The 81,061-nt window shown below is 69.8% G+C and carries 95 protein-coding genes (1 of these 95 running past the window's edge); 31 read left to right on the top strand and 64 right to left on the bottom strand.

Annotated features, from left to right (window positions below; all coding sequences use genetic code 11):
- Positions 1–75: 75 nt before the first annotated feature.
- Genes ftsH through ACFFGE_RS13910 form a run of 3 tightly spaced genes read right to left on the bottom strand, consistent with a single transcriptional unit; the run spans position 76 to position 1,930 of the window.
- Positions 76–1,266, bottom strand: coding sequence for an ATP-dependent zinc metalloprotease FtsH (gene ftsH / locus ACFFGE_RS13915; protein ID WP_446680624.1), 1,191 nt, complete (start codon positions 1,264–1,266; stop codon positions 76–78).
- A gap of 8 nt (positions 1,267–1,274) precedes the next feature.
- Entirely contained in the window at positions 1,275–1,484 is a 210-nt protein-coding gene (locus tag ACFFGE_RS13920) for an ATP-dependent metallopeptidase FtsH/Yme1/Tma family protein (protein WP_446680623.1), read from the bottom strand.
- 17 nt (positions 1,485–1,501) lie between these two features.
- Complete coding sequence (locus tag ACFFGE_RS13910) at positions 1,502–1,930, bottom strand: MarR family winged helix-turn-helix transcriptional regulator (RefSeq protein ID WP_376837069.1); 429 nt, start codon at positions 1,928–1,930, stop codon at positions 1,502–1,504.
- Between the two features lie 202 nt (positions 1,931–2,132).
- On the opposite strand from ACFFGE_RS13910, the gene ACFFGE_RS13905 reads away from it, so the two are divergent.
- The 4 genes from ACFFGE_RS13905 (at position 2,133) to ACFFGE_RS13890 (ending at position 4,256) form a co-directional block, all read left to right on the top strand.
- The gene (locus ACFFGE_RS13905; RefSeq protein ID WP_376837068.1) at positions 2,133–2,558 is read left to right on the top strand and encodes an Hsp20/alpha crystallin family protein; all 426 of its coding nucleotides are present in this window, start codon (positions 2,133–2,135) and stop codon (positions 2,556–2,558) included.
- Positions 2,559–2,572: 14 nt separating this feature from the next.
- Positions 2,573–2,971 carry an Hsp20/alpha crystallin family protein gene (locus ACFFGE_RS13900; protein ID WP_376837067.1) on the top strand — a complete coding sequence of 133 codons (399 nt, stop codon included), beginning with the start codon at positions 2,573–2,575 and terminating at the stop codon, positions 2,969–2,971.
- A gap of 20 nt (positions 2,972–2,991) precedes the next feature.
- On the top strand, positions 2,992–3,483 hold the full coding sequence (locus ACFFGE_RS13895) for an Hsp20/alpha crystallin family protein (RefSeq protein WP_376837066.1): 492 nt from the start codon (positions 2,992–2,994) through the stop codon (positions 3,481–3,483).
- Between the two features lie 254 nt (positions 3,484–3,737).
- On the top strand, positions 3,738–4,256 hold the full coding sequence (locus ACFFGE_RS13890) for a hypothetical protein (protein ID WP_376837065.1): 519 nt from the start codon (positions 3,738–3,740) through the stop codon (positions 4,254–4,256).
- Here the strand turns inward: ACFFGE_RS13890 and ACFFGE_RS13885 are convergent.
- The 10 genes from ACFFGE_RS13885 to ACFFGE_RS13840 all read right to left on the bottom strand — a co-directional run bounded on the left by ACFFGE_RS13885 (position 4,240) and on the right by ACFFGE_RS13840 (position 13,538).
- Entirely contained in the window at positions 4,240–4,647 is a 408-nt protein-coding gene (locus tag ACFFGE_RS13885; protein WP_376837064.1) for a hypothetical protein, read from the bottom strand. The genes ACFFGE_RS13890 and ACFFGE_RS13885 overlap by 17 nt on opposite strands.
- Before the next feature lie 11 nt (positions 4,648–4,658).
- Positions 4,659–5,429 carry a hypothetical protein gene (locus ACFFGE_RS13880; RefSeq protein WP_376837063.1) on the bottom strand — a complete coding sequence of 257 codons (771 nt, stop codon included), beginning with the start codon at positions 5,427–5,429 and terminating at the stop codon, positions 4,659–4,661.
- 1,075 nt (positions 5,430–6,504) lie between these two features.
- Positions 6,505–7,806, bottom strand: a complete 1,302-nt coding sequence (locus ACFFGE_RS13875) for a tyrosine-type recombinase/integrase (protein ID WP_376837062.1) — start codon at positions 7,804–7,806, stop codon at positions 6,505–6,507.
- Positions 7,807–7,950: 144 nt separating this feature from the next.
- On the bottom strand, positions 7,951–9,366 hold the full coding sequence (locus ACFFGE_RS13870; protein ID WP_376837061.1) for a M20/M25/M40 family metallo-hydrolase: 1,416 nt from the start codon (positions 9,364–9,366) through the stop codon (positions 7,951–7,953).
- A 66-nt stretch (positions 9,367–9,432) separates the two neighbouring features.
- Positions 9,433–9,687, bottom strand: a complete 255-nt coding sequence (locus ACFFGE_RS13865; RefSeq protein WP_376837060.1) for a DUF3297 family protein — start codon at positions 9,685–9,687, stop codon at positions 9,433–9,435.
- An 8-nt stretch (positions 9,688–9,695) separates the two neighbouring features.
- Positions 9,696–10,241, bottom strand: coding sequence for a hypothetical protein (locus ACFFGE_RS13860; RefSeq protein WP_376837059.1), 546 nt, complete (start codon positions 10,239–10,241; stop codon positions 9,696–9,698).
- A 51-nt stretch (positions 10,242–10,292) separates the two neighbouring features.
- Complete coding sequence (locus tag ACFFGE_RS13855) at positions 10,293–11,255, bottom strand: MotE family protein (protein WP_376837058.1); 963 nt, start codon at positions 11,253–11,255, stop codon at positions 10,293–10,295.
- Positions 11,256–11,269: 14 nt separating this feature from the next.
- Complete coding sequence (locus tag ACFFGE_RS13850; protein WP_376837057.1) at positions 11,270–11,833, bottom strand: DUF6468 domain-containing protein; 564 nt, start codon at positions 11,831–11,833, stop codon at positions 11,270–11,272.
- Complete coding sequence (gene fliM, locus ACFFGE_RS13845) at positions 11,830–12,837, bottom strand: flagellar motor switch protein FliM (RefSeq protein ID WP_376837074.1); 1,008 nt, start codon at positions 12,835–12,837, stop codon at positions 11,830–11,832. Before fliM ends, ACFFGE_RS13850 begins: the two co-directional genes overlap by 4 nt.
- Positions 12,838–12,875: 38 nt before the next feature.
- Positions 12,876–13,538: a flagellar basal body-associated FliL family protein gene (locus ACFFGE_RS13840; protein ID WP_376837056.1), complete on the bottom strand. Its 663-nt coding sequence runs from the start codon at positions 13,536–13,538 to the stop codon at positions 12,876–12,878.
- A gap of 180 nt (positions 13,539–13,718) precedes the next feature.
- Here ACFFGE_RS13840 and flgF point away from each other — a divergent pair, with 180 nt between their 5' ends.
- The 7 genes from flgF (at position 13,719) to ACFFGE_RS13805 (ending at position 18,178) form a co-directional block, all read left to right on the top strand.
- Positions 13,719–14,456 (top strand): flagellar basal-body rod protein FlgF, encoded by a 738-nt coding sequence (flgF, locus tag ACFFGE_RS13835; protein WP_376837055.1) that lies wholly within the window; start codon positions 13,719–13,721, stop codon positions 14,454–14,456.
- Between the two features lie 15 nt (positions 14,457–14,471).
- On the top strand, positions 14,472–15,260 hold the full coding sequence (gene flgG / locus ACFFGE_RS13830; protein ID WP_376837054.1) for a flagellar basal-body rod protein FlgG: 789 nt from the start codon (positions 14,472–14,474) through the stop codon (positions 15,258–15,260).
- The gene (locus ACFFGE_RS13825; RefSeq protein WP_376837053.1) at positions 15,260–15,859 is read left to right on the top strand and encodes a flagella basal body P-ring formation protein FlgA; all 600 of its coding nucleotides are present in this window, start codon (positions 15,260–15,262) and stop codon (positions 15,857–15,859) included. The genes flgG and ACFFGE_RS13825 overlap by 1 nt, the downstream gene beginning before the upstream one ends.
- Before the next feature lie 23 nt (positions 15,860–15,882).
- A complete protein-coding gene (gene flgH, locus ACFFGE_RS13820) occupies positions 15,883–16,605 on the top strand; it encodes a flagellar basal body L-ring protein FlgH (RefSeq protein ID WP_376837052.1) in 723 nt (240 codons plus the stop codon).
- A gap of 140 nt (positions 16,606–16,745) precedes the next feature.
- On the top strand, positions 16,746–17,222 hold the full coding sequence (locus ACFFGE_RS13815; RefSeq protein ID WP_376837051.1) for a hypothetical protein: 477 nt from the start codon (positions 16,746–16,748) through the stop codon (positions 17,220–17,222).
- Between the two features lie 36 nt (positions 17,223–17,258).
- A complete protein-coding gene (locus ACFFGE_RS13810; protein ID WP_376837050.1) occupies positions 17,259–17,678 on the top strand; it encodes a hypothetical protein in 420 nt (139 codons plus the stop codon).
- An 11-nt stretch (positions 17,679–17,689) separates the two neighbouring features.
- Positions 17,690–18,178 (top strand): hypothetical protein, encoded by a 489-nt coding sequence (locus ACFFGE_RS13805; protein WP_376837049.1) that lies wholly within the window; start codon positions 17,690–17,692, stop codon positions 18,176–18,178.
- Between the two features lie 47 nt (positions 18,179–18,225).
- Here the strand turns inward: ACFFGE_RS13805 and dxs are convergent, their stop codons facing one another.
- The 6 genes from dxs to ACFFGE_RS13775 form a co-directional block, all read right to left on the bottom strand.
- Positions 18,226–20,136, bottom strand: coding sequence for a 1-deoxy-D-xylulose-5-phosphate synthase (gene dxs / locus ACFFGE_RS13800; RefSeq protein WP_376837048.1), 1,911 nt, complete (start codon positions 20,134–20,136; stop codon positions 18,226–18,228).
- Positions 20,137–20,215: 79 nt separating this feature from the next.
- Complete coding sequence (locus ACFFGE_RS13795; RefSeq protein ID WP_376837047.1) at positions 20,216–21,118, bottom strand: polyprenyl synthetase family protein; 903 nt, start codon at positions 21,116–21,118, stop codon at positions 20,216–20,218.
- Positions 21,119–21,120: 2 nt separating this feature from the next.
- Entirely contained in the window at positions 21,121–21,468 is a 348-nt protein-coding gene (locus ACFFGE_RS13790) for a tRNA-binding protein (RefSeq protein ID WP_376837046.1), read from the bottom strand.
- Positions 21,468–21,725 (bottom strand): exodeoxyribonuclease VII small subunit, encoded by a 258-nt coding sequence (locus ACFFGE_RS13785; RefSeq protein ID WP_376837045.1) that lies wholly within the window; start codon positions 21,723–21,725, stop codon positions 21,468–21,470. The genes ACFFGE_RS13790 and ACFFGE_RS13785 overlap by 1 nt, the downstream gene beginning before the upstream one ends.
- An 80-nt stretch (positions 21,726–21,805) precedes the next feature.
- Positions 21,806–22,441 carry a histidine phosphatase family protein gene (locus tag ACFFGE_RS13780; protein ID WP_376837044.1) on the bottom strand — a complete coding sequence of 212 codons (636 nt, stop codon included), beginning with the start codon at positions 22,439–22,441 and terminating at the stop codon, positions 21,806–21,808.
- 42 nt (positions 22,442–22,483) lie between these two features.
- A complete protein-coding gene (locus tag ACFFGE_RS13775) occupies positions 22,484–23,404 on the bottom strand; it encodes a histone deacetylase family protein (protein ID WP_376837043.1) in 921 nt (306 codons plus the stop codon).
- A gap of 64 nt (positions 23,405–23,468) precedes the next feature.
- Here ACFFGE_RS13775 and ACFFGE_RS13770 point away from each other — a divergent pair, with 64 nt between their 5' ends.
- Both ACFFGE_RS13770 and ACFFGE_RS13765 read left to right on the top strand, forming a co-directional pair.
- Positions 23,469–23,996: a GNAT family N-acetyltransferase gene (locus tag ACFFGE_RS13770; RefSeq protein ID WP_376837042.1), complete on the top strand. Its 528-nt coding sequence runs from the start codon at positions 23,469–23,471 to the stop codon at positions 23,994–23,996.
- Between the two features lie 138 nt (positions 23,997–24,134).
- Complete coding sequence (locus ACFFGE_RS13765; RefSeq protein WP_376837041.1) at positions 24,135–26,402, top strand: TonB-dependent receptor domain-containing protein; 2,268 nt, start codon at positions 24,135–24,137, stop codon at positions 26,400–26,402.
- A gap of 9 nt (positions 26,403–26,411) precedes the next feature.
- Here the strand turns inward: ACFFGE_RS13765 and ACFFGE_RS13760 are convergent, their stop codons facing one another.
- Entirely contained in the window at positions 26,412–26,639 is a 228-nt protein-coding gene (locus ACFFGE_RS13760) for a hypothetical protein (RefSeq protein WP_376837040.1), read from the bottom strand.
- 9 nt (positions 26,640–26,648) lie between these two features.
- On the bottom strand, positions 26,649–27,038 hold the full coding sequence (locus tag ACFFGE_RS13755; protein ID WP_376837039.1) for a LysE family translocator: 390 nt from the start codon (positions 27,036–27,038) through the stop codon (positions 26,649–26,651).
- Positions 27,039–27,159: 121 nt separating this feature from the next.
- Between ACFFGE_RS13755 and clpB the strand changes: the two genes are divergently transcribed.
- Positions 27,160–29,748 (top strand): ATP-dependent chaperone ClpB, encoded by a 2,589-nt coding sequence (clpB, locus tag ACFFGE_RS13750; RefSeq protein WP_376837038.1) that lies wholly within the window; start codon positions 27,160–27,162, stop codon positions 29,746–29,748.
- A 174-nt stretch (positions 29,749–29,922) separates the two neighbouring features.
- On the opposite strand, the gene ACFFGE_RS13745 is transcribed toward clpB, so the two are convergent.
- On the bottom strand, positions 29,923–30,279 hold the full coding sequence (locus ACFFGE_RS13745) for an endonuclease domain-containing protein (protein WP_376837037.1): 357 nt from the start codon (positions 30,277–30,279) through the stop codon (positions 29,923–29,925).
- A gap of 192 nt (positions 30,280–30,471) precedes the next feature.
- Entirely contained in the window at positions 30,472–30,828 is a 357-nt protein-coding gene (locus tag ACFFGE_RS13740; RefSeq protein ID WP_376837036.1) for an endonuclease domain-containing protein, read from the bottom strand.
- 255 nt (positions 30,829–31,083) lie between these two features.
- Between ACFFGE_RS13740 and ACFFGE_RS13735 the strand changes: the two genes are divergently transcribed.
- A complete protein-coding gene (locus ACFFGE_RS13735) occupies positions 31,084–31,776 on the top strand; it encodes a rhomboid family intramembrane serine protease (RefSeq protein ID WP_376837035.1) in 693 nt (230 codons plus the stop codon).
- A 268-nt stretch (positions 31,777–32,044) separates the two neighbouring features.
- On the opposite strand, the gene ACFFGE_RS13730 is transcribed toward ACFFGE_RS13735, so the two are convergent.
- Entirely contained in the window at positions 32,045–32,836 is a 792-nt protein-coding gene (locus ACFFGE_RS13730) for an alpha/beta hydrolase (RefSeq protein ID WP_376837034.1), read from the bottom strand.
- A 67-nt stretch (positions 32,837–32,903) separates the two neighbouring features.
- Between ACFFGE_RS13730 and ACFFGE_RS13725 the strand changes: the two genes are divergently transcribed.
- Complete coding sequence (locus ACFFGE_RS13725; protein WP_376837033.1) at positions 32,904–33,161, top strand: Lrp/AsnC ligand binding domain-containing protein; 258 nt, start codon at positions 32,904–32,906, stop codon at positions 33,159–33,161.
- Positions 33,162–33,168: 7 nt separating this feature from the next.
- Here the strand turns inward: ACFFGE_RS13725 and ACFFGE_RS13720 are convergent, their stop codons facing one another.
- Genes ACFFGE_RS13720 through fliQ form a run of 4 tightly spaced genes read right to left on the bottom strand, consistent with a single transcriptional unit; the run spans position 33,169 to position 35,547 of the window.
- Positions 33,169–33,387: a hypothetical protein gene (locus tag ACFFGE_RS13720; RefSeq protein WP_376837031.1), complete on the bottom strand. Its 219-nt coding sequence runs from the start codon at positions 33,385–33,387 to the stop codon at positions 33,169–33,171.
- Between the two features lie 53 nt (positions 33,388–33,440).
- Positions 33,441–34,517 (bottom strand): flagellar biosynthesis protein FlhB, encoded by a 1,077-nt coding sequence (flhB, locus tag ACFFGE_RS13715; RefSeq protein ID WP_376837029.1) that lies wholly within the window; start codon positions 34,515–34,517, stop codon positions 33,441–33,443.
- Positions 34,510–35,280, bottom strand: coding sequence for a flagellar biosynthetic protein FliR (fliR, locus tag ACFFGE_RS13710; RefSeq protein ID WP_376837027.1), 771 nt, complete (start codon positions 35,278–35,280; stop codon positions 34,510–34,512). The genes flhB and fliR overlap by 8 nt, the downstream gene beginning before the upstream one ends.
- Positions 35,281–35,283: 3 nt before the next feature.
- Positions 35,284–35,547 (bottom strand): flagellar biosynthesis protein FliQ, encoded by a 264-nt coding sequence (gene fliQ / locus ACFFGE_RS13705; RefSeq protein WP_376837025.1) that lies wholly within the window; start codon positions 35,545–35,547, stop codon positions 35,284–35,286.
- 111 nt (positions 35,548–35,658) lie between these two features.
- Here fliQ and ACFFGE_RS13700 point away from each other — a divergent pair, with 111 nt between their 5' ends.
- On the top strand, positions 35,659–36,804 hold the full coding sequence (locus ACFFGE_RS13700) for an acyltransferase family protein (protein ID WP_376837023.1): 1,146 nt from the start codon (positions 35,659–35,661) through the stop codon (positions 36,802–36,804).
- A gap of 12 nt (positions 36,805–36,816) precedes the next feature.
- Here ACFFGE_RS13700 and fliE read toward each other — a convergent pair whose 3' ends face one another.
- Genes fliE through flgB form a run of 3 tightly spaced genes read right to left on the bottom strand, consistent with a single transcriptional unit; the run spans position 36,817 to position 37,975 of the window.
- Positions 36,817–37,122 (bottom strand): flagellar hook-basal body complex protein FliE, encoded by a 306-nt coding sequence (fliE, locus tag ACFFGE_RS13695; RefSeq protein ID WP_376837022.1) that lies wholly within the window; start codon positions 37,120–37,122, stop codon positions 36,817–36,819.
- 11 nt (positions 37,123–37,133) lie between these two features.
- Positions 37,134–37,553, bottom strand: a complete 420-nt coding sequence (gene flgC, locus ACFFGE_RS13690; RefSeq protein ID WP_376837021.1) for a flagellar basal body rod protein FlgC — start codon at positions 37,551–37,553, stop codon at positions 37,134–37,136.
- A gap of 14 nt (positions 37,554–37,567) precedes the next feature.
- Positions 37,568–37,975 carry a flagellar basal body rod protein FlgB gene (gene flgB, locus ACFFGE_RS13685; RefSeq protein ID WP_376837020.1) on the bottom strand — a complete coding sequence of 136 codons (408 nt, stop codon included), beginning with the start codon at positions 37,973–37,975 and terminating at the stop codon, positions 37,568–37,570.
- Between the two features lie 136 nt (positions 37,976–38,111).
- Between flgB and ACFFGE_RS13680 the strand changes: the two genes are divergently transcribed.
- The 3 genes from ACFFGE_RS13680 (at position 38,112) to ACFFGE_RS13670 (ending at position 39,588) form a co-directional block, all read left to right on the top strand.
- Entirely contained in the window at positions 38,112–38,387 is a 276-nt protein-coding gene (locus ACFFGE_RS13680) for a flagellar biosynthetic protein FliO (protein WP_376837019.1), read from the top strand.
- On the top strand, positions 38,377–39,195 hold the full coding sequence (fliP, locus tag ACFFGE_RS13675; protein WP_376837017.1) for a flagellar type III secretion system pore protein FliP: 819 nt from the start codon (positions 38,377–38,379) through the stop codon (positions 39,193–39,195). The genes ACFFGE_RS13680 and fliP overlap by 11 nt, the downstream gene beginning before the upstream one ends.
- A gap of 114 nt (positions 39,196–39,309) precedes the next feature.
- Positions 39,310–39,588, top strand: a complete 279-nt coding sequence (locus ACFFGE_RS13670) for an HU family DNA-binding protein (RefSeq protein WP_376837015.1) — start codon at positions 39,310–39,312, stop codon at positions 39,586–39,588.
- Here ACFFGE_RS13670 and ACFFGE_RS13665 read toward each other — a convergent pair.
- Both ACFFGE_RS13665 and ACFFGE_RS13660 read right to left on the bottom strand, forming a co-directional pair.
- A complete protein-coding gene (locus ACFFGE_RS13665) occupies positions 39,585–42,485 on the bottom strand; it encodes a tetratricopeptide repeat protein (protein ID WP_376837014.1) in 2,901 nt (966 codons plus the stop codon). The genes ACFFGE_RS13670 and ACFFGE_RS13665 overlap by 4 nt on opposite strands.
- Positions 42,486–42,547: 62 nt before the next feature.
- Positions 42,548–42,691, bottom strand: coding sequence for a hypothetical protein (locus ACFFGE_RS13660; protein WP_376837012.1), 144 nt, complete (start codon positions 42,689–42,691; stop codon positions 42,548–42,550).
- 153 nt (positions 42,692–42,844) lie between these two features.
- Here ACFFGE_RS13660 and ACFFGE_RS13655 point away from each other — a divergent pair, with 153 nt between their 5' ends.
- Together ACFFGE_RS13655 and ACFFGE_RS13650 are read left to right on the top strand one after the other, a co-directional pair.
- Complete coding sequence (locus ACFFGE_RS13655; RefSeq protein WP_376837011.1) at positions 42,845–43,060, top strand: DUF1289 domain-containing protein; 216 nt, start codon at positions 42,845–42,847, stop codon at positions 43,058–43,060.
- 85 nt (positions 43,061–43,145) lie between these two features.
- Entirely contained in the window at positions 43,146–43,658 is a 513-nt protein-coding gene (locus ACFFGE_RS13650; RefSeq protein WP_376837009.1) for a TIGR02281 family clan AA aspartic protease, read from the top strand.
- Here the strand turns inward: ACFFGE_RS13650 and ACFFGE_RS13645 are convergent.
- The 5 genes from ACFFGE_RS13645 to ACFFGE_RS13625 form a co-directional block, all read right to left on the bottom strand.
- Positions 43,655–44,476, bottom strand: coding sequence for a sulfite exporter TauE/SafE family protein (locus tag ACFFGE_RS13645; protein ID WP_376837007.1), 822 nt, complete (start codon positions 44,474–44,476; stop codon positions 43,655–43,657). The two genes, ACFFGE_RS13650 and ACFFGE_RS13645, sit on opposite strands and share 4 nt — an antisense overlap.
- Positions 44,473–45,477, bottom strand: a complete 1,005-nt coding sequence (dusA, locus tag ACFFGE_RS13640) for a tRNA dihydrouridine(20/20a) synthase DusA (protein WP_376837006.1) — start codon at positions 45,475–45,477, stop codon at positions 44,473–44,475. Before dusA ends, ACFFGE_RS13645 begins: the two co-directional genes overlap by 4 nt.
- 65 nt (positions 45,478–45,542) lie before the next feature.
- Positions 45,543–46,550, bottom strand: coding sequence for an HlyD family secretion protein (locus ACFFGE_RS13635; RefSeq protein ID WP_376837005.1), 1,008 nt, complete (start codon positions 46,548–46,550; stop codon positions 45,543–45,545).
- Positions 46,551–46,582: 32 nt separating this feature from the next.
- The gene (locus ACFFGE_RS13630) at positions 46,583–47,335 is read right to left on the bottom strand and encodes an ABC transporter ATP-binding protein (protein ID WP_376837004.1); all 753 of its coding nucleotides are present in this window, start codon (positions 47,333–47,335) and stop codon (positions 46,583–46,585) included.
- On the bottom strand, positions 47,332–48,504 hold the full coding sequence (locus ACFFGE_RS13625) for an ABC transporter permease (protein ID WP_376837003.1): 1,173 nt from the start codon (positions 48,502–48,504) through the stop codon (positions 47,332–47,334). Before ACFFGE_RS13625 ends, ACFFGE_RS13630 begins: the two co-directional genes overlap by 4 nt.
- Before the next feature lie 155 nt (positions 48,505–48,659).
- Between ACFFGE_RS13625 and ACFFGE_RS13620 the strand changes: the two genes are divergently transcribed.
- Complete coding sequence (locus tag ACFFGE_RS13620) at positions 48,660–50,732, top strand: S46 family peptidase (RefSeq protein ID WP_376837002.1); 2,073 nt, start codon at positions 48,660–48,662, stop codon at positions 50,730–50,732.
- Positions 50,733–50,796: 64 nt separating this feature from the next.
- On the opposite strand, the gene ACFFGE_RS13615 is transcribed toward ACFFGE_RS13620, so the two are convergent.
- Entirely contained in the window at positions 50,797–51,141 is a 345-nt protein-coding gene (locus ACFFGE_RS13615; protein ID WP_376837000.1) for a hypothetical protein, read from the bottom strand.
- A gap of 197 nt (positions 51,142–51,338) precedes the next feature.
- Here ACFFGE_RS13615 and ACFFGE_RS13610 point away from each other — a divergent pair, with 197 nt between their 5' ends.
- On the top strand, positions 51,339–51,896 hold the full coding sequence (locus ACFFGE_RS13610; protein WP_376836999.1) for a hypothetical protein: 558 nt from the start codon (positions 51,339–51,341) through the stop codon (positions 51,894–51,896).
- Positions 51,897–51,978: 82 nt separating this feature from the next.
- Positions 51,979–53,820 carry a PAS domain-containing sensor histidine kinase gene (locus ACFFGE_RS13605; RefSeq protein ID WP_376836997.1) on the top strand — a complete coding sequence of 614 codons (1,842 nt, stop codon included), beginning with the start codon at positions 51,979–51,981 and terminating at the stop codon, positions 53,818–53,820.
- Positions 53,821–53,851: 31 nt separating this feature from the next.
- On the opposite strand, the gene ACFFGE_RS13600 is transcribed toward ACFFGE_RS13605, so the two are convergent.
- Together ACFFGE_RS13600 and ACFFGE_RS13595 are read right to left on the bottom strand one after the other, a co-directional pair.
- Entirely contained in the window at positions 53,852–54,658 is an 807-nt protein-coding gene (locus ACFFGE_RS13600) for an undecaprenyl-diphosphate phosphatase (RefSeq protein ID WP_376836996.1), read from the bottom strand.
- A 30-nt stretch (positions 54,659–54,688) separates the two neighbouring features.
- Positions 54,689–55,846 (bottom strand): citrate/2-methylcitrate synthase, encoded by a 1,158-nt coding sequence (locus ACFFGE_RS13595; protein WP_376836995.1) that lies wholly within the window; start codon positions 55,844–55,846, stop codon positions 54,689–54,691.
- 120 nt (positions 55,847–55,966) lie between these two features.
- Between ACFFGE_RS13595 and ACFFGE_RS13590 the strand changes: the two genes are divergently transcribed.
- The gene (locus ACFFGE_RS13590) at positions 55,967–56,899 is read left to right on the top strand and encodes a cation diffusion facilitator family transporter (protein ID WP_376836993.1); all 933 of its coding nucleotides are present in this window, start codon (positions 55,967–55,969) and stop codon (positions 56,897–56,899) included.
- Positions 56,900–56,935: 36 nt separating this feature from the next.
- Positions 56,936–57,619 (top strand): FtsZ-binding protein FzlA, encoded by a 684-nt coding sequence (fzlA, locus tag ACFFGE_RS13585; protein WP_376836991.1) that lies wholly within the window; start codon positions 56,936–56,938, stop codon positions 57,617–57,619.
- Positions 57,620–57,622: 3 nt separating this feature from the next.
- Here the strand turns inward: fzlA and ACFFGE_RS13580 are convergent, their stop codons facing one another.
- From ACFFGE_RS13580 to ACFFGE_RS13570, 3 genes are read right to left on the bottom strand one after another with little or no spacing between them, the layout of a single operon-like run.
- The gene (locus tag ACFFGE_RS13580) at positions 57,623–59,350 is read right to left on the bottom strand and encodes an alkaline phosphatase D family protein (protein WP_376836990.1); all 1,728 of its coding nucleotides are present in this window, start codon (positions 59,348–59,350) and stop codon (positions 57,623–57,625) included.
- A gap of 52 nt (positions 59,351–59,402) precedes the next feature.
- Positions 59,403–60,185: a TonB-dependent receptor domain-containing protein gene (locus ACFFGE_RS13575; RefSeq protein WP_376837073.1), complete on the bottom strand. Its 783-nt coding sequence runs from the start codon at positions 60,183–60,185 to the stop codon at positions 59,403–59,405.
- A 1-nt stretch (position 60,186) separates the two neighbouring features.
- Positions 60,187–61,953, bottom strand: a complete 1,767-nt coding sequence (locus tag ACFFGE_RS13570) for a TonB-dependent receptor (RefSeq protein WP_376836989.1) — start codon at positions 61,951–61,953, stop codon at positions 60,187–60,189.
- A 97-nt stretch (positions 61,954–62,050) separates the two neighbouring features.
- On the opposite strand from ACFFGE_RS13570, the gene ACFFGE_RS13565 reads away from it, so the two are divergent.
- From ACFFGE_RS13565 to rpoH, 3 genes are all read left to right on the top strand, one after another.
- Entirely contained in the window at positions 62,051–63,049 is a 999-nt protein-coding gene (locus tag ACFFGE_RS13565) for an RluA family pseudouridine synthase (protein WP_376836988.1), read from the top strand.
- A gap of 3 nt (positions 63,050–63,052) precedes the next feature.
- Complete coding sequence (locus ACFFGE_RS13560; RefSeq protein ID WP_376836987.1) at positions 63,053–63,361, top strand: GNAT family N-acetyltransferase; 309 nt, start codon at positions 63,053–63,055, stop codon at positions 63,359–63,361.
- A gap of 203 nt (positions 63,362–63,564) precedes the next feature.
- Positions 63,565–64,452, top strand: coding sequence for an RNA polymerase sigma factor RpoH (gene rpoH / locus ACFFGE_RS13555; protein WP_376836986.1), 888 nt, complete (start codon positions 63,565–63,567; stop codon positions 64,450–64,452).
- Positions 64,453–64,466: 14 nt separating this feature from the next.
- Here the strand turns inward: rpoH and ACFFGE_RS13550 are convergent, their stop codons facing one another.
- The 9 genes from ACFFGE_RS13550 to ACFFGE_RS13510 form a co-directional block, all read right to left on the bottom strand.
- Entirely contained in the window at positions 64,467–65,297 is an 831-nt protein-coding gene (locus tag ACFFGE_RS13550; protein WP_376836985.1) for a response regulator, read from the bottom strand.
- 38 nt (positions 65,298–65,335) lie between these two features.
- Entirely contained in the window at positions 65,336–66,628 is a 1,293-nt protein-coding gene (locus tag ACFFGE_RS13545) for an adenylosuccinate synthase (protein ID WP_376836983.1), read from the bottom strand.
- 90 nt (positions 66,629–66,718) lie between these two features.
- Positions 66,719–67,621 carry an SDH family Clp fold serine proteinase gene (locus ACFFGE_RS13540; RefSeq protein WP_376836982.1) on the bottom strand — a complete coding sequence of 301 codons (903 nt, stop codon included), beginning with the start codon at positions 67,619–67,621 and terminating at the stop codon, positions 66,719–66,721.
- A 346-nt stretch (positions 67,622–67,967) separates the two neighbouring features.
- Positions 67,968–69,125, bottom strand: coding sequence for a phosphoserine transaminase (locus ACFFGE_RS13535; protein ID WP_376836981.1), 1,158 nt, complete (start codon positions 69,123–69,125; stop codon positions 67,968–67,970).
- A 4-nt stretch (positions 69,126–69,129) separates the two neighbouring features.
- Positions 69,130–70,032: a DnaJ C-terminal domain-containing protein gene (locus ACFFGE_RS13530; RefSeq protein WP_376836980.1), complete on the bottom strand. Its 903-nt coding sequence runs from the start codon at positions 70,030–70,032 to the stop codon at positions 69,130–69,132.
- Positions 70,033–70,098: 66 nt separating this feature from the next.
- A complete protein-coding gene (locus ACFFGE_RS13525; RefSeq protein WP_376836979.1) occupies positions 70,099–73,767 on the bottom strand; it encodes a baseplate multidomain protein megatron in 3,669 nt (1,222 codons plus the stop codon).
- The gene (locus tag ACFFGE_RS13520; RefSeq protein ID WP_376836978.1) at positions 73,755–74,222 is read right to left on the bottom strand and encodes an NlpC/P60 family protein; all 468 of its coding nucleotides are present in this window, start codon (positions 74,220–74,222) and stop codon (positions 73,755–73,757) included. The genes ACFFGE_RS13525 and ACFFGE_RS13520 overlap by 13 nt, the downstream gene beginning before the upstream one ends.
- Positions 74,219–74,872: a phage/gene transfer agent baseplate hub protein gene (locus ACFFGE_RS13515; protein ID WP_376836977.1), complete on the bottom strand. Its 654-nt coding sequence runs from the start codon at positions 74,870–74,872 to the stop codon at positions 74,219–74,221. Before ACFFGE_RS13515 ends, ACFFGE_RS13520 begins: the two co-directional genes overlap by 4 nt.
- Positions 74,873–74,875: 3 nt before the next feature.
- Positions 74,876–75,478 carry a phage distal tail protein, Rcc01695 family gene (locus ACFFGE_RS13510; RefSeq protein WP_376836976.1) on the bottom strand — a complete coding sequence of 201 codons (603 nt, stop codon included), beginning with the start codon at positions 75,476–75,478 and terminating at the stop codon, positions 74,876–74,878.
- A gap of 82 nt (positions 75,479–75,560) precedes the next feature.
- Between ACFFGE_RS13510 and ACFFGE_RS13505 the strand changes: the two genes are divergently transcribed.
- Positions 75,561–76,229: a DUF805 domain-containing protein gene (locus tag ACFFGE_RS13505; protein ID WP_376836975.1), complete on the top strand. Its 669-nt coding sequence runs from the start codon at positions 75,561–75,563 to the stop codon at positions 76,227–76,229.
- Here the strand turns inward: ACFFGE_RS13505 and ACFFGE_RS13500 are convergent.
- The 11 genes from ACFFGE_RS13500 to ACFFGE_RS13450 all read right to left on the bottom strand — a co-directional run.
- Positions 76,226–76,759, bottom strand: coding sequence for a phage tail tape measure protein (locus tag ACFFGE_RS13500; RefSeq protein WP_376836974.1), 534 nt, complete (start codon positions 76,757–76,759; stop codon positions 76,226–76,228). The genes ACFFGE_RS13505 and ACFFGE_RS13500 overlap by 4 nt on opposite strands.
- On the bottom strand, positions 76,752–76,934 hold the full coding sequence (locus ACFFGE_RS13495) for a phage tail assembly chaperone (protein WP_376836973.1): 183 nt from the start codon (positions 76,932–76,934) through the stop codon (positions 76,752–76,754). Before ACFFGE_RS13495 ends, ACFFGE_RS13500 begins: the two co-directional genes overlap by 8 nt.
- Positions 76,931–77,230 carry a GTA-gp10 family protein gene (locus ACFFGE_RS13490; RefSeq protein WP_376836972.1) on the bottom strand — a complete coding sequence of 100 codons (300 nt, stop codon included), beginning with the start codon at positions 77,228–77,230 and terminating at the stop codon, positions 76,931–76,933. The genes ACFFGE_RS13495 and ACFFGE_RS13490 overlap by 4 nt, the downstream gene beginning before the upstream one ends.
- Positions 77,227–77,637: a phage major tail protein, TP901-1 family gene (locus ACFFGE_RS13485; RefSeq protein ID WP_376836971.1), complete on the bottom strand. Its 411-nt coding sequence runs from the start codon at positions 77,635–77,637 to the stop codon at positions 77,227–77,229. Before ACFFGE_RS13485 ends, ACFFGE_RS13490 begins: the two co-directional genes overlap by 4 nt.
- A 106-nt stretch (positions 77,638–77,743) precedes the next feature.
- A complete protein-coding gene (locus ACFFGE_RS13480) occupies positions 77,744–78,157 on the bottom strand; it encodes a DUF3168 domain-containing protein (RefSeq protein WP_376836970.1) in 414 nt (137 codons plus the stop codon).
- Entirely contained in the window at positions 78,154–78,450 is a 297-nt protein-coding gene (locus ACFFGE_RS13475) for a head-tail adaptor protein (protein ID WP_376836968.1), read from the bottom strand. The genes ACFFGE_RS13480 and ACFFGE_RS13475 overlap by 4 nt, the downstream gene beginning before the upstream one ends.
- Entirely contained in the window at positions 78,447–78,713 is a 267-nt protein-coding gene (locus ACFFGE_RS13470) for a head-tail connector protein (protein ID WP_376836967.1), read from the bottom strand. Before ACFFGE_RS13470 ends, ACFFGE_RS13475 begins: the two co-directional genes overlap by 4 nt.
- A 131-nt stretch (positions 78,714–78,844) precedes the next feature.
- Positions 78,845–80,098, bottom strand: coding sequence for a phage major capsid protein (locus ACFFGE_RS13465; protein WP_376836966.1), 1,254 nt, complete (start codon positions 80,096–80,098; stop codon positions 78,845–78,847).
- A gap of 98 nt (positions 80,099–80,196) precedes the next feature.
- On the bottom strand, positions 80,197–80,610 hold the full coding sequence (locus ACFFGE_RS13460; RefSeq protein WP_376836965.1) for an HK97 family phage prohead protease: 414 nt from the start codon (positions 80,608–80,610) through the stop codon (positions 80,197–80,199).
- Entirely contained in the window at positions 80,607–80,837 is a 231-nt protein-coding gene (locus tag ACFFGE_RS13455; protein WP_376836964.1) for a hypothetical protein, read from the bottom strand. The genes ACFFGE_RS13460 and ACFFGE_RS13455 overlap by 4 nt, the downstream gene beginning before the upstream one ends.
- A gap of 93 nt (positions 80,838–80,930) precedes the next feature.
- Positions 80,931–81,061: the 3' end of a phage portal protein gene (locus ACFFGE_RS13450; protein WP_376836963.1), read on the bottom strand. 1,015 nt of this gene lie beyond the right edge of the window; the window shows 131 of its 1,146 coding nt (coding positions 1,016–1,146); its start codon lies beyond the right edge, outside the window; its stop codon occupies positions 80,931–80,933.

Below are 81,061 nucleotides of genomic sequence, written 5' to 3'. Positions count from 1 at the left end.
CCCTTCGGTTGCTAGGGGCAAGGTCGTCACACAGCCTATGCTGCCTCTCGGCTAACCCTCTAAGCCCATATCTACTTATTCCGTCTTGTTTTCGAGTTCCTCCCGCGTCATCAGGAAGCGGTCCTCGGTCGGGCGCAGGATGGCGTAGCCGAGCGCGCCAATCCCGCGCGGTATGATCGAGACCTTGTGCACCGGGTCCACCCCCGGCAGAGCCATCGCCACCAGCGCGTGCCCCATCTCGTGGTGCGCCACGATCTCGCGTTCGCGCGGATTGAGCACGCGGTTCTTCTTTTCCAACCCGGCGATGATGCGTTCCACCGCATTGTTGAAGTCGTCCATCGTCACCGCATCAGCCTTGCGGAGCGTGGCGAGCAATGCTGCCTCGTTGACGAGATTGGCAAGATCCGCGCCGGAAAAGCCGGGAGTAAGAGCTGCGACCTTCTCGGCATCGACGTCTGGGGCGAGCGTCACTTTCTTCATGTACACGTTCAAGATCTGCACACGCCCCGTCTTGTCGGGCCGGTCCACCAGCACCTGACGGTCGAAGCGTCCCGCACGCAGCAGCGCGGGGTCGAGAATCTCGGGTCGGTTGGTGGCGGCCAGGAGCACGATGCCCACTGAAGGGTCGAAGCCGTCGAGCTCGGTCAGAAGCTGGTTCAGCGTCTGCTCACGCTCATCATGGCCACCGGCGATCTGGCCGGAGGAGCGCGCCCTCCCAAGAGCGTCGAGTTCGTCGATGAAGATGATTGCCGGGGCCGATTTCCGGGCCTGCTCGAACAGGTCGCGCACCCGTGCGGCACCGACGCCCACGAACATCTCGACGAACTCTGATTCCGAGATCGAAAAGAAGGTCACGCCGGCCTCGCCTGCCACCGCGCGCGCCAGAAGCGTCTTGCCGGTTCCCGGCGGCCCGACGAGCAATATGCCTTTGGGGATATGTGGGCCCAGCTCTCCGTATTCGGCGGGGTTCCTGAGGAACTCCACGACCTCCTCGAGCTCGGCCTTGGCCTCGTCCACACCGGCCACGTCGGCGAAGCTGACGCCGGTTTCCTTTTCCATGTAAACTTTGGCCTTGCTGCGGCCGACCTGCATGAAGCCGCCAAAACCCTGCTTGTCGGCGAACTTGCGGAACAGCAGCATCCAGATTCCGAAGAAGACAAGCGCTGGCGCCACCCAGGAAATCAGTGTGCCGAAAAAGGTATTCTGAGGAACGCCCGTGATCTCGACGCCGGAGCGGTCGATCCGCTGCAGGATCCCGGGATCCACGACTGTCGTCACGAACTGACGGGTTCGGTGAAGGTGCCGGTGATGGTGTCTGACCCGACCGCGACCGACGCGACCCTGCCGTCCTCGAGATAGGTTTCGAATTGGCTGTAGCTGATGGGAGCCACGGATTGCCAGCCGGCGATCAGATCCTGGATGAAGATCACGGCTATGAAAGCCATCACCCAGTACCAGATGTTGTATTCGGTCTTCTTTTCCATACGGCTTTTCCTTTTCCCTAGCGCCCGAGCCGCGCCCTGATCCGCTCGAGCAGCGCCAGCAGAATGCGCCTCTCGTCCGCCGACAGATCCTGCAGGATCTCATCTTCGAGCGCCGATTGCCGCGGCGCGAGCTCCTCCAGCATCGCCCTGGCCTTTGGCGTTGCCGTGACGATCTGCGCCCGTCGGTCGTCGGGTGACGCCCACCGCTCTACCCAACCGCCCCGTACCATGCGATCGACGAGCTGGCCCGCAGTGGCCCGGCCCACCTCCAGCCGCCCGGCCAGATCGCCGATGGTCAGCCCGGGCGAATCCTCGACATGTGCCGCCGCCATCCAGGACAGGCGGGTCAGGCCGCTGTCGCCAATCTCGTTGTCGATCCGCTGCTGGATGAGCTGCGCGACCCGGTGGATCGTCGTCCCGATCAGGGCGAGATCAGAAGTGATCAAGGGTATCTTTCCTCCGTCTGCATGAGAAACAGGATAGACTGCGGTCCACCCAAAGTGCAATGCAAGCATCATACATGCTTGCATAATAAATGGATCCGCCTATCTTGATGGGCGGTCTCCGAACCGACATCCAGCCGGCACCGTTGCCCGGTCGGACCATGCCGCCGGTTCGGGGGCATCGATCAGCAACAGGAGGCCAGCAATGCTCTATCCGACATATCTGCGCCGCAGCGATCCCTTCGCGCTGATGCGCTCCATGATGCGCGATCTCGACCGCGGCTTCTGGCCCCCGTCCCACGCGGCGTTCCCGGCGGTGAATGTGTGGCAAGACTCCGAGGCCGTTGCCGTCACCGCTGAACTTCCCGGCATCGAACCGGGCGACATTGAAATTTCGGTCAAGGACAACGTCCTGACGCTGTCGGGCGAACGCAAGCTGCCCGAGGTTCCCGAAGGTGCGCGCTGGCACCGCAACGAACGCGGTTACGGCAGGTTTTCACGCGCGATCCGCCTGCCGTTCGCGGCCTCGGATGACAAGGTGGAGGCGAGGATGAAGCACGGCGTATTGCGGATCGTCATCTCCCGGCCCGAGGAAGAAAAGCCGAAAAAAATCGAGATCAAGGCAGCCTGAGAGGAGCTGGAACGATGAGCACCGACATCACGCAAGCCGCCGAAAAGACGCCGACCGACTCGCCCGAGACCACCGGCGGCGGACGCATATACCGTCCGTTGACCGATATCGTCGAGACGGATCAGGGTGTCTCCATGATGCTCGAAATGCCTGGGGTCGCCGCCGATGCGGTCGAAATCACGCTCGAAAATCGTGTGTTGACGATCCGCGGCAAGGTTGACCCGGTGCGGCCGGAAAACCTCGAACTTGCCTATGCCGAATATGGCGAGGGCGATTTCGAGCGTGCCTTCACGCTTTCCGAGGACTTCGACCCCAACAGGATCGAAGCCGAGATGCGTGGAGGTGTCCTCACCATGACGCTCCCCCGAGCCCCTGAAGCGCAGCCGAAAAGGATCGCCGTCAAGGGCGCCTGAAAACCGAAGGATACCATATCATGCAGATCAAAGACCTCATCCCCTGGGCGCGCAAGGACGGAGCGCCAGATGCCAAGAGCAGCGAAGACAACCCGATCGCGACACTCCAGCGCGAAATGAACCATGTGTTCGAGAACTTCTGGAACCGTGTCGGTCATTTCGAATGGCCCTTTGGCAGCGGCGAAGCGAAATCCGACGTGGTCGAGACCGACGAGGCGATCGAAGTGTCGATCGAGCTGCCGGGCATGGAGATGAAGGACATCGAGGTGACGGTCAACGATGACATGTTGACTGTGAAGGGGGAGAAGAAGATCGAGCGCCAGGAGGAGAAGAAGGGATACTATCTCTCCGAGCGCAGCTACGGCGCGATCTACCGGACAATTCCGCTCCCCCCCGGTGTGGATGGCGAAAAGGCGCAAGCATCCTTCAAGAACGGGGTTCTGACGATCAAGCTGCCCCAGACTCCCGAGGCGCAGGCCAAGGTCAAGCGCATCGAGGTCAAGAACGGCTGATTTGCCATATGGGGGTCGCCGGTTTGCGGCGTCCCCTTCGCTCCGTGCGATATCGCACCGTCTGGCGAAGCCCCGGGGAGCCTGTCTCTCCGGGGCGGCTTTCGAGAGGCAATCATGAAAGACTTGCAGCGATCCGGGCTGACCCGTGAACAATGGTCGACGATGACGCTCTACGAGAAGTTCGAGCAAGTTGATCGACCAAGTTGCAGACGGCGTGCTCGCCGGCGCTGCTGTCAAGAAACGGCTCGATACCCTTGAAGCTCGGCGGAGCGAACTCGAGAGCGAGCTGGCCGCCTCGCCGGCGGCCCCGGTCGTCGCTCTTCACCCGCGCATGGGATCCCGTCGTGGAAAAGGACATCGACGGGGAGCGCGCAGAAACGACGGAGCTTGAGGCCAAAGAACCCCGCTTCGGCCAGGTCAACGCGGCGCGGCGGGTCGCCCGCTCAATCTTCCTCGGCAGCGCGCCCTCGTCTGTGAACACCAGCGCCGGCAACCGCGGTCTGGACCGGGCGCGTATCCTGTTGGGCGCGATGCAGCCTGGGCAGACGTCGTCGGTCTATTCCGACGCGCTGAACCGCCTCGCCGACCTGCTGCACTACATGAACGCCTCCGGCGACAAGGCGCAGGACACAACACGCTTCTGGTTCGACACGCGCGCCAGTCTTCGTCGCGAGATGAATGACCGCCGCTCGCGGTTCGAGATCCGGTCAATCTTAGCTACCGACTGTCTGAGCGTGGGCGCCCGATCATCGGCGGTCACCGCAGCGCCCTGATCTGCCACGATTGTCGCAACATCATCGCCGAGGCCAAGCGCGCCGGTCGCCGGGCCTGACCGACGCCAGCCTGACCCTCGAGGACCTTCGCGCCGTTGTGGTGGCGGTTCAGCCCCATGGCCGGCATGAGATCGACTTCGACGCAGTCATCGAGAGAGGCGCGGCGAACGCCGATCGCGTGGCCGCGGTCGGCGACTATTGGCGCCATCGGAGCCTCGCCTCCGGGCTTTTCCATCAAGCCACCCACCTGCACAAGCGCCACGGCTGGTCGGTCGAAGACGTGGAATGGACCTTCGCCGTCGAGCATCTGCCCAGCGCCGAGGAGGATCCCGACCGCGCGCTTGAGCAGATCCGCTGGTTGATCGATCAGGGCGCGGCCTTCGCTCGGCAAGACCGGCCCGCCTAGAGGCCCGCCAGGCCGGCGACCTGTCGTTGCAGGCGCTCGCGGGCCGCATCGATCCGCTCGGCGTTGGTCTTGGCCGACAGCGCCGCGCGCGGCTTGCGACCGAGGAAATAGGCGATCCGCTCGGCATTGGCGCCGCTGGGGTGCGGCAGGCCCGTGAGGATGCGCGCGGAATCCAGCCGGCCGGCGTCGGCCAGGTGCTTGAGGCCCGCCTCGGCATGTCCGCCGAGCGGAACCCAGATGGCGCTCGGCAGGGCGGCCGCCTCCTCCGCCAGATGCGTCTCCACCATCTTGCGCAGCACGGGGTGCGAGAGGGGGGCGGGCACGCCTGAGTAGTTGTCGCCCCCGGCCAGATAGACCGGATAGCGCAGCATCGAGGTGAAATGAACGAGCGGGCTCCAGGCTTCAAAGAACGCCGCGGCGCTCGCCCGGCCGAACTTCTGGGGCACGCCCACGAGGTCGAGCATCGCGATCAGCGACGAGCGCATCGACCCGCTGAAGCTCGCCGTCGACTTGGCCGCCGCCAGCGCCTCCTCACGGTCCCGGCCGGCGTTCAGCTGGGCTTGCAGCGCCTCAAGCGCGTTGGCGGCTTGGGTGCGTCCCGGCGTCAATCCTACCAGCACGAGCTCGGCCTTTCGGGCGATGTGATCGAAGGGTGCGTAGGAGACGAACAGGTCGCGCCCGTCCGAGAGGGTCAATTCCGACGGGGTCACGCCTCGGCGATAAGCCGCTAGGTCCACGCGGCGGACGGCGTCGATAAAGGTTTGCATGAAGGAGACTCAAGCGAATGCGAACGGCCCGCGACCTTAAACCATCGCGGAGCGCCACGAACGATCAGCGCCAAGGAAAGAAGGCTGCAAGGAGCCGGCGCATCGCGCGCGGCGGGACGCGCCGTCGAGCGGCGGGCGGTGCCCCAAAGGTGCCCGCAGGGGCGGACGGACCCATATGAGCCGCGGCACGCGGCGGGGCCGAGCACGACCGCCCGCCGCTTCGACCGGCCTCGTCCGGGCCAGCGACTGCACATGGTGTCGCTAAGCGGAGCCGTCGAAGCGCCTTGGGGCACGCCCGCAAGGTACGATCTCTTCCTGCGCGACACGGTCGCAATCACCCGGCACGCCGAGGATCTGCGGGCCGGGTTCCGTCGGCATGGTCTTCAACGTGCTGGCCAGCAACCGGGACGACCATACCCGGCCAATCGGACACGGCGGCGCGAACCTCATCGATGATGACATCGACGCGCAGCTGAAGACGCCGGCGTGACCCGGGCCTCTCGCGCTGAAATCCTGGCCGTCCACCGGGCGGTCGACACGATGTTCCAAGCCTAATCTGTAGGCCGCATGGTTGACGTGGCTGCAATCTGCTGTCCGGTCACCCGCACCCGCCGTCGCGAGCCGGCGTCAGCTTAGCGTGAGACTGCGCATAGGTCCCAGCGCTGGGCATGGTGCCGAAGAGTGGTCGGTCCGAACGTCCCCAAGGAGTCATTTATGGACTTTGGTGCGGGCGGCCGGGATCGAACCGGCAAGGGCTTTCGCCCGACGGATTTTCGTACCACTTCGGCTTTCGCCGCCGGCCCCGGTTCGGACCGTTCGTGGTCTGGACTATCCCTTCGTCATAGCCCGAAGGCCTTAGACGCCGCCCGTCTAGTCTCTACACCTTCCCGCCAGAGACGGGCTTGGCTCGGGATCGCCATCTGACAGGGTTCCCCGACTTTGAGCGGTTCTACGTCCGGGGTTTCCCCCAGCGCACTCAATCCTCAGCTTAAGTCCGTTGCGTCTACCAATTTCGCCACGCCCGCAGGCTGAAGCGTTTCTATAGCTGCGTTCGCGCTGCGCCGCCAAGGCGAGTTCAGTCGACGTCCGTCGCCTGACCGCTCGCCGCCCGCCGTTTGGCGGGCTTGGGCTTGCGGACGTTGATGGCCGAGGCGTCCAGCACGTTCTTGATGTGAGAGGCATAGTACTTCTCGATCATCTCGACGCTGGTCCGGCAGTTCTTCGCGACCTGGTAGATGTCGGCGCCCTCCATCAAGCGCATCGAGATGTAGGTGTGACGCAGGCTGTAGGCCGTGCGGGGATTGCCCTCCCGGTCCTTCTTCAGACCTAGCTCGTCGAGGACCGCATTCAGCAGTTCGCGCTGAACCAGACCGAACACGAGATCGGTCGGCTGGCCATCCTTGCGCTTGCGAACCCGTTCGAAGGGCAGCACCGCGCCGGGCATGCTTTTGCAGAACCCGGTGCCGCGCTTGCCGCGTACCTCGATCTCGAGAATCCGCTCACCGGTCGAATCGTCCTCAACGATGGAGACATCGCGGAACTCCAAGCGCTGCGCCTCGTCCGGCCGCAGCCCGGTATTGACCATGAAAAGGATGAAGTCGTGGAACTGTTCGCTTTCCGCGCGCCACCGCTCCTTCTTCGGGTTCTTGGCCCGCTCCCGCGTGGCCTCATAGAGCCGCTTGTACTCTTCGGGAGAAAACCAGGCCCGGTGGCTGACTTTGCCGGAGGCGCGATAGGGACTGGACATATCCGGCAAGGCGGCGATCCATCCCTTCCGGTTTGCAGTCTTCAACACTTGGCGCAGACAGACCATCTCGTTGTGGAGAGTCTGACGGCTCGGTCGCTTCCACGCTCGGAGCTTCCCGATGCGCTCCCGTCCGTTGCTCACGTAGCGAACTCGCTCAGGTTCGGCAGGCGGCGTGACGCGGTGGACCCGGTATTCCTGGATGCGCCCGGCTGTGACGTGCGAGATTGGCAGGTCCCCGAAGTACGGCAACAGATAAAGCCGCAGCACCCGCGCCTTGCTGGCGACGTACTGGGCGTTGCGTTCGCCCAACGTCATCGCCTCGAATTCCAGGAGGAAGGCCGAAGCTGCCTCGCGGAACGTCTTCTCTCCCGGCCGCGTCCGCGGCGTTTCAACAGGGATGGAGGGCTGCCCCGGCGCAACGACAATCCCGCCGCGTCGGCGCAGCCGATCCTCCGCGACCCGATCGAGGTACCAGTCCCGCGCATACTCAAGTGCGTAGGCCAGGTTCTCCTGCTTGGTCGACTGCCGATGATTACGACCGCTGAGATAGGTCGCGCACTGCCAGAAGCGGCTGTTCTCTCGCCGGTACACATGGACCCGGCCATCCATGAGCGTGTGAGACTCGGACACATCGCCTCCTTGCCGTCGCCGGCAACTGTGTAAGGCCTGTGTAAGTCTCTAAATCGTCTAACCGTTTGTTTTTAATACGTAAACATACGGTGTTACGGTTTTAAGTCGCTTGCGTCTACCAGTTTCGCCACGCTCGCGGCGTCGTCACTCCTGCGCGGGAGGCCTGAAGCTCACGTCGCTCTCGGCCAGCAGCCAAAGGAAGGCGGCCCAGGCGGCGACGTTCTGGTCCAGGTTCTCGGGCTCGATGCGGTCGATCACGTCGTCTGCCGTGTGGTGGGTGTCGAAATAGTCCGTGCCGTCCTGCGCCAGGCGGAAGGCGGGCACCCCCAGCGCCACCAGCGGCCCGGTGTCAGGCCCGCCGCCCCGCGCCGGCGTCCCGTCGAAATAGATTCCCAGCGGCGTCAGAACCCGCATGGCCGCCTGGCGGAACTCGGGGTCCGCGTTCGCCGGCAGCGCGAGCGCATAGATCGGACCGGCGCCGAAATCGCTCTCGCTCACGGCCACATGGTTCGCCGCCTGGTCGCGCCGCGTCTCGGCGTAGTGACGCGCCCCGGCCAGGCCCGGCGCGGGCGGCGGCTGGCTGACCTCCTCGGCCCCCCACCAGACGACGCGGATGGTCCGGGCGGGCCGCTCGGGCAGTTCGGCGATCAGCCTCAGCGCCGCCGCCGTGATCGCCACGCCCGCCCCGTCGTCGATCGCGCCCGTCCCCAGGTCCCAGCTGTCCAGGTGGCCGCCGATGACGATCACCTCGTCCGGCCGTTCGTCGCCGATCACCTCGCCGATCACGTTCTGGGACGTCGAGGCCTCCAGGAAGCCGACGTCGGCGAACAGCCTGAGCCGCACCGGCCCCAGGCCGGCGTCACGCAGCCTCAGCAGCTGGTCCGCGTCCGGCGGGCTGAGGGCGAACGCCGGGATCGTGCCCTCGCCCACGCGCGTCGCGCCGGTGTGGGCGAAGCGGTGGTCGTGGGTGCCCAGCGACCTCAGCAGGAAGCCCACCGCGCCACGCCGCGCCGCCTCGGTCGGGCCCTGGAAGCGGATCGGGCTGGTGGAGCCGTAACCCGCGCCGTCCTGGGCGCGCGGCGTGTCCTGCAGCACCACCGCGATCTTGCCCCTCAGCGCGCCCACCGGCGCGTCCAGCAACTCTTGATAGGTCCGAAAGATCGCCGCCTCGCCCTCGACCCCGCCTTCCGGCGTCGCGATCGATCCGCCCAGCGCCGTGACCACCAGCCGCTGGGGCGCGGGCGACAGCACCTCGACACGTTCCTCGCCGCGCCGCCAAGCCGACAGCGGGAAGGACTCGACCGCGACGTTCGAGAAGCCCCAGGCGCGGAACTGTTCGGCGCCCCAGCGCGCGGCGGCCCGCTCGGACTCGGTCCCCGCCGGGCGCGCGCCGAACCGCGTCGTCAGGTCCTCGACGATCTCATAGGCGCCGGAACCCTGGAGCGCCCGCTCCCGCAACGCCTCGGCGGTGCGGATCGCCTCGGGGTCCTGGGCGATGGCGGGCGCGGCCAGAAGCGCCAGCGAAACGCCGGCCAGCAGGATGGGCTTGATCAGGGACACGCCGGCGACCTCCGCGGAAAACACTCGGCCAAACTAGTCGCCGAGCCCTCGCGGGGTAAAGGCGCGTCAGCCCTTGCGGTAGAAGGGCTCGACCGGCCCCTGAAGCTTGATGGTCAGCTGCTTGCCGCGCCGATCCACGCGATTGCCGACGGCCAGACGCACCCAGCCCTCGGAGACGCAGTACTCCTCGACGTTGGTCTTCTCCTCGCCCTTGAAGCGCACGCCCACGTCGCGCGCCAGGACCTCGGCGTCATGGAACGGGCTGTCGGGATCGACCGAGAGGCGATCAGGGGGGGTGTCGGCGGAGGCGGCGTCGGTCATGCCGCTGATTAGCCGGGCTTGGGCGGCTTTGCCAAGTCGGGGGGCTTCAGCCCGGTCGGGGTCCAGTCGGCGCGAATGATCTCCACAGCCAGGGTCACCGCGAGGATCATCAAGCCGACCCGCTGAAGGTCGGTCGCCGCGAGCCCGGCCGTTTCAAGGCGAGGCGACAGGGCGATGAGCGCCGCGCCCGCCAGATAGCCCGCCGTGCCCCAGACCCAGTCCAGCTGGACCTCGTAACCCTTGTCGCCGAGCTGCTCGACCACGATCCAGACCAGCGAGACGGACAGCGCGGCCATCAGGAGCCCCGCCGACATGGGCGGCCGACCGACCGTGACGCCGGCCAGGATGAAGAAGGTCCAGCTGACCAGGGCCAGGAGAACCCCGACGCGGAACCTGAGGTCGCGACGCTCGGCCCCTTTGCCCAGGTCGTCGAAGAAGTCCATGTCGTCGATCCAGAACTTGACCCTCAGGCCGAAGATCAGGAACGCCAGGGCGTAGGACTCCAGCGGAACCGCGCCGTCGATCTCGAACAGGCCCGTAAGGGGGGCGGCCATGGTCAGCGCCGACATTCCGTCATTGAGCCGGCTGAGGCGGTTGGTCACCGCCTACTCCACCGACTGGCGCGGCGCTTGGGGGGTGGCGGCGGCGGGCTGCGCCGGGGTCTCGGCCCCGGCCTGATAGGGGCGCGGCCCGGCGGGCTCGGCCGCGGCCTGAGCCGGCGGCTGAGCGGCGGGTCGCGGGGCGGGCCGGCGCGCGGGCGGTCGCGCAGGCTGGCGCGCGGGCGTGCGGTTCGCGGCGGGCTGCCGCGCCGGCTGAGCGGCCGGGGGCGAGGCCGCCGCGTCGGCGGCGGGGACGTTCGCGGCGACGGGCGTCGCCTGAGCGTTGGCGGCCGGCGGGTCGGCGGCCGGCGCGTTCGCGGCCGCGGCGGCGCGCGCGGCCAGCTGCTGCGCCTCGAAGCGGCGGGCCAGCTTCTCGGTCAGTTCGCGCGCGGCGGCGGGTTCCATCTGCGCCATCACGGCGGCGAGAGAGCGGGGCCGCATGGCGGCGGCGACCGGCAGGCGCACCTCGTCATCCAGGGTGGCCATCACGCGCGCGGCCTCGCGCGGGCGCATGGCGGAATAGACCTGCACCAGGCGGTCGATCTCGGCCTGCTCGCGCTCATCGACCTGGCCCAGCAGCGCCTGGACCTCGGCCTTGACCGCGTTCAGCGCCTGGACCTGGGCGTCCAGCTTCTGCTCCGCCGCCGTCATGAGCGGCAGCATGGTGGCGAAGTCCGCCTCGCGCGCGTCCAGCTGTTCGCGGCGCGCCGACAGGCTCTGGATGATGCGCAGCTCGGCCGGCGAGATGCCGGCCTGTTCGGCCAGCTGCTCCGGCGTCAGGGCGCAGACGGCGGCGGGCGTCGCGGCGGCCGGGCTCGCGCCCGCGCCCTCGCCGGCGACGGCGGCCGGCAGCTCCTCGGCCCAGGCCTGGGCGCCCTCCAGAAAGCCTGGCGCGGCCCCGATGGCCCGCACGGCGACGACGCCGCCTATGGCGACCGCGATCAGGGGCAGGAGACGGGGCTGCTTCATCGGAAATCTCGGCCTCAGGCGGCGAACAGGTCGTCGTCGAGTTTCAGCCGCGCGCGGTTGAGGCTCTCTTTCGCGGCTTGGTTAGCGGTCATGGCCTGCACGATCGCTCGGACGTTGTCGCGACCGGGCGCGGCGGGCGTCGACAGGGCGTGGATGCGCTCAGCCAGGGAACGGGACTGCGCCGGCCCTGCCGCCGCTTCGTGGTCCCTCTCCGCACGACGCGGCATCGCGGATGTCTCATCCCTGCCGTCGACCGGGGCCGCGGGGTGGCTCGTCGTCTTGGGCGACGCCGCGACCGGGCTCTTCTCGGCCCGCGCCATCACCTGCTCCAGCTCCGCCTTGATCGCCCGCGCCTTGACGATCCGGTCGTGCAGCAGGTCCGTCTCCTGGTTGGAGGCGCGCAGACTGGCCAGCGCCGCCTCGGCCCGCCCGGCGGCGGTGTTCAGCTCGGCGACCGCCTTGGCGAACTCCGCGTGGCCCGCGCGCAGGAGCGCCAGCTTCTTCTCCAGCCGCACGCCGTAGCCCAGGGCCGCGACCAGCAGCAGCATCAGAACGCCGTCCAGGATCAGGCCGGTCATGACTTCCTCCGGGCGATGGCGGTCGCCGCTTCGATGCTGATGGGCCGCTCGACCCGGACCGCGATATGCTGGCCCTTGCGGCCCATGCGCCCCGTGGTCACGGGGATCTGGCCGCAGCGGATCGACACCTCGCTGTCCGGCGTGGCGTTCAGCATCAGGGTGTCGCCGACCTTGAAGTTCAAAACCTTGGACAGGGTCGTCTGCTGTTCGTCCAGCACGGCGCGGACCTCCGTGTCGGTGGTCCAGAGTTCGGTGGCCAGGTGGCTTTCCCAGATGTTGTCGCGGCCGAACTTCTCGCCCATGAACTGCTGCAGCAGCATCTTCCGGATCGGCTCCAGCGTGGCGTAGGGGAGCAACAGCTCCACCCGTCCCCCCCGGTCCTCCATGTCGATCCGCAGCTTGACCAGGATCGCCGCGTTGGCGGGCCGCGCGATGGCCGCGAAGCGGGGATTGGTCTCCAGCCGGTCCAGGTTGAAGTGCACCGGCGTCAGCGGCTCGAACGCGGCCTTGGCGTCCGCCAGGATGACCTCGACCATCCGCTGCACCAGCATCCGTTCGATGGTGGTGTAAGGCCGCCCCTCGATCCGGAGCGCCGCGGTGCCGCGCCGCCCGCCCAGCAGGACGTCGACGATCGAGTAGATCAGGTTGGAGTCGACCGTCAGCAGGCCGTAGTTGTCCAGCTCCTCGGCGCGGAACACCGCCAGGATCGCCGGCAGCGGGATCGAGTTCAGGTAATCCCCGAACCGGATCGAGCTCATGTTGTCCAGCGACACCTCCACGTTGTCGGAGGTGAAGTTGCGCAGGCTCGTCGTCATCAGCCGGACCAACCGGTCGAAGACGATCTCGAGCATCGGCAGGCGCTCGTAGGACACCAGGGCCGAATTGATGATCGCCCGGATGCCCGACCGATCGGCGCCGTCGTCGTCGGTCAGATCGAAGCCGAGCAGGCTGTCGATCTCCTCCTGGTTCAGGACGCGCTCGGACGCGGCGCCCAGATCTTCCATCCCTCCGCCGAAGGGATCGTCCTCGAGCGGCTGATCGGTCACTGGACCAGCATCTCCTCGATCAGCACCGCGTCGGCGTGCGCCGGGGCGACGATCAGATTGACCCGTCGCAGGATTTCGGCGCGCAGCTGATAGCTGCCGGCCGATCCGGCCAGGTCCTCGGGCCGCAGCTCGCGCAGGAAGCCCTGGAACATGTCGTTGAGGCGCGGGAACTCGGCCTGCAGCTGTTCGGCCACCGCATAGTCCGACATCTCGAGCGTCAGCTTCAGCTTCAGAAACGTCGGCCGTCCGTCCGGGCTCTGAATGTTCACGACCATGTCCGGCAGGGTGTAGAAGACCACGCCGTCCGGGCCCTCGCTGATCGTGCCGGTGGCGCCGCCGCCCTCGGCTTCCTCGCCGCCGCCGCCGTGGCCGTCGCCGCCCTTCTTCTCCGCGCCGTGCCCTCCGCCCTTCTTCTCGCCGTGATCGCCGCCCTTTTCGGCGCCGTGCCCCTCCGCGTCCTCGGCGGCCGCCTTGGGCTGCAGTATGAAGAAGGCCGCGGCTCCGCCGCCGCCCAGCAGCACCACGGCCGCGGGGATGATGATGAAGAGGAGGGGGAGTTTCTTCTTCTTGGGCGCGGCCTCGCCCTCGGCGCCTTCCGCCGTGGCGGGCGCCTCCGCCTCGGGGGCCTTGTCCCCCTTCTTCTTGCCCAGCTTCAACATGGCGTTCGCCGCTACCGACCCCGACCGGGCGAAGGTGGCCGGTTTTGGTTAACGAGGCGTTGAGGTCCGGCAATTTCTGCCGGGCGCCGTAGGATCCGCCAGCCGCCTATCCCCTGAAATCATTCATCTTTGTGACCTGGCACGGCGGTTGCGACGCCGGGGTGGAAGGAGCGCCTCGTCGTGGAAAACGCCGCCTACGTTGGACTGTCCCGCCAGCTGACCCTGCGTCGCGAGCTGGACATCGTCGCGAACAACATCGCCAACGCCGACACCACCGGCTTCAAGGTGGAGCAGTTGCTGACCGCCGCCGAGGTGGGCGAGCGCGCCCGCAACTTCGCCGTCCGGGGCGGCGTCAGCTTCGTGCTGGACAACGGCGTCGGCCGCGATTTCGGCCAGGGCGAGCTCAGCCAGACCGGCCGCACCTTCGACTTCGCCATCGAGGGCGAGGGCGCCTTCTTCGTCCTGCAGGACGCGAACGGCGAGGCCTATACCCGTGACGGCGCCTTCACCCTCGATCCCGAGGGCCGGCTGACCACCGAGGGCGGCCTGCCCGTGCTCGGCGACGGCGCCGAGATCATCCTCGATCCGAACCTAGGCCAGCCGACCGTCGGCCCCGATGGGACCATCAGCCAGGACGGCCTCCCGGTCGGTCGGCTGACCGTCGTGCGCTTCGACAACCTCGGCGTCCTGCAGAAGGGCGGCGACGGGCTGTATCGCAACGTCGCCAACGCCGCGCCGGTCGAGGCGACCGACGCCCGCATCCGCCAGGGCATGCTGGAAGGCTCCAACGTCAATCCCCTGATCGAGATCACAAACCTGATCGAGATCCAGCGCTCCTACGAGCGCGTCACCCGCATGATCGAGAACGCCAACGACCTGTCCCGCCGCGCCGTCGAGCGCCTGGGCAAGGTCAGCTAAAGGAGGAGACCCGCTATGCGCGCGCTTCGCACCGCCGCCTCGGGCATGGCCGCCCAGCAGCTGAACGTCGAGGTCATCTCGAACAACATCGCCAACATGAACACGGTGGGCTTCAAGCGTCAGCGCGCCGAGTTCCAGGACCTGCTCTACCAGAACATCGAGCGGATGGGCGCGCAGTCCTCGACCCAGGGCAACGTGGTGCCGACGGGCATCCAGGTCGGCGCGGGCGTCAAGGCCGGCAGCGTCTATCGCATCACCGAACAAGGCTCGCCCACCCGCACGGACAACCGCTATGACGTCGCCATCGACGGGCGCGGCTACTTCCAGATCGTGATGCCGTCGGGCGAGACGGCCTATACCCGCGCCGGCAACTTCTCGGTCAATGCCGACGGGACCCTGGTCACCGACGACGGCTACGAGGTCCAGCCGGCCATCACCATCCCGCAGGACGCGGTGGACGTGACCATCTCCCGCGCGGGCCAGGTCCAGGTCACCACCGACGGCGAGACCGAGCCCCAGATCGTCGGCCAGCTGGAGCTCGCCACCTTCTTCAACGAGGCCGGGCTCGAGGCGATCGGCGACAACCTGCTGCTGGAGACCGCGGCCTCCGGTCCCGCCAACGTCGGCGCGCCGGGCGAGATCGGCTTCGGCCAGGTGCTGCAGGGCTACACCGAGGCCTCCAACGTCGATGCGGTGGCCGAGATCACCGCCCTGATCGTGGCCCAGCGGGCCTATGAGATGAACTCCAAGGTCATCACCACCGCCGACGAGATGCTGCAGGTGACCGGACAGGTGAAGAGCTGATGCGCGCCCTGATCGCCCTTCTCCTCATGACCGTCGCCACCCCGGCGCTGGCGGACCCCGTCAGCCTCAGGGCCAATCCGCAGGACGATGACGGGCGCGTCACGCTGGGCGACATCTTCGACGGCGCCGGCGCGGCCTCGAACGTCGTGGTGGCCGAGCGGGTCGGCCCCTCGGTCATGCTCCCCGCCGCCCAGGTCCAGGCCGCCGCCCGCGCCGCGGGGCTGGACTGGTCCAACCCTCAGGGCCTGCGCCGAGTGGTCGTGCGGCGCGCGCCCCAGCTCGCCGCCCAGAACGCCGCGCCGGCCGTCGCCGGCGAGGCTCCGACCGGGGCGCCGGCGGCCGCGCTCCGCCCCGCCCCGTCCGGCGCGGCGGTGATCGCGCGCGGCGACACCGTCCAGGTCGCCTATGAAGTCGGCGGCGTCCGCCTGACCGTCACCGGCCGGGCCCAGCGCGCCGCCGCCCTCGGCCAGCCCCTCACCGTCATCAACAGCCAGTCCGGCCGCGCGATCGAAGCCGTCGCCGCCGGACCCGGCCGCGCCATCGCCGGACCCGCCGCCCTCCAGGCGCGGGCCGACGCCGCCGTCTTCCCCGGCCGCTGAGCCAGATCGGAAAGTCCAGTCCCATGCGTAGAGCCCTGATCCTGATCGTCGCCCTCGCGCCGCTCGCGGCCTGCACCACCGCCGTCGAGGCCGTGCGGGGGCCCGAGCTCGCCCCGATCGGCTATCCGGCCGCCCTCGTTCCGGTGCAGCAACAGATCCTGCCGGCGCCCGACGCCCGCCCGGCCAGCGCCAACAGCCTGTGGCGCACCGGGGCGCGAACCTTCTTCGGCGACCAGCGGGCGCGACGCGTCGGCGACATCCTGACGGTCAGCGTCGATATCGACGACCGCGCCCAGACCTCCAACTCGACCCAGCGCAACCGCTCCAACGACGCGTCTGGCGGCGTCACCAACTTCTTCGGACTGGAGAACAGCCTGGGCCGCTTCTTCCCGGGCGGCTTCGATCCGCAGAACATGGTCGGGCTGGCGGGTGAGAGCTCCTCGACCGGCTCGGGCGCCGTCAGCCGATCGGAGCAGGTCAGCCTGACCATCGCCGCCGTCGTCACCGCGGTCATGCCCAACGGCAACCTGGTCATCCAGGGCCGGCAGGAAGTGCGCACCAACCGCGAGGTGCGCGAGCTGACCGTCGCCGGCATCGTGCGCCCGGAGGACATCTCCTCGGCCAACACAATCGCTCACACCCAGATCGCCGAGGCCCGCATCAGCTACGGTGGTCGCGGCGACATCAGCCGTGTCCAGGCGGCGCCGGCGGCCCAGAGCCTGGTGGAGCGCTTCTCGCCGTTCTGAGGTGGCCGTTCGCCCTCCAGGCGATATTGCTCAGCTTGCGTTCATCGGCCGCGCGCGAACCTCGCTCGCAGGACGACGTCAGCTGAGCCGTGAACCCCACGGCGAAACTCGCGTTTGAGTCCCCGAACGCGAGTAAGAGAATGTTTAGAGTTCTGATCCCTGCCGCCCTGCTGACCGCCGTTCTGGCCTTCGCGGCCCGCACGGAAAGCGCCCTGCCGACGGCCGCGCCCGAGGCTGCTTCGGGTGTCGAGATGACCTGGGCGCTGACCAGCGAGGGCGACATGGCCAAGCTGACCTACGGCGTGCCGAACTCGGATCACCTCGCGATCATGATGACCTGCGCGCCCGGCGAGGGCGTGGAGGTCTACGGGCCCCTGATTCCCGCCAGTCCCAGCCTGCGGCAGGCCGGCGGCGTCGCGGCCATCGATCCGCTGAGCGGCGAGCTGATGCAGGACATTCGCCTGCCCGCCGGCGACCGGGTCCTGGGCGCCATGACCGAGGCGCGGCCGCTGCGGGTCGTGAACGACATGGGCGAGCCCCGCGCCCTGCCGGTGGATCGCGCCGGCGCCGGTCTGGCCGAGCGCTTCCTGAACCATTGCGCGTCGGGCCGCGCCTGACCACATTCAGGTCGTCAGACAGGGGAGACGTCCGACATGTGGCTGGCCCTCGCGGCCGTGGCGGCGCTCGCCTCGCCGCAGGACGGCTGGACCTGGACGCTCTATGAGAATGACGGCGGCGCCGTGCTGGCGCACGAGGTTCCCGACACCACGCGCCTGCGCACGACGCTGGAGTGCCGCGACGGCGTCGATGGCCTGATGGTCACCGTCTACGGCGTGCAGCCCGCCGCCCCCTTCGCGACACTGACGTCGGGCGACGCGACCGCGACAGGACAGCTCGAGGCCCTGCGGGGTCGGGGGCTGCGCGTGGCCGCGCCGATCAACCACCCCGTCGTCACCGCCTTCGCCGCCACCGGCGAGATGACGGTGGAGTCGGGCGGTCGCAGCGAAGTCGTCGCCGTTCCCCGGGCCCACCTTGCCAAGCTTCGCCGTCTGGTGGAGCTTTGCGCCCGCTGACGGGGGCGATCATGCGGGCGACCATCATCGGGTTACTGATGTCCGGTCTTCTGGCCGCCTGCGCCAGCGCACCCGAACCCACGGGTCCTGCGGCGGGACCGGCGCCCGCGCCAACCCCCGGCAAGGACTGGTTCTTCCATGCCGACGACGGCGGCGCGATGCTGGCCTACGGCGTCGAGGCGTCGGACGACCTCAGCCTGCGCTTCGACTGCACGCCAGGATCCGGCCGCACCCAGCTTCTGCAGCCGGCCCAGACGCCGGCCCCCGAAATTCTGATCGAGTCGGGCGGCGACACCGAGCGCTGGACCGCGCGCGCCGAGCCCAGCGCGCTGGACGACGGCGTCAGCCTCATCGCCGAGGCCGAAGTCTCACATCCCGTGTTTCAGCGGTTCCGCCGCCTGGGCTGGCTGACCATCTTCGACGACGGAGACCGCAAGACCCTGGTCGCCCACCCCGGCTCGACAGACCGCATCGACCGCTACTTCAAGGCCTGCGAGTAGCCTTCGTTCGCCGATCACCGACCGGGTGAAGACGCCTGACCTCGAGCTCAGGCCCTGACCGCGCCAGCCGCCCGGTCGATCCCCAGGGCCGCCAGCGCCCGAGCCGCGATGTGCTCGGCGTTCAGGCCGGCCTCCGCGTACATGAGCTCGGGCTTGTCCTGGTCCTGGAAGGTGTCGGGCAGGTGCATGGTGCGGACCTTGAGGCCGGCGTCGAGCGCGCCCTTCTCCGCCAGCATCTGCAGCACGAAGGCGCCGAAGCCGCCCATCGCGCCTTCCTCGATGGTCACCAGCGCCTCGTGCTCGCGGGCGAGGCGCAGGATCAGCTCCTCGTCCAACGGCTTGGCGAAGCGCGCGTCGGCCACGGTCGCCGAGACCCCGCGCGCGGCCAGCAGGTCCGCCGCCTTCAGCGTCTCCTGCAGCCGGGTCCCGAACGACAGCAGCGCCACGGCCGTGCCCTCGCGCACGATGCGGCCCTTGCCGATCTCCAGCGGGGCCGCCAGCTCGGGGATCTCCACCCCGACCCCGTCGCCGCGCGGATACCTGAAAGCCGAAGGCCGGTCGTCGATCTCGCAGGCCGTGGCGATCATGGCGGCCAGCTCCGCCTCGTCGGCGGCGGCCATCAGCACCATGCCGGGCAGCGCCCCCATGTAGCCGATGTCGAACGACCCCGCGTGGGTCGCGCCGTCGGCGCCGACCAGGCCCGCCCGGTCCATGGCGAAGCGCACCGGCAATCCCTGGATGGCCACGTCGTGGACCACCTGGTCGTAGCCCCGCTGCAGGAAGGTCGAGTAGATCGCGCAGAACGGCCGCATCCCGTCGGCCGCCAGCCCGGCGGCGAAGGTCACCGCGTGCTGCTCGGCGATGCCGACGTCGAACGTCCGCTTCGGAAACGCCTGGCCGAACAGGTCCAGCCCCGTGCCCGACGGCATGGCCGCGGTGATGGCGACGATGCGCGGATCCCGCTCGGCCCGCTTGATCAGCTCGGTTCCGAACACCTTGGTGTAGCTGGGCGCGTTGGAGATCGACTTGGCCTGCTTGCCCGAGACCACGTCGAACTTGACCACCCCATGGTACTTGTCCGCCGAATTCTCGGCCGGGCCATAGCCCTTGCCCTTCTGGGTCACGACGTGGACCAGAACCGGCCGGTCGTCGATGGCGGCGGCGTTCTTCAGGATGGGGACCAGGGTCTCCATGTCGTGCCCGTCGATCGGCCCGATGTAGTAGAAGCCCAGCTCCTCGAAGAAGGTCCCTCCGGTGACCATGCCCCGGGCGTATTCCTCGGCCTTCCTCGCCGCGTCCCGGAACGGGCGCGGCAGGTGGTCGACCACCTGTTTTCCGAAGCGGCGGAAGTTCTGATAGGCGCCGCCCGACACCAGCTTGGCCAGATAGGCGCTCATGCCGCCCACCGGCGGCGCGATCGACATGTCGTTGTCGTTCAGCACCACCATCAGCTGGCGGGTCGTCTCGGCGGCGTTGTTCATCGCCTCATAGGCCATGCCCGCCGACATGGAGCCGTCGCCGATCACGGCCACGACCTTGTTGTCGTCGCCCCTCTGGTCCCGCGCCGCGCAGAAGCCCAGGGCCGCCGAGATCGAGGTCGAGGCGTGGGCCGCGCCGAACGGGTCGTACTCGCTCTCGCTGCGTTTGGTGAAGCCCGACAGGCCGCCGCCCTGGCGGATCGTGCGCATCCGGTCGCGCCGGCCGGTGACGATCTTGTGCGGATAGCACTGGTGCCCGACGTCCCAGATGAGAATGTCCCGCGGCGTCTCGAAGACGTGGTGCAGCGCGACCGTCAGCTCGACCACGCCCAGGCCGGCCCCCAAGTGGCCGCCCGTCACCGACACGGCGTCGATCGTCTCGGTCCGCACCTCGTCGGCGAGCTGGCGCAGCTGCGCGACATCGAACCCGCGGAAGTCCGCAGGGTAGGTCACAGTGTCGAGAAGCGGGGTCTTGGACATGGGTCGGATATTCCGGCTCGGGCCGTGGTCGGCCTTATCTGAACCCCTTATTCGAACCCCTGGGGCGCGGGGCGTTTCCTCACGAACGTCGGTTCAGGACGAAGTCCACGCTCGCCTTGAGGTTTTCGGCCTCCGCGCCGAAAAGGTCCAGATGCCCACGGGCCTGATCGGCCAGATAAGCGACCCTTTGCCGCGCCGGTTCGACGCCCAGCAGGGTGACGAAGTTGGTCTTGCCCTGGGCTGCGTCCTTCTGGGCCGCCTTGCCCAGCTCCGCCTCGTCGCCCTCCACGTCCAGAAGGTCGTCGACGATCTGATAGGCCAGGCCGATGTCGTGGGCGAAGTTCATCAGCGCGGACCGCTGCGGATCGCCCGCCCGCGCGATGATGATCGGGATCTCGAACGCATAGCCGAACAGCGCCCCGGTCTTCAGCCGCTGCATCCGCGCCGCCTGGCCCAGGTCGTCGCGCACCCCCATCAGATCCAGCATCTGGCCGCCGGCCATGCCGCGAGCGCCCGACGACAGGGACAGCCGCGCCGCCAGCTGACAGCGCACCTCGGCGTCCTCATGGGTGTCCGGGTCCAGCAGGATGTCGAAGGCGGCGGTCTGCAGCGCGTCGCCCGCCAGCACCGCCGTCGCCTCGTCATAGGCCCGGTGCAGCGTCGGCCGGCCGCGACGCATGTCGTCGTCGTCCATGCACGGCAGGTCGTCGTGGACCAGCGAATAGGCGTGGACGCATTCCAGCGCACACGCCGCCCTCAGCACCGCCCGGGGCTCGATGTCGAAGAAGCGCGACGCCTCGATGGCGAAGAAGGGCCTCAATCGCTTGCCGGGCCCGAGCGCCGCGTATCGCATCGCCTCGGTCAGCCGCGACTCCGGCCCCTCGACGCGCGGCAGCAGTTCGTCCAGCGCGACCGTCACCAGGTCGGCCACCTCGGCGACGCGCTGCGCCACCAGGTCGGTCGGGTCGCTGAGCGCCGTCATGCTCAAAACAGTCGCCCTCCGATGACCGCCTCGCGGTCCACCCCGACCAGCACCACCTCGCCGTCCGCGTCCGGAAAGCCGAGCGTCAGCACCTCGGACATGAACGGCCCGATCTGACGGGGCGGGAAGTTCACCACCGCCGCCACCATCCGTCCGATCAGCTGGTCCAGCGTGTAGTGCCGCGTGATCTGGGCCGAGCTCTTCTTCACGCCGATCTCGGGGCCGAAGTCGATCGTCAGCTTGAAGGCGGGCTTCCTGGCCTCGGGAAAGGCCTGCGCGTCGATCACCTTGCCCAGGCGGATGTCCACCTTGGCGAAGTCTTCGTAAGCGATGGTCGGGCTCAGCGGCATCAGCGGAACTCCACCGGCTCGACGCCCTTGGCCTCGCCGCCCGCGCCGACCACGATCTGCTCGACCCTGAGCTGGGCCGCCTTCAGCCGCGCCTCGCAATGGGCCTTGAGCGCGGCGCCGCGCGCATAGATCTCGATCGACCGCTCCAGCGGCGCCTGGCCGGACTCCAGCTCGGCGACGATCTTCTCGAGTTGCGCCAGCGCATCCTCGAAGCTGAGGTCGGCGGGGACGGCGGTGGCGTCGGGCAGGTCGGTCATCGTCCGGAGATGGCTTGAGGGCGCGGCGTCGCGGCGACCCTAGAGGCAGGCTCGAAGCCCGGCAATGTCGGATTGTCCGCTCAGCGTTTTTCGAAACGCCGCTGGGACCAGTATTTGAAGCCCTGGTTGTGGACCAGCTTCCAGCCGTCCGCCTTGAGCCGGCGTCCGACCATGTGGTTGAAGTAGCCGTGCGCCAGCACCAGCACGTCCTGCCCGCTCTCGGCGCGGCCGATCAGCACCTGCGCCGCCTGCTCGGCCCGCGCCTCGGCCTCGGCGCGGGTCTCCTGCTGGTGATGCCGGTCCGACAGGTGCCACCAGAAGCGCGACACCACCCCCCACCAGCGGGGCGACAGCTTGATGAAGTCTGGCAGGCCCGGCGGCGGCAGCGGCGCCTCGATGAACAGGGCGTCCACCATCACCTCTCGCCCCTTCGACACGGCCGCGGCCGTCTCCAGCGCGCGGGGCCGGGTGGAGGCGTAGATGGCCCCCGCGCCCTCGGCGGCCAGCACCAGTTCCGGCGGCGGGGTCTGGCCGGCGCGCAGACCTCCGACCTCGTACTTGGACCACCATTCCCCGTACTGACGCGCCGAGATCAGGCACTTGCGCGACAGGGCCGGCTCGCCGTGGCGCGCCAGGATGATGGCGCCGGGACGCACGGGGGCCAGCGCCCGAGTCGCGGCGCGGGCGCCGCTCGCATCCAGCGAGTCAGCGGCCATCAGCAAACGCAACAGCCTTGCAATACAGAGGCATGGCCGTCCCTAACGCTCCCCCAGGGCCTGTAGGTGGGCGACCGAAGATCGGCCCAGCCCCTCAAGGTCGTAGCCCCCCTCGAGCGACGAGACAACCTTGCCGCCGCAGCGGGCGCGCGCCACCTCGATCACCGCCCGCGTGGCCCAGGCGAAATCCTCCGCCTCCAGGCTCTGATGGGCCAAGGGATCGCGCCGGTGCGCGTCGAATCCCGCCGAGATGATCACCAGATCGGGCGCGAAGGCGTCCAGCGCCGGCATCAGGCGCGCGGCGAACCCGGCTCGCCACCGCTCGCGCGCGGCATGGGGCTCCACCGTGGCGTTGACGATGTTGCCCACCCCGATCTCGTCGTCGGCCCCGGTGCCGGGATACAGCGGCCACTGGTGGATGGAGCCCAGGAACAGCGTCGGATCGGTCTCGAAGGCGGCCTGGGTGCCGTTGCCGTGGTGGACGTCGAAGTCGATCACCGCGACCCGCTCCAGCCCCGCCGCCTGCGCCGCCCGCGCGGCCACCGCGACGTTGGAGAACAGGCAGAAGCCCATCGCCCGGTCCGGCTCCGCATGGTGACCCGGCGGTCGCACGGCGGCGAAGGCCCGGTCGGTCTCTCCGGCCGCGACGGCGCGCACCGTCTGGACCACGGCGCCCGCCGCTAGCCGCGCCGCGCGCACGCTGCCGGGCGACAGCACCGTGTCGGCGTCCAGCATGTTCAGCCCGGCGTCGGGAGACGCCGCCAGAAGCCGCTCGACGTGCGCCGGCGGGTGCACCCTGACCAGGTCCTCGACCGCCGCCTCTTCCGCCTCGCGCAGGTCGCCGTCGAGGCCGGCGTCCTTCAGCGCCGCCAGCACCGTCGCCAGCCGCGCCGGCCGCTCCGGGTGCCCCTCGCCGGGCCGATGCTCGATCATGTCGGGATGGGTGAAGACGGGCACGCTCATGGAGCCGAGCCTAGGCCGGGTCGGGCGCCTTGTCGCGCCCGAGATGAGCTTCTAATCGCACCCCATGACCGAGGTCCTGATCCGCCCCGCCAGACTGGACGACGCCGAGGCGCTGGGCGCGCTCGGTCGACAGACCTTCATCGACACCTTCGTCGATGGGTTCGGCATTCCCTACCCCCAGGCGGACCTCGAGCGCTTCCTGGCCCAGAGTTTCGATCCCGAGCCGACCCGCGTGAAGCTTCAGGAACCCGGCGCCGCCTGGTGGGTGGCGCAAGCCGACGACGGGCTCCTCGCCTTCGCCAACGCCGGCCCCAACACCCTGCCCCACCCGGACGGCGACCCGTCGCACATGGAGCTTCGCCGCCTGTACGTGGCCAAGGCGGCCCAGGGGACGGGGCTTGGCACGCGCCTTCTGCACCTGTCGCTCGACTGGATGCAGGCGAACTCCTCCGGCCCGCTCTGGATCGGGGTCTGGAGCGGAAACCTGAAGGCCCAGAGGCTCTACGCCGCCCACGGTTTCGAGAAGGCCGGCGAGTACCAGTATCCCGTCGGCGACTGGCGCGACGACGAGTTCATCCTCCGTCGGAGCTGAGCATTACGCGGCGTTCATGCTTGGGCGCCGGATGTGGGCGGCGGCTAAAGAACTTGTAACTGGGTGGACACGGGCGACCCGGGTTAGCTGCGGCTCGTGGCGGAGCGAGGGGCTTCGCCGTCCGGGGACCCCACGACCATGGCCGCGCTGCGTTCGATCCTTCTGACGGGAGCGGCGATCGCCCTCCTGCCCTCCGCCGGCCTGGCGCAGACGGCGCCCACGCCCCCGACCCAGACCCCTCCGACCCAGACCCCTCCGGCCCAGAATGCGCCGGCCCAGACGCCCCCGGCCTCCGCGGAGGAGGAGCGGTCCACCACCGTCGGCGAGGTCACCATCACCGCGCGGGCGACGGATGTCCGAACCTCCATCGACTCGATCAGCTACAGCCTCGCCGAGGACCTCCAGGCGGCGACGGGCAGCCTGGCGGACGCGCTGCGCAACGTCCCGTCGGTGGACGTGGATCCGGACGGGAACGTGTCCCTGCGCGGCGACTCCAACGTCACCATCCTGGTCGATGGGCGACCCTCGGGCATCCTGTCGGGCGCCGGGCGCGGCCAGGCCATCCTGCAGCTGCCGGCGGACCAGTACGCCCGCATCGAGGTCATGACCAATCCGTCCGCCGCCTACAGCCCCGAGGGCTCCGGCGGGGTCATCAACCTGATCACCAAGCCGACCGCGCCGCGAGCGGGTCGCCAGACGACGGGCTCGGTCCGGGCGAACGTCGGCGACGACGGCCGCTGGAACGCCGGCGTCAGCGGCTCCTGGCAGGAGGACCGCCTGACCCTGTCCGGCGACCTCAGCTACCGCGCCGATCCGGTGGAGGTGGCCTTCAGCCGCGTCCGGGAGCAGCTGGACCCGGCGACCGGGGCCGTGATCTCGACCACCACCACCGACCAGGCGGTGGACAATAATCAGAGCGGCGCCTTCGGCCGAGCCACGGCGGAATACCGCCTCACCGACCGGACCCAGATCACCGGCGAGGTTCGCGGCGTGGCCTTCGACGGCGACGGCGAGTCCACATCCCTGTTCCAGACCCGCGACGCCTCCGGCGTGCTGACGAACGCCTACACGCGCGACGGCGACTTCGGCTTCGAGTTCAAGAACTGGGGCGCCACGGCACGGGTGCTGCACAAGTTCGACGACGCCGGCCACGAGTGGTCGAACGAGCTGAGGTACGACGAGAACGCCAACGAGAGCGGCGGGCTGACGCTCAGCCGGTTCACGACGCCGGCCGCGCCCGACCTCTACGAGCGCCAGACCCAGGAGACCGATCAGGCGACGATCGGCTTCACCAGCGCCTACACCCGCCCCTTCGAGACCGGCGGGCGGCTGCGCGCGGGCTATGAACTGAACATCCAGCAGCCCGATCAGACCTTCCTGCTGGAGCGCGGCCCTTCGGAAGCCGGCCTGGCGGTCGTGGCCGGCCAGAGCAACCGCTTCGAGGCCGAGCAGACCGTCCACGCCCTCTACGCCACCTATGAGCGTCCTCTGTCCGAGAAGCTCTCGGCCCAATGGGGTCTGCGCCTCGAACAGGCCGACATCGAGATCAGCGACCTGACCGGCGGCCTCTCGGCCGAGCAGAACTATTTCAAGGCCTACCCCACCGCCCACGTCCAGTACCAGCTGAGCGACGCCCAGACGCTCCGCGCCAGCTACTCGCGCCGGATTCAGCGTCCGCAGCCTGCTCAGCTCAACCCGTTCGTCGCCTTCCAGGACCCGCTGAACCTGCGGTCGGGCAATCCGGACCTGGAGCCGCAGGAGACGGATTCGTTCGAGCTGATGTGGCAACGGCGCGAGGGCCAGAGCTTCCTGCAGGCGACCGCCTATCTGCGCGACACCTCCGGCGCCTTCACCGAGATCGCGACGGACGTCGGCGGCGGCGTGCTGCTGACCCGCCCGGAGAACCTCGGCTCGCGCCGCGACACCGGCGTTGAGCTGACCGCGACGGGGCCGCTCGGCTCCACGCTGCGCTACAGCGGCGCGGTCAATGTGTTTCACCAGCAGATCGACGCCGACGGCGTTCCGGGCGGCGAGGACCGGGACGGGACCTTCGCCAGCGGCCGCTTCAGCCTGAACTGGACGCCCACGCCCAACGATTTCGTGCAGATCTCCGGCTTCTGGCAGGGCGAACAGCTGCTGGCCCAGGGCACGCGCGAAGCCGGCGGCATGCTGAACGTCGGCTATCGTCGCAAGCTGACCGACAAGCTGTCGCTCAACATCACCGGACGCGACGTCCTCAACACCTTCAGCAACGACACCGTGTTCGAGACGCCCCAGTTCCGCGAGCGGTTCGATCAGGACATCCGGCTGCGCGCCTTCTACATCGGCCTGACCTACTCGTTCGGTTCCGGCCCGCGCCGTCAGCCGGAGCAGTTCGACTTCTCCACCGGGCCCACGGGCGGCTGATCCGCGCGCTCAGGCGGCGATCTCCCACGCCAGCCAAAGCGCGATCAGCGCCAGGCCCGCCGCCATGCCGGCGCGGGCCCAGGGCCGACCGGCGACGCGGATCAGCCGCCCGCCGAACCCGGCGGCCGCCAGCACGATCGCCGTGTGCACGACGACGCTGATCGCGACATGGGCCAGCCCCAGCGCGAAGGTCTGGCCGGCCGACGCCCGGCCGCCCGCTCCGGCGAAGGCGGGCAAGGCCACGGCCTACAGCGCGGTCGCCTTGGGATTCAGGAGATTGCCGGCCATACCGCGCCGGAACAGGGCCCAGCGGTCCGCCGGTCCGGGCGCCTGGGCCGTCGCGGTCCCCGGGCCTCGCCACGCTTCCCAGGCCAGATAGAGCATGAAGGCGACGCCCGCCCACGCCAGCGCGGCATAGACCGCCGGCGCGCCGGCCAGCAGCTGCGCCAGACCCAGGGTGGCCGCCAGCATCCACGCGGTCAGCCCCAGGGTGACTCCGGCGACCGCGGCCAGCCCGGCGCGGCGGCCGCGCGCCAGGGCGGTCAGCGCCAGCCATCCCATGTTCGGGCCCTGCGTCAGCTCCATCAGCAGGGCCGCCAGCAGGAAGGGCCACAGGACCCCCGGATCGATCATCATTTCGCCACCCTAGGCCGCCCTCCCCTTGTGCGGCAAATGGGCCACACCCACCTGTGACAGCGACCGGGCGTCGCTTTCCGAGAGGGCGTCAGGCTGTTCCGATCCGCCGACAGGGGACGTCATGAATCTCGAACTCTTCTCCGACCGCGCCAAGCAGGCGGTCCAGTCCGCCCAGACCCTGGCGCTTGCCCGCCGCCACCAGCACTTCGCGCCCGAGCACCTGCTCAAGGTCCTGCTCGAGGAGCGCGACGGCCTGGCGCGCAACCTGATCAAGCTGGCGGGGGGCGACGCGGCGAAGGCCGACGCCGCGGTCGAGGCCCTGCTGAAGAAGCGGCCCCAGGTCGAGGGCGGCGCCGGCCAGCTCTATCTGGACGGCGCGACCGCCCGCGTGGTCGCCGCCGCAGAGGCCGCCGCGAAAAAGGCCGGCGACGCCTTCGTCACCACCGAGCGCCTGCTCGCCGCCGTGGCCCGCGAGGGGGGCGATGCGGCCAAGGCGCTGGCCGCCGCCGGGGCCTCCGCCGACAAGCTGGACGCCGCCATCGCCGAGGTGCGCAAGGGCAAGACCGCCGACAGCGCCGGCGCCGAGGACGCCTATGACGCCCTGAAACGCTACGCCCGCGACCTGACCCAGGCGGCGCGGGACCAGAAGATCGACCCGGTCATCGGCCGGGATGAAGAGATCCGCCGCACCATCCAGGTGCTGGCCCGCCGCACCAAGAACAACCCCGTCCTGATCGGCGAGCCCGGCGTCGGCAAGACCGCCATCGTCGAGGGCCTGGCGCTGCGCATCGTCAACGGCGACGTGCCCGAGAGCCTGAAGGACAAGGCCGTCATGGCGCTCGACATGGGCGCCCTCATCGCCGGCGCGAAGTACCGGGGCGAGTTCGAGGAGCGGCTGAAGGCGGTGCTGAACGAGGTCTCGGCCGCCGAGGGCCAGATCATCCTCTTCATCGACGAGATGCACACCCTGGTCGGCGCCGGAAAGACCGACGGCGCCATGGATGCGTCGAACCTGCTGAAGCCCGCCCTGGCCCGCGGCGAGCTGCACTGCGTCGGCGCCACGACGCTCGACGAATACCGCAAGCACGTCGAGAAGGACGCCGCGCTGGCCCGCCGTTTCCAGCCGGTGTTCGTGGACGAGCCCACCGTCACCGACACCGTTTCGATCCTGCGCGGCCTGAAGGAGAAGTACGAGGTCCACCACGGAGTGCGCATCTCGGACTCGGCCATCGTCGCCGCCGCCACCCTGTCGAACCGCTACATCACCGACCGCTTCCTGCCGGACAAGGCGATCGACCTGATCGACGAGGCCGCCAGCCGCGTGCGTATGGCGGTGGATTCCAAGCCCGAGGCGCTCGACGAGATCGACCGCCGCCTGGTGCAGCTGAAGATCGAGCGCGAGGCCCTGAAGAAGGAGACCGACGAACCCTCTCGCCAGCGTCTGGAGCGTCTCGAACGCGAGATCGAGGAGCTGGAGGCCGAGTCCGCCGACCTCACCGCCCGCTGGAAGGCCGAGAAGGATAAGGTCGGCCAGGCCGCCCAGCTGCGCGAGACGCTGGACCGGCTCCGCGCCGAACTGGCCCAGGCCCAGCGCGAGGGCGACCTCGGCCGCGCCTCCGAGATCGCCTACGGCCAGATCCCCCAGATCGAGAAATCCCTCGCCGCCGCCGAGGCCGACGAGACCGACCGCTCCGGCCCGCTGACGCCCGAGGTCGTCGACGCCGAACAGATCGCCGCCGTCGTCTCCCGCTGGACCGGCGTGCCGGTGGACAAGATGCTTCAGGGCGAGCGCGAGAAGCTGCTGCGCATGGAGGACGAGCTGGCCCGCCGCGTGGTCGGCCAGGACGAGGCCCTGGCCGCCGTCGCCGACGCGGTTCGCCGGGCAAGAGCGGGCCTGAACGACCCCAACCGGCCGCTCGGCTCCTTCCTGTTCCTGGGCCCCACGGGCGTGGGCAAGACCGAGCTGACCAAGGCGCTCGCCGCCTTCCTGTTCGACGACGACCAGGCCATCACCCGCATCGACATGTCCGAATACATGGAGAAGCACGCCGTGAGCCGCCTGATCGGCGCCCCTCCGGGCTATGTCGGCTATGACGAGGGCGGGGCGCTGACCGAGGCCGTGCGCCGGCGCCCCTATCAGGTCGTCCTGTTCGACGAGGTGGAGAAGGCCCACCCCGACGTGTTCAACGTCCTGCTCCAGGTGCTGGACGACGGCCGCCTGACCGACGGCCAGGGGCGCACGATCGACTTCAAGAACACCCTCATCATCATGACCTCGAACCTGGGCAGCCAGTATCTGGCCGACCAGCCGGATGGCGAGGACTCAGAGGCCGTGCGCCCGCTGGTCATGGACGCGGTCCGCGCCCACTTCCGGCCCGAGTTCCTGAACCGCATCGACGAGATCATCCTGTTCCACCGCCTGGGCCGCGACCAGATGGGCGGGATCGTCCGCATCCAGTTGGAACGGCTGGAACGCCTCATGGCCGACCGCCGCCTGACCCTGTCGCTCGACGACAGCGCCCTGAACTGGCTCGCGGACAAGGGCTACGACCCGGCGTATGGGGCGCGTCCGCTCAAGCGCGTCATCCAGAAGGAGCTGGTCGACGTCCTGGCCCGCAAGCTCCTCGCCGGCGAGATCGAGGACGGGAGCGTGGTCGCCGTGTCAGCCGGCGCGGACGGGCTGGAGATCGGGAAGGCGGCGGTGCATTAGGCCTTACGCCCTTCTCGCATTGGGAGAAGGTGGCCCGAAGGGCCGGATGAGGGTCGGCGAGGGCAGTCGGCGTAAGCCGTGGCGCGGGGCCTGGACGCAGACGACCCTCACCCTTTCGCGCAAGGACGACGGCTGCGCCGCCGTGCGCTCAAGCCCTCTCCCATCGGGAGAGGGTCACAGGCCCAGCGCCTTGGCCTGGGCGCGGATCGCGTCGTCGATGCGCCAGGGTTCGCGGAGCGCCTGATCGTTGGTGAAGCGCACCACGGTCCACCCCAGGGCCTCGATGGCGACCTGACGATGGTGGTCGCGGGTCACGACCTCGTCCCGCCCATGCACTCCGCCGTCGATCTCAACCACCAGCTTCAGCGGCAGGCAGGCGAAGTCCGCCACATAGGGCCCGACCGGATGCTGACGCCGCACCTTCCAACCGTCCACGGCCCCGCCGCGCAACCGCCGCCAGACGCGGTCCTCGGCGAGACCGCCGGTCTGTCGCAACGACCGGGCGCGCGGGGTCAGGCGGGAGGCGGTCATGGGGGGACGCTAACCCAATCCTTCTCCCGTTGGGAGAAGGTGGCCCGCAGGGCCGGATGAGGGTCGGATGGCGCAGTCGGCGTGAGCCGTCGCGCGGTGCGTCCAGCTTTGCCGGCCGACCCTCACCCTTTCGCGCAAGGATGACGGCGAAGCCGTCGTGCGCTCAAGCCCTCTCCCAATGGGAGAGGGAAGCTACAGACCCAGCGCCTTTGCCCGCTCGCGGATGGCGTCGTCAATCCGCCAGGGTTCGCCGAGCGCCTGTGCGTTGGTGAAGCGGATCACCGTCCACCCCAGGGCCTCGATGGCGACCTGACGGTGGTGGTCGCGGGTGACGACCTCGTCGCGCTCATGCACGCCGCCGTCGATCTCGATGACCAGCTTCAGCGGCAGGCAGGCGAAATCGACGACATAGGGTCCGACCGGATGCTGTCGCCGCACCCGCCACCCATCGACCGCCCCGCCGCGCAGACGCTGCCAGACGCGGTCCTCGGCCAGGCCGGAGCCCTGTCGTAACGAACGCGCGCGCGGGGTGAGGCGGGAGGCGGTCATGGGGTAAGCTACACGGTTCCTTCTCCCATTGGGAGAAGGTGGCGAGCGAAGCGAGACGGATGAGGGTCGGATGATCCAGTCGGCGTGAGCCGTCGCAAGGTGCGTCCAAAGCAATAGCCGACCCTCACCCTTTCGGCTTGCGGATCGCTGCGCTCTCCGAGCCTCAAGCCCTCTCCCAATGGGAGAGGGTCGATGTCGGAGAGGGAACAACGGTCGCACTGGCGCCCCGCACACCCTCCAACCATCTCCTCACCCATGTCCCGCTCCACCGCCCTCTCGCGCGTGACGGACCGGCCCCGCGCCGGCGAGGGCGCGTGGCCCGGATACCTGCTGGGCGCCCTGTTCGCCGCCGTGGCGGGGTGGCAGATCGCCAACGGCGGGCCCATCCCCTGGGCCCTGTCGATCCCGGCGCTGAACGAGGGGCGCTACGGGACGATCCTGACCCATATGGTCAGCCACGCCGGCCTGCCCCACCTGATCGTGAACACCCTGGCGCTCTTGACCTTCAGCCCCATCGTGGTCCGGGCCATGAGGCGCGGGCGGGGCGGCCTGCCCATGATCGTGCGCTATCTGCTGTTCTTCCTGCTGGGCGGCCTGGCCTCGGCGGGACTGTTCCTCGCGATGAACCTGGACCAGACCCTGCCCATGGTCGGCGCGTCCGGGGCCATCTGCGCCCTGTGGGGCCTGCTCGCCCGCATCGACCCCGAAGACGGGCCGGACAAGGCCCTGTGGTCGCCCCATGCGCTGCGGGTCACGCGCGACTTCGTCATCTCCAACGCCATTCTGGTGCTGCTGATCAACGGCCTGGCCGCCGCCGCCGGGGCCCAGGGCGGCATCGCCTGGGAAGGGCACCTGGGCGGCTATCTGTTCGGGATCCTGCTCGGCCCACTGTTCCTGCCTCGCCGACCGCCGCCACCCCCGATGGGACCGTGGGGACCGCGGCTCTAGACCGAAATCGGTTCAGTTGGACGCACGTCCAGCTGGGCTCAGATTTCGGTCCAGTGTTGAGTGAGAGCCTGATTCCACTTGGGCCGATCAGACTCTAGACCTTTTCGCCTTCCCTCGCCCCCGCCGGTGGTAGGATGCCCGACATCGGCTCCAGGGGGGTTTTGAGACTTTTGAGACGATAGAGACGCGGTTTCCGACCGTCTCAAAACCCAGGACCGAAATCGGTCCGACTCACGTGAGCGCCTGATCCACTCAAGCCGATCAGGCTCTAGCGCCGGGCCAGGGCGACGATCCGGGCGACCAGGGGGCTTGCGACGTCGAACAGGGGATCCAGCACCGTGAAGTGGTTCAGGCTCGCAGGCGCCTCGTACCGCGTCACGGCCCCCGCCAAGCCCCAGGCCTCGGCCATCTCGCGCGACTGGCGCAGGAACTCGCCGCTTTCCTCGCCGCCCACGACGCAGTCGAGGACGACGCCCGGCGGGGGCGTCCAGAGCCGGGGCGACAGCGCCCGCGCCGTCGCCGGGTCCAGCCGCAGGGCGGCGTTGATCCGCGTGGGGATCAGGGGCTCCAGCTCGAACAGTCCGCTGATCGCGACCGCCGCCCCGGCCAGTCCCTCCGCCGCCAGGCAGGCGGCCAGATGCCCGCCCGCCGAATGGCCGAAGACCACCCGCGGCCGGGTCGCCTCCGAGGCCCTCCGCGCCTGCTCGACGATCGTCGCCAGATCGACCCGGGGGGCCAGGTCGTAGGACGGGACCGCCAGGCTTACGCCGTGGGCCAGGAACGCCGGGGCCAAACCGGAGAACCAGCCCTTGTCCAGCGCCTGCCAGTAGCCGCCGTGCAGGAACATCACGACCGGTGCGTCCGGGGCGGCCTCGAACAGGTCGATCCGTTGGCGCGGCCCGGGGCCATAGGCGACCTCCGCCGGCGGATGCGCCGCCCGCGCCGCCTCCGCCGTCGCGCGCCAGCGCTCGAACACCGCGGGGTGGTCCGGCACGCGCGCCCGATTGTCGTACTCGGCCTCGAGGACGGCGTCCAAGACGGGGTCGGGATCGCGGGCCATGCTGGTTCTCTCGCCGTGAAGCCCCTAAGACCTAACCCTGACGCTTGCCCCTTCGGAACACTCCGCCATGATGACCGCCATCTTCGTCTTCCTGAAGACCGAACTCGGCCACGCCAACGACGTGGCGGCCGACATCGTCGACAACGTGGAGTACGTCTCCGAGGTCTATTCGACCTCGGGCCAGTATGACCTGCTGGCCAAGTTCCAGCTGCCGAAGGACATGGACATCGGCAGCTTCGTCACCCGCCAGGTCCAGACGCGGCCGCACATCCGCGACAGCTTCACGGTCATCACCTTCTCGCCCTTCCTGCCGTCGAAGGGCTGAGCGGGCGTCAGAGCCGGCTGGCCTGCCCGCTGATGACGCAGGCGTAGTCCGCGCGTGGACGACCGCTGTAGGCGCCGGGGATCGGCTGGATTATCCCGCCGCGTTCGCGGCACTCGGCGGCGTAGGCCTCCAGCTCCAGCCGGCTCTCGCTGGGGCCGGCCGGGGTGGCGCAGCCGGCCAGCGCCAGGGTGGCGAAGGCGGGGATGAACAGCAGCGTTCGGGTCATGGGCGGTCCTCCTCGGGACTCAACGGGCGGCGACCGGGCCGGTTCTACCACATTCAGCGGCGGCGGCGCTTTTGCATCACGAAGCCGATGATCTTGGCCACGGCCTCGAAGTGGACCTTCGGGATCACGTCGTCGACCTCGACGGTCGCGTAGAGGGCCCGGGCCAGCGGGACGTTCTCGATCACCTCGACGCCGTGCTCGCGCGCCACCTCCCGGATCTTCAGCGCCAGGGCGTCCACCCCCTTGGCCACGCACACCGGCGCGCCGTCGCCCTTGTCCGGATCGTAGCGCAGAGCCACCGAATAGTGGGTCGGGTTCGTCACCACGACCGTGGCCGTCGGCACCGCCTGCATCATGCGCTTCCGGCTTCGCTGCATGCGGATCTGGCGCAGGCGCGCCTTGACGTGGGGATCGCCCTCGGACTGCTTGAAATCCTCCTTGACCTCCTCCTTGGTCATCCGCATCCGCTTGGCGAAGCGCAGCCGCTGCCACAGATAGTCCCCGGCCGCGGCGACGGCGAGGAAGGCCAGCGTCATCGCCAGAAGCGCGAACGCCAGGTCCCGAGCCAGGGGCAGGATGGCCGCCGGGCTCATCGCCGCCAGGTTTTCGAACTCGCGCAGATGCGGCCTCAGCACCCACCAGCAGACCGCGGCGATGGCGATCAGCTTCAGCAGGGTCTTGAGGAACTGCACCAGACCGTCCGGGCCGAAGATGCGCTTGAAGCCCTCCAGCGGATTGATCTTCTCCCACTTGGGCTTGAGCTTCTCGGCCGAAAAGATCAGGCCGGACTGGATCAGGTTCCCGCCCGCCCCGCCGACGATGGTCGCCGCCATCACCGCCGCCATGATCGGCGCCGCCATCCACACCATGCGGGTGGCGATCTCCACGCCCGCCCCGGCGTCGAAGCCGCCCATCAGCTCGTGCGGCCGGGCGATGAAGACGACCATCTGATCCGCCATCGATCCCGCGAAATAGCCGCCCAGCGTCAGCACCACCGCGGCGGCGCCCAGCAGCGACAGGGCCGAGGCCACGTCCTGGGACTTGGCGACGTCGCCCTTCTTGCGCGCCTCCTCGAGTTTTCGCGGGGTGGCCTCTTCTGTCTTGGACTCGGGATCGGCGCCTTCAGCCAACGGCGCCTCCCGTGAAGGTCCCGGCCACGGCGCGGAGCCGGTCAATGAAGACCGTGCCGATCACGCCCAGGCTCAGCGCGAAGATCGACAGGCCGAGCAGCACGTTCAGAGGCGTCGAGACGAAGAACACCTGGAACTGCGGCATGATCCGCCCGACCAGCCCGGTCGCCAGGTTGAAGATCAGCGAGAAGACGATCACCGGCGCCGCCAGCTGGACCCCCAGCAGGAAGCTGCCGCCGATGGTGCGCACGGCCACGTCGGTGAAGTCCTCGATCATCAGCGGCGCGGTCGGCCGCACCACCTCGTAACTGCCCAGCAGGCCGGCGATGAACAGGTGATGGGTGTTGGTCGCGAAGATCATCGCCACCCCGAACAGGGTCAGAAAGGCCGCGATCGTCGTCGCCGGCTGCGCCTGAAGCGGATTGGCGGTCTGGGCGAAGCTGAGGGTGGTCTGCAGCGACACCACCTCCCCCGCCGTCGACAGGGCGGCCATCAGGAGCCTGAGCAGGAAGCCGATCATCAGCCCGGTGATCACCTCGCGCAGGATCCAGCCGAACATCCCGCCCAGCGTCGCGGGCAGCCCCGGCAACGTCCCGGCGACCAGCGGCCACAGCGCGAGCGACAGCACGAAGGCGAGGGACAGCCGGATTCGCGGCGGGACATAGGTCTCGCCGAAGCCCGGCAGCAACATGATGATCGCGCCGATCCGCGCGAAGATCAGCGCGCCGGCCCAGACCTGATCGGCGGTGGCGTAGGGCTCCACGCCCTACATGCCCGAGATGCGGGCCGCGATCTCACGCATGAAGCCGCCGAGCAGCGCCCCCATCAGCGGCAGGAACAGCAGCAGGGAAACGAAGATCGCCAGGATCTTGGGTGCATAGATCAGGGTCTGTTCCTGGATCTGCGTCAGGGCCTGAAACAGGCCGATGACCACGCCGACCACCAGGCCGACGATCAGGACCGGCGCGCACAGCTGGATGGTCAGCCAGAGCGCGTCGCGCCCGACGTCCAGTACCTCTGCGCCGCTCATGACAACTCCACCCTCGGATCACTGGGCAGAAAGTGCCGAGAGTGTGGTTAACCGGCCCCTAACGCGGCTGGTCCGACCCTTGCGGCGAAGGCCTCGAAGGAGGCCCGGATCATGGCCTGGACCGCGATTTCGTCCCGAAACGACACGCCGCCCATCGCGCGCGGCGGCTGGCTGGACGCGCTGCGTTTCATCGTGGCCGGCCTGATCGTGCTGCATCACTTCCAAGCGGCCGGTCCGCACGCCCTGGCGGAGACCGTCCATCCGGTGTTCGAGCGGGGCGGGTTCCTGCTGACCAACTTCTTCCTGATCGACTCCGGCTACGTCCTGATGCGGGTCTACGGCGCTCAGGTGGGCTCGGGCCGCATGACGGGGCTCGACTTCCTCCTGAAGCGGTTCCTCAGGGTCTATCCGGCGCATCTGATGATGGGGCTGGGCCTGGTCGCCCTGGTGCTGGTCGGCTCGATCGCGGGCTTCGCGCCGAGGAATCCCGAGTGGTTCCGCTGGGACCAGCTGCCGGCGCAGATCACCCTGACCCAGTCGCTGGGCGTGCCAGGGGGGCTGGGCTGGAACGCGCCGTCGTGGTCGGTCTCGGCCCTGATCGGCTGCTACCTCGCCTTCCCCTGGCTGCTGCGGGCGCTGAGGAGGCTCGGCCCGTGGACGGCGCTGCTGGGCGTCGCCGCGCTGTATCTGGTCGTCAACCAGCTGACCTGGAGCCTTCTGGGCTATCCCGTCTACCAGATGCCTATGGCCTACGGCCTGATCCGGGCGCTGCCGCTGTTCCTGCTCGGCATGGCGCTGGCGGTGTTCGCCGAGCGGGTCTGGATCGCGCCGCGCCTAGCCAGGGTCACGCTGCTGGCGGCGACGGTCGGCCTGGCGACGGTCCAGGGGTTCGACAAGAACGCGCTGATCTCGCTGGTCTTCATCAGCCTCATCATCCTCGCGGCGGGCGCGATCCCGGTGACGCGACCCTCGAAGCTGATCGAGCGGGCGGCGGTGGTCTCCTTCGCCCTGTTCATCTCGAACGAGGTCGTCCGGATCGCCTGGTTCGGCATCGTCAACGTCGCGGTGGCGCGGTTCGGCCTGTCCGAGCCGATCCAGTGGGCTCTATGGGGCGCGGGCGTGCTGGCGGCGTTCGTCTTCGCCTTCGCCTTCAACGACCTGATCGACCAGCCTCTGCAGAACCGCATCAAGGCCTGGCTGAAGTCACGACGCCGCGTGACCGAGCCGCGCCAGCCGGTGGTGTCGCTGGAGGGGTGAGCCGCGCCGCCGTCAAATCGGCATGCGCATGATTTCCTGGTAGGCCTGGATCACCTGGTCCCGGACCGCCATCACCGTCTCGAGCGACGCCTCGGCCGAGGCGACCGCGGTGACCACGTCGATCAGTTCGGCGCGCCCTTGGACGGCCATGGTCATCTGCTGCTCGGCTTGGCGCGACTGGTCCGTCGCATTGGCCATGGCGTTGGACAGAAGCTCCGAGAAGCCCGGTCCGTCCTGCGGCATGGCCGCGCCGCCCGCGGGGCCCGCGCCGCCGGCGGCGGCGGCCTGATACGCCTTGATGGCCATCATCGGGTTCATGGCCTAGCTCCTCAGCGCTTCAGGAGGTCGAGGGTGCGCTGCTCCATCGCCCGCGCGGTCTCGATGACGTTCAGATTGGCTTCGTAGGCGCGCTGCGCCTCGCGCATGTCCATGCTCTCGATCAAGGTGTTCACGTTCGGCCGCTGGACATAGCCCTCGGCGTTGGCCGCCGGGTGCTGGGGATCATATTCGAGCCGGAAGTCGCTGGGGTCGGCGCGAACCTCGGCCAGCGCTACGCCCGTCGTGCCGTCGAGCTCGCGCGCCTGAAACACCGGCACCTGACGCCGATAGGGTTCGCCGCCCGCCGTCGTCGACGTGGATTCCGCGTTGGCGATGTTCTCGGCGATGATGCGCATGCGCGACTGCTGCGCGCGCAGCGCGGTCGCGGCGGCGGCCATGGCCGGATTTTGCGGGCGGACGGGATCGCTCATTCAGCGCCTCTCGATCAGCGACCGGGCGGGCGCGCGGCCAGCCGGATCATCTGCATGGACTTCTGGTAGAAGCCGATCGCCGCGTCATAGGCCATGCGGCTCTCGGCCATCTTCAGCATCTGCTCCTCGACCACGACCGAGTTGCCGTCGAGCGTGGTCTCGGAATCGGGCGCCGCGCGCGAGGTGAACCGGCCAGGTCCCGCGTTCGGCGGCGACAGGTGCGTGGCGCTGGTCCGGGCCATCTGAAGCCCGCCGGCGCTTTGCAGGGCGCGGGCGAAATCGGTCGGCTGACGCAGGTCGCGGGCGGCGTAGCCCGGCGTGTCAGCGTTGGCCACGTTCTCGGCGATCACGCGCTGGCGCTGGTCTAGCCAGGACAGGCGGCCCCGGATCGCCTGCATGAGGGGCAGGTCGTTGACGCTCAACCGTCGCTCCTTCGCCAGCGGGCCCTAAGGCGCTTCATGGGCAGAAACTGCCGGGCCCATGGTTAACGGGCGGTTATCTCAACGGCGCGTTAACCGTCTCCGTTAAGAATCGGGCGATCCGTCACGGGCCGCCCGAATGCAGCTTCTCGATTTCGTCCGCGCCATCTTCGGCCTAGCCTTCACGCTGGGGCTGATCGGCGTCGCCGCCTGGGCCGGCCGCCGCTACGCCCCTCAGCTCATGGCCCGGCTTCAGGCGCAGCGCGGCGAGCGCCGCATGCAGGTGGTGGAGACGCTGGTGCTCGACCCCGCCCGCCGTCTGGTGTTGGTGCGCATCGACGCCGAGGAGCGGCTGATCCTGCTGGGCGATGGCCGCGAATTGATCGAACCGAGGGGCGCGGCCGATGAGCGCTGACCGCCTCAGGATCCTCGCCCTGCCCACCCGTGCGGAGCTGAAGCGCGCCGCGCTGCTCTCGCTGATCACCACGCTCGTCTGCCTGGCCTGGCCGCTGGCGGCCCTGGCCCAGGAGGCGGCGTCGGGCAGCGCCATCAACATCGATCTGGGCACCGGGGCCGGGCTGACCGAACGGGTGGTGCAGCTGGTCGGCCTGATCACCGTCCTGTCGCTGGCCCCCTCGATCGTCATCATGACCACCAGCTTCGTGCGGATCGTGGTGGTGCTGTCGCTGCTCAGGACCGCGCTTGGGCTTCAGCAGTCGCCGCCGAACGCGGTTCTGGTGTCGCTCGCCCTGTTCCTGTCGGCGATCGTCATGGCTCCGACCTGGCAGGACGCCTATGATTCGGGCGTTCGGCCGCTGCTCGATCAGCAGATGGAGCTGCCCCAGGCTTTCGATGCGGCGTCGGAACCTGTGAAAAGTTTCATGCTGGCGCAGGTCGAGCGCGGGGACCTGGAGCTGTTCATCCGTCTGAGCCGGATCGAGCGCCCGGAGGCGGTCCAGGACCTGCCCCTGCGCACTGTCGTGCCGGCCTTCATGATCAGCGAGCTGAAGCGAGCCTTCACGATAGGATTTCTGCTTTTCGTTCCGTTCCTTGTGATCGATCTGGTGGTCGCCAGCGTGCTCATGTCGATGGGCATGATGATGCTTCCGCCGGTGATCATCTCCCTGCCTTTCAAGCTCATCTTCTTCGTGCTGGTGGACGGCTGGCGGCTGGTCGCCGGCAGCCTTGTGGAGAGCTTCCGCGCGGGCTCCGGAAGCGGCTGAACCCCCGCCCCGTGGGGGTTTCTTCGGCGCCGCAGCTTGCAAAGCCGGAAAATCTGCGTGTTGATCGCCCCGTCCTCGCCCCGAGTCGGGCGACCACCAATGGAAACGACCCATATGACCACTCAAGCTGAACTGATCGCTGCCGTCGCCAAGGACGCGGGCGTCTCGCAGGCCGACGCCGGCCGGGTGCTGACCGCGATCGTCGAGAACATCCACAAGAGCCTGAAGGCCGGCGGCGACGTCCGCATCTCGAACCTGGGCGTGTTCGACACCGCCGCCCGCGCGGCGCGCGAAGGCCGCAACCCGGCCACCGGCGCGACGATCAAGATCGCCGCTTCGAAGGCCGTGCGCTTCCGCGTGTCGAAGCCGCTGAAGGACGCCGTGAACGGCTAAGCGGCCGCTCTCGCAGCCTGATTGACCGGGGCCGGCGCGGGCGCGCCGGCCCCGGTTTGCGTTTGGGCGCCGGCGCCGGTTCGGGCTCTGAGCGACGCCTTCATCTCGGCGACCCAGCCCGCGAAGGTGTCGGCCCGCGCGGCGATCGCGGCGAAATCCCCGGGCGAGATGTCGCCGCCGCCCAGCGCCAGGGCGACCCGGAGCGCGGCGGCGTTGCGCGCCCCCTGAACAAAGCCGTCGTAGTTGGCCGACAGGCGCCTCAGCGCATCGGTCCGGCCCGCCAGCGAATAGCCGACCCCGGCCCGCACCACGCGGCTCTCGTCGGCGGCGTCCAGCGGTCCGGCCTCGCGGAATCGATCCCCCAGACGGCTTTCATAGAGGGCGGCGGCCTCGCCGAACTTCTGCTGCTTCCACAGGATCTCCGCGCGCACGTCGGACGCGGCCGGGTCGCGGCCGTCGCCCAGCACCTCGAGCGCATGGTCGTAGCGGCCCAGCTCCATGAGGGCCCGGGCCTCCACCGCGCGCCGCTCGGCGTTCAACTGGCTCGGCAGGATCGTGGTGCGCGAGGCCCAGATGACCTGCAGCGCCTTCTCCGCCTCCCGGTTCATCAGATAGATGGTCGCCAGGTCGGTCGCGACCTGGGCCTTGGCCACACCCTCCAGCCGTTCGTCGACCTGGTACTGCAGAAGCTCCGCGGCCGGCGCGAGCAGGTCGACATCGACGAGGCGCCGCGCCAGTCGGCGCACCATGTCGTCGCCCTCGGCCCCCACCGGCGTCAGGTCGCGGAAATCGTAGAACAGGGCCAGGGCCTGGACCGGCTGAAGCCCGTCCGCGGCCCCTTCGAGGAACAGGGCGCGGAAGGCCTGAGCCAGATCCTGCTGTAGCGCCGCCGCCTCGGGCAGATCCGGCAGCCGGCCGCCCGCCGAGCGGAGCGTCGTCAGGGCCTCGCGGTAACGCCCCTGGGACAGGTAGATGCCGCCCAGCGTGCGGATCAGCTGGAGCTCGGTGGCGTCGCCGCGCCAGCGCCACTTCAGCGCTTCAAGCCTTTGCGCCGCGGCGACCGGGTCGATCTCGCCCTTGGCCAGCTCCATCCGCACCGCGGCCATCTTGGCCGGGGTGGCGATCCCGTCCAAAGGTGCTCGGCCGACGGCCTTGTAGACCGCCAGCGCGCGCGCGCTGTCGCCGGTCAGCTCGAAGTACTTGGCCTGGATCAGGCGGGCCGCCAGCTGGGCGGCGGGCGGAATGTCCTGGGCGAAGGCGTAGGCCAGCAGGTCCCGCGCCGCCGGCAGGTCGCCGGTTTCGATGGCCGCCAGCGCATGGGCCGAGGCGAAGCGGGCGCGCCACTCGGGCGGGAAGTCGTCGATCACCGAGGCGCCGGCGGCGAATTCCCGCCGCGCGGTCTCCCAGTCAGCCTGGTTGGCGGCCACGTAGCCGCGCCAGACGGCGGCGGACGGATCGCCGGCCAGAGATCCGGCGGCGAAGTCCACGGCGGCGTCCTCGAGCCGCCCGATGGCGGCCCTGGCGGCGCCCCGGAGGCCCCTGAGTTCCGGCTCTCCGGACATGCCGGGCGCCGTCGCGAGCGCGTTCAGAACGCCGATCGCCTCGAAGCTGAGCCCCGAGGCGACAAGGAAGCGGGCGTAGGCCATGCGCGCCTCGATCGGCGCGCGCGGATTCTCGGCGGCGGCGGCCGTCTCGGCGGCGGCGGCGTTCTGGAGCTCACGATGGCGCGCCAGGAAGCCGGCGTGACCCACATCGGCCCAACGCTGAAGCACCAGGGCTGGATGCGCCGCGCGCGTGGGCGCGCCGCTGTCCGGCGCGGCGGTCTCGAGGGCCGACGACGGCGGGGACAGCTTCAGTCCGCCGCCCTCGCGCGTGATGCGGACCAGGTCGCCCTGGGCCTCGACCTCCAGCCCATCGGCCCTGGCCTCGACCAGCAGGCCCTGCGCGGTCGCGGGCAGGCCCAGTTCGCGGGTTCGACGGGGCGCGTCCAGGCCCTTGGCGGGGCCCAGCGCCGGCACCGCGGCGAAGCGGTCGCCCACCAGGGGATCGGTCAGCCAGATCGGGCGGGTCGCGCCGGGCAGCTGGGCCACAAGGGTCGCGGGACCGGTGTCGTCGCGGGTGATCCCGACGCCGCCGACCGCCGTCTGTCCCTGGCCCAGGCTGACCACCCACTGGGAGCCTTCGGCCGAGGCGCTGACCTGCAGGGTCTCCGGCGCCTCCAGCCGTACGACGGTGTAGTCCGGGCCGGCCGCCCAGCGAAGGTCGCCGGCGGGCCCCAGCGCCTGACCGCGGGCCAGCTCCAGCCGCGCCTTGCCCTCGAAGACCATCCAGACGGCGGGGCCGCGTCGGAACACGGCCGCCGGGGTCGGCGCCGAGAAGCCGAACGTCAGACGGAGCCCGGTCTCCGACGCGTCGGCGCGGACCGGCACGAGCGCGTTGGGCTCGGAGGCCGAAGGCGCCGGCGCCTGGCCCGGCGCGAACAGGTTGACCCAGACGCGCCCGTCCGCGACGCCGTTGCGGGCGTCCGCACCGGGCTTCAGCGTCAGGACGATCTCAGTGCCGCCGTCCACCGCGCGGGTCTGGACGTCGTTCAGCGCATCGGACGGCTCGACGCGCAGGCGTGAGACGTCCGGCGCCGCCGTCGTGCCGACCCGGACGATCAGGTCCGAGCCCTCGCGGCGAACCCGCGCCCGGGCTCCCACCACCCCGGCGAACTCGACCCGGGTGAAGTCGGCGTTGCGGCCGACACGGATCGCCACCGGCTCTAGCACCGCCTCGCCGGCTTCCTGAGCCAGGACCGGGAGGACGGGCGTCAACGGCGTGAGCGCCAGCGCGCCGGCCGCCGTGGCGGCCACGGCGGCCTTCAGGGCGCGCTTGCTGACGGGTTGGACGGACATGTCGCCGCGACCATGCCGTGAAGCGGTTGCGTCGCGGTTAACGGTTGATGACCGCCGCTCGCTCAATCCTTGCGGGGATTGGGAATCCGTATCGGCTCGAAGTGGCGCGACGGCGTCGGCTGCGGGTAGGGCGACTTCACCAGAAGCCCGCCGAGCATGGCGAACGACACCATGGCGTGCTGCAGTCTTTTCTCACGATCGTTCATCAGGCGTCTCCTTTCGCGGAACGATGAAAAGAGACACGGCGTGCTTGCAGGGGTTTGCACCCTCTTAGTCGTTTCGCGTCAGCTTATAAGGTGGCCCAAGAACGGTTTAGGTGCAAGCATTTTTAGTCCGGTTTCGGAGGATTTTTTTTCATAGTGTCACGAAACCCGTCACAGATCGTCACACCCTGCGTCAAGGTCTGCACCGTCGACGGATCGTCAGGGCTGTGTCTGGGGTGTCTGCGGACGCTCGGCGAGATCGCCGGGTGGGCGCGCCTGAGCGATGCGGAGCGCGCCGACATCATGGAGGCCTTGCCCCGCCGGGTGGATCGCCTGCCCGAGATGTTCCGATCGACCTTTACCGGTCGTTGACCAAGCGGCTTCACCGGAAACCAACGACGACCGCCTACAACCGGCTTTGGGACGCAGAACGGCGCCCGGTCCGCTTGAGCAGTTCATGTCGCGTTCGCATCGCCAACCGGTCATCGTCATCGCCGCGGCCACCGTGTCGGCCCTGCTCTGCGCCGGGTGGATCCAGCGGCTCGAACGCGGCGTCGAGCTTTCGCCGCCCGTCGTGGCCGACGCCGCGATCCCGACTCCCGCCGGCGCCGCCCAGGTGACGAAGGCGGCCGATGGCCATTTCTGGGCCCAGGCGCGGATCGACGGCCGGGCGGTGAAGGTGCTGGTGGACACCGGAGCCAGCGTCGTCGCCCTGACGCCCGAGGACGCGGCCCGGCTGGGTCTGCGACCTTCGCCCGACGAGTTTCGCCATTCGGTCCAGACCGCGAACGGCCAGACCCTGGCGGCGGCGGTGACGCTGGACGAGGTGCGCATCGGATCGGCGCGCGTCGAGCACGTCGAGGCTCTGATCGTGCGGGACGGCCTGCCCTACTCCCTGCTGGGCATGAGCTATCTGGGGCGCCTTAGCGCGTTCGAGGCGCGCTCCGGATCGCTTATCCTGAGGCCCTAAAGCGCCTTCAGCGCCACGGACAGCGCCGTCAGCGCCAGGAAGGCCGCGAAGGCGCGACGCAGCGCCCGCTTCGGCAGGCGGTGCGCCAGGCGGGCGCCGAAGGGGGCGACGGCGGTCGTCACCACCCCCATGAGGATCACGGCGGGCAGGTTGACATAGCCGAGCGACAGCGGCGGACGCCCCTCCACGGACCAGCCGGCGAGGACGAAGCCGATCGCCGCCGGGACGCCGATCGCCAGGCCGAAGCCCGAAGCCGTCGCCACCGCCTGATGGATCGGGCGCCCGCACAGCGTCATCAGCATGCCGCCCAGGGAGCCCCCGCCGACGCCCATCATGGCCGACAGGGCTCCGATGCCGGTCCCCAGCGTCCCTCGCCGCCAGCCGTGGGGCAGGTCCTTCGCCAGGGTCAGCCGCTCCGGCAGCAGTCCCATCTGGATCGCCACGACGGTCAGGCTGACGCCATAGACCAGCCCGAGCGCCGCCTGGGAGGCGACGCCCGCGAGCGCCGCGCCGAGCGCGCCGCCGACGGCCACCCAGGGGGTCCACGTCCTCAGCACCGCCTCGTCCACAGCGCCGTGGCTGCGGTGGGCCCGAAGGGAGCGCCAGGAGGTGGCGATGATGATGGCGAGCGAGCTCCCGACCGCCACGTGCAGGTTCGCCTCGCCGCCCAGCCCCAAAACGTCGAAGGCGTAGAACAGGGCCGGGACGATCACCGTGCCGCCCCCGACCCCGAAAAGTCCCGCCACAAGCCCGGCCAGGACGCCTGCGCCGAGCAGCGCAGCGGCGAGGGTCACAAGGTCGAGGATCTGTGCGCTCACGCCGCCTCGGCGCGGCGGCGCTCGGCGTCCCGCACGGCCTCGACCGCCCGATCCACCACCTCCAGACCGGCGCCCGGCTTTATGGAGTCCACGGTCAGGATGCGGCGGAAGGCGCGTGCGCCCGGGCGGCCGTGCATCAGGCCCAGCATGTGGCGCGTCATGGCCGCCAGTCCGACGCCTTCGGCGAGCCGGTCCGCCATGTAGGACCGGTAGGCCTGCAGCGCCGCATAGGCGTCGACGTCCGGCGCGGCGGCGCCGAACACGCGCCGGTCCACTTCGCCCAGGATCGCGGGCGTGTGATAGGCGGCGCGACCCAGCATGGCCCCGTCCAGGCCGCGACTTTCCGCTAGCGCATGATCCAGATCGGCCAGGCCGCCGTTCAGGATGATCGTCAGACGCGGCCGGTCCGCCTTCAGCCTGCGGACCAGATCGTAGTCGAGCGGGGGGATGTCCCGGTTCTCCTTGGGCGACAGCCCTTGGAGCCAGGCCTTGCGGGCGTGGACGACGAAGGTGGTCACGCCGGCCGAGGCGCAGGCGTCGACGAGGGTGTAGAGGCTCTCCTCCGGCGCCTGGTCGTCGACCCCGATGCGGCACTTCACCGTGGCCGGAACGGCGACGGCGGCGCGGATCGCCGCCATGCATTCGGCGACCAGGTCCGGCTCGCGCATCAGGCAGGCGCCGAACCGCCCGGACTGCACCCGGTCCGAGGGGCAGCCCACGTTCAGGTTGATCTCGTCGTAGCCCATGTCGGCGCCGATGCGGGCCGCCTGCGCCAGCTCGGCGGGATCGGAGCCGCCCAGCTGGAGGGCGACCGGGTGCTCGATCGGGTCGAAGCCGAGCAGCCGCGCACGGTCGCCGTGGATGACGGCGGGCGCCGTGACCATCTCGGTGTACAGCAGCGCGCGTTTCGTCAGGGCGCGGTGGAAGGCCCGACAGTGGCGGTCGGTCCAGTCCATCATCGGCGCGACGGAAAAGCGGTGGCTGTCGGCGTAGGCGCTCATGGGCGGCCCGCTCTACGCCGGAACCGCGCGGCCGTCACCTTTCGGCGACGGCCGGCTGGAGCTTGTCAGCTCTGGCTGGACCGCATCGCGCGGTCGGCCGGCACGCCCGCGCTGGGCGCACGCTGGGCGCCGGCCTGTTCGCCCGGCTTCATGAATTTGACGAGCACCCGCTGGCCGATCAGCAGCGGCGCGTCGTCGGCGGTGACGACCACCTCCACGACGCGCTCGTCCGAGCGCTGGCTCGGGTCGTCCGAGGCCAGCTTGCGGGCTCCGAACACAGCGGCGCGGCGAAGCACCTCGCCCACGAAGACCTGGCTCGGGTTGCCCTCGGGCGAGATTTCGACCTGCTGCCCGACGGTGACGTTGGGAATGTCGCTCTCGACGATCTCGGCGCGCACGATCCTCGGCGCCTCCGGCTCCAGATCGAACATGGTGGAGACCTGCAAGGTCGAGGCCCCCGCGCCGGGGTTGGCGTAGCGGCGCACGATCCGGCCGTCCATCGGCGCCCGGATGACCGTCAGCTCCTGGTTGAACTCCGCTTCGTTCAGGCGCGCCCGGGCGGTCTGAACGGCGGCGCGCTGGGCCTGCAGGCGGGCTTCGGCCGAGGCGATGTCGTCGCGGGCCTGATCCATGCGCTGGGCTGCGACGAAGTTGGACGAGACCAGCTGAGCGAGGCGATCGTGCTCACGGCGCGCAGTGCGCAGGTCGACCTGGATCTGAGCGAGCTGGCTCTCGGCCTGGGCGACCTCGGCGCGGGCGCGCTGGACGGCCAGGCGCGGCTCGTCGTCCTCCTGGCGCGCCAGGATCTGGCCGGCGACGACGTCGTCGCCCTCCTGCACCAGAACCTCGCGAACGACGCCGCCGCGACGGGCGGCGACCTGGATGATCCCGCCCTCGACGTCCACCTTGCCGTTGGCCACCGCGGCGTAGGGGCTGGTGACCGTGGCGGCGGCCTCCTCGACGGCCTTCTTTTTGGCGGCCCCTTGCGAGGACACGAAGCTGAAGCCGGCGACGGCCACGATGATCAGCAGCAGGCCGATCCAGAGCCATTTGTTCTTCAGGAAGCCGGGCATGATGCGAGAGTCCTAGGAGTTCTTGTCGTTGTTCAGTGGGACGAGGCGAGCGTCGCCTCGGGATCCGGGGTGCGGCGCGTGTCGTCGATGATGCGGCCGTCCTCGATGTGGATGATGCGGTCGGCCCAGGCCTCCAGGCGGGGGTCGTGGGTCACGCAGACCACCGCCGCCCCGTGCTCGGTCGCGGCGCGGCGCAACAGGCGGATCACGACCTGGCCATTCTCGCCGTCGAGCGCCGACGTGGGCTCGTCCGCGAACAGGATCTGGGGGTCCTTGGCGAGCGCCCGGGCGATGGCGACGCGCTGCTTCTCGCCGCCCGAAAGCGATGTCGGCCGCTGATGCAGGCGCGGCTTCAGCCCCACCTCCTCGAGCGCCAGCGTGGCGCGCTTCTTGGCCTGCTCCGGCGTCAGGCCCTGGAACTTCAGGACGGTCTCGACCTGCTGTAGCGCGGTCAGGGCGGGGAACAGGTTGAAGCCCTGGAAGATGAAGCCGCAGTTGTCGAGGCGGAACTTGTCGATGCGTCCGGCCGACAGCTTCCACAGGTCCGGCACGTCGAGGGTGGCGACCTTGCCCTCTTCGGGCCTCAGCAGACCGGACAGGGCGGCGATCAGCGTCGACTTGCCCGAGCCCGACGGCCCCATGACCATCGTCAGGTCGCCGTGTTTCGCGTCGAAGTCCACGCCCTTCAGGACCTCGACGAAGCCCTTGCCCGACTTGAAGCGCTTGACCAGCCCCTTGGCTTCGATGGCCGCGTCGCCGTGCTTTCCGTGCGCCTTGGTGATCATCGCAGCAGGTCCGCCGGTTGGCTGTTCTTTAGCACGCCGAGTGACAGGAAGCCCGACATCATGGCGATGAAGACCAGTCCTCCGCCGACGATGAGCAGCAGCCCGATCGGGAGGGAGATGATCACCGCATTGGCCGAGGCGAGCAGCGACACCAGCCAGGTCAGCAGGATCGCCGCGGCCACGCCCACCAGGCCGACCCAGAAGCTGAGCTCCATCACGATGCGACGCAGCGAACCCATCGACACGCCCAGAGCGCGCAGCGAGGCGAACTCCTTGATGTTGGCCATGATCGCGCCGCGCAGCGTCTGCCAGGTGATCGCGACCCCGATGATGGTCCCCAGCACGACGCAGCCGCCGATGATGATCACGAGGATGCCTTCCTCGAACATGGCGCTCTGGTTGGCGTCGGCCAGTTCCTGGCGTGTCCAGGCCTTCCATTGACCGTTGCCCATGGCGTTCAGCTGGGCGGCGACGATCTCGGCGCGGGCCGGATCCTCGATCTTCACCATCAGGGGACCGACGCGGGTGCCGGTGTCGGCCTGGCCGAGCATGCGAAGGGTGTCGCGGCTCATGACGATGGTCGACTGCATCATGTTCGGATAGCCGCGGGTGACCGCCGCCACGGTGACGGTCTGGCCGTTGTAGAGCGCCTTGTCGCCGAGCTTGACGCCCAGCGGCCTCAGGGCCGTTTCATCGACGGCGACGGTGTAGGGCTGGCGAAGGGCGTCCACCAGCTCCTGCGAATAGTCCGTCGGGATGGTCACCGCGCCGGGCGTGGTGTCGATGATGCGGGTCTGGACGAACTGCAGCCGCGCCGCCCCCTGCCGCGCGCGCTCCGCCGCGCTCATGGTGGGATCGACGTCCTTGATCGACTGGAAGGAGCCGCCCGCCCCGTCCAGCGCCTGCACCTCGATGACCTCGGCGTGGTTGTAGACCAGCGGAATGAAGCGTCGCGGCACGCCGGAGGGACCGCTGACCAGGTTCTTCGCCCCCGGCGCCAGCACCATGACGTCCGCGCGCGAACGCTCGATCTGCGCCGTGAAGCCCTTGCCGATGCCGATGAAGACGCCGGTCATGGCCAGCACCAGCAGACCGGACAGCGCCAGCGCCATCACGGCCGCCATGTAGCGGCGCCATTCGTACAGAAGGGTGGACAGAGCCAGTGACATGGGACGCGAATTCAACCCCCGAGGATCAGACGCTATCTGAAGGCGGCAGGTCTCTCATCCAAGTTAAATCGGGGTAAGACGCCTTGTCGGCGGCCCCGCGGCCCGGATAGTTACGAGTTAACAGGCGCGGGACGCGCCGATCCGAGGAACACGCCATGAAGATTCGTCTCGCCGCCTCCGCCCTGGCCCTGGGCTGGGCGCTCGCCGGAGCGTCCGCCGCGCCGGCCGCCGCCGAGGAAGGCATGTGGACGTTCGACAACTTCCCCCTGGCCCGGGTCAACCAGACCTACGGGACCAGTCTCGATCAGGCCTGGCTGGACCGGGTCCGCGAGGCGTCCGTCCGTCTGCAGGGCTGTTCGGCGTCGTTCGTTTCGCCCGACGGTCTGATCCTGACCAACCACCACTGCGTGGTCTCGTGCGTGCAGGAGCTCTCGACGGCTGACCGCGACTATGTCGCCAACGGCTTCATCGTCGCGACCCGTGAAGAGGAGCGCACCTGTCCGGGACAGACGGCGGAGGTTCTGACCGACATCACCGACGTGACGGACCGGGTGCTCCAGGCCGGGGCCGGCCTCGAAGGCGGCGCCTTCGCCGAGGCCCGCGCGGCGGAGATCGCCAGGATCCAGGACGAGGCCTGCGGCGGCGATCGACGGCTCAACTGCCAGGTGATCAGCTTCTATCGCGGCGGCCGCTACGCCCTCTACAAGTTCCGCCGCTACGGCGACGTGCGCCTCGCGTTCGCCCCCGAATTCCAGGCGGCCTTCTTCGGCGGCGACCCCGACAACTTCAACTTCCCCCGGTACGCGCTCGATGCGGCGTTCCTGCGGGCTTATGAGGACGGTCGGCCGGTCGCGACGCCGAACCACCTCGTCTGGAACGCCCGCGCCCCGCGGGAGGGCGAGCCCACCTTCGTCTCCGGCAATCCCGGCTCAACCTCGCGCCTTCTGACCATCGCCCAGCTCGAGAACCTGCGCGACGTCCAGATTCCGGTGGCCCAGCTTCAGCGATCGGAGCTGCGCGGCCGGCTGCTTCAATATTCGCAATCAAGCGAGGAGGCGGCCCGGATCTCTGTCGATCCGATCTTCGGTCTGGAGAACAGCTTCAAGGCCTTCTACGGGCAGCAACAGGCCCTGACCGACACAGCCTTCATGGCCGAGAAGCGCCGCCAGGAGGCCGAGCTCCGCGCCGCCGTCGCGGCGGACCCCGCCCTGGTTCAACGCATCGGCGACCCCTGGACCACGCTGGAGGAGGTCCAGGGTCGGATCGAGAACCTGTACCTGCCCTATCGCCAGCTGGAGGCGAACGCCGGGGGCGGCTCGACGCTCTACGCCTATGCGCGTTCCATCGTGCGCGTCGCCAAGGAGCGCGCCAAGCCGGCCGATCAGCGCCGGGCCGGCTATTCCGACGCCGACGTCGAACGCCTGTCGCGCCAGCTCGGAACCGAGCGCCCGATCGACGCCGACATCGAGGAGATCTACCTCGCGTTCTGGCTGTCCAAGACGCGCGAGTATCTGACCGTCGACCATCCCCAGGTGAAGGCCCTGCTGGGCGACGAAAGCCCCGAGGCGCTGGCCGAGCGCCTGGTCGAGGGCACGCGCCTGGCGGATCCGGCCTTCCGCCGGCAGGCGCTGACCATGGCGCCGGATGCGCTGGCCGAAGCGGATCCGCTGCTGGCCTTCGTGCTGGCCAACGACGAGGCGGCCCAGGCCGTTCGCAACGACTGGCAGGCGCAGGTCTCCGCCCCGACGGCGCAGGCCGCCGAGAAGATCGCCCAGGCCCGTTTCGCCGTGTACGGCGAGAACCAGTATCCGGACGCCACCTTCTCGCTGCGGCTGTCCTACGGCTCGGTGCGGGGCTGGACTTACCGAGGCGTGGAGGTGGAGCCCTTCACCTACATGGGCGGCCTGTTCGACCGGGCGACCGGATCGCCGCCCTTCAACGCGGCCGAGGACTTCCTCGCGGCGCGCGCGGAGATCGACCCCGACATCGTCTATAACTTCACCACCACCAACGACATCATCGGCGGCAACTCCGGCTCGCCGGTGATCGACGCTGAGGGTCAGGTGATCGGCGCGGCCTTCGACGGGAACATCCACTCGCTGGGCGGCGCGTACGGCTACGACGGGGCGGTCAACCGGACGGTGGTGGTGTCGACGGCCGCCATCACCGAGGCGCTGCGCGACGTCTATGACCAACCGCGCCTGCTTGAGGAACTCGGCGTCGACTGACCCCGAAGCGCGAAAAGGGCCGCGCCTCGCGGCGCGGCCCTCGCTCTGAACCAGCGATCACGCCCTACCAGCGGCGGTCGTAGCGGTCCTCGCGCCGCTCCTGACGGATCTGGCGCTGGATCCGATCCAACTGGGCATCGAGTTCCCTTGCCTCCCAGCGGTCGATGCCGCCGCGGCGGTACTGGCGCTGCAGCCGGTCGAAATGCTCGAACTGGCGCTGGAACACGCGATACTCCTGGCGGCTGATGCGGCCGTTGTAGGCCAAGCGCTGGACGCGCTGCTCCAGCTGCAGCTGGCGTCCCTCGTAGGGATAGCGCTGACCGTAGCCGCCATAGTGCTGGGCGGCCGCCGGGGTGGAGAGGGCCACCGCCGAGGCCGCGAGGATTGAAAACAGAACCGTCTTCTTCATCGCTGATCTCGCTTCAAACATCCCCGCCGATCGGGGCGTGAGCGAAGAAGACCAAACCGCCGCTGAGCCGAACCTGAGCCGGTCGTTGTCTGGCGTTCAGGCGGATGAATTGTCGTTAGGGATCGGTTCACCCTTCCAGCAAACGCCCCGTCAAGGCGGCTGCCCGATGCTGGCGTCGGTGCGGCTTGGAGGGCGCGATGGCGCGTGCGGTGTTTCAGAAGGGCCAGCGGGTCTGGGTCGAGTGTGTCGGCGCCTGGGCGCGCATCGAGCAGGTGCAACCGGTCTGGGCGAAGGGCTTCGACGAGCCCGTGCGCATCACCTACGACGTCGGGCTCGGTCGCGAGTTCATGCCGCACGAGCTGTCTTCCCCGGCCGAGGACCCCGCGCTGGAGCGCGAGCTGGGCGGCTGGCGGCTGCTGCGGGCGCGCAACAAGTGGCAGCAGCCCGAGGACTGCACGCACCACCCCTTCCCGGGCACCTATCCGGTGGTGGTGACCGACCCGTCGGACTGGGGCGGATGGCGCGTGCCAGGGGCCGAGTACGACCGCGATCCTGATCGCATCGAGCTGCAGGCGCGTCTGATCGCGGCGGCGCCCAAGCTGATGGCCTTGGCCGAGACCCTCGTCAGCAGCGCTTCGGAGGCGCCCGAGGACTGCCCGCCGGAGATGACGCGCCTGGCCAATCAGGCCCGTGAAATCCTGAAGACGGTCACGGAAGTTCTGGCCGCGCCGGCGCCGGCGCAGCAGGCGGCCTGACCCGCGGATCCCGGAACGCTCGACAGGATTCGCCGAAGCACCTTAGATTCTGCCGGGTCACAGCCTGAGCCGGGAGAGCGCCTTGCAGGGGCAGGAGCGCCGCAGTTCCAATCCGGGCCGCCGAGCCACGGACCGCAAGCCGCAGGCCGGGGCGACGGTGCTGCGGCTGCTGCTTCTCGTCGGCCTGCTCACCGCCAGCTTCTATCTGCTTCAGCGGGAGGGTTTGCTGGGCGAGAGCTGGACCGTCGTCGGCCCCCTGACGATCGGGCTGATCGCGGCCCTGTTCCAGACCTACCGGGCGGCGCGCAGCGCCGGGACCGAGCGCACCTTCGCCGATAATGAGCGTCGCTTCCGGCTGGCGGTGGAAGGCGCCAAGTGCGGGGTCTGGGAGTGGGACCTGGAGCGCGAGCAGGTGCGCGTGTCCGCCTACATGGCCGGCCTGCTCGAGCTGGACGGCGCCGGCCTCGTCTCGGCCGAGACGCTGTTCGAGCGCATCCATCCGAAACATAGGGACCAGGTCGCCCACGCCCTGATGCAGGCCTCGGCCTACGGGACCTTCGAGACCAGCTTCGCCGTGATGAAGGCGGAAGGAGGAGTCCGCTGGCTCGACGCCCGCGGACAGGCCCGCGGCGAGCGGTCCGACCACCGGTTCCCCTCGGTGGTGGGCGTGGCGCTTGACATCACCGAGGCGCGGCGCGCCAAGGCCCAGGCGCAGGCCGCCGAGAGCCGGCTGCGGGACGGCATCGAGAGCGTGTCCGACGCCTTCGCCCTGTTCGACCGGCACGGCCGCCTGGTGCTGTGCAACCGGGCCTTCCAGGACGCCTTCGACTTCGAGGACCAGATGGTCCGCCGAGGGGCGTTCAAGGCGGAGCTGAACCGCATTGCGGCGCTGGCGATCCGCGCCGACAACCCGTCGCCCTCGGGACGCGCGGGACAGCGTGAGGTCGAACTGCACGACGGTCGCTGGCTGCAGCTGACGGAGCGTCTGACCGGCGACGGGGGCTCTGTCGTCACGGCGGCCGACATCACGCCGATCAAGATGGAGGAGACCGCCCGGCGCCGGGCGGCCGAGGCCTTGCAGGCCACCGTCGCTCAGCTGGAGGCCAGCCAGGAAAAGCTCTCGCAGCTGGCGCGCAAGTACGAGGTCGCCAAGACCCGGGCCGAAGCCGCCAACCAGGCCAAGTCGGAGTTCCTGGCCAACATGTCCCACGAGCTGAGGACGCCGCTCAACGCCATCAACGGCTTCTCCGAGATCATGGCCGCGGAGATGTTCGGCCCCTTGGGCGACGCACGATACAAGGGATATGCCGAGGACATCCTGAGGTCCGGCCAGCACCTGCTCAGCCTGATCAACGACATCCTGGACATGGCCAAGATCGAGGCCGGCAAGCTGAACCTGCATCTGGAGCCGGTGTCCCTCCAGGAGGTCTGCAAGGACGCGGTGCGCCTGATGCGCGGGCGCGCCGAGGAAGCCGGGCTGAAGCTGTTCGTCGAGGCCGACGACGCCCCGACGGTGGAAGCCGACTACCGCGCCCTGAAGCAGGTCATGCTGAACCTGGTGTCCAACGCCGTGAAGTTCACGCCCGAAGGCGGACGTATCGAGGTCTCGGCGACGCTGTCGAACGACATCGTCGAACTGGCGGTCGCGGACACCGGTATCGGCATCGCCGAGGCGGACCTGCAGCGCCTGGCCCAGCCCTTCGAGCAGGTGGAGGGACAGCACGCCAAGACAACCCAGGGAACGGGCCTGGGGCTCGCGCTCAGCAAGTCGCTGGTCGAACTGCACGGCGGGCAACTGATTCTGGAGAGCGAGCCGGGGCACGGCACCACCGTGCGCGTCCGCCTGCCCTATCGGCCCGCCGAGGCGGCGTCCGGCAAATCGGCGGGCCCGCAAGAGCCGGTCCAGCGGGTCCGCGCCGCCTGAACCGAATTGGCCCGGTGTCCGGCCGACGCCCTCAGCCGCCGACGCCCGCCGCCAGCAGGACCAGGCCCGCCGCACCGACGGCGATCCGCCACCAGGCGAACGGCGCGAATCCGTGCCGGCTGACGAAGTCCAGCAGATACCGCACGACCACGAGCGCGGTCAGGAAGGCCGTGACGAAGCCGACCGCGATCAGCCCCGCGTCATTGAAGTCGAGCTGGTCCCAGGTCTTGTAGAGGTCATAGGCGACGGCCCCGCCCATGGTCGGCAGCGCCAGGAAGAAGGTGAACTCCGCGGCCGATCGCTTGTCCGTCCCCAGCAGCAGACCGCCGGCGATGGTGGCGCCGGAGCGCGACACGCCGGGCAGCAGGGCCAGGCACTGGAACAGCCCGATCAAGGCGTAGACCCGAAGCGGATAGGCGTTCACGTCCAGATAGCGCGGCGCGCGCTTCATCCGGTCGAGCAGAAGCAGCAGCACGCCCCCCACGATCAACGCGATGCAAATGACGACCGGGGTTTCGAAGAACACCTCCTTGATCACGGGATAGAGCAGCACCCCGGCCACCGCCGCCGGCAGGAAGGCCAGCGCCACGCCGATGATGAACCGCCGCGCGGCCGGATCGCGGGGCCAGCGGGTGGCCAGCGCCCAAAGCCGCTGGAAGTAGACGCTGACGATGGCGAGGATGGCGCCGAGCTGGATCACGATCTCGAAGGTCTTGCCGGTGCTCTCGAAGCCGAGGAAATGGCCCAGCAGCAGCAGGTGCCCCGTCGACGAGACCGGAATGAACTCCGTCAGTCCCTCGACCAGACCTAGCAGGATCGCCGTCAGCCAGTCCGCCATGTCGCTCCGCCGTTCTGACCGGCGAACGCATCAGTGGGCGCCGGGCTCGGGCCCCACATAGCGCAGACGCGCCCGGATAGGCGAGCCGTCGAAACGCTGATCGAGCGCGTGCGCCATCAGGCCCACCAGCCTGCCGATGACGAACAGGTCGAACGCGCCGTCCCGCGGCAGGTCCAGACGACGGGCCAGCAGGGCCAGGGCGAGTTCGAAGCCGGGCTCGGCCCCGGTCGCCGCACGGCCGCGGTCCACGAACGCCTGAAGATCGGCCGGCAGGTTCATGGCATCGATGAGGGCGCGGGCGCGGGGATCCCCGGTCGGATAGGCGGCGACGCCGAAGCCCGGCAGCTCGCCCGTGGCCGCGCGCGACTCGACGGCCCGGGCCGGATCACGCCGACCGAGGGTGACCATCTCGTTGGTCGCCTCCAGCCGGGCGGCCACGGACGACCCCCTCAGCGCGGCGAGCCCCGCCAGCGCCGCCCCCGCCGGGCTGGCCCCCCCGCCGGCCGCGACACGCGCCGCCAGCGCCGAGGCGCTCATGTCGTGATCGGCCGCCAGCACCAGGGCGCGGCGCAGCATCTGGGCCTCGGCCTCGCCCACCTTGTAGGCTCTCGCCAGCCGCTGGTGCAGGTGCAGTCTCGGCCCGGGGCCTGCCAGGGCGTCCACTACGTCGGACATGACGGAGGCCGCCGAGCGCGCCAGCTGCATCCGGTCACGGTCATGAGCGGCGCCGTCCTCCTCCGCCCGCCGGGCCAGGGCCGCGTAGATCCGAGCCCGGTGCGAGCCGCCCAGAACCGCGTCCACCCGGGGCTTCAGATCGCGGAAGGGGTCGGAGGGGGCGCCCCACAGCAGCCGGGCGGTCTCCTCTACCGTCGCCGCGCGACTGAGCTGGACGGCGTCCAGACCCCTGTAGAACAGGCGACCGTCGGCGATGACCGTGAGACGCGACTCCACGGCCGCCTCGCCCCGCCCCACCGATCCGATGAAGGGGCTCGCGGGCGTCAGTCCGGTCCCGCCGCGCAGGCGGGCCACATCGTCGGCGGCGTACAGGCTGCGTCGCGGATCGGCGGGATCGGGCCGCGCGCTTATGCGCCCCCGACTGACATAGGCGTAGAGCGTCTGGGACTTCACACCCAGCCGTTCCAGGGCCTCGCCTCGGCCGATCCAGCGACGCTGGCTGTCCATCCGCATCCCCGACGCCGTGCTTTATCCACAGGCGGTCGCATTTAACGTCCCAACCGCCCGCCGGCGTCAAGACGGCCCTCGAAGCTGCGCATTGAGCCGGCACGCCTAATCCGCCATTGAGGGCGCATGGCCGACGACGACTCCTCCCAGGTTCAGGCGAAAGCCCGCGCGGCGGTGTTCGACGTCACCCGGCTGTCGGTGGGCATCGCGGTCGCGCTGATCGCGCTGAAGGCCTTTGCGCTCGGGGCGTCGGGCTCCATGTCGCTCATGGCGTCGCTGGCGGACTCGGCGCTGGATCTCGTCGGATCGCTGGCGGTGTTCTTCGCCGTGCGCTGGGCCGCCGCGCCGCCGGATGACACGCACCGGTTCGGTCACGGCAAGGGCGAGCCGATGGCCGCGCTGGTCCAGGCCGGGCTGGTCTTCGCCTCGGCGGTCTTCATCGGCTGGGAGGCCGTGGCGAGGATGCTGACGCCGACGCCGGTGACCGGCGGCTGGATCGGCGTGGCGGTGATGCTGGTCGCGATCGGGCTGACGGCGCTCCTCGTCTGGCGCCAGAATCGCGCCATCGCCGCCTCGGGCAGCCTTGCGGTCGCCGGCGACCGCGCACATTACGCCGCCGACCTGGCGGCCAATGTGGTGGTGCTGATCGGCGTCGTCTCGGGCGCCTTCCTGAACGCCCCCGGTCTGGACGCCGCCGCTGGCCTGATCGTCATGGTCTGGCTGGCCTGGGGCGCGGCGGGCCTGCTCCGGCAGTCGGCGGACCAACTCCTGGACCGCGCCGCGCCCCTTGAGGTCCAGAACGCGGTGGTGGCGGCGGTGATGAGCGACGACCGGATCCGGGGCGTGCACCGCCTCCGGACGCGCATGGCCGGGACCGCTGTTCAGGCCCAGATGCATGTGGACCTGGATCCCGACCTGTCCCTCAAGGCCGCCCACGACATCGTCGAGGCCGCCGAGGCCCGCGTGCGCGCGGCCCTGCCCGGCGCGGAGGTGATCCTGCACGCCGACCCGGCGAGCGTGACGACGGCGACCGGGCCCTGGGCCGAGCCGGCGCGGTAAACGCCGCCTTAATCCACCCGCGCGCAGGAAGCGGCCATGGCCGAGGCCGCGACCCTTCACCACTTCGCCTTCGATCCGGCCTCGCGCGCGGCGCGGCTCGCGCTGGGCGAGATCAAGCTGGCGGTGCAGGAACAGGCGGTGCGGCCCTGGGACCCCGAGAGTCCCATCCACGCGCTGAACCCGTCGGGCCTGCCCCCGGTTCTGGAGACCCGGCATCAGGGCCGTGCCCTGACCCTGCGCGGCCTGTCCGCCATCCTGGGGTTCGCCGACGACGCCAGCGCCGGCGCTCTTCTGCCCGGCGACGCGGGCGAACGGGCCGAGGCCCGGCGCCTGGTCGACTGGTTCGCGCGCCCGTTCACCGACGATGTCGACGCGGTGCTGCTGCACGAGCGTATGGAAAAGCCGCTGTTGCGCATGGGACCGCCCGACGCCCGCAATCTGCGTGAGGGGCGTGAGGCGTTGCGCCGGCACCTGGCCCTGTTCGAGGCCCTGGCGGGCGAGCGCGACTGGCTGGCGGGCCGTCGATTGAGTCAGGCCGATCTCGTGGCGGCCGCGCACCTGTCGGTGCTGGACTATTTCGGCGAGGCGCCGTGGCCGGCCTACCCGGCGCTCAAGGGCTGGTACGCCAAGATCAAGTGTCGCCCCTGCTTCCGGGGCCTGCTCGGCGACCGCTTCCCGGGCGTGGCGCCCTCGGCGGTGTACGCGGACCTCGATTTCTGAGCTTCAGCTCTCGCGAAGCGCGCCGATCCGCCCCTGCGGCTCCGCCGCCGCCTCGTAGGTCTTCAGCACGCTGGCGCGATAGGGGGTCTCGGTGATGGTCGAGACGGCGATCAGCTCGCCCCGCGCCCGCTCCGGGGTCAGCGTCAGCTTCAGGAAGCCGCGGGGCCCGAAATCGACGAAACGGACTTCCTCGTTCGCGTCGTTCACCGCCTGGTTGGCGAAGGCGATGGGCAGGCCCAGCGAGTCCGCCGGGCTCGGGCTGGTGATCGCGGTCGTGCCGAATTCGATCCCGACGTCGTCCCCGGCGGCGTCGGCTAGACGGTTGACCCAGAAGGTGTGGCTGTCGCCCGCCAGGGCGACGGGCCGCGCGCCCGATCGCTTCAGCGCCGCATAGAGCCGCTCCCGCTCGGCCGGATAGCCGTCCCAGGCGTCGAGGTTCAGCGGCACGTCCTGTCCGAACAGGCTGATCAGGCTGCGGATGCTCTGCTGCCGCTCCGGCGGCAGGGTGGCCAGCACCGCGCCGAGCGTCGCCTCGGGGATCAGGGCGCCGAAGTCCGGCGCCGTGACGCGCGCCATGATCACCTGGTTGCCGATCAACTGCCAGGCGGCGCCGGCGTCGACCGCGGCGCTGAGGTCCCGTTCCAGCCAGGCCAGCTGGTCGTCGCCCATCAGGCGCCGGGCCGGATCGTTCAGCCTGGCCATGAAGCCCGGGCGATCCGGGGTCGGCTGACCGTCCGGTCCAGTGACGTAGAAGTCGGCGGCGTAGTCCAGCTGCCTCGTCCGCGCCATCAGACGGGTCTCGAGCATGTGCAGCGACGCGGAGCGGCCGAAGCGGAAGCTGCGATAGGTCGCCGCCTCCAGCGATCGGCTCGCCTGGGGCTCGCGGATCGGCATCCATTCGAAGTAGGCCTTCAGCGCGGCCGCCTTGCGCGCGGCCCAGTCCCCTTCGTCGGGCTGGTGGTTCTCCGCGCCCGTCAGATAGCCGTCATTGGTCACCTCGTGGTCGTCATAGACGACGATCCAGGGCGCGCGGGCGTGCGCCGCCTGCAGGTTCGGGTCGGACTTGTACTGGGCGTGGCGCGCCCGATAGTCCTCGAGTGTCACGATCTCGCGCGGCGGCTCGGGGATGCGGTTCAGGCGGCGCCCGTTGGCCATGCCGTAGTCGCCCTCGGCCGCCCCGTACTCATAGATGTAGTCGCCCAGGTGAACGACGGCGTGCAGCGTCTCCAGGCGCGCGATCGCGTCATAGGCGTTGAACAGGCCGTTGGGGTGCAGCGAGCAGGACGCCACGGCCAGCACCACAGGCTCGGCGGAAGACGCCTCCGGCAGGGTGCGGGTTCGCCCGACCGGGGAGCCCTGGCCGCTCATCGCGATGAAGCGGTACCAGTAGTCCGTTCCGGGTCTCAGGCCCTCGGCGACGACCTTGACCGTGTGGTCGCGGGCGGCGCTCGTCTCGGCGACGCCTTCCGCCGCGATGGTCTGGAAGGCCTCGTCCTCGGCCACCTGCCAGCGCACGGCGTGGGGCTCGCCGCCGACAGCGCCCGCGCGGGTCCAGAGCAGGACCGACGTGGTGTCGGGGTCCCCCGACGCCACGCCGTGGGCGAAGCTCACGCCGTCCAGCATGATCGCATCGGCCGCCAGCGGCGCGCGCGGGGGCTGAGGCGTGGCGGCGCATCCGGCGGCGGCTCCCACGCCGAAGAGACCCAGCAGGCGGCGGCGATCGACAGTCATGGAAGACTCCGGACAAGGGGGCTGGGCCGCCGGGCGGCCCCGCCTCAGGTCGTCAGTAACGCAGCGTCAGGCCGACGCCGTAGGTCGTCGGGGCGCCGGCGATGAAGGTCGCCAGGCCGAGCGCGTCGCCGGTGTTGCCCGCATCCTTGACGTACTCTTCGTCGAGCAGGTTGTCCCCGAACGCCTCGAGCGTCCAGTTCCCCTGGTCCGGGGTATAGGCCAGGCGCAGGTTCAAAAGACCGTAGCTCTCCTGCAGCTCGTCCTGGACCGTGTCTGGCACGAGGCCGCTCTGCAGCGCCGGAATGTCGTTGTTGTCGTCGAAGAAGACTTCGGACTGCCAGGTGTAGCTCGGCGTCACCCGCAGCTCTCCGCCGGCGACCAGGAAGCGGGCCGAGGCGCCGATCGAGGCCTGATGGTCCGGCGACAGGCGGAAGCGGTTGCCGTCGAAACGGCCCACGTCGAAGCGCGAGCGGTTGTAGGCGTAGGTGGCGAACAGGTCGAGCATGGCCGTCGGCGTCCAGACGCCTTGCAGCTCTGCGCCATAGGACGTCGCTTCGCCGGCGTTGGTGGTGATGAACTGCGCGCCCTCCTGAACCTGGGTCTGGAAGTTCTCATACCCGTAGTAGAAGGCCGCCGCCTCGAACCGGAGCGTTCCGTCCAGCAGGTTCGCGGCCTTGTAGCCGACCTCGAAGCTGTCGACGGTCTCCTCGTCGACGACGTCGAACTGCGCCTGGCCGTCACCCGCGGTGAGCGGCGCGGCCGGAACGCTGGGGGCCAGCACCGCCGGACGACGCCCGCGGGCGTAGTTGGCGTAGACGCTGGCGTCCTCGCTCAGCTCATAGCGCCGCGGTCAGACGCCAGGTGAAGCCGTCGTCGTCCAGCGACTGCTCCTGCACCCCCCCGGCGGTCGGCTGGATGAACAGGCCGAAGTTCGGGACCGGATAGGTCGCCCCGAACGGGATCTGGCCCGCGTTCGGCGCGGCGAGCGCGCCCAACAGCGCCGAGCTGCGGATCGTCGCTCCGGCGATGACCGAGCCCAGCACGCTGCGCTGGCCGCTGGTGACGGCCGACGAGATGCCCGAGGTCTTCTCGTCCGAGGTGAAGCGCAGGCCCGCGCCGATCTCCAGCCGGTCGGTCACGTCGAAGCTGACATCGGCGAAGACGTCATAGGAGGTCAGCTCGGCGGTGTTGGTGACGATCTCGGTGTAGGCGGGGTTCAGGTTCGCGGCGATCGCTTGCGCCTGGGCGGTCGGCAGCAGGATAGTGCCACCCGACGTCGCGGCCACCAGACCCTGGATCAGGGCGCCGGTGAAGGCGGTGTTGCCGAACACCGCCAGCGGCGCCGGCTGGTTGGCGGGCAGGCCCGATCCGGCGCCGCCGGCGTTCAGCTGACCGGTGAGCAGGGCCAGCGCGACCCGCTCGTCCCACTGCAGCGGCAGGCGTTGGGCGCCGTCCTCCTCGAAATAGCCGGCGCCGACGAAGGCGCGGAAGCGGCCGCCCGCGTCATAGTTCAGGCGCAGCTCCTGGCTGAACTGGTCGCCGGTGGCGTCTTCCGAGATGGTCAGGATGGGCAGACCGATGCCGTCCGGGTCGAACACCTCGACCGAGTCGAAGGTCCGGGCCGCCGTGATGGAGGTCAGGCTCACGGACTCGGACAGGGTCCAGCTCAGGATGCCGGTGACGCCATAGACCTCCCGGTCCAGACCCAGCCGCGAGCCGTCGACGAAGTTCTGACCGGCCTGGAGAGCCGCCGGCTCCCAGGGTTCGGCGCCGCCCAGCACCGCCCCGGTCGTCGGGTCGGTCGGCAGATAGTTGCGAGCCTTGAACGAGGTGCCGGTCGAGCCGTCCCGCTGGTAGTTGGCGATGATGTCGGCGCGGAAGTCGTCGTTCGGCGCCCACACCAGCGACAGGCGCGCCGCGGAGGTGTCCACGCCATTGAAGTCCTCGCCGCCCAGGGCGTTCTCCACCGTGCCGTCCCGTTGCCGATGACGGAAGGCCAGGCGCGCCGCGAAGCTGTCGGACAGGGACGCGTTGGCGACCGAGCCGAACTGGATGAAGCCGTCCGAGCCGACCTGCCCCTCCAGCTCGCCCTCGAAGCCGGCGAGGGAGGCCTTGTTCTGGATGATGTTGACCGCCCCGATCAGGGCGCCGCGGCCGAACAGCGTCGACTGCGGACCCTTGGCGATCTCCACGCGCTCGATGTCGAACAGCTCGACGTAGGAGCCGCGCGCCTTGGAGATCGAGACGCCGTCCTGGAACACGGACACGCGGGGCTCGATGTAGGCCTCGCCGGAGTCCGAGGTGATGCCGCGCATCACGAAGCCCGGGTTGTTCGGCGACTGGTCCTGGACGTCGAAGCCGGGCGTGAACAGGCCCAGCTCGTTGAAGTCATCGACGCCGATCTCGTTCAGGAACTCGCCCGAATAGGCGGTCAGGGCGGTCGGCACCTCGATGATCGACTGCTCGCGCTTCTGCAGGGTGACGATGACCTCGTCGACGGTGGTGACGCCGCTCTCGGCGTCCTGCGCCAGGACGGGCGTCGAAAGGCAGGCGGCCAGGCCGGCCGAGGCCAGCAGCCAGGACTTGGTGCGAAACACGTTCATGTTAAGGCTCCCCCGCCCCTTTTCCGGGGCATGAAAACCGCCGATAGGGCTCAGCCATGTCCGGCGAACGACAGGGCCGCGACCGCTGGGTGAACGATTGACGGACGATTTCGCGACAGACGATCCGGAGACGGACGACGACGGCGAGGTGCTGGTCGCATGGCTGATCTCCGGCGGCGGCAGGCTTGATAAGGCGCTGGCCCAGGCGCTGCCGGAACTCTCTCGCGCCCGACTCCAGTCGCTGATCGCAGCCGGGCGCGTCCGGTTCGGCGACACGGCCGTCACCTCGGCCTCGGCCAGGGCCGAGCCGGGCGCCTACCGCGTCCATCTGCCGCCGCCGGAGCCGGCAGAGCCCGAAGCCCAGGACATCGCCCTGACCATCCTGCACGAGGACGCGGACCTCATCGTGGTGGACAAGCCGGCCGGGATGCCCGTCCACCCCTCGCACGGCCATCCGCGCGACACCCTCGTCAACGCGCTTCTCTACCACTGCGCCGGCGAGCTGTCGGGCATCGGCGGCGTGGCGCGACCCGGCATCGTGCACCGGCTGGACAAGGACACGTCCGGCGTGATGGTCGCGGCCAAGTCCGACGCCGCCCACGCGGGTCTGTCGGCCTTGTTCGCCCGCCACGACATCGAGCGCAGCTATCTGGCGGCGACGCGCGGCGCGCCGAACCCGTCCCGCGGACGGGTTCAGAGCCGGGTCGGTCGATCGAGCTCGGACCGGAAGAAGATGGCGGTGCTGAAATCCGGCGGCCGCGAAGCGATCACGGACTATGAGGTGCTGCGCCCCTTCGGCCCGGCGAGCCGACCCTTCGCGGCGGTCGTCCGCTGCACCCTTCACACCGGGCGAACCCACCAGATCCGCGTCCACATGGCCCACAAGGGCGCTCCGATCCTCGGCGATCCTGTCTACGGCTCGGGCGCGACGGCGCCTGCGGTCCGGATGGCGATCTCCCAGGCGGGGCTGACGCGCCAGGCTCTGCACGCAGCCGTGCTCGGCTTCGTCCACCCGATCACCGGCCGAGCCTTGCGGTTTCAGACGCAGCCGCCACCTGACATGGCATCGCTCATCGAGGCGCTGGAGGCGCTCTAAGCCATGTCCGACGACGGTGTGTTTCGCGACAATCCCGACGCCAAGCGGTACGAGCTCGAGGTCGAGGGCGGCGTGGCGGTGATGACCTACAACTTCAACCCGCCCAACATGATGATCACCGAGACCCTCGTCCCCGAGGCGCTGGAGGGTCGCGGCTTGGCCGGCCGCCTGGCCGCACACGTTGTGGCCGACGTGCAGGCGCGGGAGCTCGTTCTCCTGCCGGTCTGTCCGTATCTGTCGGCCTGGCTGAAGAAACACCCCGAGCACGCCGACGTGGTGCACCCCACCTATCGGGGCATCCTGGGCATCTAGTGGGTCTTGTAAAAAGACTAGGTTCCTGCTAGTAACCACCATCGCCGGATGGCGGTCGTAGCGACGCTTCGGCGCCGTGACGAAAAGCCCCTTTCACTCGGGGCAACCGATCGCCATCTAGTCGATTGAGGGGCGAGGGTCCGGCGCACATCCCGTGGCCGACCGGAAAGCCCGCTCGGACATGTCTGGTCTGGAGGGACCGAATGGCTGCCAACAACGCGCTCGCGATCATGTCGCCTGAACAGGGGCTGTCGCGCTATCTTTCGGAAATCCGGAAGTTCCCGATGCTGAGCAAGGACGAGGAGTTCATGCTCGCCAAGCGTTGGTCCGAACACCAGGATCCCGAGGCCGCGCACAAGCTCGTCACCTCTCACCTGCGTCTCGTGGCCAAGATCGCCATGGGCTATCGCGGCTACGGCCTGCCGATCGGCGAGGTCATCTCCGAGGGCAACGTCGGCCTGATGCAGGCCGTCAAGAAGTTCGACCCGGACAAGGGCTTCCGCCTGGCGACCTACGCCATGTGGTGGATCCGCGCCTCGATCCAGGAATACATCCTGCGCAGCTGGTCGCTCGTGAAGATGGGCACCACCGCCGCGCAGAAGAAGCTGTTCTTCAACCTGCGCAAGGCCAAGAGCCAGATCTCCGCCTTCGAAGAAGGCGATCTGCGCCCGGAGAACGTCGAGGCCATCGCCAGCAAGCTGGGCGTCACCCAGCAGGACGTCATCGACATGAACCGGCGGCTGTCGGGCGACGCGTCCCTGAACGCCCCCTTGCGGGCCGACGGCGAGAGCGAATGGCAGGACTGGCTGTCCGACGACGAGGCCGTGTCTCAGGAGACGCGGCTGGCCGAGGACGAGGAGCGCGACATCCGCATGGGCCTGCTTCAGGAGGCCATGCAGGAGCTCACCGACCGCGAGAAGCACATCCTGACCGAACGTCGCCTTAAGGACGATCCGGTCACCCTTGAGGAGCTCGCCGTCCAGTATGGCGTCAGCCGCGAGCGCGTGCGTCAGATCGAGGTGCGCGCCTTCGAGAAGCTTCAGAAGGCCATGCGCGCGGCGGCCATGGAACGGAACCTGGTCGACGCCTGAGGCGCCGTCCGGATTCAGCTCGCCTTGGCGAAGGTGTCGGGCGCGGCCAGCGCGAGGACGCCCTGGATCGGCCGTTCCAGCTGAGCCTTGGTGGGGGCGGCACCCGTCAGCACCGTCTCCAACGAGGCCAGCGCCACCGCCAGGCCGGCGTCGGCGGTCTTCATGGCCTGCGCCTTGAGGGCCGAGACCTGCTCGCGAATGGCGCGCAGCGCCTGCATCGGGTCGCTGTCGAACTGCGCCAGGGCGGCGTTGAGGATGCGCATCGCCTGATCCTTGGCCGCGGCCGCGTCGCCGCCCTTGGCCTTGTCCGACTTGCGCTTCTGGGGTCCCGCGTATTCGCCCGAGTTGAACCGACGGCGATCCGGGCCGACATAGCCGACCGCCTCGATCCAGTCGCGCGGACGGATGGAAACCACCTCGATCCGCTTGAACAGGTCGCCGGACGTGAAGGGTTTGCGCAGGAACTCGTGCACCCCGCTGTCGCGCGCCCCCTTGATGGTGGAGGCGGTCGCGTCCGACGTCACCATGATGATCGGCGCCTTGCGGCACGCCAGGTTCGACCGGCGCAGCCGCTTCGTGAAGGACTCCCCGTCCAGCCGGGGGCCGGTCCGCTCGACGAAGATGATCCCGGGCTCCAGGTCGCGCGCGGCCTCCAGCGCCAGCTTCTCGTCCTGCTCGACCACCACCTCGCGGGCGCCCAGGCCCTTGACCAGATCGGCCATCAGCTTGGCCGACGCCATGTTCGGATCGACGATCAGGGTGCGCCGGATCACCGGCTCGATCTTGTGCAGCGTCTTGGAGTCGGCGGCGAACACGTGGCGGACCTCGTTCTGAAGCCCAACCATGGTGAAGCCTTCCGGTTAAGGTCGGGTTGAGCCTCGGGTCAGCCCGCGAACGGATCCTGCATCAGGATCGTGTCGTCACGCTCCGGGCTGGTGGACAGAAGCGCGACCGGCGCCTGGATCAGCTCCTCGACCCGACGCACGTACTTCACCGCATTGGCCGGCAGGTCCCGCCAGGATCGGGCGCCCTGGGTGCTGTCGGCCCAGCCTTCCAGCGTCTCGTAGATCGGCTCCGCCGCCGCCTGGTCGCGCAGCCCGGCGGGCAGATAGTCCAGCTCGCGATCGCCGACGCGATAGCCAACGCAGATCTTGAGGCTCTCGAACCCGTCCAGCACGTCCAGCTTGGTCAGGGCGATGCCGTGGATGCCGTTGACCGCGATCGACTGGCGCACCAGCACCGCGTCGAACCAGCCGCAGCGGCGGGCGCGTCCGGTCACGGTGCCGAACTCGCGGCCGCGCTCCCCCAGCCGCTGGCCGTCGGCGTCGGTCAGCTCCGTGGGGAAGGGGCCTTCGCCGACGCGCGTCGTGTAGGCTTTCACGATGCCCAGCACATAGCCCACCGAACGGGGCCCCAGGCCGGATCCCGCCGCCGCCTGCCCGGCCACGGTGTTGGAGCTGGTCACATAGGGATAGGTGCCGTGGTCGACGTCCAGCAACGCGCCTTGCGCGCCCTCGAACAGGATGCGCTTGCCGTCGCGATAGGCCCTGTCCAGCTGCCTCCAAACCGGCTCGCCGGTGAAGCGCAGGACCCGCGGCGCGATCGCCAGAAGTTCGGCCTTCAGCGCCGCCGGATCGATCTCGGGCAGGTCCAGCCCCTTGCGCAGCGCCCCGTGGTGGGCCAGCAGCCGCTCGATCTTGGCGTCCAGCGCCTCCGGGTCCGCCAGATCGCCGACACGGATGGCCCGCCGCCCGGCCTTGTCCTCGTAGGCCGGTCCGATGCCGCGGCCGGTGGTGCCGATCTTGCCGGCGCCGGCCTGCGCCTCCCGCGCCCCGTCCAGATCGCGGTGCAGCGGCAGGATCAGGCAGGCATTGTCCGCCAGCTTCAGGATGTCGGGCGTGATCGCCACCCCTTGCGCCTCGATCCGCGCGATCTCGTCGAGCAGCGCCCGGGGGTCGACCACGACCCCGTTGCCGATCACCGAGGGCTTGCCCTGAACGACGCCCGACGGAAGCAGGCTCAGCTTATAGACCTTGTCGCCGACGACCAGCGTGTGGCCGGCGTTGTGACCGCCCTGGAACCTGACGACCACGTCGGCCCGGTTCGACAGCCAGTCGACGATCTTGCCCTTGCCCTCGTCGCCCCACTGGGCGCCGACCACCGCGACGTTCGCCAAGTCCAGATCTCCACGGAAGATGCGGCGTCGCTATAGACGGCTCAGCCGCCGATGTCGCCCACGTGTAGCTTCACCGAAAAGGTAGCCGTACTAAACTGAGACACTCCAGTTTCCGCCTGACGCATTCTCAATGATTTTAATGGCGCGGGTTCTTGCAAACGAAGCGATGTACGAATGATGAACGCTCAGGAGGTCCTCCTGAAGGTTTTGATCATCTTCAATTGCCGAGACGGCGAGACCTATTTCCCTACACTTGTCGATCAGGAAGTGATGGGCATGTTCGGTCGTTTCCTTGTAGTTCATGAGCTGCCCGACGACTTGCTGAGCTCTCGCGCCAGGATCAGTATCACCCTTGAACATATTGTTTCTCAGCCAAGAAGAAACCATCTGTCGCGTTCCCTCAACAGATCGTTCACAATCGAGTATAAATGCGGGGGGATACTTTGCGAAAACTGCAGACCAAACCAGCTGCTTAAGCGGCTCCTGCTTGATCTCTTCGATTGCGCGATCCACCTCTGCAAGCACGCCCATTGCGGGGTGGCCTCGCACTTGCGGGTCGGTCGGACCCAAGCAAGAATGCTTGCCCATGATGATTTCTCGAGCGGCGCACGCGATCATGGTGCCAGATGACATCGCCATATGCGGGACTATTACCCTAATGTCCCGCCCGAACATCTTGTAGAGGTACTCGACAAATCCTCGGGTTGCTTCGATGCCGCCACCAGGCGTATGAACAATCAAATCGAGCCCACGCTCGCGATTCACACCGTGGACCACAGCCATCAGGCCGTTCATGTCCAGATCGCTAATCGCCGCCTCCGGGTGCATAGTCCCGTTTGGCTGTCGCGATTGAAGAAAGCCGGAATAGTAGGCGATCACGGAGCGGCCTAAGCGATCCTGCAGGCGCTCAAGATACTTCCGCCGAACCACTCCGCAGGGCTGCTCGCCCTGGGTAGCCTCGATCTCGTTATCGATCTCGTTCCAAGTGGGCATGCGTCTCCGGCATCGCGTACGAGCGAATCGTTATGGGCGTGAATTCCCCATAACCGGAAAACGCCGAGTCACCAAAGTTGTAACCAACGCTCAATGCCGACGAGGCATTCGCCGCAAAATTAACCCCCACTTCACGCAGTTGAAGTTCGCGGTTCATTTTTCGGCTCCCTGTATGTGCGTGGCCCATTTTTCGCTCCCGTATATCGCGCCCAATGTAGCGTCAACCGACCCATAGCAGTTGAAACCGACGCGGGGGCACGACGTTCCCAACACGAAGATACCCGAATAGGGCGGAAAGTCCTCCAAAATCACTGTAACCGTACGTTTCATAGCCGCTGCGTTGCAGTCATGACTCAGTGGACGCCGCGACCCCGAAAGCCCAGTCCAGCCAGGGCGTCGCCGCCGCCACGTCCTCGGCCTCCACGGTGCAGCCGCACCAGATGCGCAGGCCCGCCGGAGCGTTGCGGTGGCTCTCGACGTCGAAGGCGGCGCCCTCTTCCTCGAGCAGGCCCTTCATGCGCCAGACGAACGCCTGGCGTCCCGCGTCGTCCAGCGCCGTGACGCGGGGATCGACGATCTTCAGGCAGACCGACGTGGTGGACCGCGTCGCCGGGTCCTCGGCCAGGAAGTCGATCCAGTCGGACCGCTCGACCCACTCGGCCAGAACAGCGAAATTCGCGTCAGTCCGCCGGACCAGTTCGTCCAGCCCGCCGACGCCCTTCGCCCACTCCAGGGCGTCGATCCAGTCCTCGATCGTCAGGACCGAGAAGGTGTTGATCATGGTCCCGGTCGCCAGCGCCCGGTTGAAGCGTCCGCCTTCGGTCAGCCTCAGCAGCTTCGGCACCGGCCGGCTCGCCTCGACCTCGTCCAGCCGGGCCACCGCCCGCGGCGACAGCACCGCGACCCCGATCCCGGCCTCGCCCCCCAGCGCCTTCTGGAACGAGAAGGTCGTCACATCCAGCCGGTCCCACGGCAGGTGCATGGCGAAGGCCGCCGAGGTGGCGTCGCAGATCACCAGCCCCTCGCGATCCTCGGCGATGAAGTCGGCGTTCGGCGCCTTCACCCCCGAGGTCGTCCCGTTCCAGGGGAACACCAGATCCTTCTTCGGATCGACCGCGCCGGTGTCGGGCCACCGCCCCCAGGGCGCCGACAGCACCTCCGGCTCCAGCTTCAGATGATCCTTCGCATCGACCGCCCAGGTCTTTCCGAAGTTTTCGAAGGCGAGCAGCTGCACGGGTCGCGAGCCGAGCATCCCCCACATCGCCGCCTCGACCGCGCCCGTGTCCGACCCCGGCACATAGGCCAGCACATGGTCCTCGGGCGGGCGCAGCACCTCACGCGTCAGCTCCAGCCCCCGGGCGAAACGGGCCACCACCTCCGGCGCCCGGATGCCGCGGCCCAGCAGACCTTCCGGCAGTCCGGCGAGAGACCAGCCGGGTCGTTTCGCCGTCGGCCCGGAGGAGAACCACGGCCGCTTCGGCTTCACGGTCGGCTTGGTCGGCATAAGGTCAGCGCCCGGGCTGGTAGGGGCGCTTGGCGCGCCAGTCTTCGGCGAACTTCACCAGAGCCTCGTCCGGCGATTCCGGCAAGGTCACGAGCAGCCGCACCTTCAGGTCGCCACGCCGCCCGTTGGCGTAACCGCCGCGCCCCTTCAGCCGCATCACCTGGCCGCTGTTGGAGCCCTTGGGGATGGTCAGGTTGACCGTCCCGTCCGGCGTGCGCACGGGCGCCTTTCCGCCCAGCACCGCATCGGGGACCGAGATCGGCAGGTCCATCAGAAGGTCCGCGCCGTCGGGCGTATAGAGCGCGTGCGGCGCCAGCCTCAGCTCGATCAGGGCGTCGCCCGCCTCCCCGCCGCCGCGTCCGGGCGCGCCCTGGCCGCGCAGGCGAATCACCTGGCCCTCGCCTGCCCCCTTCGGGATGACCACGTCCAGGGTGCGGCCGTCGGAGAACTGGATGCGGCGGGTCGCGCCGGCGATGGATTCCTCCAGCGTGATCTCCAGCGTCGCGCGCACATCCTGGCCCCGCCCCATGCCGAAGCCGCGCCCGGGGCCTCGCGCCCCGCCGCCGAACATGCTGAAGACCTCGTCCAGGTCGATGTCGTCGAACGGCGCGCGCTGCCCGCCGCCGCCGCGCCCGAACCCGCCGGGACCAGCGCCGCCGCCGCTGAAGCCCCGGAACTGCTCGCGCCCGTCGGCGTCGATCTCCCCCCGGTCGAACCGCTTGCGCTTCTCTTCGTCGCCCAGGATGTCGAAGGCGGCGGTGACCCGCTTGAACCGCTCGGCCGCCGCGGGATTGTCGCGGTTCTGGTCCGGGTGCAGCTGCTTGGCCAGCTTGCGGAACGCCTTCTTGATCTCCTCGGCGCTCGCGCCGCGAGAGACCCCCAGTTCCTTGTACGGATCGCCGGCCACTCGGTCGTTACCCCACGAATTCGGTTGCGGGGTTGAGTTAGGCGCTTCCGACCGCTTCGCAAACCTCTAGATCGCCAGCACCGCTTCGTCGCCCCAGCCATAGCCGGGCTCGAACCCCGCCACCCGCGTCTGGAGCGGGCCGTACATCGCTCGGTCCGCCGCCAGCTCGGCGGCCGGATAAATCGTTTCCGCCGCCTCGACCTCGAACGTCCGCACGATCGTCTCGCCGGCCGTGACGCGCAGCCGGAAGCGCGTCGGAAGGCCATCGGCAGGCTCCGCGCCCCAGCCGTCGCCGCCCAGCCGCGCTCGGGGGATCCAGCGCAGCAGGAGCCCGGCCTCCGTCTCCCGCGCCGACAGCTGCGCCGGCCGCCACGGCCTCAGCGCCCGGCCTGTCCAGGCGGCCGAGACGCTGGCGAACCCCGCGTGAGGCGCCCAGCCGTCCGGCCCGACCCGCCACAAAAGGTCGGCGCCGAGCTCGTCCAGCCCCGTCTCCAGCCGAACGAGTTCCGACGGCGCGACCACGATCGCGCCCGCGCCTGCGCCCGCCGCGCAGGCCGGCTCGGTCCCCAGCCGACCGCGCAGGAGCCCCGTCAGGCGCCACCGCCCGCCCTCCAGCAGAGTCGCCTCCCGGTATTGCAGGACCTCCCAGCCCAGCGCCGTCTCGACCGCCAGCAATCCCTCGCCGGCCAGCACCCGCTCCGCCGAGCGGCTCTGCGGCGCACGGCCCTCTATCTCCACGACCAGCGCCCCGGTCTCCTGCCAGCGCCCGGCGGGTCCCGGCTCCAGCGACTCCACCAGACGCCCGACAGCGGTCGGCCTCTCGACCCGCGCCCGCTGAACCAGGCCCTCCGCGCCCGCGCCGCCCCAGACCGCCATCGGCCGCCAAGGCTCCAGCGCCACGGCCGCCAGGGGGCGCGCATCGTCCTCCGCCCCCGGCAGCGGCGGCAGCTCCAGAACGTTCAGGAACGCTCGTCCGACCGCCGCCGGCGCCGCTTCAGCTCTCGGCGAATCTGGCGCATCGACGCTCATCGCCTCGCGGTCGGCCGTCAGCGTCGCCGCCGGCCGTTCGTCGTCGCGCAGCTCGGCTAAACGCCACGCGCCGTCCTCTCCGGCGATCAGAACCCCGTCGCCCGGCTCCAGCCTCAGGCGCGCCAGGGGACCGGGCCGCACCCGCATCTCGTCCTCGACCTCGGCGCCCGCCAGCGTCCGCGCCGCCACCGCCCGCGCCGTCGCGGCGGTGCAGCTCACCGCCAGGTCGATGGTCACGCGCGGGCCGTCGCCCGACGCCACCGACAGGGCGGCTCCGGTCTGATAGCCCGCCGCCTCATCGACGAACCGCACCTGAGCGGCGGCGATCGGCGAGGCCAGCCGACGCAGCCGCTCCACCGGCGCCGCCTCGTCGATCTCCAGCTCATCCTCGCCCAGGGTCAGCTGAGCCTCGACCTCCGGTCCGGTGACCGCCACCCGTCCGTCCCGTTCGGCGAGGCCCGCGTCGGCGGCCAGCAGCAGCGGCTCCAGCGCCTCGCGCAGCCGCGTTGGGCGCGCGATCACGATCCCGCTCGCCGCATCGTCCAGAGGTGCGATCGCCACCGCGTCGCCCTCGACTCCGCCGCGCGCCAGCACGGCGCGGATCAGGTCCGCCGTCTCGCCGTTCAGCCGTCCGTTCAGCCAGTGCCCGGTCGCCCACGCCCCGGCGTCGGCCCACCGCTCGCCCAGCGCCGGGAACGCCGGGAAGGGGCGTGCGTCCCAGCACCAGGCGTCGGCGGCCTGGATCATCGGTTCGCCATAGACCGGGCTGACGGGATTGCTCTCGGGGTCTGCGATCCAGCTCAGGACGGCCTCGAGCAGGCGGCGCTGCATGCGGTCGTCACGCCCGCCGCGCGAGAACGGCGGCAGGGCCGACTCCGTGCTCTTGGCGTCTTGGAACAGGTTCGGTGCGTTGCCGCCCCGGTCCAGAGCCGCACAGCCGAATTCCGTCAACCGGATCGGTTTCATGCCCGGAACCCATGCCGTCGGCGCCGTGGCGCGCACCCCGCCAGGCCGGTCGTGATGCGCCGCGCTCCACCAGCCTCTCAGGTCCTTCGGCCGGAAGACCCAGTCCTCTCCATGCGCCAGGTCGACGATCGCCGTGCGATCCTGCGCCAGCCGCGCGGCCTCGTCGGCGTAGTACCAGTCGAAGCCCTCGCCGCCGTCCATCTGGGTCCGCAGATAGGCCGCGTCCTCCGGTCCTCTCGCCCCGGCGAGCGCGTCCAGATGCGCCTCCCCGTCCCGCCAGTCGCCCATCGGCGGATACCAGTCGATCCCCACGTAGTCGATCGCCGGATCAGCCCACAGCGGGTCCAGGTGAAACATCCGGTCGCCCGACCCGTCTCCGGGCTGATGACCGAAGTACTCCGACCAGTCCGCCGCATAGGACACCTTCACGCCGGCCCCGACCACGGCCTTCGCCTCGGTCGCCAACGACCGCAGCCGCGCCACGGCGGGATAGGATCCGTCCGTCGCCCGGCTGGTCGTCACCCCCCTCAACTCGGAGCCGATCAGCACCCCGTCGGCGCCCTCTTCGGCTGCCATTTCGGCGTAATGCAGCGCCATGCGCCGCAACCCTTCGGGCCCGTCGATGAAGGCGGCGATCTCCGCCTCGGCCGTCGCCGCCGAGGTCGCCGCGATCCGCCCCCGCCACGGATAGCCCTCGCAGTCCATGAAGATGAAGGGATAGAGCGTGACCTCCCATCCGCGCCGCTTCAGCTCGCGGATCGCCTGCCGCACCGTCTCGTCGGACGGCGTGCCGCCATAGGCCGGGCGACCCTCAACCCCTGAGATCAGATGCGCCGTCTCGCGCGTCTCGCCCGCTGCCGACCAGACCAGCGGCTCGGTCGCCTTCTCGCGCCGCTCCACACCCGGCCGGATCACGCAATCGCCCGCCGCCAGGCTCGTGCCGAACCAGCCGACCACCAGACTGACCCGTTTCAGGTTCGGGCATTGCGCCTCCAGCTGGTCCAACGAGACGATCAGGTCCGGCCGCCCGTCCGGCGCGTGCACGTTCTCGCTCTCGACCCGCGTCAGCCCGCTTCGGCGGACCACCGGTTCGGTGGCCAGCACGAACTCGCCCGCGCCGGGTATCAGGCAGACCCCCTCCAGCCGGTCCTCCAGCCGGGGCCCGTCGCCCAGCGGGCGGCGGAAAACCTCGGCGCTGATCATCGGCGGCCGATTGCCGAAGTCGGCCAGCGGCAGGTCCTCGAACACCAGATAGGCGATGCCGCGATAGGCGGGCGCCTGTCCTTCCACCGCCGCGATCAGCGGGTCCGGCGTCTGGTCCTCGGTTCCGCGATGCACCCGCATCGTCACGCCGGTCAGGTCCATCGGCTGATTGTCGGCCCAGATCCGCCCCACCCCGTCGATCGGACCTTCGCACAGCGCGACCGCGAAGCTCAGCGAATAGGCGTAGTCGCGCCGCTCCGGCCCGCCCTTGCCGCCGCCGCTCTCCACCCGGCGCTCACGGAACCGCGACGCCCAGATCACCTGTCCGGCGACACGGGTTCGGCCCATGGCGAAAGCCAGCCCGGCGCCCTCCGCCGAGGACTGCACCCGCAGGCCGTCGATCCTCGGCCCTTCCCGGGGCGGGGTCAGGGCGGCGACCAGTCCGTTGTCCAGCGCCCGCCCCACGACGCCGCCGATCAGCCGCCCGACCGACCCGCCGACGGCGCCGCCGATGCCGCCCAGGATCACCTGCGCCATGCCGCCCTCCCGCTCCCGTCCTCCGGCCAGGTGAAGGCGACCGCCAGCCGCCGTCGCCACCAGGGCCCCATCCAGCTCTCCACCACCGCCCGGCCCCAGTAGGCGTGGATCATCCTCGGCTCGGGCGCATCGACGGCGCTCAGGATCGCGCAGTGCTTGATCGGCGCCTCCGGACTCATGCGGAACAACAGCACGTCGCCGGGCTGCGCCGCCTCGGTCACAACCGGCGTGAGCCATCGCCGCGCCGCCTCCAGCAGCGTCTCCGCTCCACCGCGTTCGGCCCAGTCGGGCGTATAGGGTCCGGGCGCCTCCGGCTCGTCGCCGATCACCTCGCGCCAGACGCCCCGCACCAGCCCCAGGCAGTCCGCGCCCTCGCCCTTCACGCTCGCCTGGTGGCGATAGGGCGTGCCCAGCCAGTCGCGCGCGGTCGCCACAGCCGCCTCGCGCCGCGTCACCGTCGGCTCCCGCCGTCATTTGCGTCGCCGCCCCGCGGCTGCGCCGTCAGCCAGTCGTCGCCGGGGATGTCCGGAAAGCCGCGGAAGTTGATCCCGTTGCCGAACACGCCGACGCAGGTCTCCCAACGCCGGTCGCATACGGCTTGCGGCGCGCCCTCCAGCGTGACCCCGCATCGCGCGTCGCCCAGGGTCGCATCGCAGGTCCGCGCGTAGGTCCGTCCGATCACCCGCTCCAGCGCCGCCAGCGGCCCCTCCACATCGGCCGTGAAGCGCTCGCCCTGCCGCGTCAGTCCCGCGATCCATCCCCGGAACAGCCGCACCTTGAGGTCGGGCCTGACCCAGTCCAGCCGCCACAGCTCGATCTCGGCGCGGTCATACCGGCCCGCGTCGATGTCCTCGGATGTGATCGTTTCCGCGTCCAGCACGCCCGACAGCGAGCGCGATCCGGCCACGGACCCTGTCGCGCTTTCGCCCGCGCCGGGGCTCCAGCCGCTCGCGGCGCGGCAGGCCACGCTATCGATCGTCAGGTCGCGGTCGTGGTCGGTGAAGCCCAGCCGTTCGCCGTCGGTCCGGGTCAGCAGCCACACGTGGCACAGCGTCGCCGCCCCGCTGTCGATACGGGCGGCCATCTCCTGGGGAACCTGGCGCATCGCTCAGACCCGGATCTCGATCAGCGGGACCGCCACCAGCCGCCCGGCGGCGAAGCCTTCCAGCGTCACCTCCAGCCGGTCGCTCTCGAACCGCACCGGCGTGTCGAAGGCGAAGCCGGCGGTGACCACCACGCCCTCGTCCGGCGCGACGGCCAGCGTCAGTTCGCCCGTCACGGACTCGACGGCGTAGCCGTCGGGCTCGAGCGCGACGCCGGCGATGGCCGCCACCACCGTTCCCGCGACCGGCTTTCGGATCGGCCGGATCACGTCGCCGTAGGCCTTCGCCAACTGGAACACCCGCCTCGTCCCGTCGCCGACGCCGAGCACCTGGTCCGCCGCCCCGATCGCACCCGACGGAGCACAGGACTTGAAATCCAGCGGATCGCGAAAGCGGAAGCCGTTCAACGGCCCGCGCCGCGCCTCGAAGAAGGCGGTCAGCTCGGCCATGTCGTCCAGCGACCGCACGCCCGCCCCGATCAGATAGCGCCGCCGTCCCAACGCCCAGGGCGTCGATCGTCGCTCGTACCCGCTCGCCATCGTGGCGATCTCGGTCCGGCGCTCCACGCCCGCCGTCGAGCCGAACGCCAGCCGCGACGGCAGGCGCACCTAGTGAAAGGCCATCAGGTCTTCCCTTGATCTTGCCGCCGACGCGCGTTCATCCTCCGCTCACGACAAAGGGAGGGACGCCATGCGCGGCGAGGTTCTGAGTTACGACGCGGCCGCCGGGGCCGGCCTGATCAGCGGCGACGACGGCGCGCGCTACAGTTTCAACACCGCCTCGCTCCGCGGCGGGTCGGTCCATGCGGGCCAGAAGGTCGACTTCGTGCCCGTCGGCGGCGAGGCGACCGAGATCATGGCCCTGTCCGGCTCGGGTCTGGGCCTGCCGCCCCAGGTGGCCGGCTTCGACTGGCAGCACCTCTTGTTCTCGTTCAACGGCCGCAGCCGCCGGTCGCATTTCTGGATCGGCTGGCTGATCCTGCTGGGGGTCGGCGTCATCGCCGGCTGGTTGCCCCTTATCGGCGCCCTGATTTCGCTCGCCCTGATCTGGCCGAACCTGGCCATCGGCGTGAAGCGGCTCCATGACATGGGCCACACCGGCTGGCTGATCGTCGTCCCCTGGGCGGTGACCATCATCGGGACCTTCGTGGCCTTCGGCTCGGTCGGGCTTCAGGCGATCCTCAACGCCCAGGCGCTCGAGAACGAGGACCCCGCCGCCATCTTCGCCCTCATCGGCCCGATGTTCGGCTGGTTCGGCCTTATCATCCTCGTCAACCTCGGCTTCCTGCTCTGGATCGGCCTGGCCGAAGGCACGCGCGGCCCCAACCGCTTCGGCCCCGACCCCAAGGGCCAGGTCTAGAGCCGCCTCGCGCCCAAGAGCGTCGCCCGGGCCAGCGCCTGGGCGATCTGCGCTTCGGACCGCATCAGAGCGCGCGGATCGCCGCCTTGCAGATTCAGCGTGACGCTCACCACGCCGCTTCCGATCGGCTCGATCGAGCCGCCGCTCGCCGGCCGGAACACCTCCGGTCCCCGCTCGCCGACCAGATAGGCGCCGCCGGCGCGCACCGGCCCGCCGTCCGCCCGCGCGCCTGAGAACAGCCCGCCCAGCGCCGCGCCCACCGCGTCGGCCAGCCCGCCGCCGCGCCCCGAGCCGAGCCCGCCGTTCACGGCCGCCAGCACCGCCCGCGCCAGTTCCGCCAGACTGATCTCGCCGTCCGCCGCCGCCCGCGCCAGGGACCGCGTCAGGCTCTCGCCCGCGCGCCCGAACGCCGTCTCGATCGCGCTCGCCGCCTCTTCCGCCGGCCCCTTCAGCGCGCGCAGCGCCTCGGCCGCCTCCGCCGCCCTGGACGGGACCTCGTCCAGCGGATCCGGTCCGAACACGTCAGTCATCGGGATGCCCCTCCATCAACCGCTCCAGCTCTCCGCGCCCCAGCGGCGCCGCGCCGCCCACGGCTATCAGCCAGCGCCATTCCCTGAGCGACAGCCGCCAGAACGCTTCCGGCGAAACGCCCGCCGCTCGCGCCGCCCTCAGCATCGCCGCCCAGTCCGTTGCCCAGTCCGTCACCCGCCCGCCGCCGCGAAGGCCCTCGCCACCGCCTCGGCCGCCTCCACCGGCGACACCGACGCGCTCGCCAGCCGCTCCGCCAGCTCGTCCTCGCCGCCGCCGCGCAGCAACGCCGCCAGCACCACCGTCAGGTCCTTCGCCGACAGCCGCCGCATCCGCTCCGCCACCGCCTCCGCGCCTCTGACGCCGAGGCCCGTCTCGATCTCCGCCAGGGCCCCCAGCGTCAGGCAAAGCCGCCGATCCTCGCCCGCCAGCCTCGCCGAGACCTCGCCCCGCACGCCGTTCACGGCCTTCACAGCGCCTGGAACGCGATCTCGCCGGCGCTCGCCAGGCTGACGGCGTACGTCGCCTCCCCCTGGTGCTCGCCTGCATAGTCCAGCGTCGCCACCTGGAACGGCCCCTCCAGCGTGCCGAAGTCCGGGATCACCAGCCGCCACACCGGCGCGCTCTGCGCGAAGAAGGCCTCGCGGATCAGGGCGTCGGACGCCGCGTCGCGGAACACCCCCTCGCCGCTCACCGCCGCCGACTTGGCTCCGGCCCCCGCCAGCAGTTCGCGCCACCGCCCGGCGCTGTCGGAGTCCGTCGCGTCGACCGTGCGCGCGTTCAGCGAGATGGTCCGCGCCCTAAGGCCCGCCACCGTCGTGAACCCGCCCGCGCCGTCGGAAATCTTCAGCAGGATGTCCCTGCCGCGCTGCGCCGCCATTCATCTCTCCTGTTTCTCAAGCGGGGCGTGGAGGCCTGAACAGTGCTGGTGAGCGAGAGGTGAACCGAGGATCAGAACCCTGCTCACCCCTTCGCTCACGCCCCGCTCACTCGTCACCCGCCACTTCTTCCGTCACCGCCCGCAAGCGGATCACCGCCCAGGCGCGCTGGCCGTCGCCGCTCCGGAAGGCGTCGACGAAGGTCACGTTCAGGCTGACCGTGCGCACCCCGTCCGCCTCCATCCGCGCGCCGTCCAGCCGCGCGCGCGCCGCGCTCGCGACCGCCCGCGCCTCCTCCAGTCCGTTGAAGCGCGAGGCGCAGCTCAGCGTCAGCCGGTGCTCGACCCCGCCGCCGTCCGCCGTCACCGGCCGGCTCTCGCCACGCCCGATCAGCAGCTGCGGAAAGCCTGCGTCCTCGCGCACACGCTCCCAGATCCTGTCGCCGACCAGAGCCTCAAGCGTCGCGTCCTCTCGCAAGGCCGCGATCAGCGCCTTCGTCAGCGCGTTCTCGTGCCCGCTCATCGGCTGCGCTCCAGCTTCAGCCGGACCCGCCCGCCGGCGATCTCGTCCGCGGCCGCGATCCGCCAGTCGACGCCCGACACGCGCAGCCGCCGTCCGGCCGTCAGCCTGGGATCGACCCGTGTCTCGGCGAGCGCCGTCTCGACGGTCGCGTCCTGCTCGGCGCCTCGTGACCCGCGCGGCGCCATCGCCACCCAGGTCCAGCCCAGGGTCTCGTAGGTGGTGCTCGCCCCGCCGTAGGGCGTCTGCGTCTCCGCCGCCGCCAGCACCTCGGCGATCCGGTGCGGCGCCCTCACAGCCGCACCTGCCGATAGGGCTTCAGCCAGGCCTCCACCGCCTCGACGCCGGGTTCGGCGCCGCCGCGCTCATAGGCCTTCAGCGTCAGCATCAGCACCGCCAGCCGGACCGGCGCCGGAGAGGCCGCGTCCACGGCCTCGCCGACGGCGTCCGCCACCCGCGCCGTCGCCGCCTCGATCAGGGTCTGGATCAGCGGATCCTCCGCGTCATGCCCGACGCGCAGGAACAGCTTCGCCTCGGTGAGCGTCACCGGTGCGGTCATTTTCCCACCTCTGTGTTGGAAGAGGTGAATAGCGCCAGTGAATAGTGAGCCGTCAGCTCACCTCTCGCTCACTAGCACTACTCACTGAGACTCACATCGCGGCGAACTTCATCACCTCGCCTCTCGGCGACCTAGGTCGCCGAGAACTTCATCACCTTGATCGCGTCGAAGTTCTGCACCCCGCCGCCGACGCGCTTGGTGGTGTAGAACAGCACATAGGGCTTGGCCGAGTACGGATCCCTCAGCACCCGCACCCCGGCCCGGTCGACGATCAGATAGCCCCGCTGGAAGTCGCCGAACGCGATCGCCAGGCTGTTCGCGGCGATGTCCGGCATGGTCTCGATCTCGGTCACCGGATAGCCCAGCAGGCTCGCCGTCTCCCCGGCCCGCGACGCCGGCGCCCAGACGTAGTTGCCCTCGCCGTCCTTGAACTTCCGGACCGTCGAGACGGTCTTGCGGTTCATCACGAAACGGCCGTTGGGCCGGTACTGGGCCTTGGGCGCATAGATCAGGTCGATCAGCTTGTCCGCCGCGTTGGCGCTGGGGAAGGCCCCCGCCGCGCCCGAGGCCACATAGCCGATCTGTCCCCAGGTCGCGGTGGCGTCCGCCACCGTCTCATAGGCCAGGAAGCCCTTGGGCTTGTTCGTCCCGTCGCCGGTGACGAAGGCCTGGGTCTCCTGGGCGGCGAAGGCGTCCTCGACCTCGGCCGCCAGCCACTCGTCCATGTCGATCAGGGCATCGTCCAGGAGCGCCTGCGTCGCCGCCGGGCTGGCGTACAGGTCCGCCGACGGAAACTCGATCAGCGACAGGGTCGCCGGATCCGTCTCCGGCCGCGCCGCCGTCTCGGCGACCCATCCGGCCTCCACGCCCGCGGTCGACACCGGCTTCTTGAACACGCCCGAATTCACGGTCCTGACCGTCGCGATCTCGCGCATCGGCGAGGCCGCCATCAGGCGCCGCTCGATGGCCCGCTCCGTTTCCGCCGGCGCCAGCACGCCCGAGCCGGAGCCGGTCGACAGCCCCGCCTTCAGCTCCAGCCCGAACCCGGTCTTCATCCACCCGTCGAACGCGGACTTCTCCTCCATTCCTCCCCCCTTGGGGGAGGTGGATCGGCCGAAGGCCGAGACGGAGGGGGTGTGCCCGCCCTCGCCAATCGCCGGCCGGCGCCCCTCGGACGCCACCCGGTCCAGCCGCGCCTGGGCCGCGCTCACCGCCTGGTCGATGCGCGCCACCTTCTCCTCCAGCAGCACGTCGGCCGCGGCCTTCCGCTCGATCTCGTCCAGCCGCGCGTCGTTCGCCGCCTTGAACGCCTCGAACGCGGCCATCATCTCGTGCATGGCCGCGCGCGCCTCGGGCGAACCCGAGACGGTCTTCGTCTCTTTCATGATGTCTCCTGGTTTACCCCTCTCCCGGCGGGAGAGAGCTTGAGCGCACGGCGGCGAAACGCCGTCGTCCCCGCGCGAAAGGGTGAGTGGTCAGACCCTCACCGAACGGAATTGAGCCTGAACCTCGCCCCCGGCAGCATCGGGAAGGTCACAAGCGACACCTCCCACAGATCCACCTCGCTGAGCACGCGCAGCCGCCCCTCGCGTCGCGCCCGTGACGTGCGATAGCCGATCGACAGCCCGTCCAGCGCCCCGGCCCGGACCAAGGCGGCCGCGAACTTCGCCTCGGGCGACCAGGCCTCGATCCGTCCCCGGACGAACAGCCCCCGCCCGTCCTCGACCAGCTCGTCCCACACGCCCACCGGCGTGCGCCCGTCGTGCTGGAACAGCATCTTGACCGCGCCCGCGTCGCCCTTGGCCAGGCTCTTCGCGAATGCGCCCTCGGCCACCACGTCCCCGTTCAGGTCGGCCGCGCCCCATAGCGACGCATAGCCCTCGATCGTCAGGGTCATCGGCGCGCCTCCAGCCGCGCCTCGATGCGGGCCAGCGTGACCTTGACGCCTTCGCCCTGCGCCTCCAGCCGCGCCAGCCGCTCGGCGACCGAGCGTTGCTCGGCCACCGCCGCCTCCAGCGTGCCGATCCGCGCCGCCGCGCCTCCGGCCCAGACCAGTCCCGCGATCGTCTGCACCAGCAGCGCCGCCACCAGCGGCGTCGGCCACCGCTTCATCTCATCCGTCATGTGAAGCTCCTCGGGTGAACAGTGAGCAAGAGGTGAGTCGTGAGCATCTCCGGCGCATTCGCCCCTGCTCACTCTTCACCCCTCGCTCACCCCTCATCCCGCCACTCCCGCCATCTGTCGCCGCTCCTGAAGCGTCAGGAAGCTCGCCGCCTCCAGCCGCGTCCACAGCGCGTCGCGGTCCGCCGCCAGCGCCGGCGTGCCCTCCAGGTCCGCCGCGATCCGGC

Origin of the sequence: Brevundimonas balnearis, from assembly GCF_042434805.1 — a bacterium.
GTDB classification, from domain to species: Bacteria; Pseudomonadota; Alphaproteobacteria; order Caulobacterales; family Caulobacteraceae; genus Brevundimonas; species Brevundimonas balnearis.
Note: the sequence above shows the minus strand (reverse complement) of the source record. Positions and strands in the feature narration are given on the sequence as shown.

What these genes read in the sequence shown, in the direction of transcription:
- ACFFGE_RS13920 (WP_446680623.1), bottom strand. Translation starts at nt 1,484, where the DNA reads ATGGAAAAGAAGACCGAATACAACATCTGGTACTGGGTGATGGCTTTC.
- ACFFGE_RS13905 (WP_376837068.1), top strand. Translation starts at nt 2,133, where the DNA reads ATGCTCTATCCGACATATCTGCGCCGCAGCGATCCCTTCGCGCTGATG.
- ACFFGE_RS13900 (WP_376837067.1), top strand. Translation starts at nt 2,573, where the DNA reads ATGAGCACCGACATCACGCAAGCCGCCGAAAAGACGCCGACCGACTCG.
- ACFFGE_RS13895 (WP_376837066.1), top strand. Translation starts at nt 2,992, where the DNA reads ATGCAGATCAAAGACCTCATCCCCTGGGCGCGCAAGGACGGAGCGCCA.
- ACFFGE_RS13880 (WP_376837063.1), bottom strand. Translation starts at nt 5,429, where the DNA reads ATGCAAACCTTTATCGACGCCGTCCGCCGCGTGGACCTAGCGGCTTAT.
- ACFFGE_RS13865 (WP_376837060.1), bottom strand. Translation starts at nt 9,687, where the DNA reads ATGACCGACGCCGCCTCCGCCGACACCCCCCCTGATCGCCTCTCGGTC.
- ACFFGE_RS13860 (WP_376837059.1), bottom strand. Translation starts at nt 10,241, where the DNA reads ATGGCCGCCCCCCTTACGGGCCTGTTCGAGATCGACGGCGCGGTTCCG.
- ACFFGE_RS13855 (WP_376837058.1), bottom strand. Translation starts at nt 11,255, where the DNA reads ATGAAGCAGCCCCGTCTCCTGCCCCTGATCGCGGTCGCCATAGGCGGC.
- ACFFGE_RS13850 (WP_376837057.1), bottom strand. Translation starts at nt 11,833, where the DNA reads ATGACCGGCCTGATCCTGGACGGCGTTCTGATGCTGCTGCTGGTCGCG.
- fliM (WP_376837074.1), bottom strand. Translation starts at nt 12,837, where the DNA reads ATGGAAGATCTGGGCGCCGCGTCCGAGCGCGTCCTGAACCAGGAGGAG.
- ACFFGE_RS13840 (WP_376837056.1), bottom strand. Translation starts at nt 13,538, where the DNA reads ATGTTGAAGCTGGGCAAGAAGAAGGGGGACAAGGCCCCCGAGGCGGAG.
- flgG (WP_376837054.1), top strand. Translation starts at nt 14,472, where the DNA reads ATGCGCGCGCTTCGCACCGCCGCCTCGGGCATGGCCGCCCAGCAGCTG.
- ACFFGE_RS13825 (WP_376837053.1), top strand. Translation starts at nt 15,260, where the DNA reads ATGCGCGCCCTGATCGCCCTTCTCCTCATGACCGTCGCCACCCCGGCG.
- flgH (WP_376837052.1), top strand. Translation starts at nt 15,883, where the DNA reads ATGCGTAGAGCCCTGATCCTGATCGTCGCCCTCGCGCCGCTCGCGGCC.
- ACFFGE_RS13815 (WP_376837051.1), top strand. Translation starts at nt 16,746, where the DNA reads ATGTTTAGAGTTCTGATCCCTGCCGCCCTGCTGACCGCCGTTCTGGCC.
- ACFFGE_RS13810 (WP_376837050.1), top strand. Translation starts at nt 17,259, where the DNA reads ATGTGGCTGGCCCTCGCGGCCGTGGCGGCGCTCGCCTCGCCGCAGGAC.
- ACFFGE_RS13805 (WP_376837049.1), top strand. Translation starts at nt 17,690, where the DNA reads ATGCGGGCGACCATCATCGGGTTACTGATGTCCGGTCTTCTGGCCGCC.
- dxs (WP_376837048.1), bottom strand. Translation starts at nt 20,136, where the DNA reads ATGTCCAAGACCCCGCTTCTCGACACTGTGACCTACCCTGCGGACTTC.
- ACFFGE_RS13795 (WP_376837047.1), bottom strand. Translation starts at nt 21,118, where the DNA reads ATGACGGCGCTCAGCGACCCGACCGACCTGGTGGCGCAGCGCGTCGCC.
- ACFFGE_RS13790 (WP_376837046.1), bottom strand. Translation starts at nt 21,468, where the DNA reads ATGCCGCTGAGCCCGACCATCGCTTACGAAGACTTCGCCAAGGTGGAC.
- ACFFGE_RS13785 (WP_376837045.1), bottom strand. Translation starts at nt 21,725, where the DNA reads ATGACCGACCTGCCCGACGCCACCGCCGTCCCCGCCGACCTCAGCTTC.
- ACFFGE_RS13780 (WP_376837044.1), bottom strand. Translation starts at nt 22,441, where the DNA reads ATGGCCGCTGACTCGCTGGATGCGAGCGGCGCCCGCGCCGCGACTCGG.
- ACFFGE_RS13775 (WP_376837043.1), bottom strand. Translation starts at nt 23,404, where the DNA reads ATGAGCGTGCCCGTCTTCACCCATCCCGACATGATCGAGCATCGGCCC.
- ACFFGE_RS13770 (WP_376837042.1), top strand. Translation starts at nt 23,469, where the DNA reads ATGACCGAGGTCCTGATCCGCCCCGCCAGACTGGACGACGCCGAGGCG.
- ACFFGE_RS13765 (WP_376837041.1), top strand. Translation starts at nt 24,135, where the DNA reads ATGGCCGCGCTGCGTTCGATCCTTCTGACGGGAGCGGCGATCGCCCTC.
- ACFFGE_RS13755 (WP_376837039.1), bottom strand. Translation starts at nt 27,038, where the DNA reads ATGATGATCGATCCGGGGGTCCTGTGGCCCTTCCTGCTGGCGGCCCTG.
- clpB (WP_376837038.1), top strand. Translation starts at nt 27,160, where the DNA reads ATGAATCTCGAACTCTTCTCCGACCGCGCCAAGCAGGCGGTCCAGTCC.
- ACFFGE_RS13745 (WP_376837037.1), bottom strand. Translation starts at nt 30,279, where the DNA reads ATGACCGCCTCCCGCCTGACCCCGCGCGCCCGGTCGTTGCGACAGACC.
- ACFFGE_RS13740 (WP_376837036.1), bottom strand. Translation starts at nt 30,828, where the DNA reads ATGACCGCCTCCCGCCTCACCCCGCGCGCGCGTTCGTTACGACAGGGC.
- ACFFGE_RS13735 (WP_376837035.1), top strand. Translation starts at nt 31,084, where the DNA reads ATGTCCCGCTCCACCGCCCTCTCGCGCGTGACGGACCGGCCCCGCGCC.
- ACFFGE_RS13730 (WP_376837034.1), bottom strand. Translation starts at nt 32,836, where the DNA reads ATGGCCCGCGATCCCGACCCCGTCTTGGACGCCGTCCTCGAGGCCGAG.
- ACFFGE_RS13725 (WP_376837033.1), top strand. Translation starts at nt 32,904, where the DNA reads ATGATGACCGCCATCTTCGTCTTCCTGAAGACCGAACTCGGCCACGCC.
- ACFFGE_RS13720 (WP_376837031.1), bottom strand. Translation starts at nt 33,387, where the DNA reads ATGACCCGAACGCTGCTGTTCATCCCCGCCTTCGCCACCCTGGCGCTG.
- fliQ (WP_376837025.1), bottom strand. Translation starts at nt 35,547, where the DNA reads ATGAGCGGCGCAGAGGTACTGGACGTCGGGCGCGACGCGCTCTGGCTG.
- ACFFGE_RS13700 (WP_376837023.1), top strand. Translation starts at nt 35,659, where the DNA reads ATGGCCTGGACCGCGATTTCGTCCCGAAACGACACGCCGCCCATCGCG.
- fliE (WP_376837022.1), bottom strand. Translation starts at nt 37,122, where the DNA reads ATGAACCCGATGATGGCCATCAAGGCGTATCAGGCCGCCGCCGCCGGC.
- flgC (WP_376837021.1), bottom strand. Translation starts at nt 37,553, where the DNA reads ATGAGCGATCCCGTCCGCCCGCAAAATCCGGCCATGGCCGCCGCCGCG.
- ACFFGE_RS13680 (WP_376837019.1), top strand. Translation starts at nt 38,112, where the DNA reads ATGCAGCTTCTCGATTTCGTCCGCGCCATCTTCGGCCTAGCCTTCACG.
- fliP (WP_376837017.1), top strand. Translation starts at nt 38,377, where the DNA reads ATGAGCGCTGACCGCCTCAGGATCCTCGCCCTGCCCACCCGTGCGGAG.
- ACFFGE_RS13670 (WP_376837015.1), top strand. Translation starts at nt 39,310, where the DNA reads ATGACCACTCAAGCTGAACTGATCGCTGCCGTCGCCAAGGACGCGGGC.
- ACFFGE_RS13665 (WP_376837014.1), bottom strand. Translation starts at nt 42,485, where the DNA reads ATGTCCGTCCAACCCGTCAGCAAGCGCGCCCTGAAGGCCGCCGTGGCC.
- ACFFGE_RS13660 (WP_376837012.1), bottom strand. Translation starts at nt 42,691, where the DNA reads ATGAACGATCGTGAGAAAAGACTGCAGCACGCCATGGTGTCGTTCGCC.
- ACFFGE_RS13650 (WP_376837009.1), top strand. Translation starts at nt 43,146, where the DNA reads ATGTCGCGTTCGCATCGCCAACCGGTCATCGTCATCGCCGCGGCCACC.
- dusA (WP_376837006.1), bottom strand. Translation starts at nt 45,477, where the DNA reads ATGAGCGCCTACGCCGACAGCCACCGCTTTTCCGTCGCGCCGATGATG.
- ACFFGE_RS13635 (WP_376837005.1), bottom strand. Translation starts at nt 46,550, where the DNA reads ATGCCCGGCTTCCTGAAGAACAAATGGCTCTGGATCGGCCTGCTGCTG.
- ACFFGE_RS13630 (WP_376837004.1), bottom strand. Translation starts at nt 47,335, where the DNA reads ATGATCACCAAGGCGCACGGAAAGCACGGCGACGCGGCCATCGAAGCC.
- ACFFGE_RS13625 (WP_376837003.1), bottom strand. Translation starts at nt 48,504, where the DNA reads ATGTCACTGGCTCTGTCCACCCTTCTGTACGAATGGCGCCGCTACATG.
- ACFFGE_RS13620 (WP_376837002.1), top strand. Translation starts at nt 48,660, where the DNA reads ATGAAGATTCGTCTCGCCGCCTCCGCCCTGGCCCTGGGCTGGGCGCTC.
- ACFFGE_RS13615 (WP_376837000.1), bottom strand. Translation starts at nt 51,141, where the DNA reads ATGAAGAAGACGGTTCTGTTTTCAATCCTCGCGGCCTCGGCGGTGGCC.
- ACFFGE_RS13610 (WP_376836999.1), top strand. Translation starts at nt 51,339, where the DNA reads ATGGCGCGTGCGGTGTTTCAGAAGGGCCAGCGGGTCTGGGTCGAGTGT.
- ACFFGE_RS13600 (WP_376836996.1), bottom strand. Translation starts at nt 54,658, where the DNA reads ATGGCGGACTGGCTGACGGCGATCCTGCTAGGTCTGGTCGAGGGACTG.
- ACFFGE_RS13595 (WP_376836995.1), bottom strand. Translation starts at nt 55,846, where the DNA reads ATGCGGATGGACAGCCAGCGTCGCTGGATCGGCCGAGGCGAGGCCCTG.
- ACFFGE_RS13590 (WP_376836993.1), top strand. Translation starts at nt 55,967, where the DNA reads ATGGCCGACGACGACTCCTCCCAGGTTCAGGCGAAAGCCCGCGCGGCG.
- fzlA (WP_376836991.1), top strand. Translation starts at nt 56,936, where the DNA reads ATGGCCGAGGCCGCGACCCTTCACCACTTCGCCTTCGATCCGGCCTCG.
- ACFFGE_RS13580 (WP_376836990.1), bottom strand. Translation starts at nt 59,350, where the DNA reads ATGACTGTCGATCGCCGCCGCCTGCTGGGTCTCTTCGGCGTGGGAGCC.
- ACFFGE_RS13570 (WP_376836989.1), bottom strand. Translation starts at nt 61,953, where the DNA reads ATGAACGTGTTTCGCACCAAGTCCTGGCTGCTGGCCTCGGCCGGCCTG.
- ACFFGE_RS13560 (WP_376836987.1), top strand. Translation starts at nt 63,053, where the DNA reads ATGTCCGACGACGGTGTGTTTCGCGACAATCCCGACGCCAAGCGGTAC.
- rpoH (WP_376836986.1), top strand. Translation starts at nt 63,565, where the DNA reads ATGGCTGCCAACAACGCGCTCGCGATCATGTCGCCTGAACAGGGGCTG.
- ACFFGE_RS13550 (WP_376836985.1), bottom strand. Translation starts at nt 65,297, where the DNA reads ATGGTTGGGCTTCAGAACGAGGTCCGCCACGTGTTCGCCGCCGACTCC.
- ACFFGE_RS13540 (WP_376836982.1), bottom strand. Translation starts at nt 67,621, where the DNA reads ATGCCCACTTGGAACGAGATCGATAACGAGATCGAGGCTACCCAGGGC.
- ACFFGE_RS13535 (WP_376836981.1), bottom strand. Translation starts at nt 69,125, where the DNA reads ATGCCGACCAAGCCGACCGTGAAGCCGAAGCGGCCGTGGTTCTCCTCC.
- ACFFGE_RS13525 (WP_376836979.1), bottom strand. Translation starts at nt 73,767, where the DNA reads ATGGCGCAGGTGATCCTGGGCGGCATCGGCGGCGCCGTCGGCGGGTCG.
- ACFFGE_RS13515 (WP_376836977.1), bottom strand. Translation starts at nt 74,872, where the DNA reads ATGCGCCAGGTTCCCCAGGAGATGGCCGCCCGTATCGACAGCGGGGCG.
- ACFFGE_RS13505 (WP_376836975.1), top strand. Translation starts at nt 75,561, where the DNA reads ATGCGCGGCGAGGTTCTGAGTTACGACGCGGCCGCCGGGGCCGGCCTG.
- ACFFGE_RS13500 (WP_376836974.1), bottom strand. Translation starts at nt 76,759, where the DNA reads ATGACTGACGTGTTCGGACCGGATCCGCTGGACGAGGTCCCGTCCAGG.
- ACFFGE_RS13485 (WP_376836971.1), bottom strand. Translation starts at nt 77,637, where the DNA reads ATGGCGGCGCAGCGCGGCAGGGACATCCTGCTGAAGATTTCCGACGGC.
- ACFFGE_RS13480 (WP_376836970.1), bottom strand. Translation starts at nt 78,157, where the DNA reads ATGAGCGGGCACGAGAACGCGCTGACGAAGGCGCTGATCGCGGCCTTG.
- ACFFGE_RS13470 (WP_376836967.1), bottom strand. Translation starts at nt 78,713, where the DNA reads ATGACCGCACCGGTGACGCTCACCGAGGCGAAGCTGTTCCTGCGCGTC.
- ACFFGE_RS13465 (WP_376836966.1), bottom strand. Translation starts at nt 80,098, where the DNA reads ATGAAAGAGACGAAGACCGTCTCGGGTTCGCCCGAGGCGCGCGCGGCC.
- ACFFGE_RS13460 (WP_376836965.1), bottom strand. Translation starts at nt 80,610, where the DNA reads ATGACCCTGACGATCGAGGGCTATGCGTCGCTATGGGGCGCGGCCGAC.
- ACFFGE_RS13455 (WP_376836964.1), bottom strand. Translation starts at nt 80,837, where the DNA reads ATGACGGATGAGATGAAGCGGTGGCCGACGCCGCTGGTGGCGGCGCTG.